We start from the raw sequence: 115,343 nt of genomic DNA on the forward strand, positions 1-115,343 counted from the left end.
AACATCTGGATCTCTATAGCTTCCTTTTGTCCAGTCAATATTTATTACTCTCCCGCCGCCTTTAATTCCAAAAGACAATTTATGGGTTTGTCCTGATGGAATGGTGTAAGAGAAGTTAGCATCTAGATATTGCTCTTCTGAAGGGCCTATTTCTTCGCTTACAACAGATAAACCCAAACCCACGTTTTTTCCAAGAGGAGTATCGAGCGTAAAAGATTGCGTGTTTGGCGCTCCTTCAAGTCCAACCCATTGAGTTCTATAAATTCCTGTTATAGCTAAGTGCCCTAATGAGCCGGCATACGCAGAGTTAACACTAAGCGTATTATACATATACTGTGTGTATTGGGGATCTTGCTGAGCCATCGCACCAAATACAGAAAGCATTGTAAGGATTGTGAAAATCTTTTTTATACTTTTAATCATAGCCAATTCTATTTTGGTTATTGCTATTTTATTTTAAATAAAGCCATCCAGATGTTTTTGGGGAACCATTTCCTAGATCAAGAATATAGAAATAGGTGCCCTCTGGAAGTGTTTTTGCAGATCCGTCTGCCTTGCCGTCCCAAGTGTTATTGTATCCTTTTTTGTAATACACTAAATTACCCCAGCGATTAAATATTTCGAGCTGATTGTCTGGATATTGTGAGATACAATCGATGTAGAAAGTATCATTTTGACCATCATCATTTGGAGAAAATTCATTGAAAATTTTCAAACAATTAGGAGCAACGGTTGCACTGTCTTGATTATTTGATGAGTTGCTGTCAATTTGATCCATTTTAACAAAGTGAGCTGTGTTTAAATAGTCATTAAAATCAACCACTTTTGCAGTTATCGTTAAAGTTTGAGAACCTTTTACAGCTACAGACGGAATCGTCCAAGTTCCTATTGTACTGTTGTATACTCCAGCCGATACAGTGAATGTATCTAATTTATAGCCTTTAGGAAGTATATCTTGAACTTCGACATTTGTAGCAGTTAGGTTTCCAAGATTTTCAGCTGTAATAGTAAAGGTTACGGTGCTGTACATTGGTACATCTGTTTTGTCAACCTCTTTGTTTATAGCAATATCTGTTGATGAAATGTTGATGAATTCTGAGTCTTCGTCATCTTCACTTTGATCACCATTATCGTTATTTGGCTTACTGTCTGGATCGTATTGATCACTAGCAGTTACTTGGGCGATATTCAAATAATCGTAACCGTCAAGTCCATGCGGGCTTGCAACCGTAACTTGATAAGTTAAAGTAATGCCTCCAACTGGAACAGTTAAGTTATTCCATTTTATGATGTTGCCTCTAAATAATCCTCCGTTTGAGATGTTGGTAATGTTTCGATAACCCAGCGGAATGATATCATCAACGGCAACTCCGGTTGCTTGACTTGGTCCTTCGTTGTTAAGCTTTAATGTAAAGGTTATAACCTCATCTACATTTGGATTTTTATTACTTACTGTTTTTTCTAAACTTAAATCAGCGATTGAAACATTGATTTGAGTACTGTCGTAGTCGTCTTCTGTTTTAACTCCGTTATTTGGTGTTGAATCAGGATCAAGCATATTGCTGGCAGTAATTTCTGTTTCATTAGTATATTCATTTGCTGCGCCCGTCGGTGGATTTACTTTGGCATAAATATCTAAAGTTTGAGTTTCTCCATTGTTAACGGTTCCAGTAGTCCAAATTCCAGTAGCATAATTATAAACTCCGCTTGTTGCTGAATTAGTTAGATAAGTAAATCCAGCAGGAAGTAAATCTTTTACTTTCACACCGCTTGCATCGCCGGGACCATCATTTGTTACTGTGATATTAAAAATAACAGTCGAACCAATTTCATACATTGTACTGCCTGTTTGTGTAGTTTTACTGATCGATAAATCGGCCATAAGAACTGAAGGTGTTACAAGCGCAGTTGCATAATCATCTTCTGTGGCAACTCCGTTATTTGGAGTTGAATTAGGATCAGGCATATTGCTTGCAGTTACTTCGGCAGTATTGAGATAATTTCCTGCAGCATTTACTATTGCAGTGATTTGCAGTGTATGAGAATCTCCATTTAAAAATGAACCAATATTCCAGATTCCTGTATTTTTATTATAAGTTCCTTTTGTAGCGGTAAAACTGCTAAAAGTATAACCGGATGGGAGTAAATCTTTTATTTGTACTCCAGAAGTGTTTTGCGGGCCGCTGTTGGTTACAACAATTTCAAAGGTAACTTGTGCTCCAATTAAAGGTGTTGAATTATTAACCGTTTTGGTCAAAGATAGATTGGCCGACACATTCGTTGGAGCTGTAGTTGCTGTTGCATAATCATCTTCAGTTGATATTCCATTATTTGGTGTTGAATCAGGATCCTTAAGATCTGCTGCAATTACCTCTGCAACATTAGTGTAATCCCCAGTAGGATTTACGGTTGCCATTATCTCTAAGGTTTCTGATTTTCCGTTAACTAAACCGTCTACAGTCCAAACTCCTGTTGTCGAATCATAAGTTCCTGTAGAGATCGAATAGCCATTAAAAGTATATCCGTTTGGAAGCAAATCTCGAACCTTAACGCCAGTATTATCTAATGGACCGTTATTGCTGATAATAATTTCGAAAATTACCTGAGACCCTACTAAAGGAGTGGCATTGTTTACTTTTTTTGTCAGCGATAAGTCAGAGTCAATTCCTCTTAATATCGGTACTGTAAATGCACTATCATAATCATCTTCTGATGTTACTCCATTGTTTGGAGTTGAATCAGGATCTGGAAGATCTGCTGCTGTAATTTCGGCAGAATTTAGATAATTTCCAGTTGGATTTATGATTGCAGTTATTTGTAAAGTTTCAGATTTTCCGTTATTCAAGTTTCCTATGTTCCATATTCCTGTGGTCGGATTATAAGTTCCAGTTGAAACAGTGAAACTATTGTATGTATATCCAGAAGGCAATAAATCAGTTACCTGAACACCAGTATTATCTTGTGGTCCGCTATTGGTTACTACAATTTCAAAAGTGTCTATTGTGCCAACCAGCGGAGTGGCATTATTTACTATTTTGGATAATGATAAATCTGAAGATTTTTTTATTGGAGTTGTTGTTGCTGTCGCATAATCATCTTCAGTTGTAACACCGTTATTAGGCGTTGAGTCTGGATCAGGTACATCACTGGCTGTAACTTCGGCAACATTTAAATAGTCTCCTGAGTTATTTACAGTTGCGGTTACTTGTAACGTTTCTGATTTACCGTTTATTAGATTGCCCACAGTCCATAATCCTGTAAGCGAATCGTAAGTTCCAGTTGTAATTGTATAGGAATTATAAGTATAACCTGATGGCAGTAAATCTTTTATTTTAACACCAGTATTGTCTTTTGGACCATTATTGGTAATTACTACTTCAAAAGTCACCTGAGACCCAACTAATGGTGTTGGATTATTAACTTTTTTAGTCAAAGATAAATCTGAATCATTTACTTGCTGGATTGGAATTACAGATGCAGTATCATAATCATCTTCTGTTGTTACTCCATTATTGGGTGTTGAATCTGAATCAGGAAGATCAGCTGCTGTTATCTCAGCAATATTGATATAGTCACCCGTAGGATTTACAATGGCAGTTATTTGTAAAGTTTCAGATTTACCATTTATCAAATTACCTACATTCCAGATACCTGTTGATGTATTATAGGTTCCAGTCGAAATTGTATATCCATTTAAGATGTACCCAGTAGGTAATAAATCTTTAACTTGAACTCCTGTATTATCTTGCGGACCGTTGTTTGTAACAATTATTTCAAAAGTTACTAATGTACGTACCAGAGGTGTTGTATTACTAACCGATTTCGTTAATGATAAATCAGAAGATTGATATATTGGAACTGTCGTTGCGGTCGAATAATCATCTTCTGTTGTATTTCCATTGTTTGGAGTTGAATCTGGATCTGGGAGATCAGCAGCTGTTATTTCGGTACTATTAGTATAATTACCAGATGCATTTACTCGTGCTGTGATTTGCAGAGTCTCAAATTTTCCATTAACTAAATTACCTACAGTCCAAACTCCAGTAGTTGGATCATAAGCACCAGTTGATAGTGTAAAATTGTTGTATGTATATCCAGAAGGAAGTAAGTCAGTAACTTCAACACCAGTATTATCTTGTGGTCCTCCATTCGTTACAATAATTGTAAAAGTAACTAAAGAACCAACTGTTGGAGTCGTATTATTGACTGTTTTGGTCAAAGATAAATCCGATACAGCTGTTACTGGAGTTGTCGAAATTTCGGCATAATCATTTTCTGTGGTCACATTATTATTTGGAGTAGAATTTGGATCGGGAAGATCGCTGGCAGTTACCTCAGCAGAATTAAGATAAACTCCTGTTGGATTTACGACTGCAGTAACTTGAAGCGTTTCAAATTTTCCATTTATTAAATTTCCAATAATCCAGACACCTGTTGCTGGGTCATATGTTCCAGTAGATACTGTAAATGAATCATAGGTATAGCCTGATGGTAACTTATCGGTTACTTGTACGCCAGTATTATCATTTGGTCCATTATTGGTAACTATAATTTCAAAAGTAACTTTGGAGCCAATTAAAGGTGATGATCTATTTACCGATTTAGTAAGTGATAAATCAGATGTTGGTTGAATAGGAGTGACTACTGCATTAGCTTCGTCATCCTCGCTTTGATCACCATCATCGTTATTAGGCGTACTATCTGGGTCAGGGAGACTGCTGGCCGTTACTTGAGCAATATTTTTATAAACTCCTGTTGGCAGTACTTTGGCATCAATAATAAGCGATTCTACAGCTCCTTTATCAAGGGAACCAACCGTCCAAATACCTGTAGTACTGTCATAAAGCCCTGAAGTTGAACTGTAATTAACAAATTCATAACCAGTTGGCAGTAAATCTTTAACTTCAATTCCAGTTGCATTATTTGGACCGTCATTTCTAATGATAAGTTCAAATGATATCTGACTTCCTATTACTGGACTTGTATTTCCTGCAACTACATTTTTAGTCAATGACAAATCAGCAGAAGGACCTATATAAGTAATTTCGGCATTGTCTTCATCATCTTCGCTTTGGTCACCGTCATCGTTATTTGGCGTACTGTCAGGATCTGGTAAATCGCTGGCAGTTATTTGAGCGACATTTTTATAACTTCCTAACGGATTTACAAATGCACTAAAAGTCAAGTTAGTATTAGCACCATTTGCCAATGCTATATTTTTCCATTCAAGCGTAGCTGTTGCCACTTGGTATGTTCCTCCAACTGATACAGATCCGGGAATTAATGTATAACCTACCGGAATAACATCTTGTACAGCTATTCCTGTTGCATTTCCAGGACCTTTATTGATTAGATTAAGAGTAAAATCTACTTGTTGACCCGCAGCAGCAGATGTTGGAGTTACCGTTTTAGTAAGCTCTAAATCTGCAGATTTTAATGTAATATTTGCACTTGCCATATCATCTTCAGGAAGACCGTTTCCAGGTGTACTGTCTGGGTCGACTTGACGTGCAGTTTGTATTTCTGCCGTGTTTTTATAATTAGCAGATGTCGCCACATTTACCTTTGCGGTAATCTGCAATGTGATAGAGTTTCCGTTGTTTAGGTTGCCTATATTCCAGATGCCGGTAGTGTTGTTATATTTGCCAGAGCCATTATCGCTGACATAGGTATAACCTGGTGGAAGTTTGTCTAAAACCGTTACTCCTGTGGCATTGTTTGGACCACTGTTCGTTGCTCTAATCGTAAATATTACATTATCATTTATACTTACAGACGTTGGAGAAACTGTTTTTTGAAGTGATAGATCAGCTGAGTCTATTGAAACCGAAACACTATCCTGATCATCTTCGGTTTCTATTTGGTTGTTTGGCGTACTATCAGGATCAAATTGATTAGATTCTACAATTTCGGCTTTATTTAATGTACTTCCGACTGCATTTATTGTAGCTTTGAATGTTAAGTTTAGTCTTCCTCCGTTAGGAATCGTAAGATTGTACCAAGTCAAAGTATTATCTCCTACATTATATTGTCCAGATAAATTGGCTGATCCTGGCACTATGGTAAAACCAGTAGGAATATAATCTCTTACTGCTACACCAGTTGCTGTTACTGTTCCTCCAAGTGAATTGTTATTAAAAATCTGAATTGTAAAGGTTACTACATCTCCCGCACTTCCGTGAGTAGGAGATACAGATTTTGTTAATTCAAGATCTGAAACAGAAAGTATTGTAAGGGTCATAACATCAGAAGAAACAGCACAATTTCCATTGCTTACCGTCCATTGAAGTTGATATGTGCCAGCAATAGTTCCACTAACAGCTGTTGTTGGCGATGTACTGTCAACGAAACCTAACGTACTTGGTCCTGTTATTTGAGTCCATTCTCCTGTACCTACTGTTGGAGGTAAAGCGTTCATGTTTACGGGAGAGAATTGTGGAACTGTCTGATTTGGTCCAGCATCAGCAGTTGATGGCTGGTTGTAAATGGTAACTATAACTGAATCTTCAGAAATACAACCATTATTATTTAATGTTGTCACCGTCCACAAAAATTCATAGGTACCAGGCTGAAGTCCAAGCATTACAGAATTAGGATCATTTGGAGCACCAATATTGACAGCGGGTCCCGACGCCTTAGTCCAAGTACCAATGCCAGAAGTTACAGGAACTGCCGCCATAGTAGTAGAGTCAACATTACATAATTCTTGATCAGGTCCTGCATCTGCTTTAGAAGGTGGAATGTCATTAAAGGTTATTGAAACTTTATCAACAGAAGGCTGACATGATGACGGATCTGTAAAAGGACCATTTGTTACTGTCCATGTTAATATATAAGTTCCTAGGACGGTAACATTTGATAAGGTTGTTACAGGACTGTTTGGATTATCGATTACAGCTGTACTTCCAGCTGGAACAGTATCAAAAGTCCATGTTCCAATACCTACTGCAGGTGGCAAAGCGGCTGTTGTGTATGTAGTTTGACAAGCTGCAGTATCATCAGGTCCTGCTTCTGCATTACTAGGAGGGGCATTCATTTCAATACGAACTATATCTGATAGTGTTCGACAAGATGCACTTTCAAAAACCCATTCTAAAATATAAAGTCCAGGAACAGTTAAGTTTAAAACATTGCTTTTTGGTGCTGATGGTGTCTGAATAACGGCAACACTTCCTGTTGGCTGATAAACAAATCTCCATTCAGCTTTTGAAACATCTGGAGGAGGTGTGTTTCCATCTAAAGCTGTTTGACCTCCAACATCAGCAATACAAAGGTTTTGATCGGCTCCTGCATTAGGATCAACGCTTGCACCGCTAAATACATCTATAGTAACATTATCTGAAGATCCAGGACAAACTGGATTGGTAGAAGAAGATATAGTATAGGTAAAGACATAAGTGTTTCCGGGAATCACTGTAGCATTTGCAATATAACTATTTGGAGGTGATTGTGTAATAACAACATCATTTACATTTCCTGTGGTACTAAAGAGTGTCCATGTTCCAGAAGAGTTTTCATTTCCTATAAGCTGTATACTGGTTACATCACAATATGTTTTATCAGGACCTGCATTGGCAGCTGGCAAAACAGTTACGATTACATCATCAAATGTTGGCGGACATAAAAACACACTTTTTGAATTAATTGTCCATCTGAAAGTATAAGTTCCTTTTACAAGTCCATTAATAACCGTATTTGGATTAGATGGATCAACAATATTAGGCTGATTTGGCGCTCCAGTCAGAACAGACCATTGACCTTCTTCAAAAAAACTATCGTAAGCATTTCCAGCCATTGTTACAGAGGTATTATTACAAACATTTTGATCTGGTCCAGCGGCAGCAACGTGAGGCGGAATTCCGATTGTTAAATTAATATCATCAAAAGCTTCACCACAAATATCTGCATTTACAGTCCATCTAAAAATATAGTAACCACTGAATGTAAACGTAAAAACAGCATTTGGATCATGTTGGTCACTAATGGTATAGTTACCAGCCCCGGATATTCGTGTCCATGTTCCAGTCGCACCACTGCTTACTGTAGCAGCCATAGTTATTACACTTCCGCAAATTTCTTGATCAGGACCAGCATTTGCTGCCGGCGGCGTGCCAGCAATAGTTACCTTTACACTGCTCGTACTTGGTATGCATATTCTTGATCTATTTACTATTGCCCAGGTAAAAGTATAAGTTCCATCTGTAGGAACTGTGACCAAAGTATTTGGATCATTTACATCAGCGATTACAACTCCTGTAGAAGGAGTGACCGTCCAAGTTCCAAAATCTGAGCCTTCGGGTGTATTTCCGCTTAAGTTAAAAGTATTGGTTCCATTAGGATAGCAAGTATCTGGTCCAGCGTCAGAGCTCGTTGGAGCAATATTGTTGGTCGTGTAGATAAGCATATTATCAGAAACGGAGGCGCTACATGATGGTCCTGGATGCAGATAAGAAATTGTCCATTTTAACTCATACGTAGCATTTGAGGTCAAAAATCCTGAAGCAATTGCATTAGGATCATGTATATTAGAGAATGTTATTGTATCTGGCCCAGAGACTTGACTCCATCCGCCTATTTCTCCACTTTCTGCAGGTTTGGCTGTAAGCGGTACATCAGTTTTTGTACAAACCACGTGATCAGGACCTGCATCAGTACTGCTTAAGGTACTTCCAGAGACATATATGTTTACAGTTGAAACTGAAAAACCACAGGTAGCACCGCCGCCTTTTGTTATATATTGAAAAACATAAGTGCCGGGAATAAGCCCGCTTACTTGCGTGTCTGTTGCAAAAACATCTGCAATTATAGCTTCATTTGGACCATTTAACTGACTCCAAAAATGCAAGCCGTCGTCAGTCATAACACCAGAAAGCATCGTAGTGGTGTCGCCGCAAGGTAAACTTACATCAGATCCTGCATTAGAAGGTGTTGGAGCACCAGAAACAAGAATATTTAAAGTATCAAAACCATAATCACAGCCAACATTTAGTGAACCATTTTCACTTCTAACGAATTCTACAACATAATCTCCCGGAGCTGTAAGGGTTAAAGTTAGTGAATTGCCAACATTTTGCAGTGTAGTAGGGAAAGGTGCTAAAGGAGAATTATCAGGTCCATGTGTGATTCGATATTGATTTACTCCCGTACCAGTTACGGTAAGCGGAATTGTAAAAACGGTTGCATTACAGCTGCCAACAATATCCCTGCCATTGTTCGCAACAATAGTTCTTGTCGCACCATTGTACTGAACATTATAATCTTTAGTAAAAACACAGCCGGTGTTGGCATTAGTAAGGGTATATCTAAATTTATAAGGATCTCCTGAATCAGAGATGCCTGTAACTAATGTAGTAGGATTTGTTGGTGAAACAATTACAGCACCTGGACCGCCCGCAATTTGTGTCCATTGTACCGTTTCACCTGCATATAAAGGGGTTTGTGCAATAAGCGTGACCTGAGTGATACTATTGTCACAAAAGAATATATTTTCATCACCGCCTGGTAATGTTGTTACATCTTGTGTTGCCGGTGGTACAGTAATCGAAACTAAATCATTTCCAGAAGCACAAGGTCCTGTTACTGTCCATCTAAAAGTATAAGTACCTTCAGTTAGATTTGAAATTTGAGTAGTATTTGATGTTGGACTGCTTATTGTTGGTGTATTTGGACCGCTTACAAATGCCCACAAGCCTCCCTGTCCGTTTAAGCCGCATCCGCCATACGTACCATTTAAATTGGTACTTTGTGTAGTAGTGTAACAATTACTTAATGTTTGGTCTGGCCCTGCCGAAATAGGTTTGACACCGCCATAATTAGTCACAGTAATTTGTGAGGTAGTTCTGCAACGAATTCCAGGAGCAAGTTCTGGACCTTCAATAACCCATTGTAATGTGGTTACCCCGCAGCTTGTTGCAGGCAGATTTATAGTCGAAGTTGGTAAGTTGGGAAAATTAATTACAACCCCTGCATTATTATTGCCTACAATTTCCCAGTAACCATTTTCACCTGTATTCTGAGGTGTGTTTGCAGTAATAGTTAACGTTCCTGCACTGTTAGGGCAACTTGCTACGTCTCCTCCAGCTTGTGCTCGAGTTATAGGTGCAACATTAACTACTTTATCCTGATAGGTTGAGATACCATCTCCGCATACTGCACTGTATCTAAAAATATATGTATTCCCTCCTGTATAACCAGATACTGTAGTGCTTGTACTATTTGGTGAGTTGATAACAACTGCAGGGCCTGAAATTTGAGACCACAAAACGGTACCTATAATGGGCGAAGGAGTACTTCCTTCTAAAACTAAAGCATCAGTTTCACAAATAGTAACATTTAGAACTCCAGCATTTACTGTACAGTTTTGAGCGAATGAATTTATAGTATTAAACAGAACTATAAATAATACTGGAATCAGTTTTTTAAAGTGCTTCTTAATTTGTAGAGATTGTCTCATAGGCTTCGAGATTGCAAAGTGGATACGAACAATTTATAACCACATTAAATTAAAATTTATGTTGTTCGTTAATTTCGAAAAGAATGATTTGGTGATTGTAAATAGGGGGTACTCAAATTTATGAAAAGTTAGCTTTAAGAGGCTGATTTATATGTTTCAAGTTATAATATGCAACAAGAAAAGTAAATTAAATAAGTTTTTATGATGAGCTTTTTTGTAGAAGAAAAGGTGAATTATTGTATTTGTTTTTTTGTAACGAACTGATATATTGCGCTTTGTGTTTTGTGGGCTTTAGAGTGAGATATAGAAAAGATTTACAAGTCGATTTGTGAGAAATATTGACTTAAACTTTTTTTTCTTGAAGAAAGAAATTGGTTGCATCTTATAATATGGAACATTATTACAAAGTATTGACTCCTATCGGCTTGTGGAATTATCTAAATTTGAGAATCAATTATTTGCACAAAGTCTTCGGCAGATAATTAAAAAGTATTCCCATACAATTTCATTTATAAGTAATCCTTAAATTTTAAACTATGAAAAAAAATGCCTTACGAATATTTTTTGCATGTTTGTTCTGCATAGCTTCTATTGGAGTTGTCAGTGCTCAAACGAAAAAGAAACCAAATATCATTATGGTAATTTCTGATGATACAGGTTGGGGAGATTTAGGAGCTTATGGCGGTGGTGTTGGCCGTGGAATGCCGACTCCAAATTTGGACAGAATGGCTAAGGAAGGCATGCAGTTTTGGTCGTTTTATGGACAGCCAAGTTGTACGCCGGGAAGAGCTGCAATGATTACCGGTAGAATTCCAAACAGAAGCGGTATGACAACTGTTGCTTTTCAGGGTGAAGGAGGTGGACTTCCTGCTGCTGAATGGACATTGGCATCTATTTTGAAAAAGGCAAATTATAAAACTTATTTTTCTGGAAAATGGCATTTGGGTGAAGCAGATTATGCTATGCCAATTGCACATGGTTTTGATAAAATGCAAAATGTGGTTTTGTATCACTTAAATGCTTATACGTATTGTTTCCCTTCATGGAATCCTGATATGGCTCCTGAAATTTCTGATTTCATTAAAAAAGCAACTAAAGGTATTCTTGAAGGAGAAGCAGGAAAACCAGCTCGTGATACAGGACCTGTAACAGAAGAAAACATTGCGGAGTTGGATATGAATATGGTAGATAATAATTTAAAACAGCTTGATGAATATGGAAAATCAAAAGATCCATTTTTTATGTGTATCAATTTTGCCAAAAACCATCAGCCTAATTTACCATCAAAACAATTTAAAGGAAAATCACCAGCGAAAAGCAAATATGGTGATGCCGTTGTAGAAATGGATTATAATGTTGGTCGTATTATGGATAAAATTCGTCAGCTTGGAATTGCAGATAATACCATTGTAATTTATACAGTTGATAACGGAGCATGGCAAGACGTTCATCCTGATTCTGGATATACGCCATTTAGAGGATCAAAAGGAACAGATAGAGAAGGAGGAAGCCGAGTTCCAGCTATTGCTTGGTGGCCTGGTCAAATTGAAGCAGGAAGCCAAAGCCATGATATCGTGGGAGGTTTAGATTTGATGGCAACATTTGCAAGCCTTGCAGGAGTTGAACTGCCTAAAAATGATAGAGAAGGTAAACCAATGGTTTTTGACAGCTACGATATGTCGAATGTTTTATTCAAAAAAGGAAAACCACTTCGTGACAGATGGTTTTATTTTACAGAAAATGAGTTGTCTCCTGGAGCCGCACGTATCGGAAAATGGAAAGCAGTATTTAATACACGCGGAGATAATGGTGCGCAGGCAGGAAGTGATACACCAGGACAACAACTGGGTTGGAGAGGTGATCAAACCTATATTGCAACCGTTCCCGCTGTGTACGATTTATGGCAAGACCCGCAAGAGCGTTATGATCTTTTCATGAACAGTTTTACAGAGAAAACATGGACAATGGTAATTTTTGATCAGGTTGTTCTTGAACTTATGAAAACTTATGCTGCTGTTCCTCCAAGACCACAACAAAGTGGTGCTTATGGCGGACCAATGGAGATTGGCAGATACAGAACCATTGAACAAGCTAAGCAATTACTAAATAGCAAGCAGTTGTCGATGCCGGCTTTGAGTGTTGATCCAAAAAACTAAATAATTCTATCTTACTTTATACCATTTAAGCCCGATTTACGTCGGGCTTTTTTTATGGAATAAAATCAATTGTATTGACAATGTGTAAAAAAGAAAGCCTTAAAAGTTGTGGCTAAAAAGGCTTTTCTCTTCTTCAAAAAATCAATTTAATGGTAGTTTACTTATGTGTTTTTCTTTCTGTCGATAGAAAGACTGGTATACAATCCTATTATTACAAAGATTACACCAAAAAGGGTATACAAAGTAAGCGGTTCATTTACCATAAAATAGGCAATTAAGAATCCAAAAATTGGACATAGAAAAAGCCAATAAGAGGCTTTTATGGGATTAATTTTTAATAAATACAACCAAAACTGAACTGCTCCAATAGAAACAGCAATAGCCAGCCACGAAGTCGAAAACCAGAAATCACTGTTAAAAACATTTTGATCAGATCGATAGGTGATCCATAATACTGGAATCAGAAACACAGCTCCAATAATGGTTTGCCACCCATTTATGGTAAGAATGTGTAATCCGTTCCAGTTTTGTTTAGAATAATAAATAGTTCCTAACGAATAAGCGATCATACTTGCAACCAAAATAAGTATGCCGCCAGGAGTTGCAAAACTGTTTTGTAATAAAGGATATGCCGCTAAAAACACACCAATAAAACAAAGAACCAGACTAAGAATGTTTTTGATTTTAATTTTATGAGATAACCAAATCGCCGAGATCAAAACAATAAAAACAGGATTAGTCGCAACAGCCAAACTCCCTAAACCGGCAGATACTTTTTGCATAGCAACAACATATAAGCCTAAATAAAAAGTAATATTAAACAAACCATAAATACTAATTTGAATCCACTCTTTTTTTTGAGGCAGCCGTTTTGCCATTAAAATATGAGAAATAAAAAGCATAATGCTTCCTGCTATTACAAACCTAAAAATAGAAATCACAAAAGGCTGCGCAGCATGAAGACCTATTTTGGTAGCAGTCGATGCTGATGCCCATAAAAAGGCAAATAATACTCCAGCAAAAATGATTTTAAATTCCTTGATTTTAGCAGTAATCGGAAGCAGTTTTTCTTTAACCATTTTATAAAACTGCCGTTGAGGTTTTAGAAAAATGCAACGTTTCTATATTGGATAAATCACCATTGAATTGAACAAAACTTGCAGGAAAGCCCGTTTTTATTTTTCCAAATTTTTCTCCTAATCCAATTGCATTTGCAACACGTGTTGTTCCCATTTTTACAGCTTCATCTGCAGAAACATTCAAATGATTATATGCATTTTGAACTGCTTCTAACATGGAGATTGTGGCTCCAGCCAAATTACCTTCATCATTTCTATAAAAGCCATTTTCAAGATGAGCATCAAAATTATCCCATTTAAAACTTTCTACTTTTCGTCCTAAAAATGTCGCATCACTGATCAAAAAGAATTTATCTTGTTTAAGTTTATAAGCTAATCTCGCAGCAGCATAATCACAATGCGCTCCATCTAAAATTACCGGTGCATAAACATTTTCATTTTCAAAAACAGCACCAACTAATCCTGGTTCGCGATGACCAAACTGAGTCATTGCATTAAACAAATGTGTTACAAGGTTTATACCTTTCGAAAAATAATGCTGAGCCTCTTTATAACCTATTGTAGAATGTCCTGCCGAAATTGTAATGCCGCTTTCTAAAAGCATATTTAATTGTTCGTCAGTAAAACATTCCGGTGCGATTGTAATTACTTTTATTACATCTTTTCCGTATCTAATAATTTCTTCAAGTTCACTATTTGTTGGTTTACGAACCTGATCGATACTATGCGCCCCGCGTTTCAAAGGATTTAAGAACGGGCCTTCTAAATGCATTCCAATTACACCATTGTTGTGTTTTTGAATGTAATTTCGAGTCGCTTCAATTCCTTTCAGAATCGTTTCATTAGACGATGAAATTAAACAAGGCAAAACATGAGTTGTTCCATATTTTAAACTTGAATCATAAATATCCTGAATCGTTTCTTCAGTAGGAGTTTGGCTGAAATAAAGTTTTTCACCTCCATTTATCTGAATATCTATAAATCCTGCTGCTATATGCTTTCCTTTTAAATCGAGTTGAGGTATATCATTTGGAATCTCCTTTTGAACCGAAAGAATAACTCCATTTTCTATGATAATCACACCGTTATCAATTATTTCCTCACCTGTATGCACAATAGCATTGACAATAGCTTGTTTCATTGTTTTGTTATGTAAATTAAACTACCCAGCAAATTCTAAATCCACATTGAGTTTAAGCCGTTTTTATTTCTTTGATTTTCCTTTTTGAGAAGGTTTTTTATAATTGTCCTTCCCATCTGTAAGCCATTTTAATGAAAAGCTTACAAAAGTATTTTGAGTATAATCGTCTTTTTCAAAAAATACTCCAATATCTCCATTTTCAAGTATTGTAAGAGACGAATAAGCCGATCCGCCGCCATATATAGTTTTTCCCTCTGTCCATGTTTTTCCTTCATCATAACTAATACGAACCGTTAGATTCATTCTATCCTTTTCCATTTTAGCATTCGAAAACAAAATTCTATTCTTATCATAACCATCAGCTTTAGCTGTGTATCGAATAATTTCAGCATTACATCCTGGATCTACCAATTTAGGTTCTGGTTTAGTGCTCCAAGTTTTTCCCTCATCAGTAGAAGTATGCACATATCGCATTCCGCCTTTGTTTACCCTTGCATTAACCATCCAGCTTCCGTCAGCCAATTCAATAATTTTGGATTCGTCTGCAGGTTTTATAGGTGTATCAATAAAGTACCATGTTTTTCCATGATCATCACTTCCAAAAATATATAAGCCGCTCGTTAAATTTACTAAAGTATGCAACAACTTTCCGTTTTTTGTTTGTATTCCGCGTCCAGAAGTTATAAACTTAAAATCCTTATGCCATTCCGGTTTCGCAATTTGGCTCGTAATATCTTGAGCTTTACTCCAAGTTTTACCATTGTCACTGCTTTTTACAACATGCAGATAATAAACATCTTTTTCCTTGTCTAAATCCATAAAATTATAGAACAAAAAGATTTCATTAGTTTGTTTGTCAACAATCATCGAAGGATCTGACGCAGATTGCCCAAAAGGAAAATCGGCTACTTTTTCAATCTCCGACCATGTTTTTCCATTATCAGCGCTTCTGCGAATAACAATATTAATGTCTTTGCTCCATTTTAAATCACCGCAAGAAGGAACACGTTCGTCAATAGCAGCAATTAAATCGCCATTTGGAGCCGTAACTATAGATGGAATTCTAAAGCAAGAAACATCCTTAACCATCGATTTATTAAATAAATCCTGACTAGTGATTACGCCATCTGCGATTTTATAAGTGTCCTTCTGAGCATAAATCATTGCTGCAGAAGTTAATAATAGTAATGTGAAATATTTTTTCATAATTAAAATAAAAATAGATTTTTGAGTTTTCTTTTTCAGAAACGCTCAATAAAATACGAATTTTTGTTGCTAATATATCTAAATTATTGGTTTAAAGTTTCATTTAGAAGCTGCAGACAGTACCATTCTTGGCGTGGTAAATGAAAAGGTCCTTTATAAAGATTTCCTTTTGCAGTTTGTGCAACGCTTCCGTCTCGATGCAGATAACCAAACCATTCTCCGTTTTCTTTATCATGAAACTTACTGTAAGAGTAGTCATGAATCATTTTGTGCCATTTTGCATATTTTTCATTTCCAGTCATAGTGTAGGCGAGAAGTGTGGCAATAATTACTTCATTATGAGGCCACCAAAATTTCATGTCCTGCCAATATTCCTGTACAGGATTTCCGTATACATCAAGAAAATACAAAATTCCTCCATGTTCTTTATCCCAGCCGCGTTCCCACATGTAATCGAGCATTTTACAGCCGAGTTCTATTAAATGAGGATCATTATTTCTATATTTTGCTTCATGCAAGATAAACCAAGCACCTTCAATAGCATGTCCAGGATTCAAAGTTCGTCCGTCAATATGATCAATTATAGAACCATCTGGAGCAACCTGTTCCATTACACATTCAATATCATGCTTAACAAAATCGTTTTCGATTTCAGCAATCCATTTAGTAATCCATTCGTCACATCTAGGATCACCAATAGTTTCTCTTATTTGTTGTGCAGTGTTTATCATAATCATTGGAGAACCAATTCCTTTCGCCGGACGTACAGCAGTATATTTTGATTCTAACAATCCTGGTGTGGTGGCATATTTAATACATTCTCCAAATAAATGACGTGCTTGTTCAGCGACCTTTTCATCACCGCTTGCTTTAGCGTAAGCACTCATGGCAATAACAGCGAAAGTCTCAGAGAAATAATAACGGCGTTTGCGAATAGGACTTCCATCGCGGGTTACATGAAAAAACATTCTTCCATCCGTATCAAAACAATGTTTGTTTATAAAATCGATACCTGATTTTGCGCCGTCCAGCCATTCTTGTTTCGGTTCAATTGTATTATAAAGCGTTGAAAGAAGCCAAGCTGTGCGTCCTTGAAACCAAACCGATTTATCATCATCTATTAATTCACCAGTTTGATTTCGCATTAACAAATAACCGCCATGAACAGTGTCAATAGAGCGAGGAAACCAGAAAGGAATGGTGTTTTTAAGTAATTGCTTCTGATAAAAATCTTTTAAATCTATCAGGTCTGTCGTTGTATAACTCATTTTTTAAGTATTTTTTTATACCTACCAATATCGTTAGGCTTTGATTTACTATATTTTACTTTTTGTATCGTATTTTCAATGTGTAAAAGTTTTATATGTTTTTTGGGAGATGTATTCTAATTTATATTTGAAGAAATTACTTCCGTTTGAAAAGTCGAGCATGGCAGATTTTCCTCATTTACCAAATTGGCTTTCGTATAAGGTTGCCACGCATATAAGACCGTTTTAATCTTTTCGTTTTTCGGAATAGTAATCTCTACTTGATTATTGACTATTTCAGCTTTACATTCCATTCTGTTTCCTTTTTCGGTTACAAATTCAAAACCGATTAATTCCTTTTTATCTGGAGTTTGTAATTGTTTTGCATTTGAAAAAGAAATTAGAATTACATCTCCTTTTTGTATCGCTTTTAAAATAGCTGGACCTTCCGCAATTATGTTTTTGCCATAAGTGTATTTTAAGGAAAGTAGAGCTAGTCTGTCTCCAATTTGTTTTTTCCTTATCGGATGTACATTTGTCGAATCGCCAAAATCCATACTCACCGCCATAGCGCTGTTTGGAATTTCTTTCTGAACTCTGTTTTGCATATCTCTAAATGAGGGCCAAGACGGACGATCTATACTTGATAATTGTACGTAATAAAAGGGCAGGGAAGTTCCCCAAGCTTTTCGCCAGCTTTGAACCATTACAGGCATTAAATGCTCGTATAATTCAATATTGTGTGCATTGCTTTCGCCTTGATACCACAGAAATCCTTTTATGGGAAATTCTGTAAATTGGGCAACTCCTGCCTCATAGTTATAGCTTGGTGCGTATGGATGGCGTTGTTTTGGGTTTACAGCATTTTTTAAATTTTCATCTGCACGTGATCTCACCCAAGGCATTATAAAATCAGATTTTCGCCAATTGGTCAAAACATCTATAACTTTATCATCATGTTCTAAAGTATACCTGTCTATCCAGGATTCGATAGGAGATCCGCCAACTGCAACTTCGATTAAACCTATTGGTACATTTTCTTCTCTGTTAATATTTTGACCAAAATGAAAGGCGATTGCCGAGAAGTTTTTAGCGCTTATAGAATCGCAGACTTTCCATTTTCCTGAAAAGTATTGTAATTGATTGGTTTTTTCTAAAGCAACAGCATCCCAAGCTTTTTCATCTGTTTCTCGAAGAACTTCAAAATTAAAAAGACGTAATGTCGTATTGCTTTGAGCATTTTTAATGACCGAAGTTCCGTTTTCGGCATTTTTCAGTGGAAATGCCATATTCGATTGTCCCGAGCAGAACCAAATATCTCCAATTAAAATATTCTTTAAAACAATGCTTTTCTTTTCTGATGAAATTTTAATTTGATGTGTTCCACCAGATTTCATAGCAGGAAAAATGGCTTTCCATTTTCCATATTCATTGGTGGTTACGATTTCTTTTTGATTGTCAAAAAGTACTTCAACTTTACTGCCTCCATTTGCGTTTCCGTAAATTACAATTGGATGTTCTCGTTGCAGTATCATATTATCGCTGAAAACGGCGCCAAGTTTTAAACCTCCAAAATTCTGAGAGATATTTTCATAAACAGTTTGCGCTAAGATTGCTGCACCTTCTTTTATTGGATGTAAAGCATCTGGAAAAAGATCGGGTCTATTGTATAATTTTTCATGAAGATCAATGAGTTTTACGTCATTTGTGACTGCAATTTGAGAGATATGTTCCTGAATCTGCCAAAACCAATCTCGTGTTCCAGATTTAAAACGATTATGTTCGTTAAAAATAGGAGTCATGCGGCAGATGTATATTTTTACTTTTGGATTTTGTTTTTTTAACGTATCGATAATCCAAGAATAATCAGCATTAAAATCTTCTCTGTAATTCGGCCAGTTTCTAGGATCAGTATCGTTTAAGCCTAAATGAATAATGGCAATATCTGGTTTATAAGCAATAGCTTTGGCACATTCTTCTGTTTTATAATAAGGCTTACTTCCTTTCTTTAAAAGTGTTGCACCGCTGTGTCCAAAATTTAGAACTTCAAATTTATTACCCAGCAAAATTTGGAGCTGCAAAGGATATGATTCTGTTTTTGAATTGGCTAGAAGATATCCAGCGGTAACAGAATCTCCAATACAGGCAACTTTTACGGTGTTTTGCTGTGCATTTATTTTAGTGTGAACGAGCACAAAAATAAACAAGGCGAGCAAGAGTAAATTTCGATTTAGTATTCTCATTTTCTAACTAAATTTTTAAAACTTAATACATTATAAGCTGGGCAGAGCGCAAGGCTCCGCCCTGACTTATAAAACCAAAAGCCAACTAATTAATTTTCAGGATAAATAAATTAAGGGATTGCGTTACGTTTTAGGCATCGGCAAAATCATTTACTTTGGGGCGTAAAAAACTGATTTGAGCGATTAATGCAACCAGAACGACACCGGCCATTAAGGAAAAACCATAACCTAAGCTGCCGGTATCGGCTGATTTACCTAACAATGACGTAACCAATGCACCGCAGGCAACTCCTGTCATATTCAAAACACCATAAGCGGTTGCTCTGTGTTTTGAAGAAACAAACTGACAGATAATAGGCATATTATTGGCATCAAACATGCCGTATCCTATACCAAAACATAAAACTGCACCAACCACGTGCCATAAAGAATGTCCAAAACCAATTAGCATTAATGCAGGAATTGTTAAACTTAAGCCTATCGCACTGGTATAAACTCTTCCTTTTATATTTTTTTGAACCCATTTGTCTGATAATATACCTCCAAATAGAACGCCTAATAAGGATGAAAATGAAATAGTGATGGTTGCTAAAGGTCCTGCTTGATCCATTGAAATACCTAAGTTGTCCGAGAATAGGGTAGGAAGCCAGTTTTTAGTTGCCCAGCCCGGTAAACTTATGATAGCAAAATAAAATAGAATTACCCAAAATGAAATATTGGTAAATAATAACGCCAGACCTTTAAACAATGAATCTTTTTCATGTGTTTTATTAAGCTCAGGATCAGAAACTTTAGTTTCGACTTTTTTCTCACTTAATAAGAAAACTAAAATGAATGAATACACAATACCCACAATCCCAAAATGATGAAAAGTCGTATGCCAAGAAAATTTTGCAGCAATCGTCGCACCAAAACCACCCAATGCCGAACCTACATATAGACCAGTCATATGAATACCAATGGCAAGCGATCTTGTTTTTTGCTGATGGAAATCGGCAATTAAAGATAAACCAGCAGGAATGTATAATGCTTCACTCACGCCCATAAGAGCTCGCAGCCAATAAATTTGATTGTAGGTTGTGGCGTAACCCATTGCATATGTTACAGCAGACCAAACAAACAAACTGCCTATAATAAGCCATTTTCTGTTTAACTTATCAGCAATAATTCCCGAAATTGGACTCATTAAAGCGTAAATCCAAAGAAAAATGGCCATTAAACGTCCAAAGTTTTCACCAGACACCAATTCTGGAATATCATTTTCCATAGATGGTCTCATAGTGGCAAGCATCTGCCTGTCCATGTAGTTTAGTAACGCTACAATCCAAAGTAAGGCGACTACTAACCAAGGATAATATTTAGAGTTTTTCATTTTTTTTGATGTGGTTTTTTTGATTGTGTTTTGGTAGATCTAGCAGGTTTTAAAAACGTATTAGATTTTAATCTTAAAATGATATTATTTGATACTTCCTATCATGACATTCGGCGTGCGTATTCCAGGTTTAATTTCTCCATTCGATAAAACAATTTTATTGTTCCATAACACTGCCGGCGTAGTTACATGCGCAAGAAAGGGAAGTTCTCCAATTTTTGACCATTTATTTGTTTGTGTGTTGTAAAGTAAAATAGCATTGTAAAAACCGTTATGTGTTGTATTTAATATGTTTTTCTCTGTAATAAGTTTTGATTTTTCTTCCTCTGAAGAAGCTTTTGAAATTTGGGATAAATACGTTTCGATTTTATGAAAAGTAGTTCCATTATCTCCGCCGGCAATCAAAATGTATTGATTCCCAAATGCGACACCGGCACCCGCAGAAAAATTCGTTGTGTTTTTACCGTCAGTAATTATGGCTTTACTTTTCCAAGTTTGACTTTTTAAATTAAAAGCCAATGTAGTATTATGTAAATCACTTATTCCTGATGGTGTTTTTGTTCTTCCGCCAATAATATAAATGTTAGTCTCTTTTTCATCTTTCTGAACTATTGCAACTGAATTCGCTAAAGCAAATGGCAATTTAGGAAGTGATTTCCATTCCGGCTCAACAGCATTTAAATCAATACTAAAAACCAAATCAGATGATTTTGCAGCTTCGTCTCCGCCAATCGCATATACTATATTATTTAAACTAGTCAAGGCAATATTGGTAACAGCGATAGGAAAATCGGGTAGTGATTTTAGTTCAATTTCATTTTGTTTGCTGTTCCATTTTAAAAGATATGCTTTTTTAGAAAGTCCTTTTTCATTTTCACCTCCCACATACACAATTCCAAGACTTGTCGATGTACTTCCTGAGTAGGCAATAGGTTCTGGCAATGAAATGGAATTTTTCTTATTCCATTGATATTGATCTTTGTTTTTTTCTAAAACATGAATTTCTTTCGAATAGTGTTTTTTTCCTCCTTCCCAAGGCATTTTATCAGGAAAATTTGCTCCGCCTGCCGTAATAAAAACGTCATTATAAACTCCGTTAATCGGACCTGCAAAACCTAGAGACAGGCTTCCGTCTTCATTTTGTAATTGCGCGGCTTTTTGCCATTCGACGCTTTTTATAGTTGTTTTTTGCGCTGAACTTATTGTTGTCGACATCATAAAAAAGGTAAAAATTAAAGAAGAAAATACAGTATTCATAAAGGCTTGTTTTAGAAAAACGAACTTAATTATTTTGATTTAAATACATCAAAATTTAAACCTTCAACATCTTTTTTGAATAACTCAAATTGTGCTGCGCTCATATTTTTAACCGGTAATCTAAATTCGCCTAAATCATGTCCAACCAATTTCATATACGCTTTTCCAACAGAAATTCCGCCGTATTTCCCTAAGAAACGAATCATGTCAATAGATTTTTGCTGCAGTTTGCGAGCTTTAACCAAATCGTTTGCATTAAAAGCGTCGATTAAATCATAGTACAATGGAGCAGCGTAGTTAAAAGTACTTCCTACAGCACCTTTTGCACCTAAAACCAATGCTGAAAGCATGTTTTCGTCACGTCCCCAAAGCATATCAAACTTACCATCAGCATAACTCATGCAGCTTTGAAAATCCATGAAATCTTCATGTGTATATTTCACGCCTGCAAAGTTTGGCAGTTTTCCGTCTAACGCTCTAACTAAATCATACATTGCAATATTTACTCCTGTTAATACTGGAATATGATAATAGTACAAAGGCATATTTGGAACGCTTTCTCCGACTTTAATACAAATTTCTGCCAGTGTATCAACGTTTGATGGTTTGAAATAAAACGGTGCAGTTATAGAAACGGCATATAAACCAATTTCATAAGAGTGTTTTGCTAATTCGATGCAGTCAGTAAGCGAAGTTCCGCCAAGAAAAACCATTACTTTAAAATCGGCATCGTGATTCGAGCAATCAGCCCAAGCCTGTGCAACAGCTTTCTTTTCTTCAAGCGAAATAGAAACACCTTCTCCAGTTGAACCAATTATGAATGCACCAGTAACTCCGTTTCTTTTTAAAAAAGCGTAATAAGGAGGAATCAAGCTTAAATCTAATTTTCCGCTGCTGTCGAATGGAGTAAAAGGTGCAGCAATAAGACCTTGTAAATGTTCAATTTTCATGATTGTATTTTTTATTATTGATGTATTTTGTTTGAATCAGACTGAGATTTTTTGTGATTCTCAGCCTGATTTTAAACTTGTATTTTAAAATGTTATTTACTTAGCGGGTTTTGAACAATTTTTGGATTGAAATTAATGGTATTCTGAGAGATTGGGAACAAAACTTCTTTACCAGCTGTCATAGATGGAACTAAGCTTGTTTTGTTAAAACGAACCAAATCCCACCATGATTTACCTTCAAAAGCCAATTCTTTTAAACGTTCTTTTAAAATTAAATCATCATTTGCAGTTTGAGAACCGTTTGTGAAAGATGCCGTTGCATCAGCTCTTTTCATAACCAAATTCATTTCTGCTGATGGATCTTGACCTAAAGCGTTTTTAATTTCAGCTTTCATTAATAAAACATCAGCCCAACGATATATAATAATATCACTTACAAATCGTCTAATTGTACCGTCAACCGTTCCATTATATTTAACCATTCCTGTAACAACAGGAGTTGTACCATTGTATAAAGTTAAATATGTTGCTGCTTTTCTGGTATCTGAAGCAGCAAAGTTGAATCTTGTAATATCAGGTTGAACTCTCGAGATTCCGGCATTACCAGCTCCAGTTCCTAAAGTTCCAAAAACGGCAGTTGCCTGCGCTGCTGTTAATGGAGCAAAATCACTTGGGCCAACAAACATAAATTGATTCCAGTTGTCTGACAATGAAGATGGTAAATCTGCTAGGGAATAACGAACTGCAAAAAGCACTTCGGCATTTCCTTTTTTATCATACGCAAAAACATCTTTAAAGTTAGGCAATAAAGTTGGAGTTCCTGGTATTGCATTCACAGCGGCTAAAGCTGTGTTTAAATCTGCCGTTCCTCCTCCCAATTGTTTAGCTGTCCACAAATAAACATCGGCTTTTAAGGCTTGAACTGATGCCATTGCTAATTGCGTTGTGTTAATTGCTGTATCAGGAAAATTGGCAATTGCTTTGTCTAAATCCGATTTTATAAATGCAAATGTTTCTTGGATTGTGTTACGCGGAATTATGTATTGCGATTGATTTGTGTTTTCTGTTGGTTCCGTAACAATTGGAACACCGCCCCACGAACGCGCCATGATAAAGTAGCATAAAGCACGCATTGTATATGCTTGTGCAATGTATCTTTTTTGCTCTTTTACTGTATTTGGACTAAATGGAATTTGCGGGACATACTTTAAAATCAAATTCGCCTGATGTATTGTAGTGTACAATCCAGCCCAATCAACATCGATGTTTTGCGGTGTAAGATTGTTATTGTAATAATTTGCTAATGTTAATGGAGATTGAACTCCTCCAGTTATTTCGGCACTTCTTGCACCTCCAAGAAGATAATAATTTTGTTGTGTTTGGATTCTGAAGTTAACATACATGCCGTTTACACCAGCTTTTGCGTCGTCTTCTGTTTTCCAAAAACTATCAGAGGTAATTACACTATCAGATGTTAGTTCTAGTTCGTCCTGACAAGAGGTGAATAGAGAGAAACCAGCAAATAGTATTGTATATAAAAGAAATTTCTTTTTCATGATTTTAGTATTAAAAATTTACAAACCGATATTTAAACCAAGTATAATGTTTCTAGGCACTGGATAAGTACCAGTAGATCCAGCAGCGTTTAATCCTAAACTAGATCCTCCGTCGATACCTTGCACTTCAGGGCTTAATCCTTTGTATTTAGTAAAGTAGTATAAATTGCTTCCGGTTACGTACAAACGAAATGATGTTAATCTTGCTTTTTCGACTAACGATTTTGGAAAGTTGTAACTGAATGTGATTTCTCTAATACATAAGTAATCTCCGCTTTCGTAGTAACGGCTGTTACCTTGAAACATATTTGTGTTGTAAGCTGCACCGCTTGCTTCTGATCTAAATAAGTTATTTTGATTAGTTTGATCTGCCCAACGGTAACGAGGAACATCTGTAATATCACCTTCTTTTTGCCAAGCTTGTGCACTTTCGGCTAATAAACCATAGTTTCCTTGAAACTGACCTAAGAAACGTGCTCTTGCTTCGTTGTAAATTGTAGCTCCTAACGAGTAATCTGTTCTAACTGTTAAAGAGAATCCTTTGTAAGCAGCATCAAAATTAAATCCTCCTACAAATGTTGGGAACATATTACCCATGTATTGTCTGTCTCGGCTGTCGATTATGCCATTATTATCAGTGTCTTCAAATACGGCATCTCCAGCGAATTTTTTACCAGTTGGGTTACCGCCGTTTGCAGCAGTTTTTGTTACATATGTATCTTGAACTTTTAAGTTGTAAGCATCGGCTTCAGCTTGAGTTGAAAGAATATATAATTGTTTGTGTGCATAGAAATCTCCAATTTTTTGGCCTTCCTGTAATCCGCCTACATATTTGTAAGTACCGCTTTTTACATCGTAAATTTCTGTTCCGCCAATTCTGTTATTTGTGTTTCCATTAAATGGAAGCTTTTCAACCGTGTTTGTATTGTGCGAAACGTTTGCTCCAACATTAATTTTCCAATCGTTTTGATTGTAAAGATTTGCTTGTACTTCAAGCTCAAAACCTTTACTTCTTAATCCTCCTAAATTAGTTAAAACGGTAGAGAAACCACTATTTGAAGGTAAAGTCAAATTCGTTAATAAATCTGAAGTTAACTTGTTGTAGAAATCTCCAATAATTCTAATCTTATCGTTATTAAAACCTACATCAAAACCACCATTTATTGTTTCAGATTGTTCCCATTTTAAACCTGGATTTGCAATTTGAGAATTAATAATTGCCGATTGTCCGTTGTAACTGTTGGCTATCCCATTTGTAGAACCAGCATATAATCCGCCAGCCTGAAAATCACCTAAAGTTCCTAAGTTACCATTTACACCATAACTCCCGCGAAGTTTAAGAGATGAAAAGAATTTAGGCATAACTTTAGTCCAAAACTTTTCTTCCTGCATATTCCATCCAGCAGAGATTCCTGGAAAAAATCCATACCTATTGTCTGGTCCTAAACTTGATGAACCATCATAACGGAAAGAAGCTGTAGCAAAATATCTGTTTTTATAATCGTAATTTAAACGTCCAAATACACTGTTTAAAACTAATTTAGTATTGTTGCTGTAAACTGAAACCGGAACTGGAGAAGAATCTAAAGTTTGTGCTAAGTCAGAAGGGCTTCCTTTTCCTGAAGCATTAAAAGCTTTAATTGTTCGATCGTATTTTGAAGCTCCCAATTTGGCATCAAAATCACCAATCGCATCCCATCCTTTTTTATAAGCAAAAACGCCTTCGTATTGTACTTGATAAATTTGATTGCTTAATCGAGTTGCTGTACGTGTATTGTCTACCAATCCGCTGCTTCCGCTTAAAAAAGCCTGTTGAAAAGTATTGTCGTTTTCGTTTTCGCTGTAAAGAGACATAGAAGGAGTGAAGGTAAAGTCTGTTGCCAGTTTTAATTCACCATCTACACTCATTTGCAGTTTATTGTTTTCGTTGATTCCTTTTACTTTACCCATTTGATACAATGGATTTCCATTGATGTTGTTTTGCCCCGGAGCCAGTGAACCATCTTCTAAATACATTTTTGTTGTAGGCGAGTTTCCTAAATATCTGTTGAAAACAACACTATTAGCAACAACTTGATTATTGCTCGATTTAGAAAATAACACACGTCCGTTTAAAGTAAAATTATCAGCAACTTTTAATGATGCATTCAATTTACTTGTAAATCTTTGATAACCTGTAAAAATGGTAATTCCATCGCCTTTTAAATAACCAAGACTCAAATCAAAAACACCAGTATCAGTACCTCCGCTGAAACCAAGATTATGATTTTGCGTTACAGCACTTTGAAATAAAACATCGTTCCAATCCGTACTTTTGTAGATAATAGTATTACTTGGATTTAATGGATCTGCGATTTCCTGCCAGCCTTTTGCCTGTAATTGACTAACGGTATCTGCTGATAAATTAGACTTTAGTAATGTTGCAAAAGGAGTATTATTCTGCAAATTATTTCCTGTTCCTGCAGGCGTAGCACCAGTTAATTGTCCTAATCGTGCAATACCTGTAGTTGTCGAAAGTCCAGCAAGTTCTGCGGCATTATACAAACCTTGACGTTGAAATTTAATATAATCTCCGCCATCCATAAAGTCGTATTTTTTTGCAATATGGCTGATTTGTGTAGAGGCATTATAAGTAACTTTTAGTTTACCCGCTTTTCCTGTTGTAGTAGTAATGATAATTACACCATTTGAAGCTCTTGCACCATAAATAGAGGTAGCAGCGGCATCTTTTAAAACTTGAAGCGAAGCAATATCTGCTGAATTTATATCGTCAATCTGCGTACGAATTACACCATCAACAATATACAAAGGTGTTGCTCCAGAAGGGTTGTCGATAGATGTACCTCCTCGGACTATCACATTGGATGCTTTTCCAGGTTGACCAGATGAAGTTTTAACCACCAAACCAGTTACACTTCCTTGTAAAGACTGGGTTACGTTTGAATAAGGTACATTTTCTAAAACCTTTTTGTCTAGTTTAGAAACGGCAGTACTCAAAGTTCTTCTGTTCTGAGAACCATATCCTACTACAATTACCTCATTCATCTGCTGTCCAATTTCTTTCAAAACAATGTTAAGAGAACCTCCTGTTATTGTTACTTCCTGATCTTGTAAACCTATATAGGTAACGATTAAGGTTGTAGCATTATCTGGAACTTCAAAAGCAAAGTTTCCGTCAAAATCGGTTTGTGTACTTACATTAGTTCCTTTAGCAACGATATTTACACCCGGCAGTGATTCTCCTTTTTCATTGGTCACTTTTCCGGTTACTTTCTTTTGAATAGTGCTGTTCTTTTTTACATTTTTATCTGTAAAAACAATACTTCTTTCCGTTTTTGCAGCAGCTAACTGCATAGTAAAAACTAAAAGTAACGTCGACGTTAATTTAATAACTTTTACGTGTTTAGGAGTAAACCTACAATTTTTAGGTTTACTTTTAGGCAATAATTTCATACTTTTGTAATGGTTTGGTTAATAATAACTTTGTTAAAGGTCTATATGTTTATTCTCCAATCATTGTTCCTTAACGGAACTGGCCAGCTATGTTTCCAGCATTAGCTGGCTTTTTTATGATTAGAAAATAAATGGGGTATGCAATTGGTTCTAATGATAATTCTCTATGATCTTTAATTCTATTGTTACTGTATAAAAATTTGTATTCTCCTTTTTCTCCTTCCTGTATTTGTTTTTTAATGAGGATTTAATCAGCCTCATATTCAATGATGTATTAATGTTGAATGCTTCATAACAATAAAATCAATATTCATTTTTTTTAGTTATTATAGATTGATTAAATTTTAACAGCTTAATCAAGGTTATGATAACTTTATGAATAAATTATTTTATTATTACGAAGTAAAGATATAAAATATTTTAATATAATAACTTTAGTTATTAAAATATTTTAATAATTAAGAAAGAAAACTAAAAATTAGTTGTTGATTAGAGGGAATAACATCTTTTCTTTTATAACGCAGCATGCACCTATAACGCCTGCACGACGGCCTAAAGTAGACTTTTTAAGCTTCATATCTCGGTTAACTAAACCTAATGAATATTTTTTTAATGCAGATTGAATTGGCAGTAAGGAATAGTCGCCTAACTGTGCGAAATCTCCTCCAATCACCAATAAATCAGGATTGAAGATGTTGAGTAGAATAGACAAATAACGTCCCATTTTTTCGCTTTGCTGTGTCACAAGGTCGACACAAAGAGTATCTTCTAGATTTACCGCTCCTTTTATTATAGTATGATGCTGCAGTTCTGATGAAGAATCGTCAAGAAGAACCTTAGATTGTTTGCCGTCTTTTATTGCTTCTTTAAATTGGTTTACAAGTGACCAGCCTGATATTTCGGTTTCTAAACAACCTAATTTTCCGCATTTGCACATGATTTCATTATTAAAAATAGTACTATGCCCAAACTCTCCAGAATAGCCCGATTTACCATAATAAAGTTTTCCATCTGTTATCATCCCAATAGCAACTCCCCAGCTGTAGTTTACAAAAATTATATTTTGCTCATCGTCGACAACACCCTCACAATATTCACCAAACGCCATTGCTCGAGTATCATTTTCTAAATGAACAGGAAGATCTAATTGTTCAGAGATTATTTCGGTTAAAGGTCTGTTTTCGCTAAAGAAATAATTATAGCTAAAACCTTCCATTGAATTAATTCGCCCAGAAAAGTTGATGCAGACTCCTACAATCAATTTTTTCTCAACAGAGCTGTCTTCTATAAAAGAGTTGATTAAGTTGCAGAAGTTTAATAAAGATTCTTGAGTATTTTCTAATGCAAATGAAGTTCCAAGTTCTATGCTTACTAATTCATTTTTAATGTTTTGAAGTCCTATAGACATACTTGTTAATCCTACTTCAACCCCAAGAAAATAAGCACAAGTTGGGTTAATACTGAACAAAGAAGGTCTTCTTCCTCCGCTGTTTGTAATTTTGCCCATATCAACAACATAACCTTCAGCCAGTAGTTCGTTAACAGCTTTAGTCACCGTTGGAACGCTCGATTGTATTTCAGCACTTAATTCGGCAATGGTTGCATTTCCGCCAGTAAGCAAACGTTTAGTGATAAATTGTCTTAACATATGCCACTTTTGTTCTGACAGACTTTTGTCTTTACTATTGTCTAATAAATCTTTTAAACTCATTGCTTTGTGTTTTATGGGTTGACACAAATTTAATTTATTTTTTAAATTAGAATTAAAAAATGGCAGACAATATTAAATTTATTTAAAATAGCGTGTAGGGATCTTAAATTTCTGTCTTTTTTAATAAAAGATGAAGAACCCATAAAATGATGTTTTCAAACTGTCAATTAATTCGTAAATTTATAGAATGTGGTGTTATGGTGGCTGTTTCTGAATTTTGTTTCTAATAAATAAAAAGTATCAGCTGCAAAAAGAAGCTAATAAAAATGAAAACTATAATTATAAAAAGGGTTTATGATAATAAAACAAGTGATGGAACGTACCGAATCCTTGTTGATCGATTATGGCCGCGCGGACTTAGTAAAACAGATTTAAGTTTTGATGAATGGGATAAAGAAATTACACCATCGACAGAACTACGTAAGTGGTTTGCTCATGAAGAGGAACGTTACGCCGAATTTACTAAACGTTACATTCAAGAATTGAGTTTAAAAAGTGAAGAAACAACACGTTTAAGAAATATGGCAGAAAAGAAATCTTTGACATTATTATATGCCGCAAAAGATCCTATAATAAATCATGCAGTAATTCTGAGAGATTTTTTGCTCAACAATAAATAACCTGAGTTTTGATTACAAATAGAAAGAGTATTTGCTTTACTGTTATACACAATGGTACAATTCATAAAATTGAAACTTATGTACACGAATATCCAAATTTGATGTTTTTGCTTCGAGATAAGCTTTTTTTAGATGATTTTGGCGAATGCGGCGGCGTTGGCAGATGTGCCACTTGCATTATCAAGTTGAATGATATTAAAGAAAATGCGTTAAAAAAAGATCGAAACGAACCAACAACATTATCTAAACTTGGATATACGGCTGAGAATATTCGGCTTTCCTGTCAATTATACATCACAACTGATTTAGAAGATTCGAAGATTGAGATTCTGGAATTGTAGTTTGTAAAAGTTAGTTAGCAGAATTTAAAATTCTTTGTTTTACATGATCCATGTACGATCTGCCAATTACATATCTTAAGCCTTCAATTTCTACGCTGTTTCCTTCAACTGCGTCGATTTTATCAATGGCAACAGTATACGATCTATGAATTCTTAAAAAATTTCTTTCCGGTAGTAAATCTGTAAAGTCAGACAGGGTACTGTGTATAATGTATTTGCCTGTTAAGGTGCTTATTTTTAAATAATCTTTCAAGCTTTCGATAACCAAAATCTCATTCAGGAAAATCTTCTTCATTCTTTTCTTATCTATTTTGATAAAAATAAAAGGATTTTCGGCAGAATTTTCAGGAGTAGGATTGGATTTATTTTCCAGTCTTTTACTGATTTTGTTCAAGGCTTTCATTAACCTTGGAAACTCGATAGGTTTTACTAAGAAATCCAAAACATCAAGTTCGTAAGTTTCTATTGCAAATTGACTGTACGCACTAGTAATAATAAGTAAAGGCGGATCTTCGAGGCTTTTTATAAAATTAATACCATCAAGAACCGGCATATTAATATCTAGAAAAATGACATCAACTTTATTGTTTTTTACAAAATTTAAACCTTCTATTGGATTACTAAAAGTATTTGCAACCTCAAAATTTTCAAGTGGCTCTAAATAATTTTTAATAACATTAATAGCCAATGGCTCGTCATCTATAATCAAACAATTTATTTTCATTTCTCTATTATTACTTTTTAAGCAAAATAATCCAGCGTATAAATTTAATATAAGAAAAGTCGTCTTAAGTGACTTTAATTACAAGCTTTACGACAAAAATATTCTTTTTCTTTTTAAATGAAAGGTTATACTCGTTTTTATTATAACCTAGTTCTAACCTTTTTTTTACATTCTCGATACCTATACCGCTTGATACATTAAAATTGTCTTCAAGATCAGTAGTTTCAGGCTGTGGGTTCGAAACTGAAAAATGCAGAAAATTGCCTTTTACCTTAAATTTAATATCAATTACAACTTTTCCAGTGTTTTTGTTTACACCATGTTTAAAAGCATTTTCGATAAAAGTCAATAATATAATAGGAGCAATCTCTTTGTCGTGAATATCTCCCGAAACAGACATATTTATAATCAATCGATCATCGTTCCTAATTCGCTCCAGATCAAGATAATTCTGAATACATAATATTTCATTTTCCAGCGATTGTCTGGTATTTTTTGTGTCATACAGCATATAGCGCATTAACTCTGAAAGCTTAAGTACAATTTTTGGTGCTTTGTTTGATTTTTCGACAGACAGCGAATAAATATTATTAAGTGTATTAAAGAGAAAATGCGGAGATATTTGAGATTTCAAGAACAATAATTCTGTTTCTAATTGCGATTTTTCAAGATCAGTTACGCGTTTTTGCTCTTTCATAAAATCTAATGTAATCTTAATAGCCGTAACAAAAGTGATTACATACAATTCGCCAATCATCATATCAATTGTGTAATTGAGTGAAAGTTTGTCGATAGTTTCTGGTCCTTCCGGCCAAACATCATGATTTATCAATAAATACGTAAGATTGAATTTTATAATAACCATTATAAATATCGAAGACAAAACCGCAAGTATATATAAAAGGTATTTTTTTCGATAAACCAAATGAGGCATAAAGACTAGAATATTCAAGTAACACAAGGTCATGTGGATAGGAAAGCCCAGTAAATTAGTCTTGAAAGAGTAGCCGTAATCATTAAAATAAATCCCCCAGCGAAAAGTATTAAACAAGAAATAAGTAAGCCAAAAAAGGATATGATATTGTAATGGTATTCGATATAATTTGCTCGTGCTGAAATTCATAATTCAAAGTATGTTTTGAGACCTTTTTTGATGTTTGTCTTTGTTTAGATGTCGTTTGTCTAAAATAATTTAAGTAAAATTCAATTTTGCATAAATTTAAAGTTAAATTATTATTTTTTTTAATGAATGGTCTTACTTGTAAGTTTTGTTTGTAATTCTAAAAGTAAGCTGTAAAATAAAGCAAATTAAAAATAATAGTCAACAAGCTTTCTTTGTTCAACAAACAGTAATTAGTGATTTGAGAATTTTTTTATTTAAAACCGCTGGAAAAAAACTTGCTTTTGCAACAAAGAAAAACACTCAACATTATAAAATATCAAGTCATGCTTACAAAAGATCAATACCGTGTTATTACCAAGTTTTTCTTAAAGATTCTAAAATCTATGTAGGATCAACATCTTCAAATCCTGAGACTTTACATTGCAGTCCATGCCATAAAAGTCGAAGCAATAGATCAACCTTATTGGTCTAAAAATGTAACGAATAAAAATGGAAAACCAACATAAATTTAACTAACCCCTAAAAACAATATTATAATTAATGAATATCATTGACATATCAATCATCATAGCATACATTGTGCTATCAGTAGGAATAGGAATCTGGATTTCCAGAAAAGCTTCAAAAGGTTTAGATGATTATTTCCTTGGCGGAAAAACAATCAAATGGTATTTTTTAGGTTTAAGTAACGGATCAGGAATGTTTGATGTTTCAGGGACTTCCTGGATGATTGGAGTACTGTTTTTATACGGCGTAAAAAGCTTTATGTTTATGTGGCTTTGGCCCATTTGGAATCAGATTTTTGTAATGATGTTTCTCGCCGTTTGGATACGAAGGTCAAAAGTAATGACGGGTTCTGAATGGATTTTAACTCGTTTTGGAAACGATAAAGCCGGAAAAGCATCTCATATTATTGTCGCTATTTTTGCGATTATTTCTACAATAGGTTTCATTGCTTACTTTTTTGAAGGAATTGGGAAATTTATAACGATTATTCTTCCTTGGGATTTAACGCTTCATTCTGGTGATTTAATTCTATTAACCTCAGAGCGTTCTTATGCTTTGATAATCATATTTTTAACTACAATTTATACCGTAAAAGGCGGAATGTTCTCTGTTGTAGCAACTGAAGTTGTGCAATATTTAATTATGATTATTGCCAGTGTTTTAATTGCAGGTTACGCTTTTATAAATTATACCGATATTCAAATAAACTCAGTAATTACCGAAGAATGGAAAAACGTCTTCTTTGGATGGCAGTTTGAAACGCAGTGGAGTGAAAAATTCCAGACTTTCAATAATTTAATTGATTCTGAAGGGTATAAAATGTTTGGCGCTTTTATCGGAATGACATTGTTTAAAGGTTTCTTCGCCAGTGTTGCAGGACCAACGCCAAGTTATGATTTACAAAGAATTTTGTCGACAAAATCTGTAAAAGAAGCTGCTTATATGAGTGGTTTTACCAACTTGATTTTATTCATTCCAAGATATTTATTAATTACAGGAATTGTTGTAATTGCCTTGATAAATTTAGCGCCAGAATTAAATGCTAATTTAAATTTAACTGGAGCCGATTTAGAATTATTAATGCCAAAAGTGGTCAATTTATATCTTCCAGTAGGTATTAAAGGACTTTTACTAGCAGGTTTATTAGCTGCTTTTATGTCTGGATTCTCTGCTTTTGTAAATGCAGGACCAGCTTATATTGTAAATGATATTTATAAAAAATATTTCAAGCCTGTTGCATCAAATGCACATTATATAAAAGTAAGTCAGATTTCTTCTTTCGTAGTGGTTGGTTTAGGAGTTTTTATGGGATTCTTCGCAGAATCGATTAATTCTTTAACGCTATGGATTACAAGTGCTTTATACGGCGGTTATGTGGCAGCCAATTTCCTAAAATGGATTTGGTGGCGTTTTAACGGTTGGGGATATTTCTGGGGAATGTTTGCAGGTTTAATCGTAGCTTCTTTACAATTTGTTTTAGGACAGTATAAAGGAACATTTGCAGAAGGAACATTTTTGTATGATTTATCACAAGTACAGGCGATTTACTTGTTTCCAGCAATATTTGGATTCTCAATTTTAGGATGTCTTTTAGGAACGTTTTTAAGCAAACCTACAGATATGGAAGTTTTAAGATCTTTCTATACCAATGTTAGACCTTGGGGATGGTGGGGACCAGTTTATAAAACATTAAAAACAGAAGACCAAAGTTTCGAAAAAAACAACGATTTCTGGAAAGATATGCTAAATTGTGTAATCGGAATTGTGTGGCAGTCAAGCATGATTTTACTTCCAATTTATTTTGTGATCAGAGATTATCCAAAAGCTTTTGCTGCATTATTGGTATTTTTAGTAACAATGATAATTTTAAAATTCACTTGGCTGGATAAAGTTCGAAAAATAACGGATTAAGAAAAAAATAGTAAACACGATAGAAACATAGATTTTTATAATTAGAAAAGAATAATTACAAAAGAAAGGTTCCACACATATAGCTGCATCTTTTGAACTAACCAAAACCACTTTTTAAATTTTAAAAACTATGTTTCTATGTGTTTAGAAAAAAAGCTTTGATAAAGTCTTTACAACAAACAACAGAAAAAAAACAATAAACAAAAAATATAAAAATGAGCACTATTCCTTGGCAAGACAGACCCGAAAACAGTAATGATGTAATGTGGAGATACACTGAAAATCCTATTATTGAAAGATATGCTATACCATCATCAAACAGTATTTTTAACAGTGCTGTAGTTCCTTTCGAAGATGGGTTTGCGGGAGTTTTCCGTTGTGATAATAAAGCAGTTCAAATGAACATTTTTGCCGGTTTTAGTAAAAACGGAATCGATTGGGAAATTAATCACGAACCAATCGAAATGAAAGCAGGTAATACAGATATGATCGAATCTGCATATAAATATGACCCGCGTGTTGTTTTTATCGAAGATCGTTACTGGATTACCTGGTGTAATGGTTACAACGGACCAACGATTGGTATCGGATATACGTTTGATTTTAAAGAGTTTTTTCAATGTGAAAATGCTTATTTGCCATTCAACAGAAACGGTGTTTTGTTCCCGCAAAAAATCAACGGAAAATATGCTATGTTAAGCCGTCCAAGTGATAACGGACATACACCTTTTGGAGATATTTGGATTAGTTACAGCCCAGATATGAAATATTGGGGAGAACACCGTTTGGTAATGAAACCAACTCCATTTGAAGATAGTGCTTGGCAGTGTACCAAAATTGGAGCAGGACCAATTCCAATTCTTACAAACGAAGGCTGGTTAATGATCTACCACGGAGTTATTAATACTTGCAACGGTTTCCGTTATGCAATGGGTTCAGCACTTTTAGATGTTGATTCTCCAGACAAAGTAAAATACAGAACACAGCCTTATTTATTAGGACCTGCAGAACTTTATGAAATGGTTGGAGATGTACCAAACGTAGTTTTTCCATGTGCCGCTTTGCATGATACAGAAGAAGATAAATTAGCCGTTTATTATGGTGCAGCTGATACAGTAGTTGCTATTGCATTTGGTAAATTAAGTGAAGTAGTTCAGTTTACAAAAGATAACAGTTTATAAAAAAGAGATGGTTTTAAAACTTAAATGGCTTGCTGTTGCTTTAGGCTTGATTTCGATAACTGGATATTCACAGTCAAAGAAACCAGTTATTCCTAAAACCTATGTTGCGGCAAAAACAACCAAACCAATCGTAATTGACGGAGACGAATCTGATGCTTCGTGGAGTAAAGCAGATTGGACAGATCTTTTTGAAGATATTGAAAATGGTGTAAAACCAAAGTATGCAACCAAAGTAAAAATGCTTTGGGATGAAACCAATTTCTATATATTAGCAAAAATGGAAGAACCGCACGTTTGGGCAAATTTAAAACAACGCGATACCATTATTTTTTACAACAATGATTTTGAAGTTTTTGTTGATCCAGACAGTGATACTTTTAACTATTACGAATTAGAAATAAACGCTTTAAATACAGCTTGGGATTTGTTCTTGACAAAACCCTATAGAGAAAGTGATATTGTCGTGGCAAACGATTGGAATATTCCAGGTTTAAAATCGGCAGTAAAAGTTAACGGAACACTTAATAATCCAAATGATACAGATGAAGGCTGGGTTTTAGAAATGGCAATTCCATGGGCAGCTTACAAAACCACATTCTTTGATCAAAATGTTCCCGTTGATAAATTTTGGAGAGTCAATTTTTCGAGAGTCAACTGGCAGCACAGCGTTAAAAATGGAACTTATGAGCGAAAGAAAGATGCCGAAGGAAAATTTTTGCCTGAGTACAACTGGGTTTGGTCACCAATGGGGGTAATCAATATGCATGAGCCAGAAAAATGGGGTTATGTTTACTTCTCCTCCAAAGAAGGAAAAGATACCTTTACAATTCCGCAAGACGAAAAAGTAAGATGGGAATTGTATTCTTTATATCGTGCTCAAAAAGGATATTTTGAAAAACATAAAACTTGGGCAAAGTCTATTGCAGATCTTACCACAAAAAGCATTAGTGTTGATGGTAAAGTTTTAAAACCAACAATAGAGAATCACTCATCAGGATATAATATTTTAGTAAAAAGTCCATTCACCAATACAACATTTGTAATAAGGCAGGATGGAAAAATAATCACAAAATAAACCACTATGAAACTACCAAAACTATTACTTTTTTTATTAGCATTTAGTATTTTTTCATGTACTAAAAAAGAAGAACAAACCACTTTTAAATTTGGAGTATGGACTACAGCCGATGCCAAAAAATCGGATGCAGATTATACTAAAGAGTTTAAAAAATATAAAGACGGAGGAATTGATGAAGTACTGATAAATACTTCGACAGATCCGAAACTTTTAAGCCGTTTAGTGCCTTTGGCAACAAAAGAAGGTTTAAAAGTACATGCTTGGATTATGGCAATGAACAGACCTGGAGACTCAATTGCATTGCAGCATCCAGAATGGTATCAAGTAAGCAAAGAAGGTAAATCCTGCTTTGATACACGCCCTTATGTAGATTACTACCAATGGTTATGCCCAACTAGAAAAGAATCTAGAGAGCATGTTTTAAAATTAGTTGAAGAATTAGCAAAAGTGGAAGGAATCGAAAGTGTTCACTTAGATTATATTCGTTTCCCAGACATCTTTTTACCAATTAGTTTATTGCCAAAATACAACTTAGTTCAAGATGTAGAATTGCCTCAATTTGACTTTTGTTATTGTGACGAATGTGTAAAAGCATTCGAAAAAATCCACCATAAAAACCCAAAAGAAAGCCACAATACTTCAATCGATATGGAGTGGAAAAACTTTAGATTAAATGCTATTCAAGCTGTGGTTAATGATGCTTATGATATTGTGCATAAACACAACAAAAACCTTACTGCAGCGGTATTTCCTTATCCAGAAATGGCAGATCATATGGTGCGCCAGCGTTGGGACAAATGGAATATTGATCAAGTATATCCAATGATTTACAACAGTTTTTATGATGAGGAAATTGACTGGGTTGGTTATGCTACAAAACAAGGTGTTGCTGATTTAAAAGATAAAAAAACAAAAATCAACACAGGAATTTATGTTCCAGGTTTAAAGACAGATAAAGAGCTGAAAGAAGCTATTTTATATGCAAAAGAAAACGGAGCAGTAGGAGTTTCTTTCTTTGATGGAAATGCTTTGTCTGAAAGTAACTTTAAAACAATTAAAGAAACAAAAGCAAGTTTAAAATAATCAAATACTTTCTTTAGAAAAAAAGCATAGTATCGTTACAAATTACTTCAATAACAGCTGCGAGCGTATACCAAACGTTTTGACAGAACAATAAAATAAAGGAATATAATAGGGAGCCGTAAATGCTTCCTATTGTGTTTTTTAAGAATGTTGCAATGACACAGAAAAATACATAGCGTTTTCTAAAAAAGAGTATCTTTTTAAGGATAAAAAAATACACCAGTTTAAAATCATATCCTATTTAAAATAATAATTATGAGAACATTAAAACCCTTATTCACCTTACTATTTTTAGCTGTTTTAAGTTCGGGTTACAGTCAAAAAGTTTTTACAGAGAAAGACATTCAAATCATTCCAAAACCCAATCAGCTGGTTTTACAAACAGGATCATTTGAGTTTTCTAAGAATACCGTATTTGTTGCCACAACAGATTTTCAAAAAGATATTTCAAACGCTTTAATAAATAAATTTGGAGCTGCAGCAGGCTGGCGCCCAATTATTGGAACAAAAGCGCCAAAGAATAATTACATACAGTTTAAAGTTGATTCTAATCTTCACAACGAAGCCTACAAATTAGAAATCAATAACAATACAATTACTGTTACAGCAAAAGGGAATGCAGGTTTTATCTACGGATTAGAGACCATTAGACAATTACTTCCAACAGCAATTGAAAGTAAAAATGCTGTAAATCTTGCAAAATGGGAAATTCCGAATGTAACTATTACGGATGAACCTCGTTTTCAATGGAGAGGTTTAATGTTGGATTTATCGCGTCATTTCTTTGATAAAAATTATATTCTGGCAACAATCGATCGTTTGGCAATGCACAAAATGAACGTTTTGCATTTGCATTTAGTAGACGATCAAGGTTGGAGAATCGAAATTAAAAAATATCCAAAATTAACAGAAGTTGGGGCATGGAGAGTCGATCAGGAAAATTTAGCATGGAATGCAAGATTGCTTACAAACCCTGACCAAAAAGGTACTTACGGCGGATTTTTAACTCAAGAGGAATTAAAGGAAATCGTAAAATATGCTGCAACAAAAAATGTAGAAGTTGTTCCTGAAATCGAAATGCCGGCACACGTAAGCAGTGCAATTGCTGCATATCCAGAATTAGCGTGTTTTGATCAGCGTATTGGTGTGCCATCTGGCGGATTATGGCCAATAACGGATATTTACTGTGCAGGAAAAGAATCTACATTTGAGTTTCTTCAGAACGTAATTGATGAAGTAATTACAATATTTCCTTCAAAATATATTCATATCGGCGGTGACGAAGCAACAAAAACAAACTGGGAAAAATGTCCGCATTGCCAAAAAAGAATGAAAGAACATGGCTTAAAAAATGTTCATGAACTGCAAAGTTATTTTGTAAAAAGAATGGAGAAATACATCAATTCTAAAGGCAAAAAACTTATTGGCTGGGATGAAATTTTAGAAGGCGGTTTAGCTCCAGAAGCTACCGTAATGAGCTGGAGAGGAACAAAAGGAGGAACAGAAGCAGCACAGCAAGGTCATGATGTTATTATGACTCCAGAATCTCCTTGTTATTTTAATTTCTACCAAGGACCTCAAAATGAAGAACCATTAGCTTTTGATGCTTACAATCCTTTAAATAAAGTTTACGAATTTGATCCCGTTGTATCTGGAATGACACCGCAGGAAGCGGCACATGTTTTGGGCGGACAAGCTAATTTATGGGCCGAATTCCTTTTGGCACCAAAAGATTCGGAGTATATGATTTTTCCAAGATTAGCTGCTTTATCCGAAGTTTTATGGAGTTCTAAAGAAAGCCGTAATTGGAATGACTTTACAACAAGACTAGCACCCTTATTAAAACGTTACGATTATTTGGGAATCAATTATGCAAAAAGTGCTTATTTAGTTACAGCAGTTTCAAACGCAGATATAGTGAAGAAACAAATTAATGTGAGTTTGAAAAATGAGTTTCCAAATCCAGATATTCGATATGTATTAGGGGATAAAACGTTAGATGTAAATGCTGTAAAATATACAAATCCAATTCAGTTTAATCAAACTACAGTTTTAAAAGCTTCTCTATTTCAAAACGAAAAACCAGTTGGAAAAACGTTTACAGACACAATTGTATTTCACAAAGCAGTGGCGCATAAAGTTAATTACTTAACACCATTTAATAACAGTTACAAAGGCGACGGTCCTTTTACGATGGTAAATACAATTCGTGGATCTAAGAACTTTCATGATGGACAATGGCAGGCTTGGCTGGTTAACGACATGGAACTTGTTATTGATCTAGAAAAACAAGAAAGTGTAAAAGAAGTAATTGTTGGAACTTTAGAAAGTCAAGGTGCGGGCATATTTTTCCCGATACAAGTAAAAGTTTTAGTTTCAAATGACGGTATAAAATACAAAGAAGTAGGTAAAATATCACGCCCATATGCATCTAACCCAACTTCAGAGTTAAAAGATTTTAAAATCAATTTTGAAAAAACCAATGTTCGATTCATAAAAGTAATTGCGTCAAACTTAAAGAAAAGTCCAAGAGGCGAAAGTTCTTGGTTGTTTGTGGATGAGATTTTAGTGAATTAAATAATAAGAATTAAACTATGTAAAAGTTTTAAACCAAAGATGTAAGGAACTTTGATAAAAGCTTAAGATTGAAGTTAGTTTGCGCATTTTTGTCATTTCGACGAAGGAGAAATCTTCGCGAGTAGCTCTACAAAGATTGTCGCTTTTGATTGTGGAGTTTCTTTCGAAGATTTGCTTCGCCTGTTCGCTATCGCTCGAGTTTCCTTCGTCGAAATGACAATGATCGTGGTTATTTAGTGTAAAACTAAAGTTTCTTGCGATCTAAGTTCAAATTTTTGCAGTAAAACCAAACCAAAAAAAACAAACCAAAGATGAAAAAAGTAATAGTATTAATCGCAGTATTATTTTCTGCACAAATGTTCTCTCAGGCTATTTATGAAGACGAACGTTATGTACCGGAAACAGATCCATTAGTTTTAAAAAACTTAGAACAATGGCAAGGTAAAAAGTTTGGATTATTAATGCACTGGGGAACATACAGTCAATGGGGAATTGTAGAATCATGGTCGATTTGTCCTGAAGATTATGGATGGTGCGAGCGTAAAAAAGGCAGTAATCCGAGTAATTACAGTCAATATGTAAAAGAGTATGAAGGTTTAAAGAAAACCTTTAACCCAACAAAGTTTGATCCTGTAAAATGGGCAAAAGCGGCAAAAGCGGCAGGAATGAAATACATGGTTTTTACCACAAAACACCATGACGGATTTTCGATGTATGATTCTAAATACACAGATTACAAGGTAACTGATAAAGAATGTGCTTTCAGCAGTAATCCAAAAGCGGATATTTTGAAAGAAGTTTTTAATGCCTTTAGAAATGAAAGCATTTCAACAGGAGCTTATTTTTCTAAACCAGACTGGCACAACGAAAATTATTGGGATCCTTATTTTCCTCCGTTTGATAGAAACGTAAATTATGATCCAGCACTATATCCTGAAAAATGGCAGAAATATGTTGATTTTACCCACAATCAAATTTTAGAAATTTTAACCAATTACGGAAAAGTTGATATTTTATGGCTTGATGGCGGCTGGGTAGAAAAAGGAGATCAAAAGAGTATTAGCGAGCACTATAAATCTAAGTTTTTAGAGAACACATATAAAAACGGTTTTATAAAACATAGAGTGGTAAGCCAAGATGTTAAAATGGATGAATTGGTTGTAAAAGCACGTCAGAAACAACCTGGTTTAATTGTTGTTGACAGAGCAGTTCATGGTAAGAATCAAAACTACTTGACACCTGAAAATCGCGTTCCTGAAAAAACACTTCCTTATCCTTGGGAATCTTGTATTACTTCTGGCGGCGGCTGGTCGTACACTCCAGATGCAAAATATATGACAGGCAGACAAGGGATTCATATGCTTATTGATGTAGTGGCAAAAGGCGGGAATTTATTGTTGAATGTTGCTCCAAGTCCAGAAGGAGAATGGCAGCAGGGAGCGTACGATTTATTAGCCTCTTTTGGAGATTGGATGAAAGTAAACAGTACTGCAATTTATGACACTAAACCAATTGCACCTTATAAGGAAGATAATATTTGTATGACACAGAATAAAGCAGGAAGTGTTTACTTGTTTTATCTAGCAAAAGAGGGAGAAGATAAAATTCCTGCAGAGATTACATTAAAATCGATCAATCCTAAAAAAGGAACAAAAATTACAATGTTAGGTTCGAAAATACCATTGAAATGGACTAAATTTGCGGACGGATTTAAAGTTACAATTCCAGAAAATTTACGTAATAATTTACCATGTAAAGAAGCTTGGACTTTAAAAATTGAAGCGATTAACAGATAGAGAATTAAATATGATTTTTAATAGTAAAATAACACAGGCAGCATGTTTTTTCAGCATGCTGTTTTTTAGCATAAATACTTTTGCCCAACAACCTGCAGATTTTGTAAATCCGCTTATAGGGACTTCTAATTATGGAGCTACTTTTCCTGGACCGATTGCTCCAAGAGGAATGGCAAGCATAAGTCCTTTTAATGTAGCTGGACGACAAAATAGTTTAGAAAAAGACAGTCAATGGCTGTCGAATCCTTATGTAAACGAGAATACATTCTTAACCGGATTTAGTCAGGTAAATTTAAGTGGTGTAGGCTGTCCTGATTTAGGTGTTATTTTGTTAATGCCAACAACAGGAGCGGTCGAAACCAATCACTTAAAATATGGCTCTACTTATTCTAAAGAATTGGCTAAAACCGCTTATTATAGTGTAAACATTGATAAATATAAAGTTAAAGGAGAATTTACGGCTTCGAAAAGAGTAGGAGTAAGCAAATTTACTTTCCCGAAAGGGCAGTCTAATATTTTATTGAATCTTGGTTTAGGATTAACAAATGAAGAAGGAGCGATGGTAAAAGTTGTTTCTTCAACAGAGATTGAAGGAATGCGTTCTGTAGGCTCATTTTGCTATAATAGTCCTGAAGACGCTTATCCTGTTTATTTTGTAGCCAAGTTTTCGAAACCAGCAAATAATTTTGGCGTTTGGAAAAATACACCTAAATACGAAGGTACAGAAGCACAATGGATGGGTTATAATGGTAAAACCCGAATGATGAAAAATACGATTAAAACGGTTGTTGGAGATAGCATTGGGACTTATTTCACCTATCAATTTGATAAAGAAGAAACGGTTGAAGTAAAAATAGGAGTTTCGTATGTAAGTATTCAAAACGCTCGTGAGAATCTGGAAAAAGAAACGGGATATAAATCATTTGATGATGTTTATAAAGAAACATTTAACGAATGGAACGAAGAGCTTTCTAAAATTTTGGTAGAAGGCGGTTCTTATCAAGATAAGGTTATTTTTTACACAGCCTTGTATCATACTTTAATTCATCCCAATACTTTAAATGATCTTAACGGAGAATTTCCTCAAATAAAAAGAAGTAAGATTGGTAAAACCTTGGGTACTCGATATACAGTGTTTTCTTTATGGGATACCTATCGCAATATGCATCCGTTAACTTCTTTAGTTTATCCTAAGCAGCAATCTGATATGATAAAAAGTATGCTGCAAATGTATGATGAAAACGGGTGGCTGCCTAAATGGGAATTGAATTCGACGGAAACATTTACAATGGTTGGAGATCCTGCGAGTATAGTTATAGCGGATGCGTGCTTAAAAGGAATTCAGGATTTTGATATTTACAAAGCCTATCATGCCATGCTGAAAGGAGCGGATCAAATTGAAGAAAATCCGCTGCGTCCAGGGCTTAAAGAATACCTTCAAAAAGGATATTTGTCTACAAATTATCATGGATCAGTTTCAACAACAGAAGAATATAATGCTTCAGATTATGCGATTGCGCTTATGGCAAAAGCCTTAGGAGAAAAAGAAGATTATAAGCGTTTTTATAAACGATCATTATCCTATCAAAAATTGTATGATAAAGACTTAAAATTACTTCGACCACGAACAGCTGACGGAAAATGGTATGAGCCTTTTGATCCTAATGCAGGGGCTAATTTTCAGGAAAATGTTGGATTTATAGAAGGCAACGCGTGGCAATATGCTTTTATGGTGCCGCATGATATAAAAGGACTTATTAAATTAATGGGCGGTGATAAAGTTTTCTCTGATCAATTGCAGAAAATTTTTGACATCAAACAATTTGATATGGCAAACGAGCCTGATATTGCGTATCCTTATCTATTCAATTACGTAAAAGGAGAAGAATGGAAAAGTCAGGAAATGGTTAAGAAATTGGTGAGAGAATATTTCAGAAATGAACCCAAAGGATTACCTGGAAATGACGATACAGGAACCATGTCAGCTTGGCTGGTGTATTCTATGATGGGAATTTATCCAATATCTCCGGGAGATCCAATTTATACCATTACAACACCAATGTTTGATAAAGTAACAATTAAGTTAGATTCAAGGTATTATAATAAAGAAAATGTAGTAATTGAAAGAGTAAAGAATACTGACGGAAAAATCAAAGAAATTCAGTTAAACGGAAAAACATTAAATAGTTTTTTTATGAATCACGATGATTTTGTAAACGGAACAACGTTAAAAGTCATTCAGGAATAATTTAGAGTAAAAGTCTATTTACAATTAAAGTAAAAAAAGACCATTCAATTGAATGGTCTTTTTTTTGCTTCATAAGCTAATAAAAGAAATTAGGATTATTTCGTTTTTACGCCAATTTCAGCAACAGTAATATATCTGCCGTCTACAGTTGTTTTTCCTGTAAATTTGATATATCGGGCTTTTACTGATGCTTTTAAAGTAATGTTTTGCTCAACAAGATTACTTTTAATATTAGCAAATTCACCTTCAGCAATTGTAGTCCAATTTGTATTGTCGCTGCTTACCTGCCATTGGTAATCTTTGACAATTCCGCCAGTTCCGTTTTGACGAGGTAAGTATGATAAAGATTTGATATCCAATTCTTGTCCCATGTCAATAACTATAAATTGTGGCAAAGGCATTAAAGATGTGTTATCTGCGGTACTCCAAATAGTTTCTGCATTTTCATCAATAGCATGTGATGTTTGTTCATTTTCGAAAGAAGCAGTAACTATTTTCCAGTCTTTTTTGCAAACATTAAAGGATTGAATGGCTGTTTCACCAGATTTCATATCCATTCCAAAAGATTTGGCTTTAACATCGCCAGAAGTTAAAAACGAAAAAGCTGCTTTATAAATTGGTGAGTGTAAAGTAGGTTCTGTTCCGTCAATTGTATAATGAATTTGATTTACAGTTGTTTCAGTGGTGATAGAAACAGTACCATTTTTGTCTCTTTTAATTTTTGGAAGAGGCAATTGTTCAGGTTCCTTAAAAACACCTACATCGCTTAAAGTGATACAAACTGGAGATTCTACAATGCGGATTCTCAATTTTGAAGTTGTAATATAATTTGGTAAACGTACCAATCGATTAGCGCCAATACTTGTCGCTTCAGCTATTTTTTTCCAATTTTTATTAGCGAAAGCTTCAATTTCGACTTTTTCAATACGTTGACCTAATTTGATATTTTCTCTTAAACGAATGATATTAAAGGTTTGCTCTTTATCCCATTCTAAAGTTATAAATGCTTTTTTTACATTATCACTTGTTGCCCAATACGAGTAACGATCGTTATCAGTAAGATTTTTGGTCCCGAAAAAGATTTGGTTCTCACCTCGAACTTCCGAAGCTGTAATCACAGCAGATTGCGCAAGATTATTAGAAAATGTCTGCTTTAAAAAATCTCCAAAATCTTTCAACGCTTTTACATCATTTGGGTGCAATATACCTTCTGTTGTAGGTGCAAGACCAATATCCATACCAGCACCGCGACCTACAGATTTACAGTAAATTTCAAACAACTCCGAAACTGATTTTACGTGATTGTCTTCGTTAGCATGATAAAACCAGCCATTTCTAAGCGGTACATCACACTCAGCAGGTTTCCAGTACTTACCATTTCGAGTTCCAGTTGGCGCTTTTTCATAATTAGTTTCTCCTGGCACAGCCACCGTTTTTCCAGCTATTGGTTCAGGCGTAAAAGTAGCCCAAGAAGTTTCGTCTGCAAAACCTCTTTCGTTTCCTACCCAGCGCACTTCACCATTATCAGAAAAGATAACAGCTTCAGGCTGCAATTCTTTAGAAATTGCCCACGTTTTGTCCCAATCATAATAAGTAGCACGGTCAATACTTCGGCTTTCTTTTTTGCCTCCGTAATAGCCGTCGCCGCCATTTGCACCATCAAACCAAGTGATGAATAATTTACCGTAGTTCGTGTATAATTCTCTTAATTGATTACGGTATTTAGTAACATACTCAGGTTTTCCATAATCTTCATTATTTCTGTCCCAAGGCGAACAATAAAGTCCGAATTTCATTCCTGCATTGCGTGTTGCGGTTTCAAATTCTTTTACCATATCGCCTTTTCCATTACGAAACGGACTTGCGCTAATGTTGTAAGCTGTTGTTTTTGTCGGCCACAAACAAAATCCATCATGATGTTTAGCCACAAAAATAACGCCCTTAAAACCACCAGATTTTGCTGCGTTTACAATTTGACTGGCATCAAATTTTGTTGGATTAAATATTTTAGGATCGGCATCGCCATATCCCCATTCTTTATTCTGAAAAGTTGTAGGCGTAAAATGGACTAAAACATATTGCTCGATTTCGTGCCAGCGTAATTGCGGTTCGCTTGGCAATGCACCGTACGGAACAGGAGCGCTAATTCTTTGAGCTGTCACAGATAAAAAGGCGAGACATCCCAAAATTGTTATTAATTGTTTTTTCATCTTTAGAATTTAATATTTTATTTAGAATCTTAAATCACTTTAATTACAACAGCTTCTTGTGCGGCTAAAGAAGTTCTAAGTTCTTGCGGAATTGTAACTTCAATACCGCCGCTTACTTTTTTACTGGCTAGTTTTTGTTTAGTACCCAATAAAGAGACTTTTAAACCGCCTTTTTTATCCGTTTTGATAGTGATTGACGCTGGTAGCTCTTTTTCCTCTTTAGATGGCATATAGATGCCGTAAACAGCATTTCCTTTTTGAGTATAACCCACTTTTCCGTCTAAGTATGGTGCAACAGGTTTAGTGTCGTAGATAGCTTCGCCATTTGCAGCTAACCATTTTCCAACATTAGCTAAAGTAGTCTCAATTTTTGGATCAAATTCTCCTTTGGCATCTGGACCAACGCCCAGTAACAAGTTTCCGCCTTTAACAACAATGCTTGTCATTAATTGAACGACTTCTTTTGAAGATTTATAATGATCATTTGGTACCCATCCCCAAGCTCCACCAAGAGTAATGCAGCTTTCCCAAGGCACGCTTAATGGTTTTTCAGGTGTTTTTTGTTCTGGTGTTAAATAGTTTTCATATTCACTAGGAACCCAGCGGTCTACAACGAGCATACCTGGTTGTTTTTTGCGGGCAGTTTCTGAGACTAATTTCATGTCAATATCCATATCATAAGGATATTTGCAAAACTCTTCTACTTTTTTATTGATGGTTGAAAGCGGTCGAACCCAGCAGCCGTCAAGCCATAGTATATCAACTTTACCATAATTTGTAGTCAATTCGTTCAGCTGATTTTGAGTGTATTGCACATAACTTTTCCATCTTTCAGGAAATTTAGTAATGTCATAAGTTGGGTTTCTGTCTTTTGGCGGATAATACGGCCACCAAAAAGTTTCGGTTGTCCAGTCAGGCTTCGAGAAATAAACACCAACAGCCAAACCTTCTTTTCTTGAAGCATCTAAAACATCTTTTAGTACATCGGCTTTTGCGTTTTTGCTATACGGCAATTCTGGATTTGTGATTTTAAAATCAGTAAATTTCGAATCATACATGCAAAATCCATCATGATGTTTGGAGGTAAATATCATATATTTTGCCCCCGCATTTTTGAACATTTTAGCCCACTTTTCTGAATTTAAATTCGTAGGATTGAGTTTGTATTTTGTATTTCTATAATCAGTAGCATATTTGTAGTAATCGTTGTAACCATCTCTAGTTACCCAATCTTCAGGAGCTAATCCCCAAGATTCAACTGTTCCTAATTGAGTGTAAAGCCCCATGTGGATTAATACACCAAATTTGTAACCCTGCCATTTGTCAAGATTTGCTTTTACTAATGGATCTTTTGGTGCAATATAACCTGCTTCTTCAGATTTGTTGGCTTCCATGCTGAAATCACCTTGGGCATGCAGCGAGAAGGCACTGGCACAGACTAATGCTGTAAATAATAATTGGAATTTATTTTTCATTGTGGTTGTTTGTTTTATCTGTATTTGGTTAGATAGCTTTTTATTTAATATTTTTTGGATATTATTAATTTCAACACATAGTACTGAAGTTATAGGACTATGTGTTGAAGAAATTTATAGTATACAGAAGAGATACTTAGAAACGAATCAATAACAAGTAATATGTTATTTAAGATAAAAATCAGGATCGATTAAGCGATTGCCGGTTTCGTCATAAACGGCGTAGTTAAAACCGCTTTGAACGCAATATGAACCGTGATCTCCTTTTTTGTTCAAGGCAATAAAACCAACCTGAATGTCTTTTAGATTTTTATTTCGGTTTTTCATCAATTTTACAACTCTTGAAACAGCTTCTTCACACGCTTTTTGTGGTGATCTACCTTGGCGCATTAATTCAACAACCAAGTGGCAGCCCGAAATTCTAATTACTTCTTCGCCATGTCCAGTTGCTGTTGCAGCACCAATTTCGTTATCGACATATAAACCCGCACCAATAATAGGAGAGTCTCCTAAACGCCCGTGCATTTTAAATGCCATACCGCTTGTCGTGCAGGCACCAGAAAGATTTCCTGCAGCATCAAGCGCGATCATACCAATAGTGTCGTGATTTTCGATATTCGCAATTGGTTTATATTCGGATGTTTTTAACCATTCTTTCCATTCACGTTCTGAATCAGGAAGTAATAAATTTTCTTTCGGAAAACCTTGCGATAAAGCAAATTGAAGCGCTCCATCGCCAACAAGCATAACGTGAGGAGTTTTTTCCATCACGGCACGAGCAACAGAAATAGGGTGTTTTATATACTCAAGACAACCCACAGAACCAATATTAGACATTTCATCCATAATACAAGCATCCAGAGTTACACGTCCGTCACGATCAGGTCTTCCGCCGTAACCAACGCTTCTTTCTTTTGGATCAGCTTCTGGAACTTTTACACCTGCTTCTACAGCATCTAAAGCGCGTCCTCCTTTTTTCAAAACTTCCCAAGCAGCTTCATTGGCCTGCAGACCAAAACGCCAAGTCGAAAGTACAATTGGTTTTCTTACTTTTCCGTCAAGAAGTTCATTTTGTTCCTCAAGTTCTCCCGCTCGCCCGGCAAAAGAACCGAATGCAACAGCCGCAGATGCCATTGCCGTTTTTTTTAGAAAATTTCTACGATTTGTCATTATTATCTATTTTGTAAATCTGATTGTTTAATATCAGAAATGGGTTTATTTTTAAGCTTCATAAAGTAAGCTTGCAGCTCCTAGTAAAGCAGTAGTTTCATTATCTGTTGAAATAACCAGTTCAATTTCGATTCCTGATTCTTCTAATTTTTCTCTAAGAACATTTAAAAACAAGTCTCCTGCATTTGCAATTTTACCACCAATAACAAGCATACTAACATTAAAACTTTTCAGCCACGGAATTATAATTTCGGCAAGATCCTCTCCAAATTCAGTAAAAGCCTGTATCGCTTTTTGATCTCCATCAACAGCCAAAAGATACAAGTCCAATCCGCTATTAACATGAACGCCGCTCAAATTATGATAGCCGTTAAGCAATGCTCTTAAAGAAACAGCATCTTCTGCCATTCCATTTTTGTAAGCAAGATTCCATATTTCTCCATTTGGCGGTACTTTTTGACCAGTGCTTACAATTTTTCCTTTCTTAATAAAACAGGCACCAAGACCAGTTCCTAAAGTAACTGCCATAACATTTTTAGGCAGGTTTTCCATGTTTTTATAGACTTCTCCTTTGCCAAAGCTTTTAGCATCATTTTCAAAAACAATAGGAAGATTTTGATCAAAATCAAAACGTTCTCTCAGCAGATCCTTAATATTTAAGCCGTAAAAGTTTTCATATTTATCTTGGTCTTTAATCCAGCAGGTTCCTTCTTCATAATCAAACGGACCAGGAATTGCCAAGGCTATTCCAGATAAATTTTCTAATTGTGGTTTTTCTAAAACTGCACGAATCGCATTTTCCCAAAAATCCATTACTTCATTGGTAGGCAGATTGGAATCAAAAGAAACCTTAAAAAGGGATTCTTTAAAAACTTTCATCTCATTAAGATCAACAACTGCAGAAGTAATATGTGAACCGCCGACATCCATCGCTATTGCAAATCTTTTTTCCATTTTTTTAGTTTTGTTCTATGTTATTTTTCGTTTTTAATTGTTACTCTCAAAAAGCAGCGGCATCCTAGAAATTGTTTGTTTTTTTCTGAATTCTAATTTGCGATCATATATTACAAACTAATTAACAGGGTTGCCAAAAGGTTGTTTATTCTGTCTTAAACGATTACCGTTTGTTTTGTATTCTTTAAATTTTCGTTAAAAGTAATTGTTTTTTATCGAAATACTAAATCGTATTAGTAAATAAATATCAGTCTGCTTTTTTTGAATATAAAATCATGATTTTGCGGTTTTTAAATTGTTTGTTATTGAAAAAAATCAAGCGTTTTTGCAGACCAGTCATTGTCGAAGAAACCGCTTACTTTCATATTAGGCAAACCATTCAAAAGTAAATCAGTTTTAAAGATCATTACATCAGGAAAACCAGTAATTCCAGAAATATAATTATTTGCCCAAGTTGCCTTCATTCCTTTTTCTGAAGTTCCAGCAACAACACCAATCATTGCCGTTTTGCTGTCGTTTCTAGGCACCACAAAATAAGCAGCTAAATCAGATCCTTTCAATATTCTGCTGCCAATTTTTACCTGTTGATTGTCAATTTGAATAGGAGCGTTTTTTAGTACTAATTTCCAAGCGTTATTATTAGAAGCATTTCCATAAATAATTACGTTTCTATCTTTGTATTTATCCAATGAAAACTCGCTGTCGGCAATCACATCAATACTTCCGTTTCCTCTATAATAAAAAGTTTCGGCATCAAAACGAGCTCTGTTTAAGTACCATTCGCGCTCAGAAGCTGATCCGCCTGTAGCATAAACAAAAACCACATTGTTGTTAAAAGCGAATTTGAAACCGCCTTGACGATCACCATATTTTTGATTCGTATTGATCTCGTTAATTAAAGACCATTTATTGTCTTTTAAAGCCAGAATTGCTTTTTTATCAGTTGCTGTTTTTAAAATTTGATCGTTGATATTGATTGTGATTTCGCTTTTTAAATCAAGAGAAACCAAGTCAAGTTCCATTATAGAAACATTTTTTGTTTTAATGGTAATTTGTTCTTTTTCTATTTTTGCATTAATATTTGAAAAATCAAACGGAAGAATCTGCTGTTGCAGTTTTATCCAATAATCAGTTGAAGAAACAGCAGGAGAAGCGGTATGAAAATCAATTTCTTTAACTTCGTTATTCGCTGGAATGGTTTGGCGTTTGAAAAATTCGAAAATAGGAAACCAATCTACAGAATGATCACCATACCAATGTTCTCCGCCTGGATATTCATAATAACAAAAGTTGGGATGGAAAGTTCCTAGAATTTCTCGCATTTCTCGCACTTGCGAAATTGGAACAGTCGAATCGGCATCGCCATGCAGTATATAAACGCCAGATTGTTTTAAGTTTTGAACAAGACTTCTAACGCGACCTGAGTTCGCAGAACGTTTGATAGGACCATAAGCTTTAAACATATCATGCATTTCATCGCCTTTATCAAACCCATAAGTTGCAATATCAGGATAAGAGGCACAAGGTGCAATTGCAGCAAATTTACTTGGATATGTCGTTCCTAGAAACCAAGTTCCGTGACCACCCATTGAGTGCCCCGTTAAGTAAGTTTGAGCAGGAATAGTGTTGAATACTTTTTTAGCTTCTGCCAAAACTTCCATCGCATCAATTCTTCCCCAATCTTCCCAGTTAAAACCAAACGGACGACGGTTTGTTGCGGCAACAATATGCGCCCAGTCTTTTTGTTTGTAAGCTCTTGCTTGATTTCTGGCTTCAACAGAAGCGCCATGAACTGAAAGTACTAAAGCTTTTGGACCGCTTTCTAATGCAGGAGCAATGCTGTAATATTGTACGCTGTTGTCGACCTTACTTACAAAAGTACGTTCATGGTGAACAGTCGCAGAACGTTGCTGAATAGGAAATTCAGTTTTGTCAATTACCTTTCCGCTTTTATCCGTAAGCGTTAATTCGATCTTCAATTCGCCTGTAAAATTGACTTTTGCTGCCGGAACTTTAAACTTTACTTTTCTAACAAACAAAGGCATAATAGCATCTGTTGCGTAAACTGCAGTTTCTCCGCTTGATAATTTTGCTTTGATCACTAGGTTTTTCAGCTCTTTTTCTGTTGCATTTATAACACGAACAGAAGCCCATTTCTCGTCATTTTCACCATTAATAACATCCGGTAAAGTTAAATCACGTTTGGTAAACTGTATACTTTTTGAAGGCACGACAAGTTTTGATTTCACACGTCCAAAACGACCTTTTGTGTGCACAAATTCATTTATACCTTTACGAAGTTTAAACGGAATCAATGTGTATCCGAAATCATAATGATCACCTTCATGCGGGAAACCATTAATATAAGTGCGAGTGCCGCCGGTTGTTTCCAACAGTACGATTTGTTCTTTTGGTGCATTATATTCCGTAAATAAAAATGCCGATCTCATATTCTTGCCGCTAAAAACGCCGACAGAATCTACTTTAATAGGCTGCCAATCTCCTTTTTGTTTGTTTGGATTTACAAATTTCCCAACCGAATATTGCCAGGCTACAGGATCTTGCCCATTAAAAAGCGTTCCTGATTTTTTATCAGCAGGAAGGGTAAAACCAGTATTAAAATTGTATAAAACACTCCCCTCAGCGGTTGTAATAATTTTTTCTTTTCCAAAATATTCAACAACATTACCAGTAGTTTTGGTTTGTGCAACAGCGTTTACACTCAAGCCAATAAGGAAAATCACGAGGGCTTTTTTCATTTTTATTTTAGTTTTAGTTTTTTCAGTTTTACTCCAAAATCGTTTCAAAATAAATTTTACCTAAAATTTTAAATTTGAAGAGTAAAAAACGATGAATTGTATGGTATTAATGAAAGGTTTTGTTTTAAAGGAAAACCTTTCTGTATTTTGTTTTTTAGTTTTTTTGAATGTTTTTGAGAAATCTCTTCCTAATTATAAAGTCCATTTTTTTTTATACAATCACCTCTATTTTATCTTTGATTATTTGCATAATCTGCCAATATATCAAGGTAAAGCATAGAAAAAATAGTGCTGTTTTTTTTGTAATAAATGAAAATTAATTATTCATTTTCGTCTTTATTTTTATATTTTTCAAACTTAGTAAATCGATTTAGTATTCTCGTATGAATTTTTTATTATTTTTGTTTTTTGGGAAATTTAAAATTATATCTAAAAAAAATAAGTGATTAATTCGATTTTATCCTTATTTAATTATTAATTATCATTACTATTCTGAAAATGAAAATTGTAAAGACTAACATTGCTTCTTATACCAATACATCATTGTCTGTATTCTCGCGTGAAGAATCTTTTTTTCAGTCGCCTTTTCATTCACATCCAGAATTTGAGTTGGTATATATTTTAGAAAGCCACGGAAAAAGAATTATTGGAAATTCTGTTGAATCATTTGAATCTGGCGATATGGTTTTTCTGGGAGATGATATTCCGCACGTTTGGCTTAATGATGAAATTTTCTATAAAGGAATTAATAGTTTAAAAGCCAAAGCGATTGTAATCTATTTTAGTCGAGATCTTTTTGGAACCTCTTTTTATGAACTTCCCGAAGCGCAGGAAATCAAAAAGTTTTTTTCGCAGGCTATAAAAGGAGTTTCGATTACTGGACAAACAAATGCTATTGTTTCTAAAAAATTAGAAAAGCTGCTCAAGAAAAAAGGTTTTGAAGTGGTTATGGGATTAATTGAGATCATATTCCTTTTATCAAAAAGCAAAGATTTAAGATTCATCAATGACAGTTCGTATGTTTCGGTAAGCGATGACAATAAAAATGATCGTCTGGCAGAGGTTTTCAAATACGTAAAATCAAATTTTAAAGAAGAAATATCACTGGATGAAATTTCTAAAATTGCCAATTTAACACCTACATCTTTTTGTAGAATGTTCAAGGCTAAAACCAAAAAGCCTTTTGTAGAATATCTTAATGAAATTAGAGTTTCCAATGCTTGCAAATATTTAATCGAAACAGATTTAGGCGTTTCTGAAATTGCCTATGAGTGTGGTTATAAAACAGCTTCAAACTTCAATAAGCTGTTTAAAAAATTAATTGGTACAACGCCAAAGGAATATAGAAAGAAAGCATTAGTCTAGTTTTAGATTCCATATTCTATTTATAAATATAGGTCATATTTATATGAAAAGATAAATACAGCGCTATTTTACTAAAACAGCTTTATTTCTGCAAGAAAATAGAAACAAACTGTTTGAATTTATAAAGAATAAAAAGCAGATATTCTTTTAAAAGGCTAAAAAAAATCGGGATTGCATTATTTTTTCTTCCTTTTTTTATGAAATTAATTGTAAAGATAATAAATGCTTAATTAATGATAATTTTGGAGTAATATAAGACTTAATAATACGATAATTTTATTTTTTTGAGATTGCATCAAAAAGGAGTGTCAAAATATATAAAACGTTTTAGTAAATAAGTTAGTTTTTACTTAAAAGAAAGGCACTCTGTTTTATAATAAGGTATAAGTTTAGAAAAACATAATTATAGCATATGAAAAGCAGATTAAAACTAGTATTATCCGTTTGTTGTTTTGCCGTAGGAACTTTGTCTCAGGCGCAAGGAGATATTATGCCGGAGAATGAAAAAACACCTGCAGATACTTATATTGCTCCAAAGGATAAAGCCGTTAAAGAAAACTTGGCCAAATGGCAGGATTATAAGTTTGGAGTTCTTATTCATATGGGATTATACAGTCAACTTGGAATTTGCGAATCGTGGGGATTGGCTCCAGAAGATTGGGTGACTCGCAATGGTTATGATGATTATGATTCTTTTGCTTCAGATTATCGCGGAGCACGATTTAGCTTGAATCCTGTAAATTTAGATTCAGAGAAATGGGCAAAAATGTTTAAAAGTGCCGGCGCAAAATATTTGATTTTTACCTCAAAACACCATGATGGATTTTGTATGTACGATTCAAAATTTACCGATTTTAAAATCACAAATCCGAATTTGCCAAGTGCTAAGAATGCAAAACCAGACGTATTAAGAAATGTTTTGGATGCTTCTAGAAAAGAGGGATTATCAGTGGGAATTTACTTTTCGAAACCAGACTGGACTTCACAAGATTTTTGGTGGAAGTATTATCCGCCAAAAGATCGAAATCCAAATTACGATGTAAAAGTACATCCTGAAAGATGGCAGAACTTTGTAAAATACACTCAAAATCAGTTGAATGAATTAACAACAGATTATGGTAAAGTTGATATTCTTTGGCTTGACGGAGGATGGGTTCGTCCAGCAAAACAAATTGAAGGAAAAAAGAACCGTCAGAACTTAGATATCGATATGAAATTGATTGCCGAAACGGCACGTAAAAAGCAGCCTGGACTTATTGTCGTTGACCGTTGGGTACCAGGTGAATATGAAGATTATCTAACTCCTGAGCGCAAAGTACTCGAAAAACCAATCGCGGTACCGTGGGAAAGTTGTGTTACTCTTGGCAACGATTGGGGCTGGGTTCCAAATGATAAATATAAATCAGGAACAGAAGTAATTCAGTTATTAACTGGAATTGTGGCAAAAGGCGGTAATTTACTACTTGGAGTTGGTCCTGACGGAAAAGGTGATTTTGAACCTAAAATACAAAAAGCCTTAGCCGAAGTTGGAAAATGGCTGGATGTAAACGGTGAAGCAATTTATGCTACAAAACCAATCGCTCCATATTCTGAGGGTAATTTGTATTACACTTCAAAAGGAGAAAAAACAGTTTTTGGAATTTATCTTCCATCAGCAAATGAAAAAGAAATTCCTTCTGAAATTATCATCAAGAATGATTTAAAAGGCAAATTAAATGTGGTGCTTTTAGGAAGTAAAACACAGTTAAGTTATAAAAAAGTAAGCGGTGGAATCAGTGTTTCGGTTCCTAAATCGCAGCGTGCAGAATTAGCAAAACAAGCAGGTGTTGTTATTAAAGTTAGTGCTTAATCTGCAGTTTTACTTTAATAGTTTTTAATTGAAAATAAATGAATTTAGATATTTTATCTAAAGTTTTAAATAAAGTATATGGTAACGCAAAAATATTGTCTCGCATTAGATTTAACTGAAGATCCGGTTTTAATGGCAGAATACAAAAAGTATCACGAAAAAATCTGGCCGGAAATTACAGAAAGTATCACCAATTCTGGTATTGAAAATCTGGATATTTATTGCGTTGGCAACAGAATGTTTATGATTATTGAAGCAAATGAAACTTTTACTTTTGAAAGAAAAGGAGAAATGGATGCTAATAATCCTGTCGTACAAAAATGGGAAGAATTGATGTGGAAGTATCAAAAAGCACTGCCTTGGGCAAAAGAGGGTGAAAAATGGATGTTGATGGACAAAATATTCGATTTGCATGAAAATAGATAGTCATCAGCATTTTTGGAAATACCATCCTATAAAAGACGCTTGGATTACTGATGAAATGAAAGTAATCCAGCAGGATTTTATGCCTTCAGATTTAGAGCCTTTATTGATAAAAAATCAATTCGAGGGCTGTGTGGCAGTTCAGGCAGATCAAAGTGAAGAGGAAACAGATTTTCTTTTAGATCTTGCCAAAGAGAATGTTTTTATAAAAGGTGTTGTTGGCTGGGTCGATTTATGTGCTGCAAATATTGATGAACGTTTAGAGTATTTTGCCAAGTATGAAAAATTAAAAGGTTTCAGACACATTGTTCAGGCTGAAGCGGATCTTGATTTTATGCTGCAGGAAAGATTTCAAAACGGAATTTCGAAATTGGTAAAACATAATTTCACCTATGATATTCTGATTTTTCCTAAACATTTGGAGAACGCTGCAAAATTAGTTGCTCAGTTTCCAAATCAAAAATTTGTTATCGACCATTTGGCTAAACCAGATTTCAAAAATAAAGAATTCAACGAGTGGGAGAAAGGAATTAGAGCAATTGCCAAATTTCCGAATGTAATGTGTAAGGTTTCAGGTTTAGTAACGGAGGCTGACTGGAGTAATTGGACGCGTGAGGATTTTACATATTGCTTAGATGTGGTTACTGAAGTATTTGGAATTGATCGCTTGATGTTTGGCAGTGACTGGCCAGTGAGTTTGCTTGCCGCTTCGTATTCATCTTCCTGTGATATTGTTGAAGATTATTTTTCGAAATTTTCGAGAGCAGATCAAGATAAATTTTGGAGCAGTAATGCAGTTCAATTTTATCATTTATAATAATAATCTGTGGGCATAATTATTTTTTAACACATAGAAACATAGAATTATTGAACTCAAAAAAGGCGTTTCACTTGTATTAAGACACATAGCTATGTGTGAGAAACGAGTTTCTTTTTGATTTACTTTTTTAAAACACATAAAAACTATGTTTCTATGTGTTTAAAAAAAAACAATTTACGGGTTGCGCAAAAAAACTATCTAACCATAATAAAGAATAAATGAACCTTAATTTAAAAGACAAAATAATTATCGTAACCGGCGGTGCAAAAGGAATTGGACTAGGAATCTGTAAGGTTCTGGCTGGTGAGGGAGCTATTCCTGTGATAATTGGAAGAGATGACGATGACAATCAGGCGGCTATAAGACAAATAGAAGCGGAGAATGGAAAAGCTTTGTCTGTAGTTGCAGAATTAACGAATCCAGAGGCTTGTAAAACGGCTATAGATCAAATTATTGCTTTATACGGTCGTATTGATGGATTGGTGAATAATGCAGGTGTAAATGATGGCGTTGGTTTAGAAAGCGGTAATTATGAAAAGTTCATCGCATCGATTCACAAGAACCTGACGCATTATTATTTAATTGCGCAGCACGCTTTGCCAGAATTGAAAAAAACAAAAGGGGCAATTGTAAATATAGGTTCAAAAACTGCCGATACTGGACAAGGGAATACTTCGGCTTACGCAGCTTCAAATGGCGGACGTAATGCTTTGACTCGTGAGTGGGCGGTTGAATTATTGAAATACGGAATACGTGTAAACTCGGTTATTGTGGCTGAATGTTATACGCCTTTATACGAAACATGGATTAACACTCTTGAAAATCCAGAACAAAAATTAAAAGATATTACAGCCAAAATTCCGTTAGAAAACAGAATGACGACTGCAGAAGAAATTGCAAATATGACTGTATTCTTGTTGTGTGATAAATCAAGTCATACAACAGGACAGCTGATATATGTTGATGGAGGATATACACATTTAGATCGCTCCTTGTAGCGGAACAAATTTGCTTTAACAATACCAAAAAACAGAATAACTAAATAAACCAAACATGAACAAAAAGATGTTTTCGATAAGCAAAAGTCTTATAATAGTGCTTTGTTTAATCATTGGATCGTCTGTGTTTTCGCAGCAAGCAGCCATAAAGAGAATGGGATCAACAGATACACAGTCTTTTGATGATAACTGGCTCTTTTCAAGATACGGATCTCAAGCGGACGGATTAGTAAAAGAAGAACCTAAAAATTTAGAAGCAGTTTCTTTAAACGAATCTAATTGGGAAAAATTAAATCTACCGCACGATTGGGCGATCAAAGGACCTTTTAGAATTGAGTTAAGAGGCGAAACTGGAAAATTGCCCTGGAAAGGAATTGGCTGGTATCGCAAGCATTTTACGGTTCCTGCTTCAGATTCTGGTAAACAAATTTTTGTTGATTTTGATGGGGCTATGGCCAATGCAAAAATTTATTTAAACGGAAATTATGTTGGAACATGGCCGTTTGGTTATAATTCTTTCCGCATGAATTTGACTCCGTTTTTAAAATTTGGTCAAGAAAATATTTTAGCTGTTCGTTTAGATACTGAAAATTGGGATTCTCGCTGGTATCCAGGTGCCGGAATCTATCGTCATGTTTGGCTGGTAAAAACTAGTCCAGTGCACGTTGCGCATTGGGGAACTTTTGTGACAACGCCAAATATTACCAAAGAAGCAGCTGATATTAAAGTATTGGTAAACGTACAAAATGCTTCAAATAAGCCTGTAAAAGCAGTTGTTACAACTGATTTATATGAAATTGATATTAATGACAATCTCAAAGTAAAAGTAGGTTCATTAATTACTTCAACACTCGATATTAAAGCTAACGGAAGTGAAGAGGCAGAAACACATTCGGTTTTGAACAATCCTAAATTATGGGATTTAAAAACACCAAATCGTTATGTAGCACAAACAAAAATCAGCGTCGACGGAAAAGTAGTTGACACGTATAATACTCCTTTTGGTATTAGAACCATTGAGTTTACACCAAGAAATGGGTTTTTATTAAACGGAAAAAGAGTAGAAATATTCGGAACCTGCAACCACCATGATTTAGGGGCGCTGGGTGCTGCCATTAATACATCGGCATTAAAAAGACAATTAGTAATGTTGAAAGAAATGGGTTGTAACTCATTACGAACTTCTCATAATCCGCCTGCATCAGAATTGTTAGAATTGGCTGATAAAATGGGATTCTTAGTTTGGGATGAAGCTTTTGACGCGTGGAGAATCGGAAAAAAGAAATTTGATTACAATGTGATTTTTGACGAATGGCATGAAAGAGATTTAATGGCATTGGTTCGCAGAGACAGAAATAATCCGTCGGTATTTATTTGGTCAATTGGAAACGAAGTTCCAGATCAGCAAAACGTAAAATTAACCAAAGAATTGGCTGATATTATGCGCAGAGAAGATCCAACACGCCCAATTTCTAACGGTTATAATGACCCTGACGGAGGTAGAGGTTCAGGAGCAGCTATGGCACTTGACATTATGGGAGTAAATTACTTTTTTGACCAACAGCCAAAATGGGATGTTGATCCAAGATATGCAAATAAACCAACGCTTGGAAGCGAAACCGCTTCGACTGTAAGTTCAAGAGGAGAATATTTCTTTGATGATAAATTCGATAAAAAATCTTGGCAGATTTCATCTTATGATGATGCTTTTCCGGGTTGGGGATGTTCGCCAGATACACAATTTCGCACCAATGCAAAATACCCGCATTTATTAGGAGAATACGTTTGGACAGGTTTTGATTATTTGGGAGAACCTACGCCATACAATTCAGATGAAACGAATTTATTGAATTTTAGAACAGATCCTTCTAAACAAAAAGAACTAGAAGCAAAATTGGCAGAATTACAAAAAAGCAATCCGCCGTCAAGAAGCAGTTATTTTGGAATAATCGATTTGGCAGGATTTCCAAAGGATCGTTATTACAGCTACAAATCACATTGGAGACCAGACGTTCCTACAGCGCACATTCTGCCTCATTGGAACTGGAGCGAAAGAGTTGGGAAAGTTGTTCCTGTACACGTTTATACTTCTGGAAACGAAGGTGAATTATTCTTAAACGGAAAAAGCCTTGGAAGAAAGAAAATGGAAGCTGGAAAAGATTTCCGTTTAACTTGGGACGATGTAGTGTATACACCGGGTGAGCTGAAAGTGGTTTGTTATAAAAATGGCAAAGTATGGGCAACAGATATTGTTAAAACAACAGGAGCAGAGGCAAAATTAAAAATGGCAGCAGATAGAACAGAAGTTCTTGCAGACGATGTTGATTTGGTTTTTGTAACAGTTGATGTTACTGATAATAGTGGTTTAGTAGTTCCACGTTCAAATCCATTAGTGAAATTTTCAATTGAAGGAGCTGGAGAGATTGTAGCTACAGATAATGGTGATGCCACAAGTTTTGTACCGTTTCAAAGTACAGAAAGACCTGCTTTTAATGGAAAAGTGTTAGTAATTGTTAAAGCTAAAAAAGGGCAAAAAGGACAATTTACAGTAAAAGCAGAAAGTGCAGGATTACAAGGTGCTTCAACAACAATCAGAATTAAATAATAAACAAACAAAATAAACTTAAAATGATTAAAAAGATAATCTTAACCGCTTTGTTCGTAGGAGCATCTATTGCGGGCAGTGCGCAGAACAAAATTGCTGCAAAAGATATTGCCGAAAAAATGAAATGGTTTGAAGATGCTAAGCTTGGGATTTTTATTCATGCCGGAATTTATTCCGTTGCCGATGTTTCTGAATCTTGGAGTTTTCACAATGGAAAAATTTCGGTAGAAGATTATATGAAACAGCAAAAAAGCTACACTTTGAGTAAATACGATCCTGCAGCTTGGGCAGATATGATTAAAGATTCGGGTGCTAAATATGCTGTAATTACAACAAAACACCACGATGGTGTTGCAATGTACGATACTAAATTGGGTAAGTTGAGTTCAGTAAAAACAACTCCTGCCAAAAAAGATATGATTAAACCATTCTTTGAAGAATTACGCAAAAGAGACATTAAATGCGGTGCTTATTTCTCCTTAATCGATTGGACACACAATGATTATCCAGGTTTCTTGAAAGATAAAGCACGTTATGATATTAAAAAAGAACCAGCTCGCTGGGAACGTTTTCAGAAATTCTTTCAAGGGCAAATTAAAGAAATTTCAGATTGGTACAACCCAGATTTATGGTGGTTTGATGGTGATTGGGAACATAGTGCTGATGAATGGCAGGCTGAGAAAACGCGTAAAATGATGTTAGATAGAAATCCAAACACAATCATTAACGGACGTTTGCAAGGTTATGGCGATTATGATACACCAGAACAAAACTTTCCGGTTGTGCGTCCAGCATTCAAATGGTGGGAATTATGTATGACTATGAATGAAAATTGGGGATACCGTGTGAGTGATAACAATTGGAAAACACCTTACGAAATCATTACGATTTTTGTAGATGCAGTTTCAAACGGAGGAAATTTATTACTTGATATAGGACCAAAACCTGACGGAACATATCCAGATACAGTTGTTTCAACATTGAAAGAACTTGGAGATTGGAACAGAAGAAATGGTGAAGGTATTTTTGGAACTATTCCGGGAATTCCGTTAGGACATTTTTATGGACCAACTACGCTTTCTAAAGACTCAAAAACACTTTACTTATTTGTACACGGAAAAACTTCAGGGCAATTGATGTTAAAAGGTCTTGATAATAAAATTCAAGATATTACAGTTTTAGGATCAAATGTAAAATTAACGCACAAAGTAGTAGGGAAAATTTCTTGGAGCGCAGTTCCGGGATTGGTTTATATCGATTTACCAGAGAATACAGCAGATAAATATGTGACTTGTATCAAAGTAACATTAGATGCGCCAATTAAATTATACAGAGGTCAAGGAGGTTTCTTGACGAATTAATAAAAGCATAAAAAATGTCATCTTCAACTTTTGAGGATGGCATTTTTTATAAAGAAGACATTCAATCCATTCAGTACAACAGCAGTATTATCATGAACAAAAAAACACTTTTAATAGTTTTATTTCTTGGAGTTCAAACCATTTTTTCACAGAACACTCCAAAGTATAAAAATCCAAAATTACCCGTAGACGAACGCGTTCAGGATTTATTATCCCGAATGACAGTTGAGGAAAAATTTTGGCAGATGTTTATGATTCCCGGCGATTTGTCTGATGGAGCAGAGAATTATAAAAACGGAATTTTTGGCTTTCAGGTAAGTGCCAAAGGAAGTACCGATGCAAGTAATCAAATTTTAGATTACAGCGCAGCAAGTAACGCAAAAGAAACAGTAAAATTAATCAACAAAATGCAGAAGTATTTTGTCGAAAAAACACGTTTAGGAATTCCTATAATCGCTTTTGATGAAGCATTACACGGATTAGTAAGAGACGGAGCAACAGCATTTCCGCAATCTATTTCATTGGCAGCAACATTTGATCCCGGATTAATGAAAAGAGTTTCGACTGCGATTGCATTAGAATCAAAAAGCCGCGGAATTCGTCAAATTTTATCACCTGTTGTAAATCTAGCTTCAGATGTTCGTTGGGGGCGCGTTGAGGAAACGTATGGTGAAGATCCTTTTCTTTCTTCAAAAATGGGAGTCGCTTATGTGTCGTCTTTTGAAGAAAGAGGAGTAATCACAACTCCAAAACATTTCCTTGCAAACAGCGGAGACGGCGGTCGTGATAGTTATCCAATTGATTATAATGAACGTTACTTGGAAGAATATCAGTTTCCTCCATTCCGTGCCTGCTTTAATGAAGGCGGAAGCCGAAGCGTTATGACTTCATACAATACCATAAACGGAAGTCCTTGCACAGCAAATGACTGGCTGTTGAATAAAAAACTAAAAGGCGAAATGAATTTTAAAGGATTCATCATTTCAGATGCAAATGCTGTTGGCGGAGGAAATGTATTGCATTATACTGCAAAAGATTATCCTGAATCGAGTGCAAATGCGATCAATAATGGCTTAGATGTTATTTTTCAAACAGCCTACGATCATTATAAATTATTTCAGCCGCCTTTCTTAGACGGAAGAATAGATATGAAAAATATTGACGAAGCCGTAACGAGAGTTTTGAGATTAAAATTTGAATTGGGTTTATTCGAGAATCCATATGCTGATGAAAGAGAAACGAACAAATGGAACGGAAATCCTACTCATAAATTATTAGCAAGAGAAGCGGCAGAAAAAGGAATGGTTTTGTTAAAAAATGATAACAATGTACTACCTCTTAAAAAATCAATACAATCAATTGCCTTAATAGGAAATGATATCACCGAAGCACGTTTAGGTGGTTATAGTGGTCCCGGAAATGGAAAAGTAAGTATGCTTGACGGTATAAAAGCAAAGCTAGGTTCGTCAGCTGTAATTAATTTGGCAGAAGGCTGTGCAAGAAGAAATATTGAATATACTGTTGTTCCGTCTGCTAATTTATTCAGCGTTGAAAAAGGAAAAGCCGTAAACGGATTATCAGCAGAATACTTCAACAATGTACAATTAAGCGGAACTCCTGCTTTGACAAGATTAGATAATACAATTAGTTTTGATTGGACATTATACTCTCCAGATCAAGAAAAAATAAATTATGATTTTTATTCTGCAAAGTGGACAGGAAAAATAAAATCGCCAGTATCAGGAACTTATAAAATTGGTTTTGAAGGTAACGATGGTTACCGTTTGTATTTGAATGGAAAACTGATTATTGACAATTGGAAAAGCCAAACGTATTCGGCAAAATTGGTTGATTTCAATTTTGAGAAAGATAAAGAATACGATATTAAAATTGAGTTTTTCGAATCGCAAGGCTATGCTAAATTCAAACTAGTTTGGAACGTAGGAGTTGATAATGATTGGCAAAAGAAGATTGAAGAAGCTGTTGCAGCAGCTAAAAAATCTGATGTTGCTGTAATTGCCGCGGGAATTGAAGAAGGAGAATTTAACGATAGAGCGTATTTAGGTTTACTGGGACATCAGGAAGAATTAATCAATGCTGTTGCAGCAACAGGAAAACCAGTTGTTGTAGTTTTAGTAGGAGGAAGTGCCATTACAATGGATAAATGGATCAATAATGTGCCTTCGATTTTGGATGTTTGGTATCCGGGTGAAGACGGAGGTCATGCTGTAGCCAATATTCTATTTGGAGATAAAAATCCTGCAGGACGTTTGCCTATCACGTTTCCTGTTTTTGAGGGACAGCTGCCATTAGTTTACAATCATAAACCAACTGGACGTTCTGATGATTATACCAATTTAAACGGAGCGCCTTTATTTCCATTTGGTTACGGATTAAGTTATTCGACTTTTGAATACAGCAATTTGCGATTCGACAAAAAACAAATCGGAAAACCAGAAACCACAAAAGTATATTGCACCATAAAAAATACAAGTAAAGTTGATGGTGACGAAGTGGTTCAATTGTACGTAAGAGATCTTTTGTCGTCTATCGCACAGCCGATAAAACAAATGAAAGGTTTTCAGAGAATTTCGCTTAAAGCTGGAGAATCAAAAGAAGTTTCGTTTGAGATTAACAAAGAAGTATTACAAATGTTAAATGAAGATATGAAATGGGTTGTTGAACCTGGAGATTTCAGAATTATGATTGGAGCTTCGTCAAGAGACATTCGATTAAGAGAAATTATTACAGTGACCAAATAATCTTGAGTTTTAGCTAGGAGGATTTAAATCTCTGAAAAAAAATACAAAAGAAATTTAAAGAATATGAAAAAAATAATTTTTGCAATACTGTTAAGTACATTACTATTTAGTAATCAGGTTACAGGGCAAAAACTTGAAATATTTAATCAGGTAAGAGTACAGCATGATGATAAATGCAAAGACTTTTCGACTGATGCTAATGGAAACGTTTATTATGGCGGTGGGCAATATGTTTTTAAAAAATTGGCTTTCCCTAAACAAAAAGTAAATACTAAATACGAAATTAATGTTAGTGTTATTTCGGGCGGTGATCGTTACGATAGAGCAGGATCAATTTTTGTTCTTCCGGTTGATAAGAATAATTCATTAGAAGAAGTAGTGAAAGGAAAAAAGTTTGCTTCGAATGAATATACTAAAATCAAAATGATAGCTCCAGAAGGTAACTTTGCACCAACAGTAGAATTAATGCGTTTTATGACCACTTTTGGTATTGGCTTTTTTAGCAATGATTCATTACAGCGCAAACCCGTTTACATTCCGTATTGGGAGAAAGAGGTGAGATGGAAAGAAGATATTTCGCAGTTTTCAACTTTACTTCAAGGTGAAGTTTGGGTTGGAGTTCATATAGGAAATTATACTAAAGGAGGACATATTGTAAACGCCTCTATAAATCTTACTCCAAGCGAGTTAAGCTGTGATCTGCCAAAGAATAGAATCGTTGTCCCAATTTTGAATACAGAGCCTTTTGGACCAAATCAAGGTAATGATGAATTATTTGCTTACAAAGATTTTCAAGTAGAGTTCAATCTGCCAAAAGGAGCTAAGAACCCAAAATTATATTACATAACTACTGGACATGGAGGTCATGGTGAAGGTGATGAATTTGTTAAGAAACAGAACATTGTAAAAATAGATGGAAAAAAAGTAATTGATTTTATTCCGTGGAGAGATGATTGCGCTAGTTTTCGCCGATTCAATCCGGGAACGGGAGTTTGGTTGAAGAAAAGAAAAGCGCCTTATATTCAGGATGATAAAGGAACTTATGCAGTAAAAGAAATTGAAGAACCAATTGCAAGCAGTGATTTAAGCCGTTCTAATTGGTGTCCAGGAAGTAATGTTCCGCCTATGATTGTTCCATTAGAATTAAATGAAGGAAAACATACCGCCGTTTTTAGTATTCCAGAAGCTCAAAAAAATGCTAACGGAACTTCAAATCACTGGATGGTAAGTGCTTATGTTGTTTATGAACTTTGAAAAAAAAGGGTATAAAGAGGCTTTTTTTTGAGTTTAAAAGAAGCAGTTTGCACTAAAAATGGGAGTGCTTTATGAGAGAAACATCAGTTTATAAAAACAAATGCAAATAAAAGCTTACAATTTTAAAAATTAGAAAAAGTAAGAGAGTAAATTTTTAAAATGAAGGGATGATTATTTGATGAAGTTAATAAATTGATGAAAATGAAAATGTTAAAAAAAGTTACATTTATTACAAAATTGTTATTTGTTAAAGAGAATTAAGCTTAACATATATTTATGTTAAATAATTTATAATAACACTGATTTTTTTCTTCATTTTTTTGAAGTTTTAATTTTTCTCAAATTTTGGTGCTTTTTAAAGGTTTGTCAGAAAAATAATATTCATTTAATTGCTTGTGTTTGTTTTATTTGAGATCAATTAGGAGTAAAATTGGGTTATACTTTTTTTAAATGTTAAAAAAGTCATTTTGCTGCAAAAAAAAATACTAAAACGTTTTTGTAAATCGTTTTATTAAAATATATTTGTTTTAATAAATTAACTAAGGTTTAAGATAAACTTAACGTTTTATGAAAAAAAAGATCACTATCAAAGATATCGCTAAGGCGGCAAATGTATCGGTAACTACGGTTTCATTTGTTCTTAATGATAAAGGTGAGAAGATGGGGATAAGTAAGGAAGTGATCAAAAAAGTTTTTAAGGTTAGTGAAGAAATGAAATTTAAACTCAATATGATCGCAAGCAGTTTAAGAACTGGTAAAACAAGATCGATTGGGCTTATAGTAGAAGATATTTCAAATCAGTTTTTTTCTGATTTAGCAAGAGTAATAGAGAGTGAAGCAATAGACTTAAATTATAGAGTCTTTTATTGCAGTACGGGTGGAAATGATGAACGTGCAGTTGAGTTAGTTAATAGTTTATTGCAGGCAAATGTTGATGGGTTTATTATAACGCCAACCGAGAATATGAAATCGACTATAGACAGACTGTTAGAGTTACAATGTCCGGTTGTTTTAGTCGATCGTTATTTTGAAGAGCAGGAGGTTAGCCATGTAGTACTTGATAATTTTGAGGGAGCAGAAACGGCAACACATTATTTATTAAAAAAAGGATTTCGAAAAATTGCATTTGTCACCAACTCTTCTCAGTTGATTCAGATGAATTTGAGAAAGCAAGGATATACAAAAGCATTAAAAGAAGTGGGATTATATGATGAATCTAAAATTTTAGATTTAGAGTATCATATTAGTGAAGAAGAACGAATTGAAAAGATCTCTGAATTTTTGGATAAAACAAGTGATATAGATGCAGTTTTGTTTGGAGCAAATTATTTGCTTCTTGCTGGATTACAGTCTTTGAGCAAGCTTGGGTTAAGAATTCCTGTAGATAAAGCAGTTATTAGTTTTGATGATCATGACAGTTTTAGACTTCATTCGCCATCAATAACTGTATTATCACAGCCAATTGAAGAGATGGGAAAAAAAACAATCAAATTGTTGATGAAGCAAATGACTGACGGCAGCAATTATAAGGTTGTAAAAGAAAAGAAAAAAGGAAGTTTGACAATAAGGGAATCGGTTTAAAAATTGCACCCTTTTTTTTAAAGAATATCACTAAAACGATATAGTTGAATTAGTAAGCAACTCAAGAGAGCTAAACAAATTATTAAATAAAAACAAAGACGCTTATGATGTAAAAGAAATAGAAAAAATGTTATTCAGGAAACTTAAATTATTACTAAATGCTGAAAGGGTAAATTAAGTAATATAGAATTAAAGGTTTTAGTATTTACTATTTTTTAAAAATTCAGAACCTTTCAATTTAAACAAAAATTAAAACCAAACCAAACTAATATTAATTATGAGAAAACTGTTATACAAATCACTGTTAGTTTTTCTAATGGTATTGTGCTACGAAGGAGTTAGTGCACAAAATAAAACAATCTCCGGTGTAATTACAGACAACGCAAATCTTCCTATTCCTTCAGTTATTGTTAAGGAAAAAGGAACGAAACAAGAAACGCTTACTGATGAGAATGGAGCATTCAAGATTTCAGTTAAAGAAGGTGCTACAATCGTTATAAGTTCGATTGGGTTTAAAACAACAGAATTAAAAGCTGTTGATGGAATGGAAGTTAAGCTGGCAAGTGCAACAAATGAACTTGAAGGAGTTACAGTTACCGCTTTAGGACAAACTAAAAAGAATAAAGCAATTGGTTATGCGACAAGTATAATCAAAGCGGATGCGATCACAAAAACAGCATCTCCAACAATTGCTAACTCTTTGTATGGTAAAGCGCCAGGTGTTCGTATTACTTCTACTCCGGGTGGAGCAGGAGCAATCAATATCCAGATTCGTGGAATCAACTCTATTACAGGTAGAAATCAGCCGCTTATCATTTTAGATGGTGTGCCTATTCGTGATGGTGAGGTAAACAATAGTGATTACTGGAACCAACAACGTGTAAAAAACAATGGTTTAGCAGATATTAACCCTGAAGATATTGAGAATATCTCTATTCTTAAAGGTGCATCTGCTGCTGCCTTATACGGTTCTGAAGCTGTAAATGGAGTTGTATTGATTACATCTAAAACAGGTAAGGGGAAAAAAGGACTAGGTGTTGATTTTAGTACCAGCTACTCAGGTAACGAAATTGCATACTTACCAAGATTTCAGTATGAAAGAGGTCCAGGATGGACAAATCCAAATTTCTCTGTAGGATATTTAGCTCCAGACGGTTTTGCTCACTACGATACAAATGGCGATGGTATTGCGGATATGAGAGGAGTTAACAATAGTGGTAATAATTATGGTCCTTGGTTTGATGGTAAGCCTATCATGAGCTGGGATGGAGTGGTACGTCCGTATTCACCTCAAAAAGATGGATATAAAAATATGTTTCAAAATGCTTGGGATGCAACTACAAACATTGCACTTACAAACAATACAGAAAACAGCAGCACTCGTTTTTCTTACACACATATTGAATCTGAAGGTTTAAGTATGGGTAACAATAACAAGAAAAACAACTTTAACTTGAATGCATCTTTCAAAACAGGTAAATTAAAAACAGATGTAATTATAAGTTACTTGAATCAAAATATTACAAACCGTGCTTACGGTATGGATCGTTTGGTTAATAATTTTACTGGAATGCTTAGCCCATTTGATAATGGTGATTGGTATAAAGCAAAATACAAAACAAGTTTAGGGTATAAATACGTTTTTGGTCAAGGTACTCAAAGTTTGACTCCAAGTGAGAATATTTACCGTAATGGTTTTAGAGGTGATATTGCTGATTATTTTTGGAATACAAATGCTAAAAGACAAACTGAGGTTACAAACCGTTTAATTGCGAGCGTTACTGAAACGCTTTCTATTACTAAAGATTTAACACTTCGTGGTCGTGTTTCGACTGATTTAACGTCTGTAAACATCGAGAATAAAAACCCTGTTGAAATACCATTACTTTATCAATTTGGTGGAGATGGAGATGTTTCAGGTTCTTTTAATATGGAAGGGCAAGACTATAATATTCTTTATGGTGATTTATTGGCAACTTACAATAAAAAAATTAACGAAGATTTTGGAATCAATGCTGTTCTTGGTTACTCAGGAACACAAGAAACTGGCAGAATTTTATCTCGTTCTACAAATAGAGGTTTAAGTGTTGAAGGATGGTATGATATGAACTCATCTATTGGTTTAGCAACAAGTACATCTTCAAGATACGAAACTATTAAAGATGCAGTATTTGGAACTTTAAGCGGAAGCTTTAGAAATTATTTGTTCATTGAAGGAACAATCAGAAGAGACCGTACTTCTACAATGAATCCAAATAATAATGCTTTTACTTATCCTTCTGTAAACTCAAGTTTTGTATTGTCAGATGCGGTTACTTTACCTGAGTTCATTAGTTATGCAAAAATGCGTGGCTCTTGGGGTATAGTAGGTAACTATCCAGATCGTTACAGAGCTAACGTTGCGTACGACCAAACAACTTTAGGTACACAGGGAACTACTAATCCAGTTTTGATTACAACTTCTCAGGATGTTTATGGAAATGAAGGAATTAAACCTGAAATGAAAAATGAGTACGAGCTTGGTTTTGAAACAAAGTTCTTTGATAGAAGATTAGGATTAGATTTTTCTTACTACAATGCAAAAATTAAAGATCAAATTCTTGATATGACTTTAGCGCCAACTACTGGAGCAAGTAAAATATTGGCAAACGTAGGGGAATTAAATAATAAAGGATTTGAAGTTGCTTTAACAGGCTCTCCTTTTAGAACTCAAGATTTTTCTTGGGATGTAACTTTAAACTGGGCTAAAAACATCAATAAAATTGTAAAATTAGCTAATGGTGCAAGTGAATTATTACATGCTGATTATGATGGATCTGCTGCTCAGTTAAAATCTGTTGTAGGTGACCCAATGGGAGGTATTTATGCTCACCCAATCAGAACAGATGCTAATGGCAATAAAATGGTTGACTCAGATGGTTTTTATATGCTTGATGGTGACAAATGGGAAAAATATGGATCGGCTATGGCTAAAGGTGTGGGAGGTTTGTTGAACTCATTCACGTATAAAAATTTCACTTTAGATGTAAATATTGATTATTCGTACGGAGGTTATTTAATGCCAACAGGTATTAACTGGATGACAGCAAGAGGTTTAACTGAGGAATCATTGAAATACAGTACAAACGAGCGTGGTGGTTTAACATATTACATGGATAGTAATGGTAGAGGAGTTCAGGTTCCTAACACTGCAACTGCAGGACCAGCTGGGCAAACTTTATACCGTGATGGTATGTTGATGGACGGTGTTACTACAGATGGTGCTCCAAATACAAATGTTATCTCTCAAGCGGGTTACTATGTAATGACATACAACTGGGGAGGTCCACAATACAGCAGCTCACGTTATGAATTGTACATTCAAAAGAATGATTACGTGAAATTAAGAGAGTTGTCTCTTGCATTTAACGTTCCAGCTTCATACGCTAGTAAAATTGGTGCTACTAAATTAAGTCTTTCTTTATTTGGACGTAACTTGTTTTATATCTACAGAACCATTAAAGATATGGATGCTGAAGCAACTACTTCTGGTTCTAGATGGGACAAAAACGTAAACAATGCAGGAGTAGGCCCTTCGACAAGAAGTTATGGAGTAATGTTAAGAGCATCTTTCTAATTGCATAAATTATAATTTAAAAACAGACAACATGAGAAAATTATTATATATATCATTAACGACAGCAGCAATCTTTTTGGGCTCTTGTTCAGACAGTGATTTTGAAAGTGCGTATAGAGATCCATCTAAAGTAACATCCACAAATGTACCAAAACAGTTTGCTGGGTTTATGAAAATTAACTTTGAGGATGTTATCCCATCGTATTGGAATTATTTTACAGTAATTAGAACTACTTCTTTAAGTTATACTCAAGCTCATGGTATCATTAATGGATCGGGACGTTACGTTCCTGGCGCAGCTGTAACTAACAGGTGGGATAGATATTACAAATTCATTACTCAATATAGAGAGTTAGAGAAAGTAATGGCTGCTTTACCTGTAGCTGAGCAGGCAGCAAATAGAATTTATACTGTTACTTCTACAATTTACTTGTACGATCATACCTCAAAAATGATTGATAATTTTGGAGATATTCCTTTCTCTGAAGCAGGTAAAATTAGTATGACTGGTGGTAATTATGACGCTGCTGCAGCGAAGTATGACAATCAAACGGAGCTTTACATTAAAATGTTAGATGATTTAAAAGCTTTTTCTACTGAATTGAATACGATTGCTTTGCCTGCTAAGGTAGAGGTAGAATTCAAAAACCAAGATTTGATTAACAAAGGAAGTTTGGTAATGTGGAAAAACTACTGTAACTCTTTACGTTTGAAATTACTAAATAGAGTTTCAGCAGTTCCGGCTTTTGCAGCAAGAGCAAATTCAGAAATAGCTGCAATCATTGCAGAAGCAAAAATTGTGGATGAAAACTCAGAGAATATCGCATTTAGAGTGTATACTCAGGATACTGATTTAGATACTTCAGGTTTCTTTGATGCTTTAGAGTCTGGAAACAACAATCTTGCCCCAAAACCAATGATTGATCATATGAACACCAATGATGATCCCCGTAAACCATGGTTGTTTGAAAAAGGTGCAAGTGCAACTGCTTATGTAGGGCTTGATCCATTGATGGCATCAGGAGCTCAGGATCAATTAATTGCTGATACAAAAATTGCAATCTATAATAGATCTGTAATTAGTAAAAACAAATGGCTGCCTGGTACATTAATCAATGCTGCCGAAGTAAACTTACTTCTTGCAGAGTATTATTCAAGAAGCGGTAATGGTGCTGCTGCAAAACCATATTTTGAGAAAGCAATCAGACAATCTGTGGAGTACTATGTAAGATTAGGAGATAAGGCTGATGTTTTAACTTGGAAGCCAACTACAGAGCCTACGGCTGCTGAAATTGATGCTTATATTGCAAAAATTAACTTTGCTGGGGCAACAACAGCTGCAGATCAATTGAAGTTAATTGCTTTTCAAAAGTACATCCACTACAACATCTTTCAAGCTGATGAATCTTGGGCAGAACAAAGAAGATTAAAACTTCCTGCATTAAGTTTCATGGATGATGAAACAAGCAGTATTAGAAAAACACCTCCAACGCGTTGGACATATCCAAACTCTGAGCGTGTTTATAATACAACAAATTACAATACTGTTAAAGACAAAGATAATTTAAGTACCAAAATTTTCTGGGACGTAAAATAATTCATTTTTAATGTTTGGTTAGTAATTGGTGAACCCCAGATTCAGGATATTTCTTGATTCTGGGGTTCTTAGTTTAGAACTGATTTTTTTCAAGAAAAGTTCTTTAGCATAAGTTATACAATTACGGCATAAAAAAATCGGCGGACAAACAGTTACTTCAACTGTAGTTTGCCGATTTTTATTTTAAAAGGATTTTCTTTAGTTTCTTCTTATCATACTATAAACAGGTAGTCAGCTGTAAAAGTTTAAGGAATAGTCAAAAGTTTAACCGCAAAGTATACAAAGAAAAAAAACGCAAGGTTCGCAAAGTTTCACTATAACTTTGCGAACCTTGCGTAAATCTTAGCGTTCTTAGCGGTTAAAAAAAAATAGGCTGTCAAATAGAATTTAAAGCATTTTAATTCTGCTTAATAAAAGTCAAAGGTTGTTCATAATTTGCAATAGAAACCAGCGCATTATAAATGTATTTTGAGACTAAAGCACCGCCTTCGCTGTTAATTAAAGCAGTGTCATCTTCGGGAGTGTGATATTGCGGATGTCCTCCAGTATGCAAGCCTACAGCCGAAATATCATTTTTGTAAAAAGTAACATGGTCAGAACCGCCAACATCACCAGCAAAAACAACTGGATTTAGTCCGCTGCCTTCGCCTAGTTTTTTCATCAATTCGACTCCATCAGGAAAAGTTCCTGCACCGCCCATATAAAGTTCTTTTTTGTCGTTTAATCTTCCAACCATATCCATGTTGATCATTACTTTAACAGCATTTTTAGCTACAGGTAAGTGATTTACAAAGTATTTTGAGCCCAATAAACCTTCTTCTTCAGCGCTGAAAGAAATAAAAATAATACTTCTTTTGGGAGCAGTTTTACTATGGTGAAATTCTTCTAATATCGACAAAAGTGCCGAAACACCAGAAGCATTATCATCAGCTCCATTGTGAATGGCCAGCGTATCTTTTTTCTTGCTGCCAGAACCTTTTCCGCCCCATCCCCAATGATCATAATGTGCACCAATAACAATATACTCGTTTTTCAAATTTTCATCTGAACCTTCAAGATATCCAACCACATTTTGAGTTGATACACTGTCTGATTTTATTTTATTAATATCAGGTTTCATGAATATTTTAAAAGGCTGATAATAGCTGTTATTGAATTTTTTTAATCCAAATTTCTTGAAATACTTTTTAATGTAAGCTGCAGCTTCGTTGTTGCCTTTTGTTCCTGCAAGACGTCCTTCCAGCTTATCTGAAGCCAAATAAGTATCGTGCTTAAGAAATTTCTCAGCAGAAAATGTAGATTGTGCAGTTCCTTTTTCAGCTGCAATAAAAGCAACTGCAGAAAAGAGAATAACTTTTTTAAACATGTTTGTAATAATTAATTTTTATGATATTTTAAATAAGCCCATAAAATTTAACGATCTTATGAGCTTATTGAATTATTGTATCTGCATTTCGATTATAGTATCAATTGTATCGATTTTGACACCATTTAAATACACAAATGTTCCCTCAGGCTGCTGTTTGAATTTCAGTTCTTTTTTGCTGTCCATCAAATAACATTTTTTAATTTTTTGCTTCATTTCAGGAATAAAAATATAATCAGCTTGATTAGGAGCTTTGATAATGTGTGCAAACCAAGTTTTATCTTTAGCAGTAAATACACCCCAATCCTGCGGCTTCATTACATTGCCTCTCGTTCCGTAAATTGTATTTCCGTTTTTCCCCATCCAAACTCCAATTTCTTTTAACGTTTCAACAAATTCGGGCTGAATAGTTCCGTCAGCCATTGGACCAACATTTAAAAGAAAATTAGCATTCAAACTAGCAGCATTGATTAAATAATGAATTAAATCTTTAGTCGATTTGTATTTGCGGTCATTAATATTAAATCCCCAAGAATTGTTCATTGTTTCGCAAGTTTCTAAAGGCAGTTGAGAAACAGATTGTCCGCCAAATCCTGTCGAATTTCCACCCGGTAAATCTTTCTCAAAAGCTTGAAAATCTTCGCCTTGTATAGGTGTAAGGTGATGATTGTTTGAAATTAAACAATTAGGCTGTAAAGTATGAATCAGTTTGTAAATATCGTCGTAATGCCAGTTTACTTTTGACTGTAATGTTTTATCAGTATCATTATCCAATTGATCCCAATGACCATCAAACCAAATACCGCCAATTTCTCCGTAATTAGTCAGTAATTCAGTTAATTGACCTTTCATAAAACGAATATAGCTTTCCCAATCGCTTTTTTGAGTTCTGCCAGTTCCTTTTCCTGTTTTTCCAGTTTCGTATTGGTAATCAGATCTTGTCCAGTCTAAAAGCGAATAATAACAGAATAATTTAATGCCTTCTTTATGACACTCATCTGCCAATTCTTTTAGTAAATCTCTTTTAAAATGCGTATTTGTAATTTTCCAATCCGACAATTTAGTGTCAAAATTGCTAAAACCATCATGGTGACGTGTAGTAAAAGTAATGTATTTCATTCCAGCACTTTTTGCAATACTTACCCATTTTTTGGCATCAAAATCTTGTGGATTAAAAACATTAATCAACCTTCCGTATTCCGTTACTTTGATATTTTGATTGTTCATAATCCATTCGCCGTTACCCAGAACGCTGTATGGACCAAAGTGAATAAACATACCAAATTTATCATCCTGAAATTCTTTTCTGTTTTTTAGATTGCCTTCAGTAGGAGTGTAGGTTTGAGCCATTATTGCCGTTAAGCTTATTGAGAATAACAGCAGGCAAAGTGTGATTTTTTTCATGTTTTTTTTGAAGTTAGGTGGTTTGATAGTAAAGTTTTAATAGTAAAAAATAGAATTAACTCGTTTGGCGTAATTGTTTTAACACATAGAAACATAGTTTTGGAGTACTTAAAAAAGGCGTTTCACTTATTTAAAATGCACATAGTTGTTCTATGTGAAAGAATTGTATTTCTTTTTTGTCACCTCTTGTAGATATAAAATCTATGTTTCTATATGTTTAATTTTTTAGGAGTTACATCCAACGAGTTAATTTTAATTTTTTGAAGCTTAAATATATAAAGACTTGCCTTTAATCAGTAAGTCTATATTATCTAAGTTTAATTATCAATTACCTTTCTCCAACCAAGAATCCCGAAACATTCCATGCGCTGCTGCTCGTTCCTTCTGGTTTTCCCATCGGAATAGAAACACGAATAGTATGTTTTCCAGGTGTAAGATTTCCTAAATCAATTAAATTTGGATTCGTCGTTGTTCCCGGACACCAGTTAGAACGGCTTAAATCTGATGATGATAAACCATTTCCAAAATTGCCCGAAGCAGGATTACTCAATCGATACGAACCACAATCTGTACGCCAAGGTGTAAATGCAAATACTTCCTTACCATCAATAAAAATAGAGTTCTTTTTTTGCAAAAATTCATCACCGTTTTCCCAGCCTCCATGACCAGTTGTGGTGTAACTTAATTTAAAGTTTTTATATCCCTGCGGTACTTCAAATGACATTTCCAAACCTTTTTCAGTATCAAACATAGTTGCATAATCTTGCCCTGCCATTTCCATTACGTTTAGTGTATTGAACAAAGGAAGAATAAAATCGCCTTTTTCATTGTTATCTTCGCCTTCGTGAATAGATATATTCAAACTCGCTTTGTGTCCGCCTGCATCATAATTCCCAATAAACATTCCGATATAAACCTCCTGATTGCTCAATTTTGGCTGTAATAATGAAATGTCCTGACGATAGAAAACACTGTCTTGCCAAACTTTATTTTTAAGCTGTAAATAGTTGAAATGTTTTACACCAAACGGAGTAAAAAAGCGCATTAATTCTAACAATGGCGCATAATCATCTGTTGCAGCAACACCTTGATATTTTTTACCGTTTCCGTTTTCGTATACAGGAAGCGTTGTAGCACCATTTTTTAATCCGTCAAGAAAAGAACTTTTTTTATCCATTGGAATCATAAAAACGGAGCCGGTTCTGTCGTAAGCATCACCATTAGATTGCTGTGTTACATCAACAAAAATAGCACTGCCATTTTTTATTTCAGGAAATTTGACTTTTCGAACAATAATAGTACCACTTGCAAATCGGAGAATGCTGTCATTTGATTTTGAATCAGATGAAAAGTTAATTTGCTCTTTTTCGAAAACTGAAATATTAGTGAAACGGCTTTTCCATAATAAGTCTTTATATGTCAGCTGGTCAACAGTTTGTACAGCAGGTATTTTTAAAATAGCAGGAACCGTTTTTAGAATCTCGATTTTTGAAGCTGTAACAATAGAATTTCCGTTACGATTAGTTTCTAGAACTAAACCTAAATCTTGTCCAAGAACACTCGGCCCGCCTTTTAAACCTAATTCATTCGTGTACCAAATTTCTATTTTATTTGAGTTTACAGATGTTGTAGCTTTCTTGCAGGTATAATTCAGGATTTTTTTAGTTTCATTACTAAACTCAAACTTTTGTTTTCCCAAAGCCTCGCTATCCTGACCAAGAATAGATTTATTTGCTTTAAGCTGTGCCCATTGCAGGATAGTTTTAGAATTAAAATCAACAAAAGTCTGCTCAAAAGGCAAATCTGCTTTTTGCTGCGTGATCTTATCAGATGTTACTAAACTTAAGTCTTTAGAAGCAAATAAAAGCAAAGGATCTTGGTTTTCGCTGATTTTTCCGTTGTAGCTTCTTTGGTAAGTAATTTTTATTGCTTTGGCTGTTTTTTGAGCAAAAGACATTGTAGTTGTACAAAAGATAAAGAGAGCAAATAATGTTTTTTTCATGTTATGGTTTGTTTGGTTTATCAGTTTTTCTGGTCATTTTTACCGCAAAGGGCGCTAAGATTTAATTTTACTTTGCACATAGAAAACACAAAGTTCGCAAAGCTAGATCAACGCAAAGCTTTGCGAACTTTGTGTTTTTATAAAACTATAACTTTAAATAATCTTAGCGAACTTTGCGGTTAAATTCATCTTTTAATATTGCTCCATAGTTTTTTGTATTGACCCAGAGCTAATTTGCTAAATCGATTTAATAAAATTACAAATCTAAAATGAAATCAGAATTAAAAATGCAGTTTCATAGTGTTTTGAAAATTATAAAATAGAGAAGTACAATTGTAATGTATACCGTTTTTCGCAAAAGCTAAGATAGAAATTTTTAAGCTCTAATAGGAACATACTAACTTTTTTTAGTGAAAAAATGTTCAATTTTAGAGTCGTTACTTGATAATCAGCTAATTTACTGTATCGTTTTAGTAAGAAATGGTTTTACTAAAAATGTTTAGTAATCAATTAATTACATTTTTTAAAAAATAATTTTGTTCGTAATAAAAAACGAGTACATTTGTCGTATGTATGAACATATGAACAAAATACCGTTATTAGATCACGACAGTAAAACTCCGTTGCACAAACAAGTGGAGGAGTTATTGCGTGAATTGATCAAACATCCCGATTTTAAAGATGGAGAGTTATTTCCAAAAGAAGTGGATTTGGCTAAACGCTGGGGAATTTCTCGTAATACGCTTCGTCAGGCAATTGCCATTTTGGTAAATGAAAAGCTGTTAGTACGAAAGAAAGGTTCTGGTACACGAGTTTCTCAGAATAGAATCACCACCAATCTGAATAACTGGATGAGTTTTACGCACGAGATGGAGGATATGGGACTAGAGTTTAAAAATCTTTCTTTGAATGTAGAAATGGTGAAAGCCAGTGCTAAAGTTGCTAAATACCTTCAAATCAATGAAGGTGACGAAGTCTTGCTTTTACAGCGTACAAGAAGTATTGATGACAGTCCGATGGTGTATTTCGAATCTTATTTTCATCCAAGAATCGGACTTTCTGTCAATGAGAATTTTGATACGCCATTATATGAGATATTAGGCAATAAGTATAATGTCGTTCCTGTGTATTCGCAAGAAGAATTAAAAGCTATTGCCGCAAGTAAACGTATTGCAAGTCTATTAAAAATTGAGAAAAATCAGCCCGTTTTAGAAAGAAAAAGAGCTGTTCTTGATACGGCTAGAAAACCAATCGAATATAACATTTGTTACTATCGAAACGATTGGTTTACCTATACAATCGAAATCAAACGTACGATTTAAAATAGAATGAAAAAGTTAGGAATTGATGTAGGCGGAAGTCATATTACAGTAAGCGTTATCGATAAGAACATTATTAATGAACAATCGCAGACTTTAATTAGAAAGGAAATCAATTCAAAAGAAAAAGCATCTAGTATTATTTCATTGCTGAGCAGTTCTATTGATGAAGCTTTGATTGAATCTAATAATATTGATACGATTGGAATTGCTTTTCCAGGGCCTTTTAATTACGAGAAAGGAGTGAGTGAAGTTTTGGGAGTGGGCGGAAAATTCGAGACCACTTTTGGAATTCATATGCAGCAGGCATTAAAGAATAATACAGGTTTAAAAAATGTTCCTTTTGTTTTTGCAAACGATGCAGATTGTTTTGCCGAAGGTGCCTATTTCCGTCACAACTTAAGCAGTGCAAGAACTGTTTTTGTGACTTTAGGAACTGGATTTGGTTCTGCCATAATGTTAGATGGAGAACTAATTAAAAAACATCCTGACATTCCAGAAGGCGGCGCTTTTTATAACCAGCCTTTTTTAGAACAAAAAGCCGATGATTATTTCTCAGTCCGCTGGCTTTTGGCAGAGTACAAAAGACTTTCGGGAGAAAATATTAAATCCGTTAAAGCAATTGCAAATTTAAATACTGAAATTTCAAAAACAGTTTTCGCCAATTTCGGTCGAAATATGGGAACGTTTCTTTTTCCTTGGTTTGAAGAATTTCGATGCGAAGAACTGGTAATCGGCGGTAATATTTCTAAAGCCAAAGCGCTATTTATGCCCGCTTTAGAAGGAGCCTTTAAAGAATTAAAAATAAAAGTAAATATTATTTTCTGTGATGATGCTGAACTGAGTATTCTTAGAGGAGCGACAATTATTGCAGATAAGAAAAATAAAATACAAATGGAAAAATCTATTCAATATAAAAGAAAAACGACACAACCTTTATTGCCTGTACAAGCTATTATAAAAGAAAATGGAGAATACAATGTTTTTCCTTCTTTTCCTTCAGAATCTCAAGTTTTTGTGGGATTTGAGAGTTTGGCGAATCAAATAGCAGGACAAAAGATTGTTGTTATTGATGGATTTGGCGGTGTCCTTTGGGAAAATTTCAGACATCATTTAAATTCGGCTTTGATCGAAAAAAAGAAAAATGTGCTTTGGTACGATATTGATTCCTGCTTAAAATCAAGCGAAGAAATTAGTAAAATGATTAAGCCAAACCTAAATGGAGATGATCCTGTTTTTGGAAAAAAATATCTGGGAGAACTTTCTGATTTCTTCGAAGCCGAAAAATTAAATAAACTTAAGCCAGACGCAAGTACAGATATATGTATAGTATACGGAACTGGAGCTTCATTGTCAAATTGGGAAGGACAGCTTATTTATGTTGACGTTCCAAAAAATGAAATTCAGTATAGAATGAGAGCCGGTTCTGCAAAAAATATGGGCAGTAACGATACTTTGGCTTATTCTCAAATTTATAAAAGAATGTATTTTATAGAATGGCCAGTTTTAAATAGTCACAAAGAACGCTTGCTTTCAAAAATCGACATTATTATTGACGAGCAGCGTATCGATGAAATCACTTGGATGAAAGGAAACGATTTTAGAAATGCATTGAATCTAATGCTCGAAAGTCCGTTGCGTGCACGTCCTTGGTTTGAAGCAGGAGTTTGGGGAGGTGATTGGATGAAAAAGAATATTACTGATTTAAATCAGGACGAAGTAAATTATGCGTGGTCTTTTGAATTAATCAGTCCAGAAAACGGAATCGTGTTTGAGGGAAATAACAATTTGTTAGAAGTTTCTTTTGATTTTTTACTGTTTCAGGATAATAAAAAAGTGTTAGGAAAAGCAGCTGACCGTTTTGGGAATTATTTTCCAATTCGTTTCGATTATCTAGACACTTTCGATGGAGGAAATCTTTCAGTACAATGTCATCCGCGTCCAGAATATATTAAAGAAAATTTTGGAGAAGCATTTACACAGGACGAAACCTATTATATTTTGGATTGTGAAGAAGATGCCGAAGTGTATTTGGGTTTCCAAGAAGATATAAATCCAGACGAATTTAAACAAGCCTTAATCGAATCTCAGGAAAAAGCAGAAGAGATTGATATTGTAAAATATGTGCAAAAATTCAAAGCCGAAAAACATGGTTTGTATTTAATTCCTAACGGAACGATTCATGCTTCGGGCAAGAATAATATGGTGTTGGAAATAAGCAGCACGCCTTATATTTTCACCTTTAAAATGTACGATTGGGTTCGCCCCGGTTTAGACGGAAAACCACGTCCGATCAATGTAGAACACGGATTTAAAAACGTTTATTTTGATAGAAAAGGAGAAAGAGTGGAGAGAGAATTTATTTCGAAACCAAGTGTAAGTAAAGAATTTCCGAATGGAAGAAAAGTAAGTCTGCCTACCCACGAAGAACATTTTTATGCTGTTGACCGCTACGAATTTACAGGCGAAATTGAAATAGAAACTTTAGGACAATGTCATATTTGTATGCTTGTCGAAGGTGACATTGCCGAAGTAAGCGCAGGAAAAAACAGTCAAAAATTCAAATATGCCGAAACTTTTGTTATTCCCGCAAATGTTCCAAAATACAAAATCAATCATATTGGCAGTAAAAAAGCTTTTGTAGTGGTTTCGTATGTAAAAGATAACTGGTGTTAACAGAAAGGACATTAATTAAATGAACCACCATTTAGTCCTTTTCTAATATAGCCATAGGAATACAATTAACTATAACTACTATCTAAGAACCAAAACTATTATGAAAACCAAAGAAACCAATTATTTCATATCGCTCATAACGCTGATTGCAGCATTAGGAGGATTTTTATTCGGTTTTGATATGGCCGTTGTCAGCGGAATTATCGAACCATTAAAAATGCAGTACGGCTTATCATCAGCACAAGAAGGATTATTTGTTTCCTGCGCTTTATTAGGTTGTATTGTTGGCGTGGCTTTTTCTGGTTATTTAAGTGATAAAATCGGAAGAAAAAAAGTATTGTTTGTTTCAGCCATATTGTTTCTAATCAGCGCTGTAGGTTTTTCATTTTCAGAAGAATATCCAGTATTAATTTTATTCCGTGTTCTTGCCGGAATGGGAGTAGGAGTAGCCTCAAATGTTTCACCGCTTTACATTTCTGAAGTAGCGCCTTCTCATAAACGAGGACAATTGGTTGTATTTTATCAACTAGCTATAACTGTAGGAGTTTTGGCAGCGTATATCAGTAATTTTTTCCTTCAAAAATATGCAGTATCACATTCTGCGGCAGGTCATGGTTTGCTTTATTGGTTGTTTGTTGAAAATGTTTGGCGCGGAATGTTTATTGTGGGTGTAATTCCTGCCGCAGCATTTTGTTTGTTATTGCTTATAGTTCCAGAAAGCCCGCGTTGGTTAGTGCAATTCGGACTCGATGAAGAGGCTTTTAAAATACTAAATAAAATAAATGGAAACGAAAAAGCCCAATTAGAATTGCATTCTATTAAAGAAATGGCAAGTCAAAAATCTGGCGGCATTCAGGAATTGCTTCGTTTGCCTTTGCGCAAACTACTGATTTTGGCCATGGTACTTACCGCTTTGTCACAGTTCAGCGGAATTAATGGCGTTATTTTTTACGGCCCGACAATTTTAAAATCAGCAGGTATCGTGACCAGTGATGCTTTGTTTTATCAGGTTATATTAGGATCTGCCAACGTACTTTTTACTTTTATTGCAATTTCAAAAGTAGACAGCTGGGGACGCAGACCTTTATATATTGTAGGTTCATTATGCGCCGCTTTTGCATTGGCTTTAACAGGTTTTTGTTTTATGATGAATATTACAGGCTGGTTTATGCTGTTTTGTATCATCTTATTTCTTTTGTTTTTTGCCTTCTCCCTTGGGCCATTAAAATTTGTAATCTCAACCGAAATTTTTCCAACACACATTCGAGGAACAGCTTTGTCTATCTGTATTATGACCATGTGGGTATCAGATTGGCTGGTGAATTTGTTGTTTCCTATAATGAGAGACGGATTGGGTATTGCAGCGACATTTTTCATCTTCTCCTTTTTCTGTATTCTTTCTTTTGCTTACGCCAAAAAGAAGCTATTTGAAACCAAAGGAAAAAGCCTTGAAGAAATTGAGAAATCATGGAATTTAGATGTAAATGCAGAAGGACTCAAAGAAATTGAGAAAGCATAAATGGATTTATAAAAATGTATAGCGTCCAGCTTTAGCTGGATGTAAACTAATTACGTCCAAAAGGTTAGATCAATAATTTACTATTTGCAGCCTCATTTTATACTTTAAATATTATGAAAAAGAACATACTACTATTTATACTTTTAGTTTTTAACCTTACGACTTGGGCGCAGCAAAAGCCTAACATAATTGTAATTTATGCAGACGATTTGGGTTACGGCGATTTAAGCTGCTACGGCATGTCGAAAATCAGTACTCCAAATATTGATAAATTGGCAAAGCAAGGATTGCAATTTACCAATGCACATTCAACTTCGGCCACTTGTACACCTTCAAGATTCGCATTGCTTACCGGCAAATATCCTTGGAAACAAAAAGGAACCGGAATAGCTCCCGGAGATGCCTCATTGATTATTCCGACTAATAAAGCGACTCTTCCTTCAATGCTGCAAAAAGCTGGTTATACTACAGCTGTAATTGGTAAATGGCATTTAGGATTGGGAATGAATGGAATTGATTGGAATAAAGAAGTTAAACCTGGACCAAAAGAAGTTGGTTTTGATTACTCGTTTATTATGCCCGCTACTTTAGATAGAGTTCCGTGTGTGTACCTAGAAAACGGCAAAGTAGTAAATCTTGATCCAAAAGATCCTATAACGGTTAGTTATAAAGAAAAAGTAGGCAATGATCCAACAGGCAAAGAAAATCCTGAGCTTTTGCGAATGAAACCTGATCCAAATCAAGGACATAACGAAACAATTGTAGACAGTATCAGCCGAATTGGATATATGAGCGGCGGTCATAGTGCCTATTGGAAAGATGCTGATATAGCGGGTGACATAACCAAAAAAGCCATCAGTTTTATATCAAAAAATACTTCAAATCCATTTTTCTTGTATTTCGCAACTGGCGATATACACGTACCTCGTTATCCTCATAGTATGTTTCGTGGCAAAAGCGGAATGGGACTTAGAGGTGACGCCATATTGCAACTTGATTGGACAGTTGGTGAAATTGTAAAAGCATTGGACAGTCTGAAACTCAGTCAAAATACACTGATCATTTTTAGCAGTGACAACGGGCCTGTGGTAAACGATGGTTATATGGATAAAGCTGTTGAAATGTTAGGCAGTCATAAACCAGCGGGACCGTTACGCGGAGGAAAATACAGCTCTTTTGAAGCAGGAACCAGAGTTCCATTCATCGTAAAATGGCCGGCAAGTGTACAGCCAAATAAAAAGACAGAAGTATTACTAAGTCATGTAGATTTATTCTCTTCTTTAGCAAAAATCACAGGACAATCGTTGCAAAAGGAAGACGCTCCAGATAGTTTCGATATGGCAGAACAACTTATAGGAAAATCTAAAAAAGACAGATCTTATTTGATAGAACAAGGAGGACCATTATCGATTATTCAAGGAAAGTGGAAATATATTGAACCTTCAAACGGACCACGTATTGATCGCGATGTAAATATCGAATTAGGCAATGACCCAAAGCCGCAACTGTATGATTTGAGTAAAGATATTGGAGAAAAAAACAATCTCGCATCTCAATATCCTGATGTCGTAGCGAATCTTTCAGCGCTGCTAAAATCCAGTAAAGAATTGGAAATAACAAGACCATAATTGATTAAAATATATGAACTTTAAAAAACAAAATATAAGCAGACTATTTCTTTATTTTTCGCTGCTTTTCGTAACACAATCTCTTTTTGCTCAAAAAGAAGTTCCTTTTTTTGGGAAAATTAATTGGGTTAATGGTTTTGCAAAAGAAATTACAGGAGAGAATATTACCTATAACTCGGCCTTTCAGGATTATGCAACTGTGGCACTTTTAACGAGAACGACAGACGGAAATAAAACAATAGAATGGGAAACAGCTCCCGCTCCAAAAGCCATAAAAGACGATTATGTATATTTCAGCTGGGTGGCAGGACATTCATCAGGATCGAGCAGCGGAGACAGAAATTTTGATTTGTACGTGGACGGAAAAAAGATTCTGACTTTTACCACTTTACCTAAAAATCAAAAGACAAACTGGATTTTTAAAGCAGATGACGGATCAGCATTAGCATTTCAGCAGATAAAATTAGATGGAGCAAGCGATTCTCAAGGATATGCATTCTTGCGTCTTCCTGCCAATAAAGTAAAACCCGGACAAGCTGTTCGAATAAAAATTGTTGGTCAAAAGCAAAACAGCAACGATTGGTTTATGACTTTCAAATTTGCATTTGAAGAAAATGTAAAAGTAACTCCAATGCCTTTTCTTTTAAAAGACGGTACACAAACGCTGGCTTTAAGTGTTTTGCATTTTGGTAAAGACGAAACCGTAAATGTAAAAATCAACGGAAAAGAAAGCTATACCTATACCGCAAAAGACGGAATGAACAATTTTGACATTCCGATTAAAGCGGTTACAAAAGACGAAAATATAAAAGTGCAGGTAAAACTTGCGGGCAAAACTTTTATTGATGACTTTTTCGCGGTTAAACCTATTATTTACAGAGAATTTCATTTACTTCATCATTCACATACAGATATTGGTTATTCGCATTTACAGCCAGAAATTGTAAAAGTGCACAATAAAAATATCGATGATGCACTCGAAATGATCGAAAAAACAAAATCATATCCAGAAGAAGCAAAATTTAAATGGAATATAGAATCCATCTGGGCAGTCGAAAATTATTTGAAAATTGCAACACCGACTCAAAAAGAGAAATTTACAGCGGCAGTAAAAAATGGTGACATTCTGCTTTCGGCATTATATGTAAATATGCTTACCGGAATGAGTCAGGCCGAAGAAATGTTTCATTACACAGATTATGCAGCCAAACTTCGAAAAGAATTTGGTTTTACCATAAACAGCGCAATGATTTCTGATGTACCCGGATTTGCTTGGTCAACCGTTACTGCGCTTTCAAAAGGAGGCGTAAAATATTTCTCCATAGGTTCTAATTTTATGGGATTAGATCATCCGTATAGAGGAGACAGAGCAGGTCATTTTCTTAAAAACTGGGGAGACAAACCTGTTTGGTGGACGTCGCCATCTGGACAAGACAAAGTATTGTTTTGGGCTGGAGCCAAAGGATATTCGTCATGGCACGGCATGCAGCCGGGTGATATTTATGAAAGAGGAGCCAAGAAAATTGCAGATTATTTAAACGAATTAACCGCCAATAATTATCCATACGATATGGTGCAATGGCGTTTTAATATTATTGCAGACAATGCTCCAATAGAACCTAATGCTTCTGATTTTGTAAAGAAATGGAATGAAAAATATGCTTCTCCAAAATTAATTCTCAATACTGCTGATAAAATGTTTGAAGCATTTGAGAAAAAGTACGGCGATAAAATACCAACTGTAAAGGGTGATTTGACACCATATTGGGAAGATGGAGCACTTTCGACAGCTGATGAAGAAGGCAAAAACAGAGTTAACAGTTTGCGTTTGCAGCAATTAACGACGCTTTATACTATGTTGCAGCCTAAAAAGTACAATGAGCAGAATTTTTACGATGCATGGAGAAATATTATAATGTTTCACGAACATACTTGGGGAGCGCACAATAGTATATCTGATCCAGATTCTCATTTTGTGACAGAACAATGGCGCATAAAAAAACAGTTTATGCTTGATGCCGATGCAGAAATCAATGCATTAGAGAAAAACTTGTTTGAAACTATAAGCAATTCAAAATCCAAGAAAATTGCAGTTTTCAATACATCATCTTGGAAAAGAACGGGATTGGTACTTATTGAAACAAGTGTAAAAGGAAAATCGGTAAAAGATGCAAACGGAAAAATTACACCACTACAGCAATTGAGCAACGGAAAATTTGCCTTTATTGCAACCGATGTTCCTGCTTTAGGAACTGCATTTTATGAAATTACAGATAAAACAAAATCGGACTTTAGTAATCAATTTGTGTTAGGCGATCATTCTTTGTCGAACGGAAAAATTGAGTTTGGCTGGGATAAAACTAACGGAAGTATTACGAATCTAAGAACGATTTCAGATTATAATTATGCGGGCGATTTCAATAAACAAGGCTTAAATAGTTACTGGTACGTTCCGGGTTTAAATCCTGAAGAAGTTCAAACGAATACAAATGTTCAGGTTAAAACTTTGGAAAGCGGACCAGTAATAACCTCAGTTTCGATTACATCTGATGCGCCGGGAGCTAATAAATTGGAACGAATTATTTCGCTTTACAGCGGAAGTAATCAAGTATTGATACATAATATTTTGGATAAAAAAGCCATTCGTACCAAAGAAGGTGTTCATTTTGGATATCCATTCAATACACAATTAACAAAAACTACGCTTGATGCAGGTTATGGAACCATTGAGTTTTTGAAAGATCAATTGGCAGGATCAAATATGGATTTTCTTTATGGAAGAAGATGGCTTGATGTTTCATCGGGAGATAAAGGAGTGCAATGGATGCTTTTAGAGTCTCCTTTGGTCGAACCAAACAGTATGGTTGATGAACGAAAAGAGATTGTGCCCAATTATAAAGAATGGAAAAAGACGGAGAAACCGACTTCTACATGGTTTTCATACGTAATGAACAATTATTGGCACACCAATTATAAAGCCGATCAGAGCGGCATTGTAAATTTTAAATACGCACTGCGACCTCATGAAACGACAGATAGAACAGTAATGGAAAAAGAAGCAGCAGAGTTTACACAGCCGTTAATTGCCATGACTGTAAAAGAAGAGGTAAAACTGCCTGCAAATTTATTCGAATTGACTAATTCTAGAATCGTGGTAACTAGTTTAACACCAAATCAAGATGGTACAATATTGATGCGTTTGTTCAATCCAGAACAATCAGAGCAGCAAACTAAATTTGTATGGAAATCATTGAAGCCAAAAGCAATTATAGATAAAACAACCGGAGTTGAAAATGCAAATTCAGCTGAAATTAAAATGACAGGAAGCGGCGTTTCAGAATTTATACTGAAGATATAAAATTAACCCGCTGGGTGTAATTGCAAAAAATAATAATAATCTAACAAATAGAATCATAGATTCTATGCTTAAAAAAGGAGACAAAAAGAAACACGTTTCTTTCACATAGTGTAGCTATGTGTATTTTAAAAAAGTGAAACGCCTATTTTCGACTGCAAAAGCTATGTTTCTATGTGTTGGAAATAATTGCACACAACAGGTTAAAATCCGCGTCAAAAATTTACCGTTGCAATTAAAAAAAATGCCCTGATATTAAATTTAAGATATATGAAAACAATTTCAAAGACAATACTATTGTTCGCAATGATCATTTCGCTTTTTTCCTGTTCGGAGAAAAAAGATGATTTTAATGCAACAGCTTGGGTCAATCCGCAGATAGGTTCCGTGCACGGACGTTGGTTTTTTTATACGCCTGCTTCTCTGCCTTTTGGAATGGCAAAATTGGCTCCGCATACCAATGCTTACGGAAGCGGCGGAAGCTGGGCACCTTGCGGCTACGACGATCGTCATAATTCGATTGAAGGATTTGGACATTTTCACGAGTTCCAAATTGGCGGTTTGGTGGCAATGCCAATAACAGGAAAATTACAGACTACGCCGGGAACTTTAGAAAAACCAGAAACAGGATATCGATCATTATTTGATAAAGAAGAAGAATATGCAGAACCGGGATATTATTCTGTTTTCTTAAAAGAATATGGGATAAAAGCAGAGTTGACAGCGACAGAAAGAGTTGGTTTTCATCGTTACACTTTTCCTGAATCTGCAGCATCACATATTATTTTTGATATTGGGCATCGTCAAGGCGAAAGCAGCGGCGTTACCGAAGCAACGATGAAACTTTCTGGAAAAAATACATTAGAAGGAACAATAGAAACTTTTCCCGAGTATTTGAAATTCTGCGATCCTGAAAAGCGTGTAAAAATGTATTTTGTAATTCAGCTTAGTAAAACACCTCAGTCTTTTGGTTCATTTGTAGAAGATAAAACGTTTGACGGTCAAAAGGAAACTAAGGGAATTGGAAACGGAATGTATATCAATTTCGCTACCAAAAAAGGAGAAGTTGTCGAAATGCAAGTGGGGCTTTCATATACAAGTATCGAAAATGCAAAATTGAATTTGAAAACCGAAGCGACAGGGCAAACTTTTGATGCTGTAAAAGAAACGGCACACGAAAAATGGAATGAAAAGTTAGGTCGAATTAAAGTAGAAACAAAAGACAGTATCAATAAAGTAAAATTCTACACAGGTTTATATCACGCTCTTCTAGGACGTGGATTAGCCAGTGATGCTAACGGAAGTTATCCGAGACATGACGGTACAATTGGTAAAATTCCGCTTGACGGAAATGGAAAACCAAAATACAATCATTACAACACAGACGGTATCTGGGGCGGATTCTGGAATTTAGGACAACTTTGGGCATTGGCGTATCCAGATTATTTGAGCGAATACCTTCAATCAAATATTGATTTTGCAAAAGAAACAGGCTGGTTACACGACGGAACCGCCGCTGGAGCGCATGCAAATGGCGTACAAACAAACTGTTTTGGTTTGATGATTGCGGCGGCTTACAATAGCGGAATTCGAGATTTTGATGTAGAAGAAGCTTATAAAATTGCCTATAAAAACGAAACAGGTTACAGCAAACGTCCGTTTGGTTCAGGAAAATATGACTTGGCTTACTTTGTAAAAGATGGATATATTCCAGCAAAAGATACTACACTTGCAAATGGCTGGGTATTTAATTTTGGTGCTTCTCACACGCTGGAATTTGCCTATACTTCTTACGGAGTTTCTCAATTTGCAAAAGCTTTAGGTAAGACCGAAGATTATAAAAAACTAACGAAACAAGCAGGAAATTGGAAAAATATTTTTGATCCCGAAACCAAGTTTATCCGTCCAAAATATGAAAACGGAAATTTCATCGAAAATTTCAATCCAATGCAAGCTTGGAGAGGATTTCAAGAAGCAAATGCCTATCAATATACTTGGTATGTGCCGCAAGATCCTGCAGGATTAATCAAGGTTTTAGGTTTAGATTTATTCAACAAACGTCTGGAAACCACGTTTAATGAAAGTCAAAAATCGACTTTTGGCGGCGGCAACGGAATTGATAGTTTTTCAGGTTTAGAAATGCTTTACAATCACGGAAACCAGCCTTGTCTACATCATTCATTTCTATTTAATTATTCGGGTAAACCTTGGCTTACCCAAAAATGGTCGCGTGCCATTTGTGAAGAATTCTATGGTGCAGAACCACTTCACGGTTACGGATTTGGACAAGACGAAGATCAAGGACAATTGGGAGCTTGGTTTGTAATGGCTTCAATGGGATTGTTTGATGTTCAGGGACATGCAGCCATGAATCCGACATTTCAGTTTGGAAGTCCATTATTTGATAAAGTGACCATTAAACTTGATCCGAAATATTATAAAGGTGAAGAATTGGTAATCGAGACCAAAAATAATTCGAAGAAAAACAAATACATTCAATCAGCATCTTTCAATGGATTGAAAATAGAAAATGCCTGGATTGATCGTAAAAAACTAACCGATGGCGGAACCTTATTTTTTGAAATGGGAGCAAAACCAAATACAAAATGGGGAATTAAGACACCGCCGCCGTCAATGAGTACAAGTGAATTTGGATCATAATTTTTTTTACACATATTCCCGATAGCTATCGGGGTGGCTTTTTTTGATAATCATTTGTCAAGCGAAGTCGTTGTCAGGCTGAGCGTAGTCGAAGCCCACGTGCCAATTAGAACGCCCTTCGACTACGCTCAGGGTGACAATTCACGAAGCCAATTATGTGAAAGAAATATATTTCTTTTTGTACTCTTTATTTACAGTTAAAATCTATGTCTCTATGTGTTTAAAAAACTAATCGCAACGAACTAAAAACAACAAACAATAATTCCAATTTAAATAAACATGAAAAAAATACTTTCGTCAGCAGCGGCACTTGCTTTTATGCTGACACTTACAGCGCAGCCAAAAATGCCGATTGACAAAAAAATGTCGGAGAAAATCAAGAACGATCAAAATATGGCGTTCGTAAAAAAGAAAGCTTTAGAAGTAATTAAAACTGGCGTAAATGCTGGTGATGGTTACCGTGAAGTGTGGATTCGTGATTATAATACGTTTATCGAATTAGCCGCACAAGTAACTAAAAAAGAAGATATAAAAGAAAATCTGTTAGTGTTTTTTAGAATGCAGGGAGATGACGGAAACATTATTGACGGTTATACTCCTAAAGAACAAATTGGAGCAGGAGAAACAGACTTCTCTTATTCAAAGTTAGAACCAAGATATGCTGCACATAAAAACACGGTTGAAACCGATCAGGAAACTTCATTGGTACAAGCCGTTTATAAGTACATTCAATTAACAGGTGATAAATCAATCCTGACAGAAAAAGTTGGAGATAAAACCGTTGCAAAAAGATTAGAATGGTCTATGGACTTTTTAATGAAAAACCGCTATACCACAAAATACGGCTTAATTACTGGCGCAACAACTGCAGATTGGGGTGATGTACAGCCGGAGGATGGTTACGGAGTTGATCTTGACGGAAATACGCATATGGCTTGCGATATTTATGATAATGCAATGTTTATTGTAGCATTAAATAATTTAATGGAAATGATTCCGTCAACTAAAACCAAATGGCATAAAATCAAAACAGACGTTGCAAAAAATACAAGAACTTATCTTTGGGATGCTAAAAATCAAAAATACATTCCACATTTGTATTTAAACGGTTCGCCATTTCCAGCAGATTTTGATGAGAATAATATCTTTTATTTCGGAGGAACAACAGTTGCAATGGAAGCAGGATTATTGAGCAAAGCAGAAGTAAAAGCTTCGCTTGACGAAATGGTAAAAAGAGTAAAAGAAGCGGGAGCGCCATCTATTGGCTTAACACTTTATCCCCCCTATCCAAATGGATTTTTTGTAAACAAAATTATGAATCCAGTTTACAGTTATCAAAATGGCGGCGATTGGACTTGGTTTGGAGCAAGAACAATTCAGCAATTAATTAAATACGGATATGTAGAAGAAGCATATAGAGAAGTACAGCCAATGCTGAAACGCGTAAAAGACAATAACGGTTTCTACGAATGGTATTCGATAAAAAATGAACCAAGAGGATCAGGAACTTTTAGAGGTGAAGCAGGAGTTTTGTACACCGCAATCGTAATGTTCGAAAATCTGAATAAATAAGAAAATCCACAGAAAGGTGAAGTAGATAATATAAGTATCAACTTCACCTTTTTTATAGAGCAGGATTTTATCTAAATTTAAGATTGTATTTATATAAGTGAGATATTTCGTAAGAGATATCTCTTTTTTGTTTTTTAAGTTAAAGTAAAGGTAATTGTAAATTAAATTTAGATAAAATTGGAGTATTATTTAATCAAAAAGATATTCTATCTTTAAATTTCTGAAATGTTTCAAATAAAGTGATAGAGAAGAATATTGATTCTTTGAAGCATAGGAAGTTATAGTTTTTGAAAACACTTGGCATACCTGAATTTTACAGCCATTTGCTTTAATTGATAAAACGATTTAGTAAAAAAAGAAATACGATAATAAAATTTTAAAATCTCAATAATGAATTGTTTAAGAAATTTCCGATTTGTACTGTTTTTTTGTTTTTGTATAGGAATCAATTATGCGCAGCAAAAAAATGCAGCTTACAAAAATCAAAATCTATCAATAGATAAAAGAGTTGATGATTTACTAAAACAATTGACAATTGAAGAAAAAGTATCTTTATTAGGATTCGAAAGCAAAGCCGTAAAACGATTAGATATTCCGCAGTATAATTGGTGGAACGAATCATTGCACGGAGTAGCACGAGCAGGAAAAGCAACCGTTTTTCCGCAAGCTTTAGGTATGGGAGCTTCCTTTAACGACAATTTATTAAACGAGGTTGCAAATGCAATCTCAACCGAAGCCAGAGCCAAAAATAATATGGCTGTAGCCAAAGATCGTCGTTTGCAATATATGGGACTGAATTTCTGGTCGCCAAACATCAATATTTTCAGAGATCCGCGTTGGGGAAGAGGACAAGAAACCTATGGTGAAGATCCGTTTTTAACTGGAAAAATGGGAACCGCTTATGTAAAAGGTTTACAAGGAACAAATCCAAAATACATGAAAGCGGCAGCTTGTGCCAAACATTTTGCCGTGCACAGCGGTCCTGAAAAAAACAGACATTCGATTGATGTGATTGTAGATGAAAAAGATTTGAGAGAAACGTATTTATACGCTTTCAAAAAATTAGTTGATGCAAAAGTAGAAACCATAATGTGCGCTTATAACCGTGTAAATTCTGAGCCATGTTGTACAGGTAAAACATTACTAAAAGATATTTTACGAAATGAATGGAAATTTGGCGGTCATGTTGTTACCGATTGTTGGGCTCTTCAGGATATTTATGAAAGCCATAAAACCCTGCCAAACAGCGTAACTGTAGCAGCTGAAGCAATTAAAGCAGGAGTAAATATGGATTGCAGCGGATTATTACAAAAAGATGCTATCAACGCTTTGAATCAAAAATTAATTACTCAAAAAGATATTGATAACGCATTAGCACCAACATTACGTACACAGTTTAAACTTGGATTTTACGACAAAGCAGAAGATAATCCGTATCGAAAATATGGTATAGACAGTATTGCCAATACCTATCACAGAAATCTAAGCCGAAAAATGGCAGAACAAAGCATGGTTTTGTTGAAGAATGGTGAAGTGGGAGAGAAGAAAGCAAAATTGCTTCCGTTGAAAAAAGACGATTATAAATCGATGGTTGTCGTTGGACCAAATGCAGCTTCACTAGATGCTTTATTAGGCAATTATCACGGAATTACAGATAAAGCCGTAAATTTTGTAGAAGGAATTGCAGGTGCTGTAGATCCTGATACTCGTGTAGAATATGATATGGGATGCGATTTTACAGACACAAAAAACTTTGGTGGTGTTTGGGCAGCTTCTATGGCCGATTTGACGATTGCCGTAATTGGTTTTACTCCAGTTTACGAAGGCGAAGAAGGCGATGCTTTCCTTGCTGACGGAAAAGGTGACAGAAAAAATATGGATTTACCAGCGTCGCATATTGCGTATATAAAAGCACTTCGTAAAGGAACTAAGTCGCCGCTTATAGCTGTAGTAACAGGCGGAAGTGCTGTTGATATTTCGGCAATTGAGCCTTATGTAGATGCTATTGTTTTTGCATGGTATCCAGGAGAGCAAGGCGGAACAGCTTTGGCTAATCTTCTTTTTGGAAAAGTTTCTCCATCAGGACATTTACCGGTTAGTTTCTACAAATCGTTCAGCGATTTACCAGATTATAACAGCTATGCAATGGCAGGAAGAACGTATCGCTATTCTGATAAAGAAGTACAATATCCTTTTGGTTTTGGATTAAGCTACAGCACTTTTGGCTACAATTGGGTTAAACGACCTACGAGAGTTACAATGAGTTCAGACGAAATTTCAATGCAAATCGAAATTTTTAATACAGGAAATTATGATGCTGATGAAGTTGCTCAGGTGTATGTAGAATATCCGAACGTTGATAGAATGCCGTTGAAAGAACTGAAAGCTTTTAAACGTGTTTCGTTGGTTAAAGGAAAATCAAAAACAATCACATTGCAAATTCCACTGGAAGAGCTTCAAAAATGGGACGAGACTACAAAACAATTTAAGATCTATGAGGGAAACTACACATTGAAAATCGGATCGAATTCAAGAGATACAATGTTGGAAGGTAGTTTTGAGATTGTGAAGTAGAGATAAGTAAGAAGAAAGAGTAAAGAAGAAAGAGTAAAGAAGAAAGAGTAAAGAAGAAAGAGTAAAGAAGCTCAGATTTGCTCCGCTAGAGATTAGTGAAAATTCGTGCAATTCGTGGCAAAAAAATAAATGTTACTACGGAAGGATATATCAAACAAAAAAATATGAATAAAAATTTAAAATCAACATTTTTTGCAATTTTAGGTCTTTGCTGCCTGCAAATGCAAGGACAGACTAGTAAACAAAATTTAACGCAGTATGTAGATCCGTTTATTGGAACAGGATTTCATGGACATGTTTTTATGGGAGCGAATGTTCCTTTTGGAGGTGTTCAATTAGGACCAGTAAACATCTCACAAGGCTGGGATTGGTGTTCGGGTTATCATTATTCTGACCCAACAATTATTGGATTTTCACACACGCATTTAAGCGGAACTGGAATTGGTGATCTTGGAGATTTACTTTTTATGCCCGCTGTTGGTAAAATCAATCTGAAAAAAGGAACCGCCAAAGACATGGAAAACGGTTATATCTCAGGTTTCGATCATAAAGATGAAGTTGCAAAACCAGGTTATTACTCTGTTATTTTAAAGAAAAACGGAATTAAAGCTGAAATGACGGCTTCGGAGCGAGTTGGATTTCAGAAGTATACTTTTCCCGCTTCAGATAAATCACATATTGTTTTAGATTTAGTGGAAGGAATTGGCTGGGACAAAGCGGTAGATACTTATATCAGAGTAAAAAATGATACATTGATTGAAGGATATCGTTTCTCGAAAGGCTGGGCACCGGATCAGCGTATTTACTTTGCAGCAATTTTGTCAAAACCAGCTAAGAAAATCCAGTTGTACAACAATACAAGAGAGATGATTAATAAAGTGGTTTTGGGAGATAGTGCCAAAGCAGTACTTCAGTTTTCAACTTTAAAAGATGAAGTGATTAAAATTAAAGTAGGAATTTCGGCAGTAAGTACAGAAAACGCTTTAATGAATATTAAAAAAGAAATTTCAGGCTGGAACTTCGAAAAAGTGGCTGCTCAAGCGGATGAAAAATGGAACAAAGAGTTGAATAAAATTGAGGTAAAATCGAAAGATATTACTAAAATGAGAACATTTTATACCGCTTTATATCACACCATGATTGCGCCATCGACTTACAATGATAGCAATGGAGATTATTACGGTTCAGACAAACAAGTCCATAGAACTGCAGGATTTACCAATTTAACCACATTTTCGTTGTGGGATACTTACAGAGGAGCAAATCCTTTGCTTACGTTAACACAAACCGATAAAGTTTCGGATATTATTAATTCGATGCTGGCGATTTATAAAGAAACAGGACATCTTCCAGTTTGGCATTTAATGGGGAATGAAACCTATTGTATGCCAGGAAATAGTGCAATTCAGATTGTTGTTGATGCGTATTTAAAAAGCATCAAAGGAATCGATGGCGAGTTGGCTTTCGAAGCGGTGAAAGCAACAGCAATGCAGGACGATCGCGGATTGAATTTCGTAAAAAAAATAGGTTACATTCCAGCAGATAGTTTGAGAGAATCAGTAGCTATTGGTATGGAATATTCTATTTCAGACGGAGCAATTGCAATGATGGCAAAAAAAATGGGCAAAACCGAAGATTACAATTATTTCATTAATCGTTCAAAAGCCTACAAAAAATATTACGATCCTTCAACGACTTTTGTACGTGGAAAAGTAAGTGATACGCAATGGAGAACCCCTTTTGATCCGTTTAAATCGGCACACATGAAAGATGATTTTGCTGAGGGGAATGCATGGCAGTATACTTGGTTAGTTCCTCATGATGTAGAAGGATTAATTGCAATGCTGGGCGGTGAAAAGTCATTTACAAAAAAACTAGATACTTTGTTTACAATAACAGGCGATATGGGTGCAGAAGCTTCTAGTGATATTACAGGTTTAATTGGACAGTATGCACACGGAAACGAGCCAAGTCATCATATTACATACCTTTATAATTTCGTTGGACAACCTTGGAAAACAGCCGAAAAAGTACGTTACATTGTTGATAATTTATACAGCGATAAACCAGATGGATTGTGCGGAAATGAAGATGTCGGGCAAATGTCAGCTTGGTATATTTGGAGCGCAATGGGAATGTATTCTGTAAATCCATTCAATGGAATTTATGTTTTCGGAAGTCCAAGTATGGACGAATCAACATTGAATTTAGCGGATGGAAAAAGTTTTACTGTAAAAGCATTAAACAACAGTGCAAAGAATATCTACATTCAAAAAGCAACTTTAAACGGAAAGTCTTATACTCAGAGTTATATTCTTCATTCGGATATTATGAAAGGCGGTGAGTTAATTTTTACGATGGGAGATAAACCTTCCAAAACTTGGGGAGTTGCGGCAAAAGACAGACCTTATTCGGTGAAATAAATATTGAATTTATAGTATTGAATCGCTTGGTGTAAATAACATATAGAAACATAGATTTAGAATTCTTAAAGAGGTGTTTCACTTATTTGAAAAACAAATAGTTAGTTATATGAGCGAATAGCGTCCAGCTTCAGATGGATGTAAATAGTAATATGGATATTTAGGGCTTTAGCCAAAATTTAAGAGTTTGGTTAAAGCCCTTTTTGTTGCCAATTTTATTCCTATTCAATCGTGTAAAAAATTAGATTTTAAAATAAAATCTGCTCAATCTGCGAGAGAAATTATAATATACAAATAACAAGATGAAAAGAAGAGATTTACTAAAATATATTGGTTTGACTGCTGGAACTGTAGCGTTAACAGGTTCAAGTTCTATTATTTCTGCAGCAGAAAAAAATAATAAATCTAAAAGGGTTTTGCGAATTGCACATATTACCGATGTTCATATTCGACCAGAAGAAAATGCGCCAGATCGATTTATAAAATGCTTAGAAGAAATAAAGAAACACAAAGTAGATTTTTTTCTCAACGGCGGAGATTCCATTTTTGCAGCAGATTATGATAATATTACTCGCGAAAGAGTAAATGAACTATGGAAAATTTGGAATGATACAACCAAAGGAATCAGCGGTTTTGAATTGCACAGTTGTCTCGGAAATCACGATATGTGGTGGGCAGCGCCAAACAAGCAAGATACTATGTATGGGAAAGACTATGTTGTAAAGCAATTAGGAATCCCAAACCGCTATTACAGCTTTGATAAAAGAGGATGGCATTTTGTGATTCTAGACAGTAATAACGGCGGCGGTTCATTAGACGACGAACAGCGTTTATGGCTAGAAAAAGATCTACAAAGTTTGCCTGTTGGTACACCAGTTGTCTGCATGAGTCATTTTCCTATTCTTGCCGTTTGTACTCATGTTGACGGAGGAAACCACACCGATTCAAAATACATCAGTGATCTTTTTTATAAACATAAAGATAAAAAGATTACTTGTTTAAGCGGACACATTCATTTAAAGGATGAAGCCGTTTACAACAATGTACATTATTACTGTAATGGCGCTTTGAGCGGTTTTTGGTGGGAACCAGGAGACAAAGACTCGGCAGGAAAAAGCTACTATAAACAAACGCCTCCGGGATACGCTATTATTGATCTGTTTGAAGATGGATCTGTAGTAAATCAATATTATCCGCATTCTTTTTAAAGGTACTTTTGTTTAAAATTATCATAATAGACAATTAATAATTAAACAAGGGTAATATTGAATTAATAATTATACTTTAAGTATTATATTTTTATAATCGTAAAAAAGTATAATTTTAATAAAAAGCATATGGCATTAATAACGCAGTTGGATGTTCAAAAAGAGGCTGGTACAAAAGAAAATAAGAAATGGCTTTTTCCTTTTATATTAGTTACCAGTTTATTCTTTTTCTGGGGGTTTGTACACAATCTAGATCCAATACTTATTCCACATTTACGAAAAGCGTTTAATCTTACAGACCTAGAATCGTCTTTAATAGATTCTTCTGTTTTTATAGCCTATTTTGTTATGGCATTGCCTGCGGGATATATCATGCGAAAGTACGGTTACAAATCAGGTATTATGATCGGGTTGGTTCTATTTGGTATTGGTTCCATTTTATTTGTTCCAGCCGCGAATTCACTACAGTACATTTACTTTTTAGGAGCTTTATTTGTTATCGCCTGCGGACTTACTTTTTTAGAAACAGCGGCAAATCCATATGTAACTATATTAGGACCAGCAGAAACAGCTACAAAAAGATTAAATTTCTCTCAATCGTTCAACGGGTTAGCTGCTTTTATTGCTCCGGCTTATATTGGCCCAATGATCTTATCAGGTAAAAATCTAACTCAAGCTCAAATGGACGCTATGGCTCCTGCCGAATTGCATGCTTATGTTTTAGAGGAAGCAGCGAGTGTAAAAATGCCGTATTTAGTTTTAGGACTAATTATTTTGGCAGTAGCAGTTTTGTTTTATTTTACGAATATGCCGGATGTAAGAGATGAAGATAAAGAAGGAGCTGACGGCGCAAGTTTTGCCGGAGCCTTGAAATCACTGCGCTTACGTTGGGGGATTTTAGCGCAGTTTTTTTATGTAGGAGCCCAAGTTTGCGTTGGAAGCTTTTTTATTAAAATGGCGACAACTTCTGCTGGACTTGCAGAAGGTGTTGCAGCCAAATATTTAGGTTTTTTTGGCTTGGCATTTATGCTTGGACGATTCGCAGGTACATTCTTCATGCAATACATACAGCCTAGAAAATTATTAATCATTTATGCCATTATTAATATTGGCTTATCAATAGTAGCCATAACAGGAACAGGAATGTTAGTGGTTTATACCTTAATAGCAATAGCATTTTTTATGAGTATCATGTTCCCAACGATTTTTTCAATGGGAATTGAGGGACTTGGACATAACACAAAAATTGGTTCTTCATTAATCGTAATGTCAATTGTTGGTGGAGCATTGCTTCCTCCTGTTTTAGGACTGATTTCGGATATTACAGGAAGTATTCAATATGGTTATGTTGTTCCATTGACCTGTTTCTCGGTAATTCTATTGTTTGCATTTAACGGACATAAAACAAATAAAGCATAAATTCTATTTATATAATATGTTAGAAAACGGAAGTAAAAGATTGGTTATAAAAATGCACCCAGATGATAATGTACTGGTGGCTTTAACAGATTTGTCTAAAGGAGAAAGTGTAGTTTTTGAGAATGAAACTTACATTCTGCAAGACACAATCAAGGCAAAGCATAAGTTTTATACAACCAATTTGAGAGCGGGAGATGAAATTATTATGTACGGCGTTTTGGTTGGAAAAGTACAATGTGATGTTGGAAAAGGAAGTCTTATGACAACTGAAAACCTTAAACATGCAGCTGAGCCTTATAAATTTCGTGAAGTTGATTTTGAATGGCAGGCGCCAGATGTTTCAAAATATAAAGACAGAACTTTTAACGGATACAAAAGAAACGACGGTCGTGTAGGAACTGCCAATTATTGGTTATTTGTACCAACAGTATTTTGCGAAAACAGAAATTTGGATGTAATACGCGAAGCTTTACATAATGAGTTAGGGTATTCTGTAAGTGATAAATATACTCAGTATACTCATGCTTTACTTGAAGCATATAAAAACGGAAAAACTCTGGATTCAATTGACGTTCAGTTAGCTCCGGAACCATATACAAACAAAGTTTTTAAAAACGTAGACGGTATAAAATTTTTAAATCACCAAGGAGGCTGCGGAGGCACACGCCAAGATTCGGCTACCTTAAGTGCCTTACTAGCATCATATGCAAATCATCCAAATGTTGCTGGAATAACAGTACTTAGTTTAGGATGTCAGCATTTGCAAGTACAAGATTTTACAAACGATGTCAAAAAACAAAATCCATCTTTTGATAAACCATTATACATTTTTGAGCAGCAACAATCAAAAAGTGAAGAACAATTAATCGCAGATGCCATTAAAAAAACATTTGAAGGATTAATTGAAATAAACAAACAAGAACGAACTCCAGCACCTTTGAGCGAATTATGTTTAGGAGTTAAATGCGGTGGAAGCGATGGTTTCAGTGGTGTTTCGGCAAATCCTGCGGTAGGTTATACATCAGATTTGCTGGTGGCTTTGGGCGGTAAAGTATTGTTAGCAGAATTTCCAGAATTGTGCGGTGTCGAGCAAAATCTTATCGATCGTTGTACATCAGAAGAAACAGCAAAAAAGTTCATTGATTTAATGCAGTCTTATGATGCATTAGCACATAAAGTAGGTTCAGGATTTCATATGAATCCATCTCCAGGAAACATTAAAGACGGTTTAATAACCGATGCAATAAAAAGTGCCGGTGCTGCCAAAAAAGGTGGAACCGCTCCTATAATTGATGTATTAGATTATACTGAACCAGCTACAAAAGCAGGTTTAAGTTTAGTTTGCACACCAGGAAACGATGTAGAAGCAACAACAGGAAAAGCAGCATCTGGGGCGACATTAATATTGTTTACAACAGGATTAGGAACTCCAACAGGAAATCCGGTTTGTCCAGTAATCAAAGTAGCGACAAATTCGGTTTTAGCTAAAAAAATGAGTGACATTATCGATATTGACTGCGGCCCAATTATCAGCGGTGAAAAAACCATTGAAGAAATGGGAGAAGATATTTTAGAATATTGTATCAAAGCAGCCAGCGGTGAAATTATTCCAAAAGCAGTATTATTAAATCAAGACGATTTTATTCCGTGGAAACGAGGAGTATCATTGTAATAATTATAAATCGTAACTCTTAATATCTAATAATCTAAAAGATCAAATAATCTAATCATATGTTTTCATTACAAAACAAAAAAGCAGTTGTTACTGGTGGCGGAAGCGGAATAGGAAAAGCCATTTCGGTTTTATTTGCTAAACAAGGAGCTGAAGTTCATATTGTTGAATTAACAGAAGAAAGTGCTAAAAGCGCTGTCGATGAAATAAAAGCTAATGGAGGAAAAGTATTTTCGCACGCTTGTAATGTTGCGAACCAACAAGAAGTAATAGCAACATTTGAGAAAATAGGAAATATCAATATTCTGGTAAACAATGCCGGAATCGCTCACGTAGGTAAAGTAGACACTACTCCCGAAGCAGATTTTGACAGAGTGATGAGCGTGAATGTAAAAGGTGTATACAATTGTTTGCATGCTTCAATACCACAATTTAGAAATTCTAGCGGAGGCGTAATTGTAAATATGGCTTCTATTGCGGCTTGGGTGGGAATCTCGGATCGATTTGCCTATTCTACAGCCAAAGGCGCTGTAATGGCAATGACCTTATCAATAGCGAGAGATTATATGAGCGAAAATATTCGTTGTAATTCTATTTCACCAGCACGTGTACATACACCATTTGTAGACGGATTTATTGCCAAAAACTATCCGGGTAAAGAAGAAGAAATGTTCGAAAAATTATCAAAATCTCAGCCTATCGGACGTATGGCAAAACCAGATGAAGTTGCAGCTTTAGCTTTGTTTTTATGCAGCGATGAATCTGGTTTTGTTACCGGTTGCGATTATCCTATAGATGGAGGTTTTATAAAATTAAATAATTAAATTACAATGAAAGTTGCCTTATTCATACCCTGCTATATAGATCAGTTTTATCCCAATGTGGGTATTGCTGCTTTGCAATTATTAGAAAAGCTGGGGTGTGATGTTACTTTTCCTTTAGAACAAACCTGCTGCGGTCAGCCAATGGCCAATAGCGGTTTTGCCAGTTTAAGTAAAGGCTGTGATAAGAATTTTGTTAAAAATTTTACAGGATTTGATTATATAGTAGCTCCATCAGGAAGCTGTGTTTTACATGTAAAAGAACATTTACAGGATTTAGAAAATCCGCAAGCAGCATTACACATTCGTAATTCAGTTTATGAACTTACAGAGTTTCTAACAGATGTTCTAAAAGTAGAAAGCATTAATGCTGATTTTCCATTCAAAGTGGGCTTACACAATAGTTGTCACGGACAAAGAGGATTACATCTTTCATCAATGACAGAAAGAGTGCTGCCTGAATTTTCGAAACCCGAGCAATTACTAAAAATGGTAAACGGAATTACGTTAAGTAAACCCAAACGAAACGATGAATGTTGTGGCTTTGGAGGTACTTTTTGTGTGTTTGAAGAAGCAGTAAGCGTAAAAATGGGTAAGGACAGAGTAAAAGAGCACGAAGATAATCAAGTAGATTATATTACCGGAGGAGATACCAGTTGTTTAATGCATTTAGAAGGAATATTAAAACGACAAGGAAGTAAAACAAAAACAATTCATATTGCCGAAATATTGAATAATGGTTTATAAGTAGATTAGAAAATTTCTTCGACTTAAATCGAGGGAGTAAATGATATAGTCATCATTAATTGTATATTCAGAATAATGAATAAAATTAAATTATTTACGCTTTTAGTACTTGTATTATTTGTTGATTCAGTCTGTTTGGCACAGAAGAATCAACCCATAAAACTATGGTATAAACAGCCAGTCATGAAATGGTCTGCTGAAGCTTTACCTATTGGCAATGGACGGTTGGGAGCTATGTTTTTTGGCGGAGTTGAACAAGAAGTTATTCAGTTTAACGAACAAAGCCTTTGGTCGGGTGATAACAACTGGGATGGCGAATACGAAACAGGCGATCACGGATTTGGTTCTTACCGTAATTTTGGAGAAATCACAATTGATTTTATAGATAAAAGTGCTTGTTCTAATTATTCCCGTTCGCTTGATATTTCGACAGGAATTCATCAAACTAATTTTACTCAGAATAATATAAAAATTAGCCGTGAAGGTTTTGCCAGTTATCCAGATCAAGTAATGGTTTTTGAATATAAAGCTAATGGGAAGAATGTTTTTTCAGGAACAATTGATCTTCATTCAGCTCAAGGTGCAATAAGCAAAGCCAGTACAAATAGCATAAGTTTTATAGGAGAAATGCCGAATAAACTGAAATATGCAGCCAAACTTTTGGTACAAAATAAAGGAGGAAAAATACGCTTTGAAGGTGAAAAATTGATTTTTGAAAACTGTAATTCATTAACATTGATTTTAAATGCTAGAACAAACTATAAACCTGATTTTAAGTCAGATTGGCGAGGAGAAGATCCAATGCCGCGTATTGAGAAAGAATTAGCGGCCGCTAAAGCCAAAGGTTATGAAAAACTGAAGGCAGCTCACATAAAAGATTTGAGTTCGTTGCTTTTGCGAGTATATCTGAATATAGGAAATACGGATGCAACAACTTCTATTTTACCAACCGATGAACGCTTAAAAAAATATGCCGCTGGCGGGGTTGATCCTGATTTGGAAGAAATGATGTTTCAATATGGGCGTTATTTATTAGCAAGCAGTTCTCGTCGTGGAGGTTTGCCTGCTAATTTGCAAGGTTTATGGAATGACAGCAATACACCTGCTTGGGCAAGTGATTATCACAATAATATTAATGTGCAAATGAATTATTGGGGAGTCGAATCGACTAATTTATCAGAATGTCATTTGCCATTAATTGATTTTATCGTAGCAGCTCAAGAACCTTGTCGTATTGCTACTCGCAAAGCTTTTGGAGAAAAAACACGCGGCTGGACAGCTCGAACCAGTCAAAATATATTTGGAGGAAATGGCTGGGAATGGAATATACCAGCAAGTGCTTGGTATGCGCAACATGTATACGAACATTGGGCATTTACGAAGGATAATGAGTATTTACGTCGTACGGCATATCCTATTATTAAAGAAGTTTGCGAATATTGGGAAGACAATTTAAAAACGATGCCAAATGGACAATTAATGGTTCCAAATGGATGGTCGCCTGAGCATGGTCCGCGCGAAGATGGAGTAATGATGGATCAGCAGTTGGTTTGGGATTTGTTCCAAAACTATCTAGACGCAGCCAAAGCACTTAGCATTGATAATGATTATCAAAACAAAGTGGCGGATATGCAAGCCCGTTTAGCTCCAAATAAAATTGGAAAATGGGGACAATTGCAGGAATGGCAAGCAGACAGTGATGACCCAAATGATGAGCATCGCCATACATCGCATCTTTTTGCGGTATATCCAGGACGTCAAATTAGTATTTCTACTACGCCGGAACTAGCCAAAGGAGCTATTCTTTCATTGCGCAGCAGAAGTGGAAATTTTGGAAAAAATGAAAACACACCTTTTACAGTAGAATCTACTCTTGGTGACAGCCGCCGCTCATGGACTTGGCCTTGGCGTTGCGCAATTTGGGCGCGTTTAGGCGAAGGTGACCGTGCCGAGATTATGATTCGCGGATTACTGACATACAATACATTGCCAAATTTGTTTTGTAATCATCCGCCGTTTCAACTAGACGGTAATTTTGGAATTACTGCTGCTATGGCTGAAATGCTTATTCAAAGCCAAAAAGATAAAATTCAGTTACTTCCGGCACTTCCAAAGACGTGGAAAAAAGGAGAAGTAAAAGGTTTATGTGCTAGAGGCGGATTTGAAGTAGATATGAAATGGGAACAAGGTAAATTGGTGAGCGTAAAAGTACTATCAAAAGTTGGTGGAGTTTGTAAAGTGCAAAGCGGTAACAACAATATTGAAATTACGACACAGCCAGGTAAAAGTTATACGTTTAATGCAGAATTGAAAGAGATTAGTAAAAAGTAATTATGAAAACAACCCATGCTGATTTAGCAGAAAAGTTTATAGCAGACGAGCCAAGAACCAATTGGCACGACGAAACTTTGTGGTTTGTTCGTGAAAAACGAGACAAAGCTGCGCATGGTTTGCCCGAATGGGAGCAGCTGCGTGAATGGGGATCGCAGATTAAAAACGCCACAATTTCTAATCTTTCCAATTATTTAAAAGAATTTGAAGAAAAAGCCACTGCCAATGGCATAAAAGTTCACTGGGCTTCAGATGCGAAAGAACATAATGAAATTGTTCATAAAATCATTAAAAAACATGGTATTCAGAAAATCGTGAAGAGCAAGAGTATGCTTACCGAAGAATGTCATTTGAACGAATATTTACAGCATAACGGAATTGAAGTAGTCGATACCGATTTGGGAGAACGTATTGTTCAATTCAGAAAAGAACCGCCAAGTCATATTGTACTGCCGGCAATTCACTTAAAAAAAGAAGATGTAAGTGCCACTTTTCATGAGCATTTACAAACTCAAAAAGGAAATAATGATCCGCAATATTTAACCGAGGCAGCAAGACAACACTTGCGTAACAAGTTTGTAGAATCTGATCTGGCAATTACTGGAGTCAATTTTGCCATTGCAGAGACAGGCGGTTTTGTAGTTTGTACCAATGAAGGAAATGCCGATATGGGAGCACACACAGCTCCAGTGCACATTGCCTGTATGGGCTTTGAAAAATTAATTCCAAAAGCAGCACATTTATCAGTGTTTTTGAGATTATTAGCTAGAAGTGCCACAGGCCAGCCTATTACAACTTATTCAAGTCACTTTCATAAACCAAGACCGAATCAGGAAATGCATATCGTCATTGTTGATAATGGCCGAAGTAAACAATTAGGAAGAGAAGATTTTAGAAATTCCTTAAAATGCATTCGCTGCGCAGCCTGTTTCAACACTTGCCCTGTATATCGAAGAAGCGGCGGACATAGTTATCATACAGCTGTTGCAGGACCAATTGGTTCTATTCTAAATCCAAATTTAGATATGAAAGCTAATGCCGATCTGCCATTTGCTTCAACTTTATGCGGAAGCTGCACTAATGTATGTCCAGTAAAAATCAACATTCACGAGCAGTTATGGAAATGGAGACAAGTGATTGTTTCCGAAGGTTATGCTGCAACAAGTAAAAAAATAAGCATGAAAGGAATGAATTTCCTGTTTTCAAATCCTAAAATCTATCGTTTGATGGGAAAAGTTGGGAGAAGAAGTATGCAGTTATTCCCTTTTATAGTTAATAATAAACTAAATGTTTGGTTCAAGCAAAGAGAAATGCCAGTTCCTCCAAAGGAATCTTTTAGAGATTGGTATTTAAAGAATAAGAAAAGCCAAAATTAAAATATTTGATAATAAAAAAATGAGTGCAAGAGAAAACATATTGAATGCTATAGCAATGAATCAGCCTGAATTTATTGAAATTCCTGTTATTGACAGCAGCGTTGTAATTCAGTATGATGATGTATATGCGCAGTTTAAAACAGTTTTAGAAAGTATTGGCGGAAAAACCGAATTGATTACAGATATTAGAATACTGATAGATCAATTAAAAGCGGATAAGCAGAACGGAAGTTTTGTTGTAAATACAATCGCTGCACTTGGTGAAGTAGACGAACAAGCCGCTTTTTTAGCAGCATCTGAATTAGAGAAAGTTGAAAAAGCTTATGTAAAAGGAACAATTGGAGTTGCAGAGAATGGTGCTGTTTGGGTTTACGAAAGTGAGATGATCAACAGACTCGTTCCCTTTATTTGCCAGCATTTGGTTTTAGTAATCGAGAAAAGAAATATTGTTGACACTTTACATCAAGCTTATGAAAAAATAGATGTGTCGAAAGAAGGATTCGGTGCTTTTATAGCAGGACCATCTAAAACAGCCGACATTGAACAATCATTGGTAATAGGAGCGCATGGAGCTAGAAGTGCTGTGATTTATGTAATTGAATAATCGGCAAAAATAAACTTTAAACAAATAAGACAAAGTATAATATATTAAATAAGAATAAAATGAAACTAATACGATTTGGAGAAGCTGGTAAAGAAAAACCGGGTATTTTAATAGATGAAAAAAGATTTGATGTATCTTCAATAGTAACAGATTATAATGAAGCATTTTTTGAAGAAAACGGACTAGAGAAATTAAAAAAAGCATTAGAAAATAACCCTGTTTTACCAGAAGTGGATTCAAATGTACGTTTAGGTTCTCCAGTAGCAAGACCTTCAAAAATAATTTGTATTGGATTAAATTATGTGGATCATTGTCATGAAACCAATGCGCCAATTCCAGCAGAGCCGATTATCTTTTTTAAATCCACAACTTCACTGTGCGGACCAAATGATAATTTGATTATTCCAAAGAACAGCGAAAAAACGGATTGGGAAATTGAGCTGGCTTTTGTAGTAGGAAAAAAAGCAAGTTATGTAGAAGAAGCCGAAGCTTTAGATTATGTTGCAGGTTATGCTTTATTGAATGATTACAGCGAAAGAGCTTTTCAGATCGAACGTGGAGGACAATGGGCAAAAGGAAAAGGAAGCGATACATTTGCGCCGCTTGGACCCTTTTTGGCAACTCAGGATGAAATCGCAGATGTGAATAATATACCAATGTGGTTAACTGTAAACGGGAAAAAGTTCCAAAACAGTAATACCTCAAATTTGGTATTCAAAATTCCGTTTTTAGTTCATTATTTAAGCCAGTTTATGACTTTGCTTCCGGGTGATATTATCAGCACAGGAACGCCTCCCGGTGTAGGTTTAGGAATTAAACCAGAACCTATTTACATCAAAGCAGGAGATGTGATTGAATTAGGAATGGATGGTTTAGGCAGCAGTAAACAACATGCTGTGGCTTATACGAAATAAAATAATGCAACCTGTTATTATAGTATATTAGAACAGAGATTTAAATCAAAAGCACAATGAGCTTTTGATAAAGATCTAAAAAATGGTTTACAAAAAACAACCACAATCTTGTCATCCCGAGGAACGAGGGATCTCCGTAAGCAGCTCGACAAAGATTGGTAATTTATTTTGCGGAGATCCCTCGTTCCTCGGGATGACAAAAATGCGCAAGCCATTTTTGAAGATAAGCTTTTGTCAAAATTCCTAGCTTTGCTGATTTTGTGCAAAAAGTATCTTTTTTTTTCAGACTTAAAATCTGTCTTGATTGTTATCGGGATTGTGATTTTAAGTAAATTTATTATGATTTGCTTAAAAAGTGTTATCGTACACACAAAGAATTTGTAATTTTAAAATAATTAAAAAATAGTAAATATGGTTAAGTCATTTCTCTTTTCGCTTCTGTTATGCTGCACGGTGTCGTTTGCACAAGAAGTAAATATTATCCCGCAACCCGTAAAAGTTGTTAAGAACACTGGGAGTTTTGTGATTAATGCACAAACAAGTTTGGTCGCTGCCAATAAAGAAGATAATGCTTCAGCAGCTTTTTTAAATGATTATTTGTCTGATTACTATGGTTTTGTATTGCCAGTAGTAAAAAAAGCAACCAAGAATTATATCAAATTAACAAGTCTTAAAAATTTTCAAGGGCTTAAAGGTGAAGGATATAGTTTAAAATCAGATAAAAATGGTGTCGAAATTACAGGAAATTCTCCTATTGGAACTTTCTACGGAATTCAAACTCTTATTCAATTACTGCCTGCAGAAAAAAGCAGTAATCTTGCAATAGCATCAGTAAATGTTCAAGACGAACCTCGTTTTGCTTACAGAGGTGCTATGCTTGATGTTGGACGTCATTTTTTCTCAGTGGCATTCGTTAAAAAATACATTGACTATTTAGCATTACATAAATTGAATTATTTTCATTGGCATTTAACCGAAGATCAAGGTTGGAGAATTGAAATTAAAAAATATCCAAAACTTACAGAAATTGGTTCTAAAAGAAACGGAAGCATCATTGGTAAATATCCAGGTAAAGGAAGTGATAATACGCCAGAAGGAGGTTTTTATACACAAGAAGAAGTAAAAGACATTGTAAAATATGCTTCAGATAGATTTATTACAGTAATTCCAGAAATCGAAATGCCGGGACACAGCAGTGCTGCAATTGCTGCTTATCCTGAGTTGAGCTGTTTTCCTAATGAGAAAACCAATCTTCCTGCTAATATGATTTCAGATAAGAGTAAGCAAGAAATGGCTAACGGAAGAAATAAGATCGTTCAGGAAACTTGGGGCGTACATGCTGATATTTTTGTTCCGACTGAAAATACTTTTAAATTTTTAGAAGATGTATTGGATGAAGTAATTGCGTTATTCCCTTCAAAATACATTCACATTGGCGGTGATGAAGCTCCAAAAGACGCTTGGAAAAAAAGCGAATTTTGTCAGCAGATGATTAAAGAAAAAGGTTTAAAAGATGAACACGGTCTTCAGAGTTATTTTATTCAACGTATCGAAAAATATGTAAACGGAAAAGGAAGAACTATAATTGGCTGGGATGAAATTTTAGAAGGAGGTTTAGCTCCAAATGCTATCGTTATGAGCTGGCAGGGAGAAGCTGGCGGAATTGCTGCTGCAAAAGAAAATCATCAGGTTATTATGACTCCAGGAAGCCACGTTTATTTAGATCATTCGCAAACTAAAAACGAAAAAGAAGTTACCATTGGAGGTTTCTTGCCGTTAGAAAAAGTATACAGCTACGAGCCAATTCCTAAAGAGTTGAATGAGCAGCAAGCAAAATTCGTTATGGGAGCGCAAGGAAATGTTTGGACAGAATACATGGCAAATCCTGCCAAAGTAGAATACATGATATTCCCTCGTTTGAGTGCCTTAAGTGAAGTTTTATGGTCTCCAAAAGATAAAAAAGATTGGTCTCAATTTCAAACAAAAATTGAAACCATGAAAAAACGTTATACCATGTGGGGAGCAAATTATTTTAAAGAGCAATAATAATACGCAATCAATAAAAGACAGCTCAACTAGGGCTGTCTTTTGTTATTTGCCTAGTTTATTTCACGCAGATTCTGCAGATTAAAGCAGATTTAAACTAAGATACTATGAATAATAATCTACACTTATCGGCGTAAATCTTTTTAAATCTGCGTAAAAAAAAACAAAAACATAGGCAACTATGTGTTTAAATAAAATAACCGCAACGCTTAACTTTTAGCTAATTATATCAAATAATGAAAACCAAAAAAATAACCACAACCGTAATTTTAGCTGTAGCATTGATGTTTTCAATGCATTTGCAGGCGCAGGCACAGGCACAGGCACAGGCACAGGAGTCCGTTCATATAATACCACAGCCCGTAAGTTTAGAAATCAAACAAGGCAGTTTTTCCTTTGATAATTCTACTGTTATAAAAGTAGATAAGAAAGATCCTGCTGCCGAAAAAGTAGTTCACTTTTTTAAAGAATATGTAAAACGCGTTACAGGATTTGAATTAAACAATACTAAGCCAAGCGGAAAAGAGATTGTTTTTAGTATCGAAAAAATCAAAGAAATTGGAGACGAAGGATATTTACTTTCTATAAACCCAAAAGAAATTCATATCAAAGCCAATACATCCAAAGGACTGTTTTACGGCGTACAATCCTTATTGCAGACACTGCCTTTTAGTCGTACCAATGATTTAGTTCAAATTCCAAGTATGGAAATAAAAGATTATCCTCGCTTTCAATGGAGAGGGATGATGTTGGATGTGAGCCGTCATTTTGCTTCTCCAGAATTGGTAAAAGAATTTATCGATTTACTGGCAGCTTACAAAATGAATGTTTTTCATTGGCACTTAGTCGATGGAGCAGGCTGGCGTTTAGAAATTAAAAAATATCCTAAACTTACCCAACAAGCCGCTTGGCGTGTTGATGATTGGGGAAAATCATGGAATTGGGCTGAAATAGAATTTAATGCTGACAGAAGCAAATCGACTTATGGTGGTTATTATACGCAAGAACAAGCCAAAGAAATTGTAGCTTACGCCAAAGCAAGAAATGTTACCGTCGTGCCAGAGATCGAAATGCCTGGTCACTCAGAAGCTGCAATGGCGGCATATCCAGAACTTTCGTGTAATTCTAAAAATAATTTTGCACAGTCGGGTAATTTCTTAGCCAGTAAAGTAGAAAGTAATTATTGTGCAGGAAACGATCAAGCTTTTTCATTCTTGCAAGATGTATTAACAGAAGTAATGGCAATTTTCCCTTCCAAATATATTCATATTGGTGGAGACGAAGTAGACAAAACGAGCTGGAAACATTGTGCTAAATGCCAAGCTAGAATGAAAACGGAACAATTGAAAGACGAGAAAGAATTACAAAGCTATTTCATTCGCAGAATGGAAAAATTCTTGGTTTCGAATAACAGAAAAATGATAGGTTGGGATGAAATTCTTGAAGGCGGATTAGCTCCAGAAGCTACTGTTATGAGCTGGCGTGGAGAAGCAGGCGGAATCGAAGCGGCTAAAATGGGACATGATGTAGTGATGACACCAGGTTCTCCATATTATTTTGACCATTATCAAGGTGATCCTGAAACAGAACCTCTTGCAATTGGCGGATTTAATACGCTGAAAAAAGTATACAATTATGACCCAATTCCAGTAGAATTAACCGCCGAAGAAGCTAAACGTGTTTTGGGTGCACAAGCCAATTTATGGACAGAATACATAAGTACTGCAGAACATGTTAAATATATGATTCTGCCTCGTATGCTTGCATTAGCTGAAGTATTGTGGTCTAAAAAAGAGCAGCGTGATTGGAAAAATTTTGCTGAACGTTTACAACCCCATTTAGTAGGTTTTGAGCAAAGAGGAATCCGTTATTCAAAAGGAAATTTCAAAGTCGATATTAAGCCGGTAGTCGAAAACAATAAACTTTTTATAGAACTTGATACAGATCAAATAGATGCAGTAATTTATTATACAACTGACGGAAGCGCACCATCTACAAACAGCATTAAATATGAAAAACCATTTGTAGTAAATAGTTCTATGACCGTAAAAGCAATCACGGTTATAAATAATAAAGTAGTGAGTGCAAAACCTGCAGAACAATCTTTTACCTTCAATAAAGCAACTGGAAAAACAATAAGTTACACAAATGCCAACAGCAGTCATTATCGTGCTAACGGAGTGAATACATTAATTGATGGTTTTAGAGGAACAAAAGATATTGGCAAACAATGGCACGGTTTCAATGAAAATGATTTAGTTGCGACTATAGATTTGGGAGCAAGTACATCAATAAGCAGTATTACTTTGGGCTGTATTCAAAATTGGAGCCAATGGATATTTTTACCGCAATATGTAAAATTTGAAATATCACAAGATGGCGTTACTTTTAAGGAAGTAAAAACAGTGACGAACTCTATAGCCGCTTCAGAAAAGGATATTCAGATAAAAGATTTTACCGCTCAATTTGCGGAGCAAAAAGCTAAGTTTGTCCGTGTTACAGCCAAGAATTTAGGTCAGTGTCCAAAAGGACATCCAGGAGAAGGACAATCGGCGTGGCTGTTTGTAGATGAAATTATGGTAGAATAAGTGATAGTATAAAAAAGTAGAAATACTTTTTAATTTGAACGATGTATAAAAAAGAGGTCAGTTTCGCAAGCCGCGAAACTTGACCTCTTTTTTATTCTAGATATTGTGTCTGATTATCCTAAGTTTGAAACCTTGCTACTGGTTTCAACTATTGGAAAGCATTTTTTGTTAAATATTAAAAATCTAGTAGTTTTTTGTTTTTTAGATAACAGATTATTCTTTTAGATGTTCTAAATTTGTAAAGTGCGTAAACTAATCGTCTACATATTCATCTTTCTAATCGTATCCAATATTGGGTTCTTTCAGCAGTTTTATAAATTGCCTATATTGATCGAACATTACAATGAACACCAGCAAAGACACAATATAAGTTTTATAGATTTTTTGGAAATGCATTATTGGGGAGACGACATCAACGATAATGATACTGATCGCGATATGCAGCTTCCGTTTAAGCATATTTCGAGCGCTTCTTTTCAGCTTGTATTTGTTCCTGCAGAAAAACACACATTTGACATTCCTTTTAGTACTGATTTTTCAGAGTCAGGCATAATTCCTTTTACTTCCAACTTATATTCTAATCCTGCATTGTTTGCAGTATTCAGACCTCCTTTGGCATAATTTAATTTTCTAAGATTTTATTGTGGTTAAGACATTTTGATGTTTTAACCATGACATTATTATTTCTAAAAAATTAAATCAAATTATGCTCAATAAGATCATTCAATTTTCAGTTAAAAATAAACTGGTAATTGGGGTTTTCACCTTGCTGTGGATTATCTACGGTGTTTTTGAAGTTACCCGTTTACCAATTGATGCCGTTCCTGACATCACCAACAATCAGGTTCAGATTATTACAACTGCTCCGTCTTTGGGCGCAGAAGATGTAGAACGTTTAATCACTTTCCCGATCGAACAGGCGATCAGCAATATTCCGCAACTTAAAGAAAGCCGCAGTATTTCCCGTTTCGGACTTTCGCTTGTAACTATTGTTTTTGCTGATGATACCGATGTGTATTGGGCGCGTCAACAAGTGGCAGAACGTTTGCAAAAAGTAGAAATTGCAGAGAATGCCAGTATTCCCGAAATGGCGCCAGCAACAACAGGTTTGGGCGAAATTTACCAATATGTTTTAAAACCGCAACCCGGTTACGAAACCAAATATTCGCTTGAAGATTTGCGTACCATTCAAGATTGGACAATTAGGAGACAACTATTGGGAACTCCCGGAATTGCTGATGTAGCTACTTTTGGAGGAAAGCTGAAACAATACGAAATTGCCGTAAATCCGTCGCGATTAAAAGCA

The 115,343-nt window shown here is 35.1% G+C and carries 67 protein-coding genes (2 of these 67 running past the window's edge); 44 read left to right on the forward strand and 23 right to left on the reverse strand.

Annotated elements, in window-relative coordinates; genetic code table 11:
* Both ACHRV0_RS16520 and ACHRV0_RS16525 read right to left on the reverse strand, forming a co-directional pair.
* Window positions 1-423 carry the beginning of a type IX secretion system membrane protein PorP/SprF gene (locus ACHRV0_RS16520; protein ID WP_129022877.1) on the reverse strand. 501 nt of this gene lie to the left of the window's left edge, so 423 of the gene's 924 nt are visible here — the first part of the coding sequence; it begins with the start codon at window positions 421-423; its stop codon lies beyond the left edge, outside the window.
* 28 nt (window positions 424-451) lie between these two features.
* Window positions 452-10,453 (reverse strand): PKD domain-containing protein, encoded by a 10,002-nt coding sequence (locus ACHRV0_RS16525; RefSeq protein WP_395441645.1) that lies wholly within the window; start codon window positions 10,451-10,453, stop codon window positions 452-454.
* A 536-nt stretch (window positions 10,454-10,989) separates the two neighbouring features.
* Between ACHRV0_RS16525 and ACHRV0_RS16530 the strand changes: the two genes are divergently transcribed.
* Window positions 10,990-12,609, forward strand: a complete 1,620-nt coding sequence (locus ACHRV0_RS16530; protein WP_395441646.1) for an arylsulfatase — start codon at window positions 10,990-10,992, stop codon at window positions 12,607-12,609.
* 161 nt (window positions 12,610-12,770) lie between these two features.
* Here the strand turns inward: ACHRV0_RS16530 and ACHRV0_RS16535 are convergent, their stop codons facing one another.
* The 11 genes from ACHRV0_RS16535 to ACHRV0_RS16585 form a co-directional block, all read right to left on the reverse strand.
* Window positions 12,771-13,688 carry a DMT family transporter gene (locus ACHRV0_RS16535; protein WP_395441647.1) on the reverse strand — a complete coding sequence of 306 codons (918 nt, stop codon included), beginning with the start codon at window positions 13,686-13,688 and terminating at the stop codon, window positions 12,771-12,773.
* 1 nt (window position 13,689) lies between these two features.
* On the reverse strand, window positions 13,690-14,829 hold the full coding sequence (nagA, locus tag ACHRV0_RS16540) for an N-acetylglucosamine-6-phosphate deacetylase (RefSeq protein WP_395441649.1): 1,140 nt from the start codon (window positions 14,827-14,829) through the stop codon (window positions 13,690-13,692).
* A gap of 63 nt (window positions 14,830-14,892) precedes the next feature.
* Window positions 14,893-16,035, reverse strand: coding sequence for an exo-alpha-sialidase (locus tag ACHRV0_RS16545; protein WP_395441650.1), 1,143 nt, complete (start codon window positions 16,033-16,035; stop codon window positions 14,893-14,895).
* Between the two features lie 83 nt (window positions 16,036-16,118).
* Window positions 16,119-17,303, reverse strand: coding sequence for an AGE family epimerase/isomerase (locus tag ACHRV0_RS16550; RefSeq protein ID WP_395441651.1), 1,185 nt, complete (start codon window positions 17,301-17,303; stop codon window positions 16,119-16,121).
* Between the two features lie 116 nt (window positions 17,304-17,419).
* Window positions 17,420-19,525, reverse strand: coding sequence for a GDSL-type esterase/lipase family protein (locus tag ACHRV0_RS16555; RefSeq protein ID WP_395441652.1), 2,106 nt, complete (start codon window positions 19,523-19,525; stop codon window positions 17,420-17,422).
* A gap of 130 nt (window positions 19,526-19,655) precedes the next feature.
* Complete coding sequence (locus ACHRV0_RS16560; RefSeq protein ID WP_129022869.1) at window positions 19,656-20,897, reverse strand: MFS transporter; 1,242 nt, start codon at window positions 20,895-20,897, stop codon at window positions 19,656-19,658.
* 84 nt (window positions 20,898-20,981) lie between these two features.
* Window positions 20,982-22,154 carry a galactose oxidase gene (locus ACHRV0_RS16565; RefSeq protein ID WP_395441653.1) on the reverse strand — a complete coding sequence of 391 codons (1,173 nt, stop codon included), beginning with the start codon at window positions 22,152-22,154 and terminating at the stop codon, window positions 20,982-20,984.
* A 29-nt stretch (window positions 22,155-22,183) separates the two neighbouring features.
* Window positions 22,184-23,104 carry a dihydrodipicolinate synthase family protein gene (locus tag ACHRV0_RS16570; protein WP_395441654.1) on the reverse strand — a complete coding sequence of 307 codons (921 nt, stop codon included), beginning with the start codon at window positions 23,102-23,104 and terminating at the stop codon, window positions 22,184-22,186.
* Between the two features lie 92 nt (window positions 23,105-23,196).
* Entirely contained in the window at window positions 23,197-24,660 is a 1,464-nt protein-coding gene (locus ACHRV0_RS16575; RefSeq protein ID WP_395441655.1) for a RagB/SusD family nutrient uptake outer membrane protein, read from the reverse strand.
* 18 nt (window positions 24,661-24,678) lie between these two features.
* A complete protein-coding gene (locus ACHRV0_RS16580) occupies window positions 24,679-28,113 on the reverse strand; it encodes a SusC/RagA family TonB-linked outer membrane protein (protein ID WP_395441656.1) in 3,435 nt (1,144 codons plus the stop codon).
* A gap of 478 nt (window positions 28,114-28,591) precedes the next feature.
* The gene (locus tag ACHRV0_RS16585) at window positions 28,592-29,824 is read right to left on the reverse strand and encodes an ROK family protein (protein WP_395441657.1); all 1,233 of its coding nucleotides are present in this window, start codon (window positions 29,822-29,824) and stop codon (window positions 28,592-28,594) included.
* A gap of 266 nt (window positions 29,825-30,090) precedes the next feature.
* Here ACHRV0_RS16585 and ACHRV0_RS16590 point away from each other — a divergent pair, with 266 nt between their 5' ends.
* Both ACHRV0_RS16590 and ACHRV0_RS16595 read left to right on the forward strand, forming a co-directional pair.
* Complete coding sequence (locus ACHRV0_RS16590; RefSeq protein WP_395441658.1) at window positions 30,091-30,444, forward strand: DUF488 domain-containing protein; 354 nt, start codon at window positions 30,091-30,093, stop codon at window positions 30,442-30,444.
* Window positions 30,445-30,452: 8 nt separating this feature from the next.
* Entirely contained in the window at window positions 30,453-30,785 is a 333-nt protein-coding gene (locus ACHRV0_RS16595) for a hypothetical protein (protein WP_395441659.1), read from the forward strand.
* Window positions 30,786-30,795: 10 nt separating this feature from the next.
* On the opposite strand, the gene ACHRV0_RS16600 is transcribed toward ACHRV0_RS16595, so the two are convergent.
* Window positions 30,796-31,509, reverse strand: coding sequence for a LytR/AlgR family response regulator transcription factor (locus ACHRV0_RS16600; protein WP_395441660.1), 714 nt, complete (start codon window positions 31,507-31,509; stop codon window positions 30,796-30,798).
* A 64-nt stretch (window positions 31,510-31,573) separates the two neighbouring features.
* A complete protein-coding gene (locus ACHRV0_RS16605; protein WP_395441661.1) occupies window positions 31,574-32,632 on the reverse strand; it encodes a sensor histidine kinase in 1,059 nt (352 codons plus the stop codon).
* Between the two features lie 540 nt (window positions 32,633-33,172).
* Here ACHRV0_RS16605 and ACHRV0_RS16610 point away from each other — a divergent pair.
* From ACHRV0_RS16610 to ACHRV0_RS16640, 7 genes are all read left to right on the forward strand, one after another.
* Window positions 33,173-35,050: a sodium:solute symporter family protein gene (locus ACHRV0_RS16610; RefSeq protein ID WP_395441662.1), complete on the forward strand. Its 1,878-nt coding sequence runs from the start codon at window positions 33,173-33,175 to the stop codon at window positions 35,048-35,050.
* 215 nt (window positions 35,051-35,265) lie between these two features.
* Window positions 35,266-36,231 carry a glycoside hydrolase family 130 protein gene (locus ACHRV0_RS16615; protein ID WP_089056379.1) on the forward strand — a complete coding sequence of 322 codons (966 nt, stop codon included), beginning with the start codon at window positions 35,266-35,268 and terminating at the stop codon, window positions 36,229-36,231.
* Between the two features lie 7 nt (window positions 36,232-36,238).
* A complete protein-coding gene (locus ACHRV0_RS16620) occupies window positions 36,239-37,306 on the forward strand; it encodes a carbohydrate-binding family 9-like protein (protein WP_395441663.1) in 1,068 nt (355 codons plus the stop codon).
* Between the two features lie 6 nt (window positions 37,307-37,312).
* Entirely contained in the window at window positions 37,313-38,392 is a 1,080-nt protein-coding gene (locus tag ACHRV0_RS16625) for a putative glycoside hydrolase (RefSeq protein ID WP_129053469.1), read from the forward strand.
* Between the two features lie 255 nt (window positions 38,393-38,647).
* Complete coding sequence (locus tag ACHRV0_RS16630) at window positions 38,648-40,969, forward strand: family 20 glycosylhydrolase (RefSeq protein ID WP_395441664.1); 2,322 nt, start codon at window positions 38,648-38,650, stop codon at window positions 40,967-40,969.
* A gap of 311 nt (window positions 40,970-41,280) precedes the next feature.
* The gene (locus tag ACHRV0_RS16635; protein WP_395441665.1) at window positions 41,281-42,765 is read left to right on the forward strand and encodes an alpha-L-fucosidase; all 1,485 of its coding nucleotides are present in this window, start codon (window positions 41,281-41,283) and stop codon (window positions 42,763-42,765) included.
* A gap of 55 nt (window positions 42,766-42,820) precedes the next feature.
* Complete coding sequence (locus tag ACHRV0_RS16640; RefSeq protein ID WP_395441727.1) at window positions 42,821-45,013, forward strand: GH92 family glycosyl hydrolase; 2,193 nt, start codon at window positions 42,821-42,823, stop codon at window positions 45,011-45,013.
* Between the two features lie 95 nt (window positions 45,014-45,108).
* On the opposite strand, the gene ACHRV0_RS16645 is transcribed toward ACHRV0_RS16640, so the two are convergent.
* The 5 genes from ACHRV0_RS16645 to ACHRV0_RS16665 form a co-directional block, all read right to left on the reverse strand.
* Entirely contained in the window at window positions 45,109-47,223 is a 2,115-nt protein-coding gene (locus tag ACHRV0_RS16645) for an alpha-L-fucosidase (protein ID WP_395441666.1), read from the reverse strand.
* A gap of 29 nt (window positions 47,224-47,252) precedes the next feature.
* On the reverse strand, window positions 47,253-48,698 hold the full coding sequence (locus ACHRV0_RS16650) for an alpha-L-fucosidase (RefSeq protein ID WP_129022853.1): 1,446 nt from the start codon (window positions 48,696-48,698) through the stop codon (window positions 47,253-47,255).
* Between the two features lie 165 nt (window positions 48,699-48,863).
* Window positions 48,864-49,868: an isoaspartyl peptidase/L-asparaginase gene (locus ACHRV0_RS16655; RefSeq protein ID WP_395441667.1), complete on the reverse strand. Its 1,005-nt coding sequence runs from the start codon at window positions 49,866-49,868 to the stop codon at window positions 48,864-48,866.
* 51 nt (window positions 49,869-49,919) lie between these two features.
* Complete coding sequence (locus ACHRV0_RS16660; RefSeq protein ID WP_129022851.1) at window positions 49,920-50,822, reverse strand: ROK family protein; 903 nt, start codon at window positions 50,820-50,822, stop codon at window positions 49,920-49,922.
* Between the two features lie 302 nt (window positions 50,823-51,124).
* Window positions 51,125-53,581, reverse strand: coding sequence for a prolyl oligopeptidase family serine peptidase (locus ACHRV0_RS16665; RefSeq protein ID WP_395441668.1), 2,457 nt, complete (start codon window positions 53,579-53,581; stop codon window positions 51,125-51,127).
* A gap of 498 nt (window positions 53,582-54,079) precedes the next feature.
* On the opposite strand from ACHRV0_RS16665, the gene ACHRV0_RS16670 reads away from it, so the two are divergent.
* The 12 genes from ACHRV0_RS16670 to ACHRV0_RS16725 all read left to right on the forward strand — a co-directional run bounded on the left by ACHRV0_RS16670 (window position 54,080) and on the right by ACHRV0_RS16725 (window position 73,812).
* Window positions 54,080-54,946, forward strand: a complete 867-nt coding sequence (locus ACHRV0_RS16670; RefSeq protein WP_129022849.1) for an AraC family transcriptional regulator — start codon at window positions 54,080-54,082, stop codon at window positions 54,944-54,946.
* A 412-nt stretch (window positions 54,947-55,358) separates the two neighbouring features.
* Window positions 55,359-56,795, forward strand: coding sequence for an alpha-L-fucosidase (locus ACHRV0_RS16675; protein ID WP_395441669.1), 1,437 nt, complete (start codon window positions 55,359-55,361; stop codon window positions 56,793-56,795).
* 78 nt (window positions 56,796-56,873) lie between these two features.
* Complete coding sequence (locus tag ACHRV0_RS16680) at window positions 56,874-57,221, forward strand: L-rhamnose mutarotase (RefSeq protein WP_395441670.1); 348 nt, start codon at window positions 56,874-56,876, stop codon at window positions 57,219-57,221.
* Window positions 57,208-58,035, forward strand: a complete 828-nt coding sequence (locus tag ACHRV0_RS16685; RefSeq protein WP_395441671.1) for an amidohydrolase family protein — start codon at window positions 57,208-57,210, stop codon at window positions 58,033-58,035. The genes ACHRV0_RS16680 and ACHRV0_RS16685 overlap by 14 nt, the downstream gene beginning before the upstream one ends.
* A gap of 221 nt (window positions 58,036-58,256) precedes the next feature.
* Window positions 58,257-59,036: an SDR family oxidoreductase gene (locus tag ACHRV0_RS16690; protein ID WP_395441672.1), complete on the forward strand. Its 780-nt coding sequence runs from the start codon at window positions 58,257-58,259 to the stop codon at window positions 59,034-59,036.
* 55 nt (window positions 59,037-59,091) lie between these two features.
* Window positions 59,092-61,641, forward strand: coding sequence for a beta-galactosidase GalB (gene galB, locus ACHRV0_RS16695; RefSeq protein WP_395441673.1), 2,550 nt, complete (start codon window positions 59,092-59,094; stop codon window positions 61,639-61,641).
* 23 nt (window positions 61,642-61,664) lie between these two features.
* On the forward strand, window positions 61,665-63,002 hold the full coding sequence (locus tag ACHRV0_RS16700; protein WP_395441674.1) for an alpha-L-fucosidase: 1,338 nt from the start codon (window positions 61,665-61,667) through the stop codon (window positions 63,000-63,002).
* 14 nt (window positions 63,003-63,016) lie between these two features.
* Window positions 63,017-65,764, forward strand: a complete 2,748-nt coding sequence (locus ACHRV0_RS16705; RefSeq protein ID WP_395441675.1) for a glycoside hydrolase family 3 C-terminal domain-containing protein — start codon at window positions 63,017-63,019, stop codon at window positions 65,762-65,764.
* A 63-nt stretch (window positions 65,765-65,827) separates the two neighbouring features.
* A complete protein-coding gene (locus ACHRV0_RS16710; protein WP_395441676.1) occupies window positions 65,828-67,018 on the forward strand; it encodes a peptide-N-glycosidase F-related protein in 1,191 nt (396 codons plus the stop codon).
* Between the two features lie 567 nt (window positions 67,019-67,585).
* Complete coding sequence (locus ACHRV0_RS16715) at window positions 67,586-68,599, forward strand: LacI family DNA-binding transcriptional regulator (protein ID WP_395441677.1); 1,014 nt, start codon at window positions 67,586-67,588, stop codon at window positions 68,597-68,599.
* A 277-nt stretch (window positions 68,600-68,876) separates the two neighbouring features.
* Entirely contained in the window at window positions 68,877-72,215 is a 3,339-nt protein-coding gene (locus ACHRV0_RS16720) for a SusC/RagA family TonB-linked outer membrane protein (RefSeq protein WP_395441678.1), read from the forward strand.
* 31 nt (window positions 72,216-72,246) lie between these two features.
* Window positions 72,247-73,812 carry a SusD/RagB family nutrient-binding outer membrane lipoprotein gene (locus tag ACHRV0_RS16725; protein ID WP_395441679.1) on the forward strand — a complete coding sequence of 522 codons (1,566 nt, stop codon included), beginning with the start codon at window positions 72,247-72,249 and terminating at the stop codon, window positions 73,810-73,812.
* A 397-nt stretch (window positions 73,813-74,209) separates the two neighbouring features.
* Here ACHRV0_RS16725 and ACHRV0_RS16730 read toward each other — a convergent pair whose 3' ends face one another.
* The 3 genes from ACHRV0_RS16730 to ACHRV0_RS16740 form a co-directional block, all read right to left on the reverse strand.
* Entirely contained in the window at window positions 74,210-75,178 is a 969-nt protein-coding gene (locus tag ACHRV0_RS16730) for a M20/M25/M40 family metallo-hydrolase (protein WP_395441680.1), read from the reverse strand.
* A gap of 72 nt (window positions 75,179-75,250) precedes the next feature.
* Window positions 75,251-76,582 (reverse strand): alpha-L-fucosidase, encoded by a 1,332-nt coding sequence (locus ACHRV0_RS16735; RefSeq protein WP_395441681.1) that lies wholly within the window; start codon window positions 76,580-76,582, stop codon window positions 75,251-75,253.
* A 328-nt stretch (window positions 76,583-76,910) separates the two neighbouring features.
* Entirely contained in the window at window positions 76,911-78,584 is a 1,674-nt protein-coding gene (locus ACHRV0_RS16740) for a GLPGLI family protein (protein WP_395441682.1), read from the reverse strand.
* Between the two features lie 581 nt (window positions 78,585-79,165).
* Here ACHRV0_RS16740 and ACHRV0_RS16745 point away from each other — a divergent pair.
* The 22 genes from ACHRV0_RS16745 to ACHRV0_RS16850 all read left to right on the forward strand — a co-directional run.
* Window positions 79,166-79,906, forward strand: coding sequence for a GntR family transcriptional regulator (locus tag ACHRV0_RS16745; RefSeq protein WP_395441683.1), 741 nt, complete (start codon window positions 79,166-79,168; stop codon window positions 79,904-79,906).
* Between the two features lie 6 nt (window positions 79,907-79,912).
* Window positions 79,913-82,579, forward strand: a complete 2,667-nt coding sequence (locus tag ACHRV0_RS16750; RefSeq protein ID WP_395441684.1) for an ROK family protein — start codon at window positions 79,913-79,915, stop codon at window positions 82,577-82,579.
* A 100-nt stretch (window positions 82,580-82,679) separates the two neighbouring features.
* Window positions 82,680-84,098, forward strand: coding sequence for a sugar porter family MFS transporter (locus ACHRV0_RS16755; RefSeq protein WP_395441685.1), 1,419 nt, complete (start codon window positions 82,680-82,682; stop codon window positions 84,096-84,098).
* 113 nt (window positions 84,099-84,211) lie between these two features.
* The gene (locus tag ACHRV0_RS16760; protein ID WP_395441686.1) at window positions 84,212-85,726 is read left to right on the forward strand and encodes an arylsulfatase; all 1,515 of its coding nucleotides are present in this window, start codon (window positions 84,212-84,214) and stop codon (window positions 85,724-85,726) included.
* Window positions 85,727-85,739: 13 nt separating this feature from the next.
* Complete coding sequence (locus tag ACHRV0_RS16765) at window positions 85,740-89,084, forward strand: glycoside hydrolase (protein ID WP_395441687.1); 3,345 nt, start codon at window positions 85,740-85,742, stop codon at window positions 89,082-89,084.
* 267 nt (window positions 89,085-89,351) lie between these two features.
* Complete coding sequence (locus ACHRV0_RS16770) at window positions 89,352-91,742, forward strand: GH92 family glycosyl hydrolase (protein ID WP_395441688.1); 2,391 nt, start codon at window positions 89,352-89,354, stop codon at window positions 91,740-91,742.
* A 279-nt stretch (window positions 91,743-92,021) separates the two neighbouring features.
* Entirely contained in the window at window positions 92,022-93,314 is a 1,293-nt protein-coding gene (locus tag ACHRV0_RS16775; protein ID WP_395441689.1) for a hypothetical protein, read from the forward strand.
* A gap of 390 nt (window positions 93,315-93,704) precedes the next feature.
* The gene (locus ACHRV0_RS16780; RefSeq protein WP_395441690.1) at window positions 93,705-95,888 is read left to right on the forward strand and encodes a glycoside hydrolase family 3 N-terminal domain-containing protein; all 2,184 of its coding nucleotides are present in this window, start codon (window positions 93,705-93,707) and stop codon (window positions 95,886-95,888) included.
* A gap of 164 nt (window positions 95,889-96,052) precedes the next feature.
* On the forward strand, window positions 96,053-98,311 hold the full coding sequence (locus ACHRV0_RS16785; protein WP_395441691.1) for a GH92 family glycosyl hydrolase: 2,259 nt from the start codon (window positions 96,053-96,055) through the stop codon (window positions 98,309-98,311).
* Window positions 98,312-98,613: 302 nt separating this feature from the next.
* Window positions 98,614-99,519, forward strand: a complete 906-nt coding sequence (locus tag ACHRV0_RS16790; protein WP_395441692.1) for a metallophosphoesterase family protein — start codon at window positions 98,614-98,616, stop codon at window positions 99,517-99,519.
* Window positions 99,520-99,648: 129 nt separating this feature from the next.
* The gene (gene fucP, locus ACHRV0_RS16795) at window positions 99,649-100,938 is read left to right on the forward strand and encodes an L-fucose:H+ symporter permease (protein ID WP_395441693.1); all 1,290 of its coding nucleotides are present in this window, start codon (window positions 99,649-99,651) and stop codon (window positions 100,936-100,938) included.
* Between the two features lie 16 nt (window positions 100,939-100,954).
* Window positions 100,955-102,610: a UxaA family hydrolase gene (locus ACHRV0_RS16800; RefSeq protein ID WP_395441694.1), complete on the forward strand. Its 1,656-nt coding sequence runs from the start codon at window positions 100,955-100,957 to the stop codon at window positions 102,608-102,610.
* A 59-nt stretch (window positions 102,611-102,669) separates the two neighbouring features.
* Window positions 102,670-103,434: an SDR family NAD(P)-dependent oxidoreductase gene (locus tag ACHRV0_RS16805; protein WP_395441695.1), complete on the forward strand. Its 765-nt coding sequence runs from the start codon at window positions 102,670-102,672 to the stop codon at window positions 103,432-103,434.
* Window positions 103,435-103,440: 6 nt separating this feature from the next.
* On the forward strand, window positions 103,441-104,178 hold the full coding sequence (locus tag ACHRV0_RS16810) for a (Fe-S)-binding protein (protein ID WP_395441696.1): 738 nt from the start codon (window positions 103,441-103,443) through the stop codon (window positions 104,176-104,178).
* A gap of 75 nt (window positions 104,179-104,253) precedes the next feature.
* Window positions 104,254-106,509, forward strand: a complete 2,256-nt coding sequence (locus tag ACHRV0_RS16815) for a glycosyl hydrolase family 95 catalytic domain-containing protein (RefSeq protein WP_395441697.1) — start codon at window positions 104,254-104,256, stop codon at window positions 106,507-106,509.
* 2 nt (window positions 106,510-106,511) lie between these two features.
* Window positions 106,512-107,885, forward strand: a complete 1,374-nt coding sequence (locus ACHRV0_RS16820) for a lactate utilization protein B (protein ID WP_395441698.1) — start codon at window positions 106,512-106,514, stop codon at window positions 107,883-107,885.
* Between the two features lie 19 nt (window positions 107,886-107,904).
* Complete coding sequence (locus ACHRV0_RS16825; RefSeq protein WP_395441699.1) at window positions 107,905-108,489, forward strand: lactate utilization protein C; 585 nt, start codon at window positions 107,905-107,907, stop codon at window positions 108,487-108,489.
* Window positions 108,490-108,548: 59 nt separating this feature from the next.
* Entirely contained in the window at window positions 108,549-109,403 is an 855-nt protein-coding gene (locus ACHRV0_RS16830; protein WP_129022820.1) for a fumarylacetoacetate hydrolase family protein, read from the forward strand.
* A gap of 411 nt (window positions 109,404-109,814) precedes the next feature.
* A complete protein-coding gene (locus ACHRV0_RS16835) occupies window positions 109,815-111,449 on the forward strand; it encodes a beta-N-acetylhexosaminidase (RefSeq protein WP_395441700.1) in 1,635 nt (544 codons plus the stop codon).
* Window positions 111,450-111,685: 236 nt separating this feature from the next.
* Window positions 111,686-114,037 (forward strand): family 20 glycosylhydrolase, encoded by a 2,352-nt coding sequence (locus ACHRV0_RS16840; protein ID WP_395441701.1) that lies wholly within the window; start codon window positions 111,686-111,688, stop codon window positions 114,035-114,037.
* Between the two features lie 327 nt (window positions 114,038-114,364).
* On the forward strand, window positions 114,365-114,658 hold the full coding sequence (locus ACHRV0_RS16845; protein WP_395441702.1) for a hypothetical protein: 294 nt from the start codon (window positions 114,365-114,367) through the stop codon (window positions 114,656-114,658).
* An 85-nt stretch (window positions 114,659-114,743) separates the two neighbouring features.
* Window positions 114,744-115,343, forward strand: partial view of a CusA/CzcA family heavy metal efflux RND transporter gene (locus tag ACHRV0_RS16850; RefSeq protein ID WP_395441704.1) — the 5' end (the start) only. 3,780 nt of this gene lie beyond the right edge of the window; the window shows 600 of its 4,380 coding nt (coding positions 1-600); it begins with the start codon at window positions 114,744-114,746; its stop codon lies off the right edge, out of view.

The organism is Flavobacterium sp. FlaQc-30 (genome assembly GCF_044005885.1).
In the GTDB taxonomy this organism is placed as follows: domain Bacteria; phylum Bacteroidota; class Bacteroidia; order Flavobacteriales; family Flavobacteriaceae; genus Flavobacterium.

What these genes read in the sequence shown, in the direction of transcription:
- ACHRV0_RS16525 (WP_395441645.1), bottom strand. Translation starts at nt 10,453, where the DNA reads ATGAGACAATCTCTACAAATTAAGAAGCACTTTAAAAAACTGATTCCA.
- ACHRV0_RS16530 (WP_395441646.1), top strand. Translation starts at nt 10,990, where the DNA reads ATGAAAAAAAATGCCTTACGAATATTTTTTGCATGTTTGTTCTGCATA.
- ACHRV0_RS16535 (WP_395441647.1), bottom strand. Translation starts at nt 13,688, where the DNA reads ATGGTTAAAGAAAAACTGCTTCCGATTACTGCTAAAATCAAGGAATTT.
- nagA (WP_395441649.1), bottom strand. Translation starts at nt 14,829, where the DNA reads ATGAAACAAGCTATTGTCAATGCTATTGTGCATACAGGTGAGGAAATA.
- ACHRV0_RS16545 (WP_395441650.1), bottom strand. Translation starts at nt 16,035, where the DNA reads ATGAAAAAATATTTCACATTACTATTATTAACTTCTGCAGCAATGATT.
- ACHRV0_RS16550 (WP_395441651.1), bottom strand. Translation starts at nt 17,303, where the DNA reads ATGAGTTATACAACGACAGACCTGATAGATTTAAAAGATTTTTATCAG.
- ACHRV0_RS16555 (WP_395441652.1), bottom strand. Translation starts at nt 19,525, where the DNA reads ATGAGAATACTAAATCGAAATTTACTCTTGCTCGCCTTGTTTATTTTT.
- ACHRV0_RS16560 (WP_129022869.1), bottom strand. Translation starts at nt 20,897, where the DNA reads ATGAAAAACTCTAAATATTATCCTTGGTTAGTAGTCGCCTTACTTTGG.
- ACHRV0_RS16565 (WP_395441653.1), bottom strand. Translation starts at nt 22,154, where the DNA reads ATGAATACTGTATTTTCTTCTTTAATTTTTACCTTTTTTATGATGTCG.
- ACHRV0_RS16570 (WP_395441654.1), bottom strand. Translation starts at nt 23,104, where the DNA reads ATGAAAATTGAACATTTACAAGGTCTTATTGCTGCACCTTTTACTCCA.
- ACHRV0_RS16575 (WP_395441655.1), bottom strand. Translation starts at nt 24,660, where the DNA reads ATGAAAAAGAAATTTCTTTTATATACAATACTATTTGCTGGTTTCTCT.
- ACHRV0_RS16580 (WP_395441656.1), bottom strand. Translation starts at nt 28,113, where the DNA reads ATGAAATTATTGCCTAAAAGTAAACCTAAAAATTGTAGGTTTACTCCT.
- ACHRV0_RS16585 (WP_395441657.1), bottom strand. Translation starts at nt 29,824, where the DNA reads ATGAGTTTAAAAGATTTATTAGACAATAGTAAAGACAAAAGTCTGTCA.
- ACHRV0_RS16590 (WP_395441658.1), top strand. Translation starts at nt 30,091, where the DNA reads ATGAAAACTATAATTATAAAAAGGGTTTATGATAATAAAACAAGTGAT.
- ACHRV0_RS16600 (WP_395441660.1), bottom strand. Translation starts at nt 31,509, where the DNA reads ATGAAAATAAATTGTTTGATTATAGATGACGAGCCATTGGCTATTAAT.
- ACHRV0_RS16605 (WP_395441661.1), bottom strand. Translation starts at nt 32,632, where the DNA reads ATGAATTTCAGCACGAGCAAATTATATCGAATACCATTACAATATCAT.
- ACHRV0_RS16610 (WP_395441662.1), top strand. Translation starts at nt 33,173, where the DNA reads ATGAATATCATTGACATATCAATCATCATAGCATACATTGTGCTATCA.
- ACHRV0_RS16615 (WP_089056379.1), top strand. Translation starts at nt 35,266, where the DNA reads ATGAGCACTATTCCTTGGCAAGACAGACCCGAAAACAGTAATGATGTA.
- ACHRV0_RS16620 (WP_395441663.1), top strand. Translation starts at nt 36,239, where the DNA reads ATGGTTTTAAAACTTAAATGGCTTGCTGTTGCTTTAGGCTTGATTTCG.
- ACHRV0_RS16625 (WP_129053469.1), top strand. Translation starts at nt 37,313, where the DNA reads ATGAAACTACCAAAACTATTACTTTTTTTATTAGCATTTAGTATTTTT.
- ACHRV0_RS16630 (WP_395441664.1), top strand. Translation starts at nt 38,648, where the DNA reads ATGAGAACATTAAAACCCTTATTCACCTTACTATTTTTAGCTGTTTTA.
- ACHRV0_RS16635 (WP_395441665.1), top strand. Translation starts at nt 41,281, where the DNA reads ATGAAAAAAGTAATAGTATTAATCGCAGTATTATTTTCTGCACAAATG.
- ACHRV0_RS16640 (WP_395441727.1), top strand. Translation starts at nt 42,821, where the DNA reads ATGCTGTTTTTTAGCATAAATACTTTTGCCCAACAACCTGCAGATTTT.
- ACHRV0_RS16645 (WP_395441666.1), bottom strand. Translation starts at nt 47,223, where the DNA reads ATGAAAAAACAATTAATAACAATTTTGGGATGTCTCGCCTTTTTATCT.
- ACHRV0_RS16650 (WP_129022853.1), bottom strand. Translation starts at nt 48,698, where the DNA reads ATGAAAAATAAATTCCAATTATTATTTACAGCATTAGTCTGTGCCAGT.
- ACHRV0_RS16655 (WP_395441667.1), bottom strand. Translation starts at nt 49,868, where the DNA reads ATGACAAATCGTAGAAATTTTCTAAAAAAAACGGCAATGGCATCTGCG.
- ACHRV0_RS16660 (WP_129022851.1), bottom strand. Translation starts at nt 50,822, where the DNA reads ATGGAAAAAAGATTTGCAATAGCGATGGATGTCGGCGGTTCACATATT.
- ACHRV0_RS16665 (WP_395441668.1), bottom strand. Translation starts at nt 53,581, where the DNA reads ATGAAAAAAGCCCTCGTGATTTTCCTTATTGGCTTGAGTGTAAACGCT.
- ACHRV0_RS16670 (WP_129022849.1), top strand. Translation starts at nt 54,080, where the DNA reads ATGAAAATTGTAAAGACTAACATTGCTTCTTATACCAATACATCATTG.
- ACHRV0_RS16675 (WP_395441669.1), top strand. Translation starts at nt 55,359, where the DNA reads ATGAAAAGCAGATTAAAACTAGTATTATCCGTTTGTTGTTTTGCCGTA.
- ACHRV0_RS16680 (WP_395441670.1), top strand. Translation starts at nt 56,874, where the DNA reads ATGGTAACGCAAAAATATTGTCTCGCATTAGATTTAACTGAAGATCCG.
- ACHRV0_RS16685 (WP_395441671.1), top strand. Translation starts at nt 57,208, where the DNA reads ATGAAAATAGATAGTCATCAGCATTTTTGGAAATACCATCCTATAAAA.
- ACHRV0_RS16690 (WP_395441672.1), top strand. Translation starts at nt 58,257, where the DNA reads ATGAACCTTAATTTAAAAGACAAAATAATTATCGTAACCGGCGGTGCA.
- galB (WP_395441673.1), top strand. Translation starts at nt 59,092, where the DNA reads ATGAACAAAAAGATGTTTTCGATAAGCAAAAGTCTTATAATAGTGCTT.
- ACHRV0_RS16700 (WP_395441674.1), top strand. Translation starts at nt 61,665, where the DNA reads ATGATTAAAAAGATAATCTTAACCGCTTTGTTCGTAGGAGCATCTATT.
- ACHRV0_RS16705 (WP_395441675.1), top strand. Translation starts at nt 63,017, where the DNA reads ATGTCATCTTCAACTTTTGAGGATGGCATTTTTTATAAAGAAGACATT.
- ACHRV0_RS16710 (WP_395441676.1), top strand. Translation starts at nt 65,828, where the DNA reads ATGAAAAAAATAATTTTTGCAATACTGTTAAGTACATTACTATTTAGT.
- ACHRV0_RS16715 (WP_395441677.1), top strand. Translation starts at nt 67,586, where the DNA reads ATGAAAAAAAAGATCACTATCAAAGATATCGCTAAGGCGGCAAATGTA.
- ACHRV0_RS16720 (WP_395441678.1), top strand. Translation starts at nt 68,877, where the DNA reads ATGAGAAAACTGTTATACAAATCACTGTTAGTTTTTCTAATGGTATTG.
- ACHRV0_RS16725 (WP_395441679.1), top strand. Translation starts at nt 72,247, where the DNA reads ATGAGAAAATTATTATATATATCATTAACGACAGCAGCAATCTTTTTG.
- ACHRV0_RS16730 (WP_395441680.1), bottom strand. Translation starts at nt 75,178, where the DNA reads ATGTTTAAAAAAGTTATTCTCTTTTCTGCAGTTGCTTTTATTGCAGCT.
- ACHRV0_RS16735 (WP_395441681.1), bottom strand. Translation starts at nt 76,582, where the DNA reads ATGAAAAAAATCACACTTTGCCTGCTGTTATTCTCAATAAGCTTAACG.
- ACHRV0_RS16740 (WP_395441682.1), bottom strand. Translation starts at nt 78,584, where the DNA reads ATGAAAAAAACATTATTTGCTCTCTTTATCTTTTGTACAACTACAATG.
- ACHRV0_RS16745 (WP_395441683.1), top strand. Translation starts at nt 79,166, where the DNA reads ATGAACAAAATACCGTTATTAGATCACGACAGTAAAACTCCGTTGCAC.
- ACHRV0_RS16750 (WP_395441684.1), top strand. Translation starts at nt 79,913, where the DNA reads ATGAAAAAGTTAGGAATTGATGTAGGCGGAAGTCATATTACAGTAAGC.
- ACHRV0_RS16755 (WP_395441685.1), top strand. Translation starts at nt 82,680, where the DNA reads ATGAAAACCAAAGAAACCAATTATTTCATATCGCTCATAACGCTGATT.
- ACHRV0_RS16760 (WP_395441686.1), top strand. Translation starts at nt 84,212, where the DNA reads ATGAAAAAGAACATACTACTATTTATACTTTTAGTTTTTAACCTTACG.
- ACHRV0_RS16765 (WP_395441687.1), top strand. Translation starts at nt 85,740, where the DNA reads ATGAACTTTAAAAAACAAAATATAAGCAGACTATTTCTTTATTTTTCG.
- ACHRV0_RS16770 (WP_395441688.1), top strand. Translation starts at nt 89,352, where the DNA reads ATGAAAACAATTTCAAAGACAATACTATTGTTCGCAATGATCATTTCG.
- ACHRV0_RS16775 (WP_395441689.1), top strand. Translation starts at nt 92,022, where the DNA reads ATGAAAAAAATACTTTCGTCAGCAGCGGCACTTGCTTTTATGCTGACA.
- ACHRV0_RS16780 (WP_395441690.1), top strand. Translation starts at nt 93,705, where the DNA reads ATGAATTGTTTAAGAAATTTCCGATTTGTACTGTTTTTTTGTTTTTGT.
- ACHRV0_RS16785 (WP_395441691.1), top strand. Translation starts at nt 96,053, where the DNA reads ATGAATAAAAATTTAAAATCAACATTTTTTGCAATTTTAGGTCTTTGC.
- ACHRV0_RS16790 (WP_395441692.1), top strand. Translation starts at nt 98,614, where the DNA reads ATGAAAAGAAGAGATTTACTAAAATATATTGGTTTGACTGCTGGAACT.
- fucP (WP_395441693.1), top strand. Translation starts at nt 99,649, where the DNA reads ATGGCATTAATAACGCAGTTGGATGTTCAAAAAGAGGCTGGTACAAAA.
- ACHRV0_RS16800 (WP_395441694.1), top strand. Translation starts at nt 100,955, where the DNA reads ATGTTAGAAAACGGAAGTAAAAGATTGGTTATAAAAATGCACCCAGAT.
- ACHRV0_RS16805 (WP_395441695.1), top strand. Translation starts at nt 102,670, where the DNA reads ATGTTTTCATTACAAAACAAAAAAGCAGTTGTTACTGGTGGCGGAAGC.
- ACHRV0_RS16810 (WP_395441696.1), top strand. Translation starts at nt 103,441, where the DNA reads ATGAAAGTTGCCTTATTCATACCCTGCTATATAGATCAGTTTTATCCC.
- ACHRV0_RS16815 (WP_395441697.1), top strand. Translation starts at nt 104,254, where the DNA reads ATGAATAAAATTAAATTATTTACGCTTTTAGTACTTGTATTATTTGTT.
- ACHRV0_RS16820 (WP_395441698.1), top strand. Translation starts at nt 106,512, where the DNA reads ATGAAAACAACCCATGCTGATTTAGCAGAAAAGTTTATAGCAGACGAG.
- ACHRV0_RS16825 (WP_395441699.1), top strand. Translation starts at nt 107,905, where the DNA reads ATGAGTGCAAGAGAAAACATATTGAATGCTATAGCAATGAATCAGCCT.
- ACHRV0_RS16830 (WP_129022820.1), top strand. Translation starts at nt 108,549, where the DNA reads ATGAAACTAATACGATTTGGAGAAGCTGGTAAAGAAAAACCGGGTATT.
- ACHRV0_RS16835 (WP_395441700.1), top strand. Translation starts at nt 109,815, where the DNA reads ATGGTTAAGTCATTTCTCTTTTCGCTTCTGTTATGCTGCACGGTGTCG.
- ACHRV0_RS16840 (WP_395441701.1), top strand. Translation starts at nt 111,686, where the DNA reads ATGAAAACCAAAAAAATAACCACAACCGTAATTTTAGCTGTAGCATTG.